Consider the following 115,343-nt stretch of genomic DNA (forward strand, 5'->3'; position numbering starts at 1 on the left):
GCAATGCCAGCGCCTCATAACTTTCGCGATCGGGATGAGTCGCCGGAAGCTGTTTTACCAGCTCCAGCAAGGCGCAGGCGAGAATCGCGCTGGCAGAACTGTCTCTTTCGCTGTTGGGATCGGTCAGCGCCAGATCCCAGTAACAGACCAGGTCTTCCGGCAAACGGTTAATAAAATAGTTTGCCAGCGTCTGGCTCAATTCCAGCAGTTTCTCATCCCCGGTATAGAGGTAGTTCAGCAGAAAGCCATACACGCCCCATGCCTGCCCACGCGACCAGCAGGAATCGTCGGAGAACCCCTGATGGGTATTGCCAAAGCGTGGCTCACCGGTGTGAACATCCATATAGTACGTGTGAAACGTCGAGCCGTCCTCGCGCACAATATAGCGTCGCGCCTGCTCAATATGGCTTTTCGCCGCCTGTGCATAGCGCGGGTCGCCCGTTGTCGCGCTGGCCTGATACAACAACGGCAGATTCATATTGCAGTCAATGATCATCCTCCCCTGCTGTTCCGGGTTATCCAGCTCGCCCCACGCCTGAATAATGCCGCACTTGTCGTGATAGCGCTCCATCAACACTTCTGCCGCCTGCTGGGCGATATATATTGCCTCCCGGTTATCGGTCAATTTGCTGGCAGCCACGCAGGAAAGGCTGTACAGAAACCCGAGGTCATGGTGATTAGTGTGGTCGCGCTTTGCGATACGTTCGCCAAAGGAGCGGACATGCTGCTCGGCTAACGCGCGATATGCGGCATTCCCTGTCCACTCCCATGCCAGCCACAGTTGCCCGGTCCAGAAACTGGTCGTCCACTCCTGATTATCGATAATCGGATAGATACCGTTTTTACATGCCGCGTCGGGAAAACGCTGGCCGAAATAAGCGCTGTTACGATCAACAGCCTTTAAAATCACCGGCAACGCATGACGAATTTTCTGCGCGATAGCAGCGCGCTCGCCGCGCTGTAGCGCAACAGGGACAATCGTTTCTTTACGGATAGTTGCAGACATAATTCTCTCGTTTTCTTTACTTTAATGAATGGCTTCTTGCCCGTGGGCAGGGATGGCGGTGTTTTTTTTATGCTGATAGCAGGGAGATAGCGTGATGGCGGAGATCCCGGTAAATATCAGCGCGATGATGCCCATAATCAGATAGGTGTGCTCAAAACCGATCTTCTGATAGGCATACCCGGCAGGCGGCGCCACCACGATAGAGCCGACGTAAATCATGGCCTGATAACCCAGCAGATACATCGTGGCGTTGACGCGCTTGTCGAAGTGTTCGGCGATATATTTGAAAACCGAGACCAGAATCAGCGCAATTTCAATCCCATACAGCGGTTTCACCAGGCAGATAATCAGCGGATCGTTGGTTAACCCGGAGATAATCAAACGCAGGCTGATCACCAGCCCTGTCAGGAGCATCCCCTGCTTGGCGCCGATGCGGTTAATGATGGCGGGCACCAGCATCATGCCGAAGAACTCGGCGGCGGACTGCGCGGTGCTCATATAGCCAAACATGGCGTTTCCTTCCTCTTTGGTACTGAAGAAGGTGACGAAATAGCGAGAGAATTGCTGTTCGGCAATAAACATCATCCATGCCACGCCCGCGATATACAGGGAGAAGGTCCAGAACTTTTTATTACGCAGCAGCTGGAACACATCGCCAATGACAATCTTCTCTTTCGACAGAACGTTGTTTTCTTCCTGACCAAAGTGATCGACCTTCAGCGTCAGCAGCACCGCGAACATGCACAGCGCGGAAACGGTGCTGATAACAAAGTTGATTTTGGGGGAGATATTGTAGAGATAGCCGGAAAACGACGACGCCGTCGCCCAGCCCAGCGCCGCCCACATGCGGATGCGGCCAAACTCCATGTCATACAGACGGCTGAAACGGTCAACATACGACTCTTCCGCCGCCACGCCCGCATACCAGCCGAGGCTGAAAAACAGCGCGCCGACGATCATTCCGCTGACAAAATGGGTTTGCAGCAGCGGCAGATAGCACCAGATGTAAAACGGCGCCATCAGTGCTGAAACAATACAGACAAAATAGAGCAGGTGTTTTTTCATGCCCATTTTGTCCATGATGTAGCCGTAAACGGGTTTGATAATCACCGCAAAAACGCCGTTAACGGCAAACACCGTGCCGATTTCCACGCCATCCAGCCCGGCTTTATCCCCCAGCCAGATAGCATACAGGCCAAAACTGGCCGCCCAGGTAAAGGTAAACAGAAATACAAACAGACTCAGCTTAATGTAAGCCGAACGTGTCGACTGAACAGGGTTCATCATTATTTTCTCCGCATCAGCGTCAATTATTTTATTTCCAGCGTTTTCGAGTTCAGCGTCAGCACCTGATTGACACGATCGAATGCCATGACCACCGGCGGCGGCAGCGACGGAGACATCGTGGCGTTAACGCTACAGGCCAGCCAGTGAGTGCCCGGCGTGAGCGTCGTGCCGAGACAGGGGATCTCTCCAGGAGAGGCATACAGAATGTTGCTGTTCGGCGGGGTGGTGACGACCAGCGGCTGGCGTTCAGCCAGCAAATCCTCGATCTGACACACGCCGGAAGTGGTACTGAGAGTCAGCCCGTTTTTTGCCATTCGGGTCGTCGTCAGATGATGGCGATTCAGTGCGAATCCGCCTTCCACGCAGTCGAGCGTGCGTGGGGTTACAACGCGATGTAGCCGGAGATGCCCCTGCTCATGCGGGATAAGCCAGGTGGTGACGCTGACATCCGGCCAGGGGCGCCAGACGCTTCGAAGCCACGCTGGCGTCATCTCCACCGCATCGCACTCGCGACGCCCGCGCCAGTAGCCGTCCTGCTCGCTGAACATCAGCGTCGAGTCACAGGCGGCATGGTTCAGACCATACACGCCGCGTTCAAGGGTGAAACCAAAGTGGCTGGAATAGGCGAACTTGCAGTATTTGGCGTCGAAATTGACGAAGTTATTGCGATCGTACTGCCCGGACATCAGCATCCAGACGTGATGGTTATCCTCCGCATGAACAATAAACTGCCCGGCTTCCGCTATCGGGTGAACCGTCTCCAGCACGGGCAATGGCGCGGGTTCCGCCTGCCAGAACGCACTCTCTTGCGGCAGCGCCAGAATCAGCAATGCCTTACATGCCCAGTACGGCGAACCGGGGCTGTTGTAATCTTCGGTCATCACCAGATTCGGGTATGTGTACCCCAGCGTGAACAAACCATCCGGGCCGATAAACGGTTGGCTCAGCCACCAGTCGATATGCCGCAGGATCAGCCCTTTGATAACCGGTACGCTAAACACATCCAGTCCGGTATATGCCACCGCGCTCCAGAATGCGACCTGTACGAAGCGATAAGTCAGGCTACGGCCAAAGGGGATCGCATTGCCGTCACCGGTAAAGTAATGGATATAATCTTTCGCGAACTGACGCGCGCGCTGACGATAGCGCAGGCAACGTTCGGGATCAGCATCCTGCATAAAGTGGCTGTACAGCAGGCTGTAAAAGTGAAACCCGCTGGAGATGTAGTAGTCGCGCGGCTTACCGGCGCCATCGGCGTACCAGCCGTTGCCAAGCCAGAACGGTTCAATGGCATTCAGATGCTTATCAATCACCATCATGTCGTAATGCCGCCCGACGCACTTAAGCCCCACCTGCACCAGCACCGGGAAGAAATGCCAGTTGTTATCGGGGATCTGAATGTCGGCGCTCTGGCGTAACCAGCGCTCCAGATTGTTTTGCTCGTCGATGGAGAGCGCTGACCAAAGCCCCGTTCCCGGTAACGCCAGCGCCAGGCCAAACGCCGCCATTTCGACGCATCGCTGATCGTTATCCGCCAGAGAGCCCCAGTAGTCAGGATGTTCGGGATCGCAGCCATGACGAATACCGTCGATAAACGTCTCGCGAAAATCATCGGCTTCGCCACCGCTCAGTAACGGCGCCAGCAGCCACAGCAGACGGGAGAAACCTTCCATTCCGGCGACATCCGCCGGGTAGTGTGCAGACGTTTCTCCGGCGTCCAGACGCGTGTTTCCTCGCCTCAAATGGGGGACGGCTGACGCCAGCCATTGTTGCGCCAGTCCGACATATTCTTGCCTTATTCGCATAATGAAACCTCGTTTCATTTGATAAATGTTGGACGCATAATAAGGATTCAGACGGACAGACAAATGTGATAATTGTCGTATTTTCGGACAACGTCGGTGATGAATAACAACATTCATCCGCTTTTAGCGACAAAAATTCGATTAGAGTGATAAAAGTTTAAGTTTATTCACATTGCGGGAGGGGCGGGCAGAAATGCAGCGAATGGAAGACAGCAGTTATCTTGAGAATATCAACCTCAACGATAAGTCGATTTACTTTAACCGCATGAAGAATATGCCTGCCAACTACTACCACTGGCATCAGTGTGTGGAGATCCTGTCAGTTTCTCAGGGAGTTGGCATCGCGCTAATGGAGCACCAGCAGTACACCGTTAAGCCGGGGCGTATTTTTATTTTTCCGCCGGGAAAGCTGCATAAGGTGTTTGTCGAGCAGGACGATCGTAATGTTTATCACCGTACAACGCTGCATTTTAATGGCTCAATTATTGAGCAGTACCTGCGGGATTTTCCGCGTCAGCAAATGTTGCTGCGTCAGCTCTGCGGTCGGGGAGAAAAGGCGCGGGTATTTGATGTCGGCGACGTACAGCCGGTGATTGAAACGCTGCTGAGCCGTTTTGAAACGCTGGTAAAAAGCAAAACGTTCAGCGTCAGCGACAGCGCATTTCTGGTGATGCAGATTATCAGCCTGCTGCCGCATCAGGAGCAGGCGACGGGATACAATACCTTTTCGGTCAGCATTATCCGTTGGATAGAAACTCATTTTCACCAGCGCTGCTCGCTGGACGATATCGCCCGCGAGATGGGCTGCTCGCGCGGACATGCCTCACGCCGCTTTCACGAGGAAACGGGCGGCACCATTCAGGAGTATCTGATGATGCGCCGTATCCGTCAGGCATGTGAATTGCTGTTGCACACCAACAGCTCAGTGCGTGAGATTGCCGAACAGGTCGGTTTCTCCGAGTACGCCTGGTTTATTACCTGTTTTCGCAAGAATATGGGTAAAACGCCGTTGCAATATCGCAAAACCTATTCCCCCGCCTAGTTCCCACGTCGGATGGTCTGGCCTGTAGGCCGGATAAGGCGAAGCCGCCATCCGGCGCGTTGACGAATTACGTCTGGCAGTGTGGACACCAGTAGAACGGGCGCGAGGAGAGCGTCGTTTTCTCAATAATGCCGCCGCAGCGCTCGCAGGCTTCGCCGTCCCGATGGAACACCTTAAAGCGAAACAGCGCGCCGTGATGCGTGTTCTCATCCGCCTGACCGCGCGTGGTATAAGAAAGGCGCGGGATATCGAGCAGCGCATGAGATAACGCCTCCAGCTGTTGGTCACTGAGATCTTTCGCCTTATGCTGCCCCGTCAGCCCTACCTGCCAGAGAATTTCCACACGCAGATAGTTGCCCAGCCCGGCGAGAAACGCCTGATCCAGCAACAGCCCGGAAAACTGACGATTACGAAAACGCGCAGAGAGCAGACGCGCTTTTACATCACTGGGCGTCAGCCGCGGGTCCAGCACGTCCGGCCCGACGCGTTGCAGAAACGGGTGGGTGGCGAGCTGTTCCGGCGTCAACATTTCAATGTCGGACGCGCTGTAAAGCAGAATGGTTTTATCCGCCGTTTGCAGGTTAACGCGTAATACCCGGGTGGTTGCCGGGATGTTCCCCGTCTCCACTACTCGCCATACGCCATACAACTGGTTATGGCTGTAGAGCGTCAGCCCCTGCGAAAAGTGGGTCAGCAACGCTTTCCCCCGCGTTTCGATATGGGTGACCGTCTGCCCAATCAGCGGCGATTCATACGGTTTTAACTGCGAAAAAGCAAACCAGACGTCCGTCAACGGTTTGCCTTTGATCGCCGCCTCCAGGTTATCCGCCGCACGACGGATCTCCGGGCCTTCAGGCATAGTTCTGTCCTTTGTTAGTGAGTTGCTCCGCCTGTTACTGCAATGTCAGTTTCCACATGAAGCGCTGTGACAATGGCGATTTCCAACGCCTGACGCACCGTTTCCGCCGCCATGCTGGGCGCACCAGGATGTGCCGCCGCCTGTTCCGGCAGATAAGGAATATGGATAAATCCACCCTTCACGTCCTGAATATCGCGCAATTTATGCAACAGTCCATACATTACGTGGTTGCAGACAAAAGTGCCTGCGGTCTGAGAGACCGATGCCGGAATCCCCGCTTCGCGCATCGCCGAGACCATCGCTTTGATCGGCAGCGTGCTAAACCAGGCTGCCGGGCCTTCCGCCACGATGGGCTCATCAACCGGCTGCCTGCCGCGGTTATCGGGGATACGCGCATCGTCAATATTAATCGCCACGCGCTCCACGGTAATATCCGTGCGCCCTCCGGCCTGCCCTATCGCCAGCACCAGCACCGGGGATAACGCGTCAATCGCCGCATTCAGCACGGTGAGAGAGTCGCCAAAGACGCAAGGGAGCTGGCGGGCCACCACGCGACACCCTGCGATGATAGCATTGTCGAGACGCGAGACCACTTCCCAGGAAGGGTTAACCTGCTCGCCGCCGAAGGGTTCAAACCCGGTGATTAATACCGTCTTCATCCTTCCTCCTTACAGAAACATCAGGAAATACATCAGAAACACGTTAACCAACAGCAGCACAATACCGGTCGGCACCTGCGCTTTAATCACCGCATTTTTATCCGGCAGTTCCAGCAGCGCCGCAGGCACGATATTAAAGTTTGCCGCCATCGGCGTCATCAGCGTTCCGCAGTAGCCGGAGAACATGCCGATTGCCGCCATCACCGCCGGATTCCCGCCATGTTGCAGCACCAGGATTGGAATCCCAATCCCCGCCGTCACAATCGGGAATGCGGCAAAGGCGTTCCCCATCACCATCGTCAGTAGCGCCATACCGATGGTGTAGACCGCCACAGCGATAAAACGGCTATCGACGGCAAGATATTCCTGGGTGAGATACGAAATTCCGCTGCCGACACCTGCCGCGGTAAATAACAGCCCTAACGTGGCGAGGATCTGCGGCAAAATGAACGCCCAACCGATGGAATCCAGCAGACGACGCGCTTCCTGAATCGGCTGGTGCACCTTCTCATGCGTCATCTTTATCGCCATCCCCAGACCAATCAATGACCCCGCAGTCATGGAAAACAGCGTCACCAGCGTGGCGTGATTGCCCGGCCCGAACAGCGTCTCCTGCAATCCGGGAACATGGTTGAACATAAGCACGCCGATCACCGTGACCACCGGGATCGCCAGCGCCGGATAAAACAGGCGGTTGCCCAGACGACTGGCGCTTTCCTCACGCTGTTCGCGAGTTCGCTGGTGATAGCTTCCGAGCTTCACGCCACCGAAACCGGCAATCAGCGCCATCACCACCACCGCCCCACCGACGGCGATGTTAACCATACGTTTGTCGCCCACCAGCTGATAAGTCCAGTCGCCGAGCAGGAACAGTACGCCATAAACGCCCCAGAATAACCCCGTCGTCAGGCGACGCGGATTGGCTTTGTCCTGCCACGACATGACGGCGACAATCAACAGCACCACACCGGCCAGCCAATAGAGATAGCTTTGTTGAAAATTCATTTCGCCTCTCCTTTGCTCATCGCCGCGCTGACTTTCGCCACTTCACGTTGCAGATAATTGTCCAGACGCCACAGGCGCGCGCCGTGAATCAGAAAAGCGCAGATCGCCGTCGGAATCCCCCACAGCGCAATATGCAGCGGCTCGGTCTGAATCCCGCCGGACTCCAGCATGAAGTTGTGCATAAAGATGATGGCGCCAAAAGCCACGAAAATGTCTTCGCCAAAAAACAGCCCGACGTTATCGGTGGCTGCTGACATTGCCCGCAGCCGGTAGCGAACCGTGCCTGGCAGTTCCCCGTGTATTTTCTCTGCCGCCCCTTCCGCCATCGGTGCCAGCAACGGACGCACCATTTGCGGATGGCCGCCGAGACTGGTCAGCCCCAGCGCTGCCGTCGCTTCGCGGACAAACAGATAGACAATCAGCAGACGTCCTGCCGTGGCGCTGCGGATTTTCGCGATCCACGCCTGCGCGCGCTCTTTGAGCCCGTGACGTTCCAGCAGACCGATAACCGCCAGAGGAATCAGCAGAATAAAGGGCAGGTTACGGGTATTGAGGAACCCTTCACCCAGTTTTTCGAGGATCGTGGCGATCGGCATCTGCGCCGCCAGTCCCGTAACGATCCCGGCAATAATGACCACTAATACCGGGTTAAAGCGTAAAAGAAATCCAGCCACAATGACGGCGATACCCATCAGTGGCCAGAGAGAAATTGCGTCTCCCATGATCCGTTCCTGTCAGTCGTGTTGCGTTGTTTTTATTTGCACAGCGCCTCTTCGGGCACTGTGTCAGCCTGGTTATTGGTTATGCCATAATCCTGATACTGCGTTCTTCAAACGCCGCGCGCAAACGACGGGCAAAAGCGAGTGCGTGCTCGCCGTCGCCGTGAATACATACCGTTTGCGCCACAACGTTCGCCCATTCACCGGTAATGCTTTTCACTCTACCGGATTCCACCATGCCCAGCGTTTGCGCCAACGCGTGTTCTTCGTCTTCTACCAGCGCGCCCGGCTGGGTTCGCGGCACCAGGCTGCCGTCAGCCTGATACCCCCGATCGGCAAAAACCTCCTGACGCATCGTCAGGCCATAATGCTCGCCTGCGCGAATCAGTTCGCTACCCGCCAGCCCGACCAGAATCAGCGACGGATCGCAGGCATGTACCGCTCTGGCGATGGCATCCGCCAGCTGTGGATCTTTCGCCGCCTGGTTGTACAACATACCGTGCGGTTTGACATGACGCATAACGCCGCCTTCCGCGCGGGCTATCGCCGCCAGCGCGCCGATCTGGTACAGCGTCTGGGCGTAGACGGTTTCCGGCGGTAACGTCATGGCGGTGCGGCCAAAGTTTTCCCGGTCAGGGAAACTGGGATGCGCGCCAATCGCTACGCCGTTTTTCAGCGCTTCGCGCACGCTCGCCAGCATGGTTTGTGCATCGCCCGCGTGAAATCCGCAGGCGATGTTGGCGGATGACACCAGTTGCAGTAACGCCGCATCGCTGGCGCACCCTTCTCCTAAGTCTGCGTTAAGATCAATGTTCATCATTAAGTCGCCATGTTAACTGTTCCAGATAACGCTGCTGGTCGTGACGCGCCTTAAGCGCCTCCTCCAGCGTACACTGAACAAAATGGATCGGTTGCCCGAGAGGGATCTGCGCCAGATGATACATATCCGCCTCAATGATGCAGGCGATACGCGGGTAGCCGCCGGTGGTCTGGGCATCGTTCATCAGCACGATCGGCTGACCATTATGCGGCACCTGAATAACGCCCGGCAGCAGCCCGTGCGACAGTAACTCACGTTCAGTGGTACGTTTCAGCGGTTGCCCCTGCAAACGATAGCCCATACGGTTACTTTGCGGGCTAAGCTGCCACGGCGAGCGCCAGAACGCCTCCTGCGAGGCCGCTTCAAACTCCTGGTATTCCGGGCCAGGCAACGCGCGAATCCGGTTCCCCCACAGCAGCTGTTTAACGCCCTGCGGGCCGCTGAACTGGCGTTCTGACCTTCCTGTCGCCAGCCGATCGCCATCTTTTAACAAGCGCCCTTCCAGCCCGCCAATGCCGACCTTCAGGTCGGTACTGCACGACCCCATCACTTCAGGCACGTCAATGCCGCCCGCCACGGCCAGATAGCTGCGCATTCCGTGGAGCGGGCGCTTCAGCGCCAGACGCTGCCCCGCTTTCACCGGCAGCCGCCAGCCGGTCCAGACCGGTTGGTCGTCCAGACGGGCCTCGCACCCGGCGCCGGTCAATGCAAACCAGCCGTCGGATTCAAATTCCACCACCAGTTGGCCGAGCGTAATCTCCAGCGCCGGAGCACTGGCGTCATTCCCCACCAGCAGGTTCGCGATATGCAGCGCCGGTTTGTCCAGCGCGCCGCAATGGCTAATACCGGACTGACGATAGCCGTGTCGTCCCCCATCCTGCACTGAGGTGTACATACCCGCGCGAATAATGTTCAGCATACCCCCTCCTTCTGCGGGACAAAGCGTATGGTGTCGCCCGGACGTAACAGGATGGGCTCATCCCGCTGTGGGTCGAACAGCTTCAGCGGCGTATGGCCGATTAGTTGCCAGCCGCCCGGCGTCGGCAGAGGGTAAATCCCGGTTTGCGGGCCGCCAATCCCCACGGAACCCGCCGGAACAATCAGGCGCGGTTCTGCCCGTCTTGGCGTGTGCAATTGTTCCGGTAAGCCCCCGAGATACGGAAAGCCCGGCTGAAAACCTAAAAACCAGACGACGTACTCTACTGAAGTGTGCAGTTCAACCACCTGCTTTTCGCTTAATCCGCTGTGTCGCGCCACCTCCGCCAGATCCGGGCCGCCCTCGCCGCCGTAGGTCACGGGAATTTCGATAAAGCGTGAATCAGGCTCCAGCGCCTCGCTCTCTTCCCACCAGCGCTGCAAACGTTCAATCGCATCCAGCGCCAGCGTCTGCGGCTCGCGCAGGATCACCGTGATATTGTTCATACCCGGAATTGCTTCAACAACATTCGGCATATCGACCAGGCGCTGCGCCAGTCGCCAGATGCGTTTCTGGGATGCCAGCGTGACCGGCGGCTCAAGCTCCAGCACCACCGCCGTTTCACCTAACAGATAACAACGCGCTCGTTGCACTTTCGTCCCTCTCGTGTTTTATGCGTTATGCCGGATTAGGAATATCAATAAAGGTCACATCCAGACTCGTATTTTCAGTCAGCCATTCGCTTAACGCGCGAATACCGCCGCGCTCGGTGGCGTGGTGTCCGGCGGCATAGAAATGCAGCCCCTGTTCGCGGGCGGAGTGAATCGTCTGTTCAGAGACCTCGCCGGTAATAAACGCATCCACGCCAAAGCGCGCGGCGCTGTCGATAAAACTTTGCCCGCCACCGGTACACCAGGCCACACGCTGCACTTTTTCCGGCCCGGTATCGCCGCACCATAACGGTTTACGCCCCAGGCGCGCTTCAATCCACGAGGCCAGTTCCAGCCCCGGCACCGGCATTGATAACTCTCCCCACGGCACCAGCGGCTCGATTTCCCCCATCACGGTAATGCCGAGCAGCGCCGCCAGTTGCACGTTGTTTCCCAGTTCCGGGTGCGCATCCAACGGCAGATGCCAGCCATAGAGGTTAATGTCATTCGCCAGCAGCGTTTTCAGCCGGTTGCGTTTCATACCGCGAATGACCGGAGATTCCCCTTTCCAGAAGTAACCATGATGAACGATGACCGCATCAGCCTGCTGGCGTACCGCTTCATCCAGTAAGGCCTGGCTTGCCGTCACGCCGGTCACGATTTTTTGCACCGTCTCTTTGCCTTCAACCTGTAAGCCATTCGGCGCGTAATCGCTGATGGCCGCGCTGTTCAGCTTTTCATTGATCAGTTGTTCCAGTTCGGTGTTTTTCATCATCGCTCCCTTCTTCATATGTGCACTACGTTAAAATAGCGTTCTCCCGTCACTTCGTCGATAGCCATTTCTTCGACACATTGAGAAACAATCACGCCGTTTTAAGACGCAAAATGCTTACCCTTACTCGATCTGATTCATGTATATTTATGCAATCAGACAGCATATTGCAAAAATAATCAGATCTGTATCGAAGTTATAACTTTAAGGAAACACACTCACGCCGCGGATTTCTTTTGCGGTGTGACATCCATCCCGGAATCACAATGAATAAACCATCTTCTCAACCGCGCGCCATTTATTACGTCGTCGCACTGCAAATTTGGGAATACTTCAGCTTTTACGGCATGCGCGCCCTGCTGATTCTCTATCTCACCAACCAGCTAAAATACGACGATAACCATGCGTATGCGCTGTTCAGCGCTTACTGTTCGCTGGTCTATGTCACCCCGATTCTCGGCGGGTATCTGGCGGATAAAGTGCTCGGTAATCGCATGGCGGTCATGCTGGGAGCATTTTTGATGGCCGTTGGGCATCTGGTGCTGGGGGCGAGTGAAATCGCGCCGACCTTCCTTTATTTGTCGCTGGCGATCATCGTCTGCGGTTACGGTCTGTTCAAATCCAACATCAGTTGCCTGTTGGGTGAGCTGTATAAGCCGGAAGATCCACGCCGCGACGGGGGATTCTCACTGCTGTATGCCGCCGGCAATATCGGCTCGATCGTTGCCCCTATCGCCTGTGGTTATGTTCAGGAAGAGTACAGCTGGGCGATGGGTTTTGCGCTGGCCGCCATCGGCATGATCGCCGGGTTAATTATCTTCCTGTGCGGCAATCGCCATTTCGCCCACACCACTGGGGTGAATAAAGTCGCGCTGCACGCCAGAACGTTTGTTCTGCCCAACTGGTGTTGGCTGCTGGTGCTGTTGGTCGCCGCGCCGCTACTGATCACGGTGCTGTTCTGGAAAGAATGGTCGGTCTATGCGCTGATTGTCGCCACCGTTATTGGTCTTGCGGTGCTGACAAAAATCTACCGTCAGGCACAGACGCAAAAACAGCGTAAAGAGCTGGGGCTGATTGTGGTTCTCACCTTCTTCAGCATGTTGTTCTGGGCGTTCGCCCAACAGGGCGGCAGCTCCATCAGTTTGTACATCGACCGATTTGTGAACCGTACGATTCTGGGTTACGAAGTACCGACGGCAATGTTCCAGTCAGTGAATGCCTTCGCGGTCATGCTGTGCGGCGTGGTGCTGGCCTGGCTGATTAAGGAGAGTATGGGCGGCAACCGTACCGTGCGGATCTGGGGGAAATTCGCCCTGGGTCTCGGTTTGATGAGCGCTGGATTCTGCATTCTGACCGTAAGCGCCCGGTTATCTGCCGCCTACGGTCACTCTTCTATGCCACTGATGATCTTAGGGTTGGCGGTAATGGGGTTTGCCGAGTTGTTCATCGACCCGGTCGCAATGTCGCAGATTACACGTATTGAGATCCCTGGCGTGACGGGCGTCCTGACCGGCATCTATATGTTGCTCTCCGGCGCGATCGCCAACTATCTGGCTGGCGTCATTGCCGATCAGACCTCGCAGAGCGCGTTTGATGCAAGCGGCGCGATCAACTACGCCATCAATGCCTATATCGATGTGTTCGACCAGATAACCTGGGGAGCGCTGGCCTGCGTGGCGCTGGTACTGCTGATTTGGCTGTATCAGTCGCTCAAATTCAGAAACCGCCCGCTGGCGGTTGAGTCCTGAATGACATTACGCCCGGTGGCGCTACGCTTACCGGGCCTACAGCGTAGCTCTATTCTGTAGGCCGGATAAGGCATCGCCGCCATCCGGCATAACGTATAAAAAAACCGCCACATTTCTGTTGGCGGTTTTCTCGGACGATGCTGTATATCAGTAGAAATCGCAGGTCACTTTTTCTGCCTGCTCCATCCACACCGGTTTATCGCTGGTTTTCGACCAGACGCGATGCAGATAGCTGTAAAAACGAGCACGGTCTTTCCAGAACAACATGACCGGCAGCGCCAGAACCCCAGCCACAACGGCGAGAATGCGGCGCAACAAAACAACATGAGCTGGATATTCTTTATAGAGTTCCATACTTTTCTCCCCTTTATCTGGCCGGTAATCATCACCGGTAAAGTCAAATTGGTTATCTGCTGAAAATAGTACCGCTTTGCGTGTAATTTTACTACTCATCCGACCACTTATTTTTGTCTATTTAAGCTTTATTTACATTCGCCCTGTAATTAAGTTACATAAAAGTTAAATTAATACTAATCATTAGTTAAATGATGGTCTTTTTCATTTTTATACTTTTTTTACACCCTACGCGCCGATTTTTGCAAAATCTTTGCAGGCAAAAAATTACCCTCCGCATATCAGAAGAAAAACCACTGGAGGTGCACTGTGAGTGCAGGCGTAATCATCGGCATCATGCTGATTTTCTTACTTTTGGGTTACCTAGTGTATGCCCTGATTAATGCGGAGGCATTCTGATGGCGGCCCAGGGATTTTTACTGACAGCCAGTTTTTTACTGATCCTGTTCGTGCTCGCCCGCCCTTTAGGCGTGGGTCTGGCGCGACTTATCAACGACATTCCCCTGCCAGGCACCGCCAGCGCAGAGCGTCTGCTATGGCGCGGGTTGGGGATACCGACGCAAGAAATGGACTGGAAACAGTATCTGCTGGCCATTCTTACCCTGAATCTGTTGGGTCTGGCAGTGCTGTTTCTGATGCTGCTGGGGCAAAACCTGCTGCCGCTGAACCCGCAGCAGTTGCCTGGCCTTTCCTGGCATCTGGCGCTCAATACGGCCATCAGTTTTGTCACCAATACCAACTGGCAGTCCTACGGTGGGGAAACCACCTTAAGCTACTTCAGCCAGATGGCGGGACTGACCGTACAGAACTTCCTGTCGGCGGCTACCGGTATCGCAGTGATCTTCGTCCTGATCCGCGCCTTTACGCGCCAGAGCATGGATACGCTGGGCAACGCCTGGATGGATTTGGTGCGCATTACGCTGTGGATCTTATTACCGCTCGCCCTGTTAATCGCCCTGCTTTTCATCCAGCAGGGCGCACTGCAAAACCTGCTGCCCTATCAACCGTTCACCAGCGTTGAAGGTGTGAAACAGCTTTTGCCGATGGGGCCAGTAGCTTCACAGGAAGCCATAAAGATGCTCGGCACCAACGGCGGCGGGTTCTTCAACGCCAACTCATCGCATCCGTTTGAAAACCCGAGCGCATTAACCAACATGGTACAGATGCTGGCGATCTTTTTGATTCCCGCCGCGCTTTGCTTTGCCTTTGGCGATGCGTCAGGCGATCGCCGTCAGGGGCAGATGCTGCTGTGGGCGATGTCGATCATTTTCGTGGTCTGCGTCGCCGTGGTGATGTCGGCGGAAGTTCAGGGCAATCCTCATCTGCTGAAGTTTGGCGCCGACAGCAGCCTCAATATGGAAGGCAAAGAGAGCCGCTTTGGCGTGCTGGTCAGCAGCCTGTTCGCCGTCGTGACCACGGCGGCCTCCTGCGGGGCGGTTATCGCTATGCATGACTCCTTTACCGCGCTGGGCGGCATGGTGCCAATGTGGCTGATGCAAATCGGCGAAGTGGTTTTTGGCGGCGTCGGTTCGGGTTTGTACGGCATGCTGTTGTTCGTATTGTTAGCCGTATTTATCGCCGGGCTGATGATTGGCCGCACGCCAGAATATCTGGGTAAAAAAATCGACGTGCGCGAAATGAAAATGACCGCCCTGGCGATTCTGATTACCCCGACGTTGGTATTGCTCGGTACGGCGCTGGCGATGATGACCGAAACCGGCCGCAGCGGAATGCTCAACCCCGGCCCACACGGTTTTAGCGAAGTGCTGTACGCCGTTTCTTCGGCGGCCAACAACAACGGCAGCGCCTTTGCCGGTCTGAACGCCAACACGCCCTTCTGGAACTGCCTGCTGGCCTTCTGCATGTTTGTCGGTCGCTTCGGGGTGATTATCCCGGTCATGACAATTGCCGGATCGCTGGTCGGTAAAAAGCGCCAGCCGGCCAGCCCCGGCACACTGCCGACGCACGGCGCGCTGTTTGTCGGCCTGCTGATCGGTACGGTGTTGCTGGTGGGCGCACTGACCTTTATTCCTGCGCTGGCGCTTGGGCCGGTTGCTGAACACCTCTCTTTATATTGAGCGAAGCGGAGTACATGGTGATGAGTCGCAAACAACTGGCGCTGTTCGAACCCTCCCTGGTCGCTCAGGCGCTGATCGAGGCCGTGAAAAAATTAAGCCCACATACCCAGTGGCGCAATCCGGTCATGTTTATTGTCTGGATCGGCAGTCTGCTGACGACCCTTATCACGGCGGCGATGGCAACCGGGCAGATGCCAGGGAATCCCCGGTTTACTGGCGCGATAAGCCTCTGGCTGTGGGTTACCGTCCTGTTCGCTAACGTTGCCGAAGCGCTGGCGGAAGGTCGCAGCAAAGCGCAGGCCAGCAGTCTGAAAGGGGTGAAGAAAACGGCATTTGCCCGCAAACTGCGTGAACCAAAGTATGGCGCGCAGGCGGATCGCCTCCCTGCCGATGAGCTGCGTAAAGGGGATATCGTCCTGGTTGAAGCGGGCGATATTATTCCCTGCGACGGCGAGGTCATTGAAGGCGGCGCATCGGTGGACGAAAGCGCCATTACCGGTGAGTCCGCGCCGGTGATTCGTGAATCCGGCGGCGACTTTGCCTCAGTGACCGGCGGAACACGTATTCTCTCCGACTGGCTGGTCATCGAATGCAGCGTGAATCCCGGCGAAACCTTCCTTGACCGGATGATCGCGATGGTGGAAGGCGCGCAGCGCCGTAAAACGCCAAACGAAATCGCGCTGACCATTCTGCTGATTGCCCTGACTATTGTCTTTTTACTGGCAACCGCCACGCTCTGGCCCTTTTCCGCCTGGGGCGGCCATGCCGTCAGCGTGACGGTGCTGGTCGCCCTGCTGGTTTGCCTGATCCCCACCACTATCGGCGGATTACTTTCGGCGATCGGCGTCGCCGGGATGAGTCGAATGCTGGGAGCAAACGTCATCGCCACCAGTGGGCGGGCGGTAGAAGCCGCAGGCGACGTGGACGTGCTGCTGCTGGATAAAACCGGCACCATCACCCTCGGCAACCGTCAAGCCTCGGACTTTCTGCCCGCTCAGGGCGTGGATGAAAAGACGCTGGCCGACGCGGCGCAGCTCTCTTCGCTGGCCGACGAGACGCCGGAAGGCCGCAGCATCGTCATTCTCGCCAAACAGCGTTTTAATCTGCGCGAGCGCGATGTGCAGTCGCGCCATGCCACCTTTGTTCCCTTTACCGCGCAAAGCCGGATGAGCGGCATCAACATTGATAACCGAATGATCCGTAAAGGTTCCGTGGATGCCATTCGCCGCCACGTTGAAGCCAGCGGTGGTCACTTCCCTGCTGACGTGGAGCAAAAAGTGGATAGCGTCGCCCGTCTTGGCGCCACGCCGCTGGTGGTGGTGGAAGGTTCCCGCGTGCTGGGCGTTATCGCGCTGAAAGATATTGTCAAAGGCGGGATTAAGGAACGTTTTGCCCAGTTGCGCAAAATGGGCATCAAAACGGTGATGATCACCGGCGACAACCGCCTGACGGCCGCGGCGATTGCCGCCGAAGCCGGTGTGGATGATTTCCTGGCGGAAGCCACACCAGAAGCCAAGCTGGCGTTGATCCGCCAGTACCAGGCTGAAGGTCGCCTGGTGGCGATGACCGGCGACGGAACCAACGATGCACCGGCGCTGGCGCAGGCTGATGTGGCGGTGGCAATGAACTCCGGTACTCAGGCAGCGAAAGAAGCCGGTAACATGGTGGATCTGGATTCCAACCCGACCAAGCTGATCGAAGTGGTGCATATCGGTAAACAGATGCTGATGACGCGCGGTTCGCTCACCACGTTCAGTATCGCCAATGACGTGGCGAAATATTTCGCCATCATTCCGGCGGCGTTTGCCGCGACGTACCCGCAGTTGAATACGCTGAACATTATGCGTCTGCATTCGCCGGATTCCGCAATCCTCAGCGCGGTGATCTTCAATGCGTTGATTATCGTTTTTCTGATCCCGCTGGCATTGAAAGGGGTGAGCTATAAGCCGCTTTCGGCCTCTGCCATGCTGCGCCGTAATCTGTGGATTTACGGCCTGGGTGGTCTGGTTGTGCCGTTTATCGGCATTAAAGTGATTGATTTACTGCTGACTCTGCTGGGTCTGGTGTGAGGTTTATAATGAGTGGATTACGTCCTGCATTATCAACGCTGGTGTTTCTGACGCTGCTAACCGGCGGCATTTACCCGCTGCTTACCACCGCGCTGGGGCAATGGTGGTTCCCGTATCAGGCTAACGGTTCACTGATTGTTGATGGCAGTCTCGTGCGCGGCTCTGCGCTTATCGGGCAGAATTTTACCGCCGACGGCTATTTTCAGGGACGCCCGTCAGCAACGGCGGAAATACCCTATAATCCCATGGCTTCCGGCGGCAGTAATCTGGCGGTCAGCAACCCGGAGCTGGATAACCAGTTGCAGCAGCGGGTGAAGGCGCTGCGGGCCGCTAACCCGGACGCCAGCACGACGATTCCGGTGGAGCTGCTCACCGCCTCCGCCAGCGGGCTGGACAATAACCTGACGCCAGCAGCGGCGGCGTGGCAGATCCCGCGCGTCGCCAAAGCGCGAAATCTCAGCGTTGAAGCCGTGACGCAGTTGGTCGCAGAATATACGCAAAAGCCGCTGGTGAGTTTTATCGGCCAGCCAGTGGTCAATATCGTGGAACTCAATTTAGCGCTGGATAAGCTCTGATGGTTAATGAAGAACCGCTACGCCCTGACCCCGATCGCCTGCTGGAACAGACCGCCGCACCACACCGGGGAAAACTGAAAATCTTCTTCGGCGCCTGCGCAGGCGTCGGGAAAACCTGGGCGATGCTGGCTGAGGCGCAGCGACTGCGGGCGCAAGGGCTGGATATTTTGACGGGTGTCGTGGAAACCCACGGGCGTAAAGAGACCGCTGCGCTGCTGGACGGCCTCAGCATCCTGCCGCTAAAACGACAGACGCGTCACGGACGCCATCTCAGCGAGTTCGATCTTGACGCGGCGCTGGCCCGTCGCCCGGCGCTTATTCTCATGGACGAACTGGCGCACAGTAATGCGCCAGGCTCGCGCCACCCTAAACGCTGGCAGGATATCGAAGAGCTGCTGGAAGCGGGTATTGACGTCTTTACCACCGTCAACGTCCAGCACCTGGAAAGCCTCAACGATGTGGTCAGCGGCGTGACCGGCATTCAGGTTCGTGAAACCGTACCAGACCCCTTCTTCGATGCCGCCGATGAAGTGGTTCTGGTCGACCTGCCGCCTGACGATCTGCGAGCGCGTCTGAAAGAGGGCAAGGTGTACATTGCCGGCCAGGCTGAACGCGCCATTGAGCACTTCTTTCGCAAAGGCAATTTGATCGCCCTGCGTGAACTGGCACTGCGCCGCACGGCCGACCGGGTGGACGATCAAATGCGCGCCTGGCGGAGCCATCCAGGCGAAGAGAAAGTGTGGCATACCCGCGACGCCATTCTGCTGTGCATCGGGCACAACACCGGCAGTGAAAAACTGGTGCGTGCCGCCGCGCGGCTGGCTGCCCGCCTCGGCAGCGTCTGGCACGCGGTGTATGTCGAAACCCCGGCGCTGCATCGCCTGCCGGAAAAGCAGCGGCGCGCCATCTTGAGCGCCCTGCGTCTGGCGCAGGAGCTGGGCGCAGAGACCGCCACGCTTTCCGATCCCGCCGAAGAAAAAGCGGTTGTGCGTTACGCCCGGGAACATAATCTTGGCAAAATTGTGCTGGGGCGTCCGGCAACGCGACGCTGGTGGCGCAGAGATTCGTTTGCCGATCGCCTGGCGAAACAGGCGCCGGATCTCGATCAGGTGGTCGTCGCCCTTGATGATCCCCCGACTCGCCCGTTGAATCAGACACCGGATACCCGTGCCTTCAAAGATAAGTGGCGGGTGCAGATACAGGGCTGCCTGGTCGCGATCGCCCTTTGCGCAGTGACCACCGTCATCGCCGTACAGTGGATGGTCGCCTTTGACGCGGCTAACCTGGTGATGCTGTATCTGCTGGGCGTGGTGATTATCGCTCTGTTTTATGGGCGCTGGCCCTCGGTAGTGGCAACCTTTATTAACGTCGCCAGCTTCGATCTCTTTTTTATTGCTCCTCGCGGCACGCTTGCCGTTTCCGATGTGCAGTATCTGTTGACCTTCGCCGTGATGCTGACGGTGGGGCTGGTGATTGGTAACCTGACGGCGGGCGTGCGCTATCAGGCGCGGGTTGCCCGCTATCGGGAACAGCGCACGCGCCATCTGTACGAGATGTCCAAAGCGCTGGCGGTGGGGCGAAGCAGGCAGGATATCGCCGCCACCAGCGAACAGTTTATCGCCTCCACGTTTCAGGCCCGCAGCCAGGTGTTATTGCCGGATGAAAACGGCACGCTGACCCACCAGCAGGGCATAACGCCGTGGGATGACGCCATCGCCCGGTGGAGCTTTGACAAAGGCCAGCCGGCCGGGGCGGGCACAGATACCCTGCCCGGCGTGCCGTATCAAATTTTACCGTTAAAAAGCGCCGATAAAACGCATGGACTGGTGGTGGTCGAGCCGGGGAATCTTCGCCAGTTGATGATCCCGGAGCAACAGCGGCTACTGGAAACATTCACCTTGCTGGTCGCCAGCGCGCTGGAGCGTCTGACGCTTACCGCCAGTGAAGAGCTGGCCCGACTCGCCAGCGAGCGCGAAAGCATTCGCAATGCCCTGCTCGCCGCCCTCTCCCACGACTTGCGCACGCCGCTGACGGTGCTGTTTGGTCAGGCGGAGATTTTAACCCTGGATTTGGCAAGTGAAGGATCGCCGCATGCGCGCCAGGCCAGCGAAATCCGCCAGCACATACTCAACACCACCCGACTGGTGAATAACCTGCTGGACATGGCGCGCATTCAGTCCGGTGGATTTAATCTTAAAAAAGAGTGGCTGACGCTTGAAGAGGTTGTCGGCAGCGCCCTGCAAATGCTGGAGCCGGGGCTATCCCACCCCATTAACCTGTCGCTGCCAGCGCCGCTGACGCTGGTACACGTTGACGGCCAGCTGTTTGAACGGGTACTGATCAACCTTCTGGAAAACGCCGTCAAATACGCCGGTTCACAGGCGGAGATCGGCATTGATGCCCATGTTGAAGACGAACATCTTCAGCTTGACGTCTGGGATAATGGCCCCGGCATTCCTGACGGGCAGGAGAAAAGCATCTTCGACAAATTTGCCCGGGGAAATAAAGAGTCTGCCGTACCGGGCGTTGGGCTGGGGCTGGCTATTTGCCAGGCGATTGTTGAAGTGCACGGTGGAACGATTTCCGCCCACAATCGCCCGCAGGGCGGAGCCTGTTTCCGTGTTACACTCCCGCAGGAAACTGCACCTGAACTTGAAGATTTTCATGAGGATATGTGACCAACGTTCTGATTGTTGAAGACGAACAGGCTATTCGTCGCTTTCTGCGCAGCGCGCTGGAAAGCGACGGGCTGCGCGTGTACGAAGCAGAGACGCTAAGCCGTGGGTTGCTGGAAGCCGCCACGCGGAAACCCGATCTCATCATTCTTGATCTTGGCCTGCCTGACGGCGACGGCATCGATTTTATTCGCGACCTGCGACAATGGAGCGCAATTCCGGTGATTGTGCTTTCTGCTCGCAGCGAGGAGAGCGATAAAATCACTGCGCTGGATGCGGGCGCCGATGACTATCTGAGTAAACCCTTCGGCATTGGCGAACTACAGGCGCGCTTACGCGTGGCGCTGCGCCGTCACGCCAGCGGCCCTTCTCCTGACCCCATCGTGCAGTTTTCCAGCATAAAAGTGGACTTAGCAGCACACCTTATCCACCGTGATGAAGAAGAAATTCACCTGACGCCGATTGAGTTTCGCCTACTGGCCGTGTTGCTGAATAATGCGGGCAAAGTGCTCACCCAGCGCCAGCTGTTGAACCAGGTCTGGGGCCCGAACGCCGTCGAGCACAGTCACTATTTGCGTATTTATATGGGTCACCTGCGACAGAAACTGGAGAAAGATCCCGCCCGCCCCCGCCATTTCATTACCGAAACCGGAATCGGTTATCGTTTTATGCCATGAATGGTTATTCATTTTTTTTAATTAATTCCTAAATATCATTTTTATCATTAACCACACTGCAAATAATGTATTTTGCAGTGTAAGCTCATTCCTTAAAAAATATAAAAACACAAACTCATAACATATAAACAACAATACGATATCTTATCGTGTGATATGCATAAACAACGACTAAATATTTTAGAAATGATCGTTTTTTATTGATCTTCTTCACAGATCAGGCTCATTTCCTGGATAAAATACCCTCACCTTCCACTTATCCAGTAAAGGTAACCAAAATGGAAAATAATAGCCGTACAATGCCCCATATAAGGCGGACAACTCATATTATGATGTTTGCTCACCGTAACAGCTTCGACTTTCATTTCTTTAATGCCCGTTAGTCTTTCGACTAAGGGCACTCCAGCATACAGGTCTTCCTGACCCCTTGTATCGCAGGCTAACGCCTGTATCTCGTGGTGCTCACACTGCATAACCCTGTTTTACCTGTGACCGGAAAGGTTAGGGTTTATTGCATCTTCTAAAAAGCAATTTACTGATTTATTTATCAGTGGCGTCATATTGCTTTTTTTCCGGAGCTATCAGTTTCTCATTCGAGAAATTGAGGACCTGCTATTACCTGAAAATAAAGAGATGAAAATGTCTGAATTAAAAATTGCCGTCAGTCGTTCCTGCCCTGATTGTTTTTCTACACAGCGCAGTATCGTTAATGTTGATGAAAGTAATTTCATTGATGTTGCCGCTATCGTGTTATCCATCAATGATATTGAACGAGGTAAACTCGATGAGATTGATGCGACGGGCTACGGTATTCCCGTGTTTATCGCGACACAAAATGAAGAGCGCGTTCCGGCAGAATATCTGCCGCGGATCTCGGGCGTATTCGAACATAATGAAGCCCGTAACGCCTTCTATGGCCGCCAACTGGAGACCGCTGCCAGCCACTATGAAACGCAACTGCGCCCGCCGTTCTTCCGGGCGCTGGTGGACTACGTAAACCAGGGCAACAGCGCATTTGACTGTCCGGGGCATCAGGGTGGTGAATTCTTCCGCCGTCACCCCGCAGGGAACCAGTTTGTTGAGTACTTTGGCGAAACGCTTTTCCGCTCTGATTTGTGTAATGCCGACGTGGCGATGGGCGATCTGCTTATCCATGAAGGCGCGCCGTGCATCGCGCAACAACACGCCGCGAAAGTGTTCAACGCCGATAAAACCTACTTTGTGCTGAACGGCACCTCATCGTCAAACAAAGTGGTACTTAATGCGCTGCTGACCCCAGGCGATCTGGTGCTGTTCGATCGTAATAACCACAAATCGAACCACCACGGCGCGCTGTTGCAGGCGGGCGCGACGCCGGTTTATCTGGAAACCGCGCGCAACCCGTACGGCTTCATCGGCGGGATCGACGCCCACTGCTTTGAAGAAGACTATCTGCGTGAACTGGTCAGCGAAGTGGCGCCGCAACGCGCGCAAGACGCCCGTCCGTTCCGCCTGGCGGTGATCCAGTTAGGCACCTACGACGGCACCATCTATAACGCCCGTCAGGTGGTGGATAAGATTGGTCATCTGTGCGACTACATCCTGTTTGACTCCGCATGGGTCGGCTACGAGCAGTTTATTCCGATGATGGCCGATTGCTCGCCGTTGCTGCTGGATCTGAACGAGAACGATCCGGGTATCCTGGTCACGCAGTCTGTTCACAAACAGCAGGCCGGTTTCTCCCAGACCTCGCAGATCCACAAGAAAGACAGCCATATCAAAGGTCAGTCTCGCTATGTGCCGCATAAACGTATGAATAACGCGTTCATGATGCACGCCTCCACCAGCCCGTTCTACCCGCTGTTCGCCGCCCTGGACATCAACGCCAAAATGCACGAAGGCGTCGGTGGCCGTAACATGTGGATGGACTGCGTGGCGAATGGCATCAATGCTCGTAAGCTGATCCTTGATAACTGCCATCACATCCGTCCGTTTGTGCCGGAACTGATCGACGGCAAACCGTGGCAGTCTTACCCCACGGCGGAGATCGCAAACGACCTGCGCTTCTTCCACTTTGTGCCGGGCGAACACTGGCATGCCTTCGAAGGCTACGCCGAACACCAGTACTTTGTTGATCCGTGCAAACTGCTGCTCACGACGCCGGGCATCAATGCGCGCAACGGCGAATACGACACCTTCGGCGTTCCGGCGACCATCCTTGCCAACTTCCTGCGTGAAAACGGCGTGGTACCGGAAAAATGCGATCTCAACTCGATCCTGTTCCTGCTGACGCCAGCGGAAGATATGGCGAAATTGCAGCAACTCGTCGCCCTGCTGGTGCGCTTTGAGAAACTGCTGGAAGCCGATGCGCCGCTGGCTGACGTTCTGCCGTCAATTTATAAGCAGCATGAAGCGCGTTATGCCGGCTACACCCTGCGTCAGCTGTGCCAGGAGATGCACGATCTGTACGCACGCCATAACGTGAAACAGCTGCAAAAAGAGATGTTCCGTAAATCCCATTTCCCACGCGTCAGCATGAACCCGCAGGACGCCAACTACGCCTATCTGCGCGGTGAAGTCGAACTGGTTCGCCTGCCGGACGCAGAAGGACGGATCGCGGCAGAAGGCGCGCTTCCGTATCCGCCAGGGGTTTTGTGCGTTGTTCCGGGTGAAATCTGGGGCGGTGCGGTGCTGCGTTATTTCAGCGCGCTGGAAGAAGGGATCAACCTGCTGCCGGGCTTTGCGCCTGAACTACAGGGCGTTTACATCGAAGAACACGACGGCCGTAAACAGGTGTGGTGCTACGTCATTAAACCGCGCGAAGCACAGAACACCCTGCTGAAAGGGGAAAAATTATGAGTAAAGCCAAATCCAATAAAATGGGCGTCGTTCAGCTCACCATCCTGACAATGGTCAATATGATGGGCTCCGGGATTATCATGCTGCCCACCAAACTTGCGGAGGTCGGCACCATCTCGATCATCTCGTGGCTGGTGACTGCCGTTGGTTCAATGGCGCTGGCATGGGCTTTCGCCAAATGCGGGATGTTCAGCCGTAAATCCGGCGGCATGGGCGGCTACGCGGAGTATGCCTTTGGTAAGTCCGGCAACTTTATGGCGAACTACACCTATGGCGTTTCGCTGCTGATTGCCAACGTCGCTATCGCCATCTCCGCCGTCGGCTACGGCACCGAGTTATTCGGCGCCACGCTGTCACCGGTGCAGATCGGTCTGGCAACCATCGGCGTACTGTGGCTGTGCACCGTCGCCAACTTCGGCGGCGCGCGCATTACCGGGCAAATCAGCAGTATCACCGTCTGGGGCGTGATTATTCCGGTTGTCGGTCTGTGCATCATCGGCTGGTTCTGGTTTAGCCCGACGCTATACGCCAACTCCTGGAACCCGCATCACGTACCGTTCTTCACCGCCGTCGGTTCTTCTATTGCGATGACGCTGTGGGCCTTCCTCGGTCTGGAATCTGCCTGTGCCAACGCCGAAGTGGTGGAAAACCCGGAGCGTAACGTACCGATTGCGGTATTAGGCGGTACGCTGGGCGCAGCGGTGATTTACATCATCTCCACCAACGTGATTGCCGGGATCGTACCAAACATGGATCTGGCCAACTCCACCGCGCCGTTCGGTCTGGCGTTCGCACAGATGTTTACCCCGGAAGTCGGTAAAGTGATCATGGCGTTGATGGTGATGTCCTGCTGCGGTTCGCTGCTGGGCTGGCAGTTCACTATCGCCCAGGTTTTCAAATCCTCGGCGGATGAAGGATATTTCCCGAAAATCTTCTCTCGCGTAACGAAAGTGGATGCGCCGGTTCAGGGGATGCTGACCATCGTGATTATCCAGAGCGGATTATCGCTGATGACCATCAGCCCATCGCTGAACAGCCAGTTCAACGTGCTGGTTAACCTGGCGGTGGTAACAAACATTATCCCGTACATTCTGTCGATGGCCGCGCTGGTGATCATTCAGAAAGTGGCAAATGTTCCGTCGTCAAAAGCCAAAACGGCGAACTTCGTGGCATTCATCGGTGCGCTGTACAGCTTCTACGCGCTGTATTCCTCCGGTGAAGAAGCGATGCTGTACGGCTCCATCGTGACCTTCCTCGGCTGGACGCTGTATGGACTGGTATCGCCGCGCTTTGAGCTGAAAAACAAACACGGTTAAAAAAAAGCCCGGTGGCGCTAACGCTTACCGGGCCTACGATCGTTGTTGTAGCCGGGCAAACGCAGTACCGCCCGGCACACAAACCGCACTTACGCGTTTTTCAGCACTTCGCTGACAATCTCAACCGCTTCTTTTTCGATCTGCTTGCGGTGTTCCTCGCCGAGGAAGCTTTCGCAATAAATCTTATAAGCGTCTTCCGTGCCAGAAGGCCGCGCGGCAAACCAGCCGTTGTCGGTCATCACTTTCAGGCCGCCAATCGACGCGCCGTTACCCGGCGCCGCCGTCAGACGCGCGGTGATCGGATCGCCCGCCAGCGTGCTGGCGCTCACCATTTCTGGAGAGAGCTTAGACAATGCGGCTTTCTGCGCAGACGTTGCGCTTGCCTGCAAACGGTTATAGCTCGGCGCGCCAAAGCGAGCCGCCAGCTCGTTGTAGTGCTCCTGCGGGTTCTTCCCGGTGACGGCCGTGATTTCCGCCGCCAGCAGGCACATGATGATGCCGTCTTTATCGGTAGACCACGGCGTGCCGTCGAAACGCAGGAAAGACGCCCCGGCGCTCTCTTCGCCGCCGAAGCCGAAGCTGCCGTCGAACAGACCGTCAACGAACCATTTAAAGCCGACCGGCACTTCCACCAGTTTACGCCCCAAATCGTTCACCACGCGGTCGATCATCGCAGAAGAGACCAGCGTTTTACCGACCGCCACCTCTTTGCCCCACTGCGGGCGGTGCTGGAACAGATAGTTGATCGCTACCGCCAGATAGTGGTTCGGGTTCATCAGCCCAGCCGGAGTCACGATGCCGTGGCGGTCATAGTCCGGGTCGTTGGCGAACGCCAGATCGAACTTATCACGCAGCGCCAGCAGACCCGCCATCGCGCACTCGGAGGAACAGTCCATACGGATTGCGCCGTCTTTGTCGAGATGCATAAAGCGGAACGTCTGATCAACGTGATCGTTAACGATAGTCAGGTTCAGGTTGTAGTGCTTAGCAATACGCTTCCAGTATTCGATACCGGAACCGCCCAGCGGATCGACGCCCAGCGTCAGACCCGCTTTCTGAATCGCCGCCATATCGACGATATCCGCCAGCCCTTCAACGAACGGCTGCACCAGATCCTGCTCTTTAACGTGGCCTGAGGCCATCGCCGCATCCAGAGAGATACGCTTCACGCCCTTCAGACCGTCAGCCAACAGCGCGTTGGCCCTGTCTTCCACCACTTTGGTGACGTTGGTATCCGCCGGGCCGCCGTTTGGCGGGTTGTACTTAATTCCGCCGTCTTCCGGTGGATTGTGAGATGGCGTGATCACGATGCCATCAGCCAGCGGGCCGCCTTTTTTATTGTGAACCAGGATAGCGTTGGAAACGGCAGGCGTTGGCGTGAAGCCATTGTTTTCCTGCACGATGACATCAACACCGTTCGCCGCCAGCACTTCCAGTACAGAGATAAATGCCGGTTCAGACAGCGCGTGGGTATCTTTGCCCACATAACAAGGACCAGTGATACCGTTTTTTGCACGCTCTTCCGCAATCGCCTGGGCGATTGCCAGGATGTGCGGCTCGTTAAAACTATGACGACCTGCGCTACCGCGATGCCCGGACGTACCGAACTTCACGGCGTGCTCTGCATTCCCTGCTTCGGGTTTCAGTACATAGTACTGTGCCGTCAGTTGGGCGACGTTAATCAAATCACTCTGTTGCGCAGGTTGACCTGCACGGTTGTGGATTGCCATTGCCTGGTCCTTTTAATGCAAGGATTAAATTGTTCCGCAAACCTTCTCAATCAATTCCGCCGGGAATTGCATTGACTGCATGATGTGTTCAACCATGCTGCATTTACGGCCGGTGTTGGTGTTGGTAATCACCCAATACGGCGTGCCGGGCACATGTTTCGGTTTGGTTTGATTACCATTTTTCAGCAGCGTTTGTTCATCAGCCGCAAAATAGACGCGCGTACGGCCATGCAACGACTCCGTCGCTTCGGCAAACGCGCGATTATCCAGTGAGTAGAGTGTAGACAGCACCAGCATGAAGCGGTTTACCGCTTTCTTCTGCTCCGCGTACTCGTCGGAAAGCAGCAGTTCACGCATGGCGCGGACTTTATCTTTTACGGGGTTGACGGGCTTCGCTTCCACGATAGCAGGTTGCGCGACGCGAACCTCTTTCGCCGCCGGAGTGACAGGCTGTGATACGGCGGAAAACTTCAACATGCGCCGTAAAATGTCGGATGCGCTCTCGCCAATATGCTTGGTGTGGCTGGCAATATAGCTATAGAGTTCATCATCAACTTCAATCGTTTTCATCTTAATCCAGTGCGGTGTCTTATCTGAATACAAGTCGTTGGGATTACCTGCACGTAGTGTAAAGGCAAATTCCAACAGCGGATAGCGTCAAACCTGGCTGACGGAAAAACTCGGAGTAAACCGTAGTTGTTGCAGCCCTGTGGCAGAATAGTCAACATAATACCCTAACCCGACAGAGCGAAAAAAAGAACTTTGCCATGAAATTGAATATCCGAGCGCAAACTGCACAAAACCTGCACAATAATTCTCCCATCGTCCTCGTTCACGGTTTGTTTGGCAGCCTGGACAACCTCGGCGTGCTGGCGCGCGACCTGGTGACCGATCACGATATCATTCAGGTTGATATGCGCAACCACGGTCTCTCCCCTCGCGATCCGGTGATGGACTACCCGGCAATGGCGCAAGACTTACTGGATACCATTGATGCCGAAGGCATTGAGAAAGCCACCTTTATCGGCCACTCCATGGGCGGTAAAGCGGTAATGGCGCTCACCGCGCTGGCGCCGGAGCGTATTGACCAGTTGGTCGCGATCGACATCGCGCCGGTCGATTACCACGTTCGCCGCCATGATGAAATCTTCGCCGCCATCAATGCCGTCACCGACGCGGGCGCCGAAACCCGTCAACAGGCCGCCACCGTTATGCGTCAACATCTGCAAGAAGAAGGCGTCATCCAGTTTCTGCTGAAATCGTTTATCGACGGCGAATGGCGCTTTAACGTACCGGTGTTGTGGGAACAGTATCCACATATTGTGGGCTGGGAGACCATTCCAGCCTGGGATCGCCCGGCGTTATTTATCCCCGGCGGCAACTCGCCTTATGTGACCGAAGCATATCGTCACGATCTGCTGGCGCAGTTCCCTCAGGCGCGAGCGCACGTCATCGCCGGAGCGGGCCACTGGGTTCACGCGGAAAAACCTGATGCGGTGCTGCGCGCCATTCGTCGCTATCTGGCAGATAAGGCCAACTGATTAAAAACTCAGCGTCCGCGCGCGATTACGTCCGCGGGCGTTGGCGTGTCTGCCTTGCTGATGTATGATGGCGCGCTATCCATCCGGGCAGACGCCTGGCTGATTGTTTCCCCGAAGTCACCAAAATCATGGCCAAAGAACAAACGGACCGTACGACATTAGATCTGTTCGCACACGAGCGTCGCCCGGGACGACCCAAAACCAATCCGCTTTCGCGTGATGAACAGCTGCGCATTAATAAGCGTAACCAGCTAAAACGCGACAAAGTACGTGGCCTTAAGCGTGTCGAACTGAAACTCAACGCTGAGGCTGTCGATGCGCTGAACGAGCTGGCCGAATCCCGCAATATGAGCCGTAGCGAACTCATCGAAGAGATGCTGATGACTCAACTGGCAGCGCTGCGCGGCCAGGGCGTAGTCTGAAAAACTGCTCAATATCATAAATCATGTAGCACAGAGTGCAGTCCCGCGTGATTGCTGTTTCCGCATGCCTGACTGTTCTGCTATGATTGCCCTTATCTGCGGGCAATACGCCACCACCATTTCAATAAGTTTCAAGAGGTTATTTTACTCATGGCAATCACTGGCATCTTTTTCGGCAGCGACACCGGTAATACCGAAAATATCGCAAAAATGATTCAAAAACAGCTTGGTAAAGACGTTGCCGATGTGCATGACATTGCGAAAAGCAGCAAAGAGGACCTGGAAGGGTACGACATCCTGCTGCTGGGCATCCCGACCTGGTACTACGGTGAAGCGCAATGTGACTGGGATGACTTCTTCCCGACTCTCGAAGAGATTGATTTTAACGGTAAACTGGTGGCGCTGTTCGGCTGCGGCGACCAGGAAGATTACGCAGAATATTTCTGCGACGCGTTAGGCACCATCCGCGACATCATTGAGCCGCGCGGCGCGACCATCGTCGGCCACTGGCCAACGGCGGGCTACCATTTTGAAGCGTCCAAAGGTCTGGCTGACGACGATCACTTTGTTGGTCTGGCTATCGACGAAGACCGTCAGCCTGAACTGACCGCAGAGCGCGTTGAAAAATGGGTTAAACAGATTTCCGGCGAACTGCACCTCGACGAAATCATTAACGCCTGATTTTGTGCGGCGCAGAAAAGCATCTGCGTCGCATCAATAGATAAAACCAATTAAAATAATTGCTACAAATTTGTAACTTTCTTGCCTGACCCTGTACAATGTCCGGGTGTTATTCTGGTATTGCACAGTGTGTTTGTTGGCGATACCTCGTTTTTATTAACAATATTTGCCGGAGGCTTGCAGTTTTCATTTAGGCGTGGCAGTTCTATAATGAAACGCATTATCTCAAGTGCAATTTCTGTCACTTCTTTGTTGGAAGTGAATCGTTTAGCAACAGGACAGATTCCGCATGACTGACAACAATACCGCATTAAAGAAGGCTGGCCTGAAAGTAACGCTTCCTCGTTTAAAAATTCTGGAAGTTCTTCAGGAACCGGATAACCATCACGTCAGTGCGGAAGATTTATATAAACGTCTGATCGACATGGGTGAAGAGATTGGGCTGGCGACCGTGTACCGCGTGCTGAACCAGTTTGATGACGCCGGTATCGTAACCCGCCACAATTTTGAAGGCGGTAAATCCGTTTTTGAGCTGACCCAACAGCATCATCACGATCACCTTATTTGCCTCGATTGTGGCAAAGTGATCGAATTCAGTGATGATTCCATCGAAGCGCGCCAGCGTGAGATTGCGGCTAAGCATGGCATTCGTTTGACGAACCACAGCCTCTATCTCTACGGCCACTGCGCTGAAGGCGATTGCCGGGAAGACGAGCACGCGCACGACGCGAAGTAATGTGAACCCTGCTAAAAAGCCAACCGACCGGTTGGCTTTTTTTATGCCTCCGACCCGGTAGCGGCCTTAAAAAACGCAAACGGGCGGAGAGTTCTCTCCGCCCGCCATTAACCCGCCCTGCTTTTATTTGGCGCTATTTTTACTGCGAATTTCCTGCCAGATTTTGTCGCAATCGGCGGTCACCGCCTGATCGTTCCCCGTACGCGTAGCCTGAATGCACTGCTGATAATCCAGCACGCGCACGCTCTCTTCTGTAGCAAACTGCTTGTGCTGGTCATCTTTCTTCAGCACGTTCAGTACGCTCTGACAGGCCTCAATTTTCTCTGGCGAACCTTGCGCCGTATTGATGCAGGCGCTGTACGCCTCTTTTAACTGACTGTCTTCTTTGGGCGCGGTTGGCTGCGCGCAGGCCACCAGTCCCGATGCCATCATGGCGATGAGTAACAGTTTTTTCATATCAGTGTCCTCAACGTTGCGGCAGACAAATCGCCTGCCGCAACGGGCATCAGAAAATAGTGAACGGAGCGATAACCATGAACTTCACGTCACGTTCATCCTGGAAGATGTTGCCGTAACCGCCGCCCCAGCTTGGAATGTTGGAGTGGTTGTCATATTCTGTGAAGTGCAGTTTAAACATGGTGCCTTTGGCACGGCCTTCCTGTAGGGTGTAGACCGCATCAAGGCTGTAAGAAGACTCTTCAATGGTACGGTTTTTGTCATAGTACGCATCCGGGGTAATCTGCCAGGTTGATGGCTTCGCGTCCCAGGCGTAAACGTATGACGCCCCCACTGCCCAGCCCGGCAGGTTCCAGTTTTTCAGATCGTACATCGCACCGAAGAAGACGGCTTTTTCGCCGTTGGCGTTAAAGTCTGAGCGGTTATCCCACCAGATATCCAGACGACCGTTTGAGGATGCGTAAGTTGGCGTCATACGTTGCAGGAAGTAACCTTGTTGACCGTCCGCCTTAACCCAGGTCCCTTCCAGGCGCAAATCGACGACTTCGGCCACTTTGTAACCGAAAGTCAGCGCCTGCAACCAGGCGGTGCCGTCATAAATATCGTTTACGCTGCGATCATCAACTTTGTCGCGCGCACCATAGAACTGATAGCTGGTGGTGAACGGGTTGCCGCCCAAATCAAATTTGTAGCTGGCTTTGGCAAAATACTGGTCGACATACCCTTCTGACTGACCAAATGCCGCTTCCAGCACGAGGTCATTTTTGAAATCGTATTTAGCGCCGATAGAGTGGAGGTAATCCACTTTGGTCTTTTTATCGGCCTGATAGAATTTATCAACATCGGTGTGCCACGGCGCTTTATATTGGTTGGCCCACATATAGGAGAAACTCAGCGCGCCCGCATCACCGTAGTCAAAATTCGCTCCGGCTTCCGCGCCCTGATAAGTACCCGGCATAAAGCTCCAGTGCGGCGCTAACAGCGTCTGACCGGTCGGCTGGATATACCCCGCACGCGCCCAGGTTGGCCCGTACTTAAATTTTGCCGCGGCTTTATAGAGGCTGATCCCGCTCTTATCGCCAGAATAATCTTCATCGTAACCTTTATTCTTTTTCGAGAAGGCGATTTCGTTGGGGTGTCCGCTGTCGCCGTTTTCCGCCATTTCTATCGCGGTAAATGCCGCGATATCCAGACCGAACATATCAGCCGCATAACCAGACTGGAAATCCAGATTGGCGTTCCAGGTAGCGTGTGAAAGGTTGGTTTTATATTTGTCGTCGTCGGTGACATCTTTACGGTCACGCTCACGCTGCCAGTAATAGATGCCGCCTGTTAACGTGGAATCGTCAATAAAGCCTTCGGCCTGAGCCTGTGGAACGACGACCAAACCTGACATTGCTGTGATACCGGCGATAGCCAGCGCCAGCGTACTACGTTTGCCACTAAACGTACGCATGTGTTAATCCTCTTTGACGTATAAAATGCTGCCGAACAAAAGCGGACAGCGAAAAATAAAAATGTAAAAGTAGCGTTGAGAAAAACCTCGCAGACTACAGTGAATAGACTATTTTTCGCGACGCGAATTATCAATCTCTTTCTGTAACGAGAATGTAAGAGTATGAGCAACCGCACATATTTCATTGCTTTCTGTTACATTTTCATCAGGCGCTAAAAAAGATGAACAAAAGTTAAAATTGTCTTGTTTTCCATGCACATGAAATCGGTTTCACATGAAATGATATTCATTCCATAAATTCACTATGCCAAAACTATTTTGTTGCGAAATTATTTTCCTGGCGGCATTAATTCGCTCTGCAAACAGAGAGTGGGATGACAAAATGGAAAGGATAAAAAAACGCCGCAAAATGCGGCGTTGGAAGGTGATGTGATGCGGTGGCTTTACTCGCCCGCTTTAGCCCACGTATCGCGCAGACCTACGGTACGGTTAAACACGCGTTTATCCGCCGTTGTGTAGCGGCTGTCCAGGCAGAAGTAGCCTTCACGCTCAAACTGATACGCTTTACCCGCTACGGCGTTCTGCAACGACGGTTCCGCGTAACCCTGCTTAATTACCAGCGATTCAGGGTTGATCACGGACAGGAAGTCCTCTGCGGCCCCCGGGTTCGGCACGCTGAACAGACGATCGTACAGACGAATTTCAACCGGCAGCGCGTGTGCCGCGCTTACCCAGTGAATGACGCCCTTCACTTTACGGCCATCGGCCGGATCTTTGCTCAGGGTGTCCGCATCATAGGTACAGAAGATGGTGGTGATATTGCCTTCCGCATCCTTCTCCACGCGCTCAGCTTTCACCACATAGGCGTTACGCAGACGCACTTCTTTCCCCATCACCAGACGCTTGTACTGCTTGTTCGCTTCTTCGCGGAAGTCAGCACGATCGATCCAGATCTCACCGCTAAACGGTACTCCACGGCTGCCCATTTCCGGTTTGTTCGGATGGTTCGGCATGGTGACCATTTCGCTTTCGCCCTGCGGGTAGTTTTCGATAACCAGTTTCACCGGATCGATAACCGCCATCGCGCGCGGTGCATTTTCGTTCAGATCTTCACGAATGCAGGACTCCAGCGACGCCATCTCAATGGTGTTGTCCTGCTTGGTAACGCCGATGCGTTTGCAGAATTCACGGATGGAGGCCGCGGTATAGCCACGACGACGCAGGCCAGAAATGGTCGGCATACGCGGATCGTCCCAGCCTTCAACGTGTTTGTCCGTCACCAGCAGGTTCAGCTTACGCTTGGACATCACGGTGTATTCCAGATTCAGGCGCGAGAATTCGTACTGACGCGGGTGAACCGGGATGGTGATGTTGTCCAGCACCCAGTCGTACAGACGACGGTTGTCCTGGAATTCCAGCGTACACAGAGAGTGCGTAATGCCTTCCAGCGCATCGCTGATGCAGTGGGTAAAGTCGTACATCGGGTAGATGCACCACTTGTTGCCGGTCTGGTGGTGTTCGGCAAATTTAATGCGGTACAGCACCGGATCGCGCATCACGATAAACGGCGACGCCATATCAATCTTGGCGCGCAGGCACGCTTTACCTTCTTCAAAACCACCGGTACGCATTTTTTCAAACAGCGCCAGGTTCTCTTCCACGCTGCGATCGCGGAACGGGCTGTTTTTACCCGGCTCTTTCAGCGTACCGCGATATTCGCGGATCTGATCCGGCGTCAGCTCATCGACGTACGCCAGACCTTTGGTGATCAGCTCAACCGCATACGCATGCAGCTGATCGAAGTAATCTGAGGAGTAGCAAACGTTGCCAGCCCAGTGAAAACCTAACCACTCGACGTCGTTTTTGATCGAATCAACGTACTCGATATCTTCTTTTACCGGGTTGGTATCATCGAAACGCAGGTTGCACAGACCCTGATAATCTTGCGCGATGCCAAAGTTCAGACAAATGGATTTCGCGTGGCCGATGTGCAGATAGCCATTCGGCTCCGGCGGAAAACGGGTGTGGATTGTGGTGTGCTTACCACTGGCCAGATCTTCATCGATGATCTGACGAATAAAGTTAGTCGGGCGGGCTTCAGCCTCACTCATCGTGGATTCCTCAAAGCGTAAACAACGTATAACGGCATATGATCTTATAAGCCGGACAGACTGACAACCTTTAGTTACTTAAAAAGTGGCTTTGAAGAAAATATGGGGGCTGATTGCTGTAAAAAAAAGCGACGGCGCTTTGCCGGATGACGGCTACGCCTTATCCGGCCTACAAACTGCGTCGAACCGTAGGCCTGATAAGCGCAGCGCCATCAGGCGCATTTGCCGGATATCGGCTATACCTTATCCGGCCTACAGGCTGCAAAAAAAAAGCGGCGGAGGTTTCCCCCCGCCGCTCAGGCACAAACTCTACTCAGGAGCGATTATTTGCCTTTAATCTCATACAGTGGCGTTTGACCCGCAACCACCTGACCTTCAGCTTTAATCACCAGACCGCTGAAGTCGTCGATGTTGCTGCAAACCACCGGGCTAATCATCGAGCGCGCATTGGCGTTCAGGAACTCCAGATCCATTTCCAGGATCGGCTGACCGGCAACCACTTCGGCACCCTCTTCCACCAGGCGTTTGAAGCCCTGACCGTTCAGCGCAACGGTATCGATCCCCATGTGGACAACGATTTCCGCGCCTTTTTCAGTTTCCAGGCAGAACGCATGATTGGTGTTGAAGATTTTCACAATGGTGCCTGCCGCCGGGGAAACAACGGTTTTATCCGTTGGTTTCACCGCCACGCCGTCGCCAACCGCTTTGCTGGCGAACGCTTCGTCAGGAACCTGTTCCAGCGCAACCACGTCACCCGTGACTGGAGAAACCAGCGTCGCGATAGTCACCGCATTAGGAACCGCCTGCGGTTTTACCGCCGGCGCCGCAGTCACTGGCGCGCTGTCAGCAGACGCTGCCGCAACCGGGCCACGCGCCACCACTTTCTTCATTTCGTCGCCGATAGATTCCGCTTTCGCGCCGACGATAACCTGGATGGTCTGTTTGTTCAGTTTCACCACGCCGGACGCACCAAGACGTTTACACATCGCATCGCTCACGCGAGCCGCGTCGGCAACGGTCAGACGCAGACGGGTGATGCAGGCATCGATCGCTTTCAGGTTATCCGTACCGCCAACCGCAGCAATGTAGTTGGTCGCCAGTTGGGTCATACCTTCTTCAGTGTTGCTGTTCGCTTCGTCAGTCACGATATCGTCGTCTTTATCTTCACGACCTGGCGTTTTCAGGTTGAACACGCGAATTACCGCGCTGAACAGCAGGAAGTAGATGACGAAGAATACCGCGCCCATCACCAGCAGCATCCAGACGTTTTTGCTGGCCGCAGGCAGGCTATACATCAACACGTAGTCAATTGCGCCTGCGGAGAAGGAGAAGCCCGCATGAATACCCAGCAGCGTAGCGATGAACAGGCTGATACCGGTCAATATTGCGTGCAGGAGGTACAGCAACGGCGCCAGGAACATGAACAGGAATTCCAGCGGCTCAGTAACACCGGTCAGGAACGCGGTGATCGCAACGGACAGCAACATACCGCCAACCATTGGACGACGCGCTTTCGGCGCAGCGAAGTACATCGCCAGCGCCGCACCCGGCAGACCGAACATCATGATCGGGAAGAAGCCGGACATGAACATCCCCGCCGTGCCGTCACCCGCGTAGAAGCGGTTGATGTCGCCGTGGAATACCGTACCTGCCGTGTTAGTGAACTCGCCAATCTGGAACCAGGCGATGGTGTTCAGCACCTGATGCAGACCTGTCGGGATCAACAGACGGTTGATGAAACCGAAGATACCGGAGCCCAGCGCGCCCGCGCCGACGATCCATTCACCGCCCGCATGAATAGCGTGCTGAACCGGAGGCCAGACGTAACCGAAAATCGCCGCCAGCACCAGACAGAAGAAGCCCGTGGCGATCGGCACAAAACGTTTGCCGCCAAAGAAGCTCAGGAAATCAGGAAGTTTGATACCGGACCAACGGTTATAAACGGCGCCGCCCACCAGACCGGTAATGATACCCGCCAGGACGCCCATGTTGATTTCCGGGTTAATCGTCACCATCGCTTTGGTCAGGACGAAGTACCCGACCGCACCCGCCAGCGCTGCTGCACCCGCGCTGTCCTTAGACCAGCTGGATGCCACACCGATGGCGAAGATCAGTGCGAGGTTATCGAAGATCGCCCCGCCCGCCTGCGCGATAAAGGCGACATTCAGTAAATCTGGTTGACCGAATCGCAGCAACAGTGCCGCCACCGGCAGCACTGCGATAGGGAGCTGTAACGCCCTACCCAGTCGCTGGAAAAAACCTAAAATATTCATCTTATTCCCCCTACGAGACCCCGATTAGGCTTCTGGAAGCCATTTTTTTATTGTGCGACAAATCGTTAAAGCGTGATGTTTGGCAACAACGGTATGAATTATTCATCTACGCTCAGAGTGTGTGAAAAATTAATTCGTATCGCAAATTAAACGCGTGTTTTTTGTGATTTGAATCACCAAATATCGTTATTCACCCTCCCTTATACTGGCTAACTGCGAAAACTTATTTTATCATTCAAAAAATCAACACGGATTAGCGCCTGTCCATACGAATCCAGGTTACGCTTACTAACGTACAGATGCTCAATCCGCCAATTTATTACTTTTACTTTTGAGGTGAAGAATGAGACTGATCCCCCTGACGTCCGCAGAACAGGTCGGCAAATGGGCTGCTCGCCATATCGTTAACCGTATTAACGCCTTCAAACCTACCGCCGATCGCCCGTTTGTCCTGGGCCTGCCGACCGGCGGCACGCCGCTGACGGCGTATAAAGCATTAGTCGAAATGCACAAAGCGGGCCAGGTCAGCTTTAAGCATGTGGTGACGTTCAACATGGACGAATATGTTGGCCTTCCGAAAGAACACCCGGAAAGCTACCACAGCTTCATGCACCGCAATTTCTTCGATCACGTTGATATTCCGGCAGAAAATATTAACCTGCTCAACGGTAACGCGCCGGATATCGATGCGGAATGCCGTAATTATGAAGAAAAAATCCGTTCTTACGGTAAAATTCACCTGTTTATGGGCGGCGTAGGCAACGACGGCCATATCGCGTTTAACGAACCGGCTTCTTCCCTGGCTTCCCGTACGCGTATCAAAACGCTGACCCATGACACCCGCGTGGCAAACTCCCGCTTCTTTGACGGCGACGTCAACCAGGTGCCGAAATATGCGCTGACCGTAGGCGTGGGTACGCTGCTGGACGCAGAAGAAGTGATGATTCTGGTGCTGGGCCATCAGAAAGCGCAGGCGCTACAGGCGGCTGTCGAAGGCAACGTCAACCACATGTGGACCATTAGCTGTCTGCAACTGCATCCGAAAGCGGTCGTGGTGTGCGACGAACCTTCCACTATGGAACTGAAAGTTAAGACACTGAAATATTTCAACGAGTTAGAAGCCGAAAATATTAAAGGTCTGTAATGTTATCTCCGCCCTGTACGCAGACGCAGGGCGGCATTTTTTGAAATCGGGGGTCGGAATGTATGCTTTAACCCAGGGCCGGATTTTTACCGGTCACGAAATTCTTGATGACCATGCGATTGTTGTCGCCAATGGCCTGATTGATCGCATCTGTCCAGTGGCGGAACTGCCGCCAGAGATAGAACAACGCGCGTTGAATGGGGCCATTCTCTCCCCCGGTTTTATTGATGTGCAATTAAACGGCTGCGGCGGCGTCCAGTTCAACGATACCGCTGACGCGGTGACTGTCGAAACGCTGGAAATCATGCAGAAAGCCAATGAGAAATCAGGCTGCACCAGCTACCTGCCGACGCTGATTACCACCAGCGACGATCTGATGAAACAGGGCATTCGCGTCATGCGTGAATACCTGGCGAAATACCCGAATCAGGCATTAGGTCTTCATCTTGAAGGTCCGTGGCTGAACCTGGTCAAAAAAGGCACCCATAATCCGAGTTTTGTCCGCCAACCTGACGCTGCGCTGGTGGACTTCCTGTGCGATAATGCCGATGTGATCACCAAAGTCACACTGGCGCCGGAAATGGTGCCGGCGGAAGTGATCGCCAAACTGGCGGCGGCGGGCATTGTGGTTTCAGCCGGTCACTCCAACGCGACGTTAAAAGAGGCGAAAGCCGGTTTCCGCGCAGGGATCACCTTTGCCACCCACCTGTTCAACGCGATGCCGTATATTACAGGCCGTGAACCGGGTCTGGCGGGCGCCATTCTTGACGATGCCGATATTTATTGCGGCATCATCGCGGATGGTCTGCATGTTGATTACGTCAACATTCGTAACGCTAAACGTCTGAAAGGTGACAAACTTTGCCTGGTGACCGATGCAACCGCTCCGGCGGGTGCAAACATTGAACAGTTCATTTTTGCTGGTAAAACAATATACTACCGTAATGGACTGTGTGTGGATGAGAACGGTACGCTGAGCGGATCATCATTAACCATGATCGAAGGCGTGCGTAATCTGGTTGAACATTGCGGTATTGCGCTGGATGAAGTGCTGCGTATGGCGACGCTCTACCCTGCGCGCGCGATTGGCGTCGATAAGCAGCTCGGCAGCCTCGCGCCGGGTAAAGTTGCGAACCTGACCGCCTTCACCCACGACTTTAAAATCATCAAGACCATCGTTAATGGTAACGAGGTCGTTACTGAGTAAGAGAAAGTATGACACCAGGCGGACAAGCTCAAATAGGTAATGTTGATCTCGTAAAACAGCTTAACAGCGCGGCCGTTTACCGCCTGATTGACCAGCACGGGCCAATCTCGCGTATTCAGATTGCCGAGCAAAGCCAGCTTGCTCCCGCCAGCGTAACCAAAATTACGCGTCAACTCATTGAACGCGGGCTGATCAAAGAAGTTGATCAGCAGGCCTCCACCGGGGGCCGCCGCGCCATCTCCATCGTTACCGAAACCCGTAATTTCCATGCCATTGGCGTGCGGTTGGGTCGACATGACGCAACCATTACCCTGTTTGACCTGAGCAGTAAAGTGCTGGCTGAAGAGCACTATCCATTGCCAGAGCGCACTCAGGAGACGCTGGAACATGCCCTGCTCAATGCCATCACCACATTCGTCGACAGTAATCAGCGTAAACTTCGCGAGTTAATCGCGATTTCCGTGATCCTGCCGGGTCTTGTCGATCCCGAAAGCGGCGTGATCCGCTATATGCCGCATATTCAGGTTGAAAACTGGGGATTAGTTGAAGCGCTGGAAAAACGTTTTCACGTAACCTGTTTTGTCGGTCACGATATCCGCAGTCTGGCGCTGGCCGAGCACTATTTCGGTGCAAGCCAGGATTGCGAAGATTCCATTCTGGTGCGCGTACACCGGGGGACTGGCGCCGGGATTATCTCAAATGGCCGCATTTTTATTGGTCGCAACGGCAACGTCGGGGAGATCGGTCATATTCAGGTCGAGCCGCTGGGCGAGCGCTGTCACTGCGGCAATTTTGGCTGTCTGGAAACCATCGCCGCCAACGCGGCCATTGAACAACGCGTACAGCACTTACTCAAGCAGGGCTACCAAAGTCGCGTTACGCTGGACGACTGCACGATTAAAACCATCTGCAAGGCAGCTAATAAAGGTGACAGCTTAGCGGCAGAGGTGATTGAACACGTTGGTCGTCATCTGGGCAAAACCATCGCTATCGCTATCAACCTGTTTAATCCGCAAAAAATCGTGATTGCCGGTGAAATTACCGAAGCGGATAAAGTGCTGCTGCCGGCGATCGAAAGCTGCATCAACACACAGGCGCTGAAAGCGTTTCGCAAAAATTTGCCGGTTGTCCGTTCCACGCTGGATCACCGCTCCGCCATCGGCGCATTTGCGCTGGTGAAACGCGCCATGCTCAACGGCATTTTGTTGCAACATTTGCTGGAAAATTAATGAGCTTTTATAGTGGCGCATTATGACTAAATCCTTTGGGTAGTTCATGACCATCAAGAATGTAATTTGTGATATTGACGGCGTGCTGATGCACGACAATGTTGCCGTACCCGGTGCGGCAGAATTTCTGACGGATGTAATGGAAAAAGGTCTGCCGCTGGTGCTGCTGACCAATTACCCTTCGCAGACCGGCCAGGATCTGGCGAACCGCTTTGCTACCGCAGGGGTTAACGTACCGGACAGCGTTTTTTATACTTCCGCGATGGCCACCGCCGATTTTCTGCGTCGTCAGGAAGGCAAGAAAGCCTATGTGGTCGGTGAAGGCGCACTAATTCACGAATTGTATAAAGCAGGTTTTACCATTACCGACGTCAATCCCGATTTTGTGATTGTCGGCGAGACCCGCTCCTATAACTGGGACATGATGCATAAGGCGGCCTTCTTCGTCGCCAACGGCGCCCGTTTCATCGCCACCAACCCCGATACCCACGGTCGTGGTTTCTATCCGGCCTGCGGCGCGCTCTGTGCAGGTATTGAAAAAATCTCTGGTCGTAAGCCTTTTTACGTCGGTAAACCCAGCCCGTGGATTATCCGCGCCGCGTTAAACAAAATGCAGGCACACTCGGAAGAGACCGTTATCGTCGGCGACAATCTGCGCACCGATATTCTGGCAGGATTCCAGGCCGGCCTGGAAACCATTCTGGTGCTCTCTGGCGTCTCAACGCTCAACGATATCGACGACATGCCGTTCAGACCAAGCTGGATTTATCCTTCCGTCGCCGAAATCGACGTTATCTAAACGCCCCCCAGCCTGATGGCGCTGCGCTTATCAGGCCTACAATATTGTTCTGTTCGAATCGTAGGCCTGATAAAAAACATCGTTTAATAAAATCGCCATAAAATTATCGATTCATCAATAAACACGCTCATTACGTAATCTTTTTTCATCATTCAACAACTGCCATTGCATTTTTTTCTTTCATCACGCCAAATCTCTTGCGAACCCTGCGGCTTTGCGGCATTTTCATAAACAAGCAAACACAAAAAAGCACCACGCAACGGGTTAATGGAGAAGGTTATGTGTTCTATTTTTGGCGTATTCGATATCAAAACAGACGCGGTTGAGCTGCGTAAAAAAGCCCTTGAGCTGTCACGTTTGATGCGCCATCGCGGCCCTGACTGGTCCGGTATTTACGCCTGCGATAACGCGATTCTGGCACACGAGCGTCTGTCTATTGTCGACGTCAACGCCGGTGCGCAGCCGCTGTACAACGAAAAGAAAACACATGTGCTGGCCGTTAACGGTGAAATTTATAACCACCAGGCATTACGCGCGGAATATGGCGACCGCTATCAGTTCCAGACCGGGTCTGACTGTGAAGTGATCCTCGCGCTGTACCAGGAAAAAGGGGTGGAATTTCTCGACGACTTACAGGGTATGTTCGCCTTTGCGCTGTACGACAGCGAACAGGATGCCTGGCTGATTGGTCGCGACCACATCGGGATCATCCCGCTTTATATGGGTCATGACGAGCACGGCAACTTTTATGTCGCCTCTGAAATGAAGGCGCTGGTGCCGGTCTGCCGCACGATTAAAGAGTTCCCGGCAGGCAGCTACCTGTGGAGCAAAGACGGTGAGATTCGTCAGTACTACCAGCGCGACTGGTTCGAGTTCGACGCGGTAAAAGACAACGAAACGGACAAAAACGTGCTGCGCCAGGCGCTGGAAGAGTCCGTCAAAAGCCACCTGATGTCAGACGTGCCATACGGCGTATTGCTCTCGGGCGGCCTGGATTCCTCCATCATTTCCGCCATCACCAAGAAATTCGCCGCACGCCGCGTGGAAGATCAGGAACGTTCGGAAGCCTGGTGGCCTCAGTTGCACTCCTTTGCTGTCGGTCTGGAAGGCTCCCCGGATCTGAAAGCCGCGCAGGAAGTGGCAAACCATCTCGGCACCGTGCATCACGAAATTCACTTCACCGTGCAGGAAGGTCTGGATGCGATTCGCGACGTGATTTACCACATCGAAACTTACGATGTCACCACCATTCGCGCCTCGACGCCGATGTATTTAATGTCGCGTAAAATCAAAGCGATGGGAATCAAAATGGTGCTGTCCGGTGAAGGTTCCGATGAAGTGTTCGGCGGCTATCTCTACTTCCATAAAGCGCCAAACGCCAAAGAACTGCACGAAGAGACCGTGCGTAAACTACAGGCGCTGCATATGTTTGACTGCGCTCGCGCCAACAAAGCGATGTCTGCCTGGGGCGTCGAAGCCCGCGTCCCGTTCCTGGATAAGAAATTCCTCGATGTGGCGATGCGCATCAACCCGGAAGATAAAATGTGCGGCAACGGCAAAATGGAGAAACATATCCTGCGTGAATGTTTTGAATCCTACCTGCCCGCAAGCGTGGCATGGCGTCAAAAAGAGCAGTTCTCTGACGGCGTCGGCTACAGCTGGATCGACACGCTGAAAGAGGTCGCGGCGGAGCAAATTTCCGACCAGCAACTGGAAACCGCCCGCTTCCGTTTCCCGTACAACACGCCATCTTCTAAAGAAGCGTACCTGTACCGTGAAATCTTCGAAGAGTTGTTCCCGGTACCCAGCGCGGCAGAATGTGTACCAGGCGGCCCGTCCGTCGCCTGTTCTTCTGCGAAGGCCATCGAATGGGATGAGGCGTTCAAAACGATGGACGATCCATCAGGCCGCGCCGTCGGCGTACACCAGTCCGCTTATAAATAAGTTATCGTGTTAAAAAGAGTCCTGCGGGGCTCTTTTTTTACGCCGTTTTTTCACCGCAAAAAACGATTAATAACCAATAATTGCCGAATATTGCGTCACGCTGTTCGCAACCTAACCAAACAGTCACATTCCGGCCATTTTCAATGAAAAAGAGGTTGACGCTTCAAGGCTCAATACGCATAATGCGCCCCGCAACGCCGATAAGGTAACGCGAAAAAAGATGGCTACGTAGCTCAGTTGGTTAGAGCACATCACTCATAATGATGGGGTCACAGGTTCGAATCCCGTCGTAGCCACCATCTTTTTTGCGGGAGTGGCGAAATTGGTAGACGCACCAGATTTAGGTTCTGGCGCCGCAAGGTGTGCGAGTTCAAGTCTCGCCTCCCGCACCATTCACCAGTACGCGTTGCACGGATGGGGTATCGCCAAGCGGTAAGGCACCGGTTTTTGATACCGGCATTCCCTGGTTCGAATCCAGGTACCCCAGCCATATTTCTTCGAGTTTGCGGATTGCCGCGACGGTCATTGGGGTATCGCCAAGCGGTAAGGCACCGGTTTTTGATACCGGCATTCCCTGGTTCGAATCCAGGTACCCCAGCCATCGAAGAAAACAATCTGGCTACGTAGCTCAGTTGGTTAGAGCACATCACTCATAATGATGGGGTCACAGGTTCGAATCCCGTCGTAGCCACCAAATTTTTGGGGTATCGCCAAGCGGTAAGGCACCGGATTCTGATTCCGGCATTCCGAGGTTCGAATCCTCGTACCCCAGCCAAATTTGAAAGACGTTCGGATGACGAACGCAAAGACCCAACCATTGGGGTATCGCCAAGCGGTAAGGCACCGGATTCTGATTCCGGCATTCCGAGGTTCGAATCCTCGTACCCCAGCCACATTAAAAAAGCTCGCTTCGGCGAGCTTTTTGCTTTTCTGTCTGGCGCGCCGGGGGGCGGTGTAGGCCTGATAAGCGCAACGCTATCAGGCACAGAATATCCTACAACCCTAACGCATATTTCAGGGCCTGACGTTTCAACACGCCTGCGCGCTCTGCCGCCATCAATCCAATATTACGCATAATGCGCAGCGGCTGAAGATTATTGCTGAAACCGGCATAGAACAGATCCATTCCGCTTTGCATAATGAAGTTATCCGCCATGCGGCGCGTCTGATAGCGTTTCAGCACCTGGTGACTGGCCCAGACTTCGCCATGACTGCGGGCGCTGATCAACACATCCAGCAGCGCATCCACATCACGATACCCCAGGTTTACCCCCTGCCCGGCTAATGGATGAATGGTATGCGCCGCATCCCCCACCAGCGCCAGGCCAGGCTGTACGTATTGCAACGCATGGCGGCGCGTCAGCGGAAAAGCGCCTGCCGCAACCGGTGTGACCGCCCCCAGACGCGACGGAAAATGTTGCATAATTTCCACCTGCAACTGCGGCATACTCAGGTTCTGCAACTGGCGAATACGCGCTGGTGAGTCATACCACACCAACGATGCCCAGTTGTCGAACAACGGTAAAAAGGCCCGTGGGCCGTCTGGCGTAAATTGCTGCCAGGTGCTGTCACCGGGATCGTTCTCACACTGTACGGTAATCAGCATACAGGACTGAGCATACTGCCAGGCATGAATGCCAATCCCCGCCAGCTGTCGTACCTGCGAGTTCGCACCGTCAGCGCCGATCACCAGTTTTGCGGTAAGACGCTCGCCATCCGCCAGCTCCAGCTCATGTCGATCATTGTGGCGATGCAACGCAATCAGTGAAGCAGGCGCGCGCAGCGTCACTTTCGGGTGCGCGTCCAGCGCCTGCCACAGCGCCTGTTGCAGCACGATATTCTCAACCATATAGCCAAGCAGCGGTAACTTAAGCTCGGCGGCGTCAAACACCACATGGGCGTTTTCCCACTCCCAGGTTTCCAGACGACGGTACGGATGGCTGCGCATCCCCTGCACCGCATCCCAGACGCCCAGGCCTTTAAGCAGCGACACCGACGCCGCGCTGATCGCTGAAATACGCACATCAGGCTGGCTGTCGGCCACAAACGGCGCAGGCTCAGCATGTTCAATCACCGTGACGGTAAATCCATGCTGCGCCAGTCCCAGCGCCAGCGCGCCACCGACCATCCCCCCGCCAACAATGGCAATTTCCGTTGGTTGATTTGTCATGGTCACTCATCCTGTTACGTTGATAAGACAAGTTTACAGGATTTTTTACCTCTAAGGGCTGATAAGCGTCATACTGGTCACAACCGCGCCAAAGCATTACACTATGCGCCCTGCAATTCAGCCACTATTTCGCAAGAGCAAGTCGATGACCAAAAAACTCCATATTAAAACCTGGGGCTGTCAGATGAACGAGTACGATTCATCGAAGATGGCCGATCTGCTGGATGCTACCCACGGGTATCAACTGACCGAGGTCGCGGAAGAAGCGGATGTGCTGCTGCTGAATACCTGCTCAATCCGCGAGAAGGCTCAGGAAAAAGTCTTCCATCAATTAGGCCGCTGGAAACTCTTAAAAGAGAAGAACCCGGATCTGATTATCGGCGTCGGCGGTTGCGTGGCCTCCCAGGAAGGCGACCATATCCGTCAGCGTGCGCACTATGTCGATATTATTTTTGGCCCGCAAACGCTGCACCGCTTACCGGAAATGATCAACTCCGTTCGTGGCGACCGCAGCCCGGTGGTGGACATCAGCTTCCCGGAAATCGAGAAGTTCGACCGCCTGCCGGAACCGCGTGCGGAAGGCCCGACCGCGTTTGTCTCCATCATGGAAGGGTGTAATAAATACTGCACGTACTGTGTGGTGCCGTATACCCGTGGTGAAGAGGTCAGCCGTCCGTCTGACGACATCCTGTTTGAGATCGCCCAGCTTGCCGCTCAGGGCGTGCGTGAAGTCAACCTGCTCGGTCAGAACGTTAACGCCTGGCGCGGTGAAAACTACGACGGCACCACCGGCTCCTTTGCCGACCTGCTGCGTCTGGTTGCCGCCATCGACGGGATCGATCGCATCCGCTTCACCACCAGCCACCCGATCGAGTTCACCGATGACATCATCGAAGTTTACCGTGATACGCCGGAACTGGTGAGCTTCCTGCACCTGCCGGTACAGAGCGGCGCGGATCGCGTACTGAATCTGATGGGGCGTACCCACACGGCGCTGGAGTACAAAGCGATCATCCGTAAACTGCGCGCGGCGCGCCCGGATATTCAAATCAGCTCGGACTTCATCGTTGGCTTCCCTGGCGAAACGACTCAGGACTTCGAACAGACCATGAAGCTGATTGCCGACGTCAATTTCGACATGAGCTACAGCTTTATCTTCTCGGCGCGTCCGGGAACACCGGCGGCCGATATGGTTGACGATGTGCCGGAAGAAGAGAAAAAGCAGCGTCTGTATATTCTACAGGAGCGTATTAACCAGCAGGCGATGGCCTGGAGCCGTCGGATGCTCGGCACCGTCCAGCGTATTCTGGTGGAAGGCACCTCGCGTAAGAGCATTATGGAACTGTCAGGCCGTACCGAAAATAACCGCGTGGTGAACTTTGAAGGCACCCCGGAGATGATCGGTAAGTTTGTGGATGTGGAAATCACCGATGTCTACACCAACTCTCTGCGCGGCAAGGTTGTACGTACCGAAGATGAGATGGGGCTGCGCGTGGCTGAAACGCCGGAGTCAGTCATTGCCCGTACCCGTAAAGAAAACGAGATTGGCGTCGGTTTTTACCAGCCTTAATCCTGCTGACAAGCGAAAAAATGCCCGATGGCGCTGCACTTATCGGGCCTACGGCACAATATGGTTCGTAGGCCCGATAAGGCACTTGTGCCGCCATCCGGCAAATAACAGACAGGCCTTGTAATTCCCCCCTACGCCCCCATCTTCATTGCAATGCTTGCGCCTTTATCCTGTGGCGTGAATAATTTCCTTATCTGCCGGTGAATTTTCATTTTCCGGCGACTCAGGCATAAGAGGAACAGTTTGAACATAGACACTCGCGAAATTACCCTTGAGCCCGCAGACAACGCCCGTCTGTTGAGCCTTTGCGGCCCGTTTGACGACAACATCAAACAACTGGAACGCCGTCTCGGCATCGAGATCAACCGTCGTGACAATCACTTTAAGCTGACCGGTCGCCCGATTTGCGTCACCGCCGCGGTAGATATCCTGCGCAGCCTGTACGTCGATACCGCCCCGATGCGCGGTCAGATTCAGGACATCGAGCCGGAACAAATCCACCTTGCGATTAAAGAAGCGCGCGTGCTGGAACAAAGCGCGGAGAGCGTTCCTGACTATGGCAAGGCGATAAATATTAAAACCAAGCGTGGCGTGATTAAGCCGCGCACGCCGAATCAGGCGCAGTATATCGCCAACATTCTCGATCACGACATTACTTTCGGCGTTGGCCCTGCCGGTACGGGGAAAACTTACCTCGCCGTTGCCGCTGCCGTGGACGCTCTTGAGCGTCAGGAAATTCGTCGTATTCTGCTGACCCGTCCGGCGGTGGAAGCCGGGGAAAAACTGGGCTTTCTGCCAGGCGACCTGAGCCAGAAGGTCGACCCGTATCTTCGCCCGCTGTACGACGCGCTGTTTGAGATGCTCGGCTTCGAGAAAGTAGAAAAGCTGATTGAGCGCAACGTCATTGAAGTCGCGCCGCTGGCCTATATGCGCGGTCGTACGCTGAACGATGCCTTTATTATTCTCGATGAGAGCCAGAACACCACCATCGAACAGATGAAGATGTTCCTGACGCGTATCGGCTTTAATTCGAAAGCGGTTATTACCGGCGACGTCACGCAGATTGACCTGCCGCGCAACACGAAGTCTGGCCTGCGCCATGCGATAGAAGTGCTGGCGGAAGTCGAAGAGATCAGCTTTAACTTCTTCCACAGCGAAGACGTGGTGCGCCATCCGGTGGTTGCCCGTATCGTTAACGCCTATGAAGCCTGGGAAGAAGCGGAACAAAAACGCAAGGCAGCGCTGGCGGCAGAACGTAAGCGTGAAGCGCAGGAGCAGGAACAAAAATGAGTCAGGTGATCCTCGATTTACAACTGGCATGTGAAGACCATTCCGGCCTGCCGAAAGAGAGCCAGTTTCAGACGTGGCTGAATGCGGTGATCCCACAGTTTCAGGAAGAATCAGAAGTGACGATTCGCCTGGTGGATGAAGCCGAAAGCCACGATCTTAACCTGACCTACCGCGGGAAAGATAAGCCAACCAACGTGCTCTCTTTCCCGTTTGAAGCGCCGCCAGGTATGGAGATGCCGCTGCTGGGCGATCTGATCATCTGCCGCCAGGTAGTGGAGCAAGAAGCGAAAGAACAAGATAAGCCGCTGGAGGCCCACTGGGCGCATATGGTCGTGCACGGCAGCCTGCATTTGCTGGGCTACGACCATATCGAAGACGATGAAGCGGAAGAGATGGAAGCCCTCGAAACAGAGATTATGCTTGCTCTGGGCTATGAGGACCCGTACATTTCCGAGAAAGACTAAGTACGATGAACAAACATGCCGTCAGCCGTTAAGTATATGCATGACGAGCGACCTATTAACCAACATGAGAACCCATACGACGCCATGAGCGACGACAATTCACACAGTAGTGACACGTTAAACAGCAAAAAGGGATTTTTTTCCCTGTTACTGAGCCAACTTTTCCACGGTGAACCCAAAAACCGTGACGAACTGCTGGCGCTGATCCGTGATTCCGGGCAGAACGACCTTATCGATGAAGATACGCGCGATATGCTCGAAGGGGTGATGGACATTGCGGACCAGCGCGTTCGCGACATCATGATCCCCCGCTCCCAGATGATTACCCTGAAACGCAACCAGACGCTGGATGAGTGCCTTGATGTCATCATTGAGTCAGCACACTCGCGTTTCCCGGTCATCAGCGAAGACAAAGATCACATTGAAGGGATTCTGATGGCGAAGGATCTGCTGCCGTTTATGCGCAGCGATGCCGAAGCCTTCAGCATGGAAAAAGTGTTACGCCAGGCCGTTGTTGTCCCGGAGAGTAAGCGCGTTGATCGCATGCTCAAAGAGTTCCGCTCCCAGCGTTACCATATGGCGATCGTTATCGACGAGTTTGGCGGAGTGTCGGGTCTGGTGACCATTGAAGACATTCTCGAACTGATCGTGGGTGAAATTGAAGACGAGTATGATGAAGAAGACGATATCGACTTCCGTCAGCTCAGTCGCCACACCTGGACCATTCGCGCTCTCGCACCGATTGAAGACTTCAACGAAGCCTTCGGCACCAGCTTCAGCGATGAAGAGGTCGATACCATTGGCGGTCTGGTGATGCAGGCGTTCGGTCATTTGCCTGCGCGCGGTGAGACCATTGACATTGATGGTTACCAGTTCAAAGTCGCTATGGCCGACAGCCGTCGTATTATTCAGGTTCATGTCAGAATACCGGATGACTCGCCCCAGCCTAAACTGGACGAATAAAACCAAAAGTGGACTAAAGACTAAATGGCATTTGCCTCACTGATTGAACGCCAGCGCATTCGCCTGCTGCTGGCGTTATTATTCGGCGCCTGCGGAACGCTGGCTTTTTCTCCGTATGACGTCTGGCCCGCCGCGCTTATCTCGCTTATGGGTCTACAGGCGTTAACCTTACACCGCCGCCCGCTCCAGTCGGCTGCTATCGGCTACTTCTGGGGGCTGGGACTCTTTGGCTCCGGCATCAACTGGGTCTACGTCAGTATCGCGCAGTTCGGCGGTATGCCCGGCCCGATAAACGTCTTCCTTGTGGTGCTGCTTGCCGCATACCTTTCCCTCTACACGGGCCTGTTCGCCGGTATTCTGTCGCGTCTGTGGCCGAAAACCACCTGGCTGCGCGTGGCGATCGCCGCCCCCGTAGTCTGGCAAATCACCGAGTTTCTGCGTGGCTGGGTACTGACCGGCTTCCCGTGGCTACAGTTCGGCTATAGCCAGATTGACGGCCCGCTAAAAGGACTGGCGCCGGTGATGGGCGTTGAGGCCATCAACTTCCTGCTGATGATGGTCAGCGGCCTGCTGGTGCTGGCGGCAGTTACCCGCAACTGGCGTCCTCTGGTCGCCGCGCTGGTGTTATTTGCCCTGCCCTTCCCGCTGCGTTACATCCAGTGGTATACGCTGGAGCCGGAAAAAACCACGCAGGTCTCGCTGGTTCAGGGCGACATTCCCCAATCGCTGAAGTGGGATGAGAGTCAGCTTATCAATACGCTGAAAATCTATCTCGACGCCACCCAGCCGGAAATGGGGAAATCGCAACTGATTATCTGGCCAGAGTCCGCCATTCCCGATCTGGAGATTAATCAGCAGCGTTTTCTGGGCATGATGGACGATCTGCTGAAATCCAAAAACAGCACGTTGATTACCGGCATCGTCGATGCGCGTCTGAACAAGCAGAACCGCTACGACACCTACAACACGATTATCACGCTGGGTAAAGACAGCCCGTACAGCTACGATTCCAGCAATCGCTACAACAAAAACCACCTGGTGCCGTTTGGCGAGTTCGTGCCGCTGGAGTCGATTCTGCGCCCGTTAGCGCCGTTCTTTGACCTGCCGATGTCCTCATTCAGCCGTGGGCCGTACATACAGCCACAGCTGCATGCGCATGGCTTTAAACTGACGGCGGCGATTTGCTACGAAATCATTCTGGGTGAACAGGTTCGGGACAATTTCCGCCCGGACACTGACTATCTGCTGACCATCTCTAACGACGCCTGGTTCGGAAAATCTATCGGCCCGTGGCAGCACTTCCAGATGGCGAGAATGCGTTCTCTGGAGCTGGCGCGCCCGTTGTTGCGCAGCACCAACAACGGCATTACGGCAGTCATTGGCCCGCAGGGTGAAATTCAGGCGATGATCCCGCAGTTTACCCGCGACGTGTTGACCACCCACGTTACGCCAACCCGTGGTTTAACGCCTTATGCCCGTACCGGCAACTGGCCGTTATGGTTGCTCACCGCGCTGATGGGCTTTGGCGCCGTGGTGATGAGCCTGCGTCAGCGTCGTAAATAATCTCCCTTATTACCGGATAAGACGCGATGCGTCTTATCCGGCCTGGCTATATCCCTCCATTCTGGCACGCCTATTGCTTTGTTAAACAAGGTAAACCTTGTTTTGGCTATATGTGCAACCTGGTCGCACCAATATCGATCATCGGTAGCACCCAAACAGTGCAATGAAAGATTTTTGCCTCTAAACGGTGCGGCGCACTTCGCAAAAATAAACAATAAAGCAGCAAAATCTTTACATTCAGCCAAACTAAATGTTAACAAACACGCATAACACTGCACGCTCAAGTTGCAGACGATAACAACACAAACACTCACAATGGGTATCAATGCGTCGATGGCGCAGACGATAAAGGAGTTGGATATGCAATTACGTAAGCTAGCCACAGCAATGCTGGTCATGGGAATGTCTGCCGGTCTGGCACACGCGGAAGACGCCGCGCCGGCGGCGGGCAGTACGCTGGATAAAATCGCGAAGAATGGCATTATCGTCGTTGGCCACCGCGAGTCCTCCGTGCCGTTCTCTTACTACGACAACCAGCAAAAAGTGGTCGGTTATTCACAGGACTACTCCAACGCCATCGTTGAAGCCGTGAAGAAAAAGCTTAACAAACCTGACCTGCAGGTGAAGTTGATCCCAATTACCTCCCAGAACCGTATTCCGCTGTTGCAGAACGGAACCTTCGACTTTGAATGTGGCTCCACCACCAACAACGTCGAACGCCAGAAACAAGCTGCGTTCTCTGACACCATTTTCATCGTCGGTACGCGTCTGCTGGCGAAAAAAGACGGCGATATTAAAGACTTCCCGGACCTGAAAGGAAAAGCGGTCGTGGTCACCTCCGGTACCACCTCTGAAATTCTGCTGCACAAGCTGAATGAAGAACAAAAAATGAATATGCGCATTATCAGCGCGAAAGACCACGGCGACTCCTTCCGTACGCTGGAAAGCGGTCGCGCCGTCGCCTTTATGATGGATGATGCCCTGCTGGCGGGTGAACGCGCGAAAGCCAAAAAACCAGACAACTGGGAGATCGTCGGTAAGCCGCAATCTCAGGAAGCCTACGGCTGTATGCTGCGTAAAAACGATCCTGAGTTTAAAACGCTGGTAGATGACACGATTGCCCAGGTGCAGACCTCAGGCGAAGCGGAAAAATGGTTTGATAAGTGGTTTAAAAACCCAATCCCGCCGAAAAACCTGAACATGAATTTCGAACTGTCCGACGAGATGAAGGCGCTGTTCAAAGAACCGAATGACAAAGCACTTAACTAACTAAAATAAATGGGGCGGGATCTCCTTGCCCTCTCGATTGTCATTCAGCACGGACAGACTATAAGCCTGATGGTCGTTCCCCATCAGGCCTGAAAACCGCAAAACGCTGGATAACAATCTTCGAGGGTAGCGCTGCTACCCTTTTTTTTCTGGAGTAGATTTATGTCAATAGACTGGAACTGGGGGATTTTTTTACAACAAGCCCCGTTCGGCAACACCACGTATCTCGGCTGGCTCTGGAGCGGCTTCCAGGTCACCGTCGCGTTATCCATCACCGCCTGGATTATTGCTTTCCTCGTCGGCTCGTTATTCGGCATTTTACGTACTGTACCTAACCGCTTCCTCTCGGGAATAGGGACGCTTTACGTGGAACTGTTTCGTAACGTCCCGCTGATTGTTCAGTTCTTTACCTGGTATCTGGTCGTGCCTGAGCTGTTGCCGGAAAATATCGGCATGTGGTTTAAGGCGGAACTGGACCCGAACATTCAATTTTTCCTCTCATCAATGATCTGTCTGGGGCTGTTTACCGCTGCGCGCGTCTGCGAGCAGGTACGCGCAGCGATTCAGTCGCTGCCTCGCGGGCAGAAAAACGCTGCGCTGGCGATGGGGCTGACGCTGCCTCAGGCTTATCGCTATGTTCTGCTACCGAACGCCTATCGGGTGATTGTCCCGCCGATGACCTCGGAAATGATGAACCTGGTGAAAAACTCCGCCATCGCATCGACCATTGGTCTGGTGGATATGGCGGCGCAGGCGGGCAAGCTGCTGGATTACTCCGCCCACGCCTGGGAGTCATTCACCGCAATTACGCTGGCCTACGTGCTGATTAATGCCGTCATTATGCTGGTGATGAATCTGGTGGAACGTAAAGTCCGCCTGCCTGGCAATATGGGAGGCAAATAATGTACGAGTTTGACTGGAGTTCGATCGTTCCTTCCATGCCGTACTTGCTGGCCGGGCTGGTGATCACCCTGAAAATTACCGTCACCGCCGTGGTGATCGGGATTCTCTGGGGCACTATTCTGGCGGTAATGCGTCTCTCAAGTTTCGCCCCTGTCGCCTGGTTTGCGAAAGCTTACGTCAACGTTTTCCGCTCCATCCCGCTGGTGATGGTGCTGCTATGGTTCTACCTGATTGTGCCGGGGCTGTTGCAGGACGTACTGGGTATTTCGCCCAAAACGGATATTCGCCTGATTTCAGCGATGGTCGCGTTTTCCATGTTTGAAGCGGCGTATTACTCGGAGATTATCCGTGCGGGTATTCAGAGCATTTCACGCGGGCAGTCCAGCGCTGCGCTGGCGCTGGGGATGACCCACTGGCAGTCGATGAAGCTCATCATCCTGCCGCAGGCGTTCCGTGCGATGGTGCCGCTGCTGCTTACCCAGGGTATCGTACTGTTCCAGGATACCTCCCTGGTTTACGTGTTAAGCCTCGCGGATTTCTTCCGCACCGCCACCACCATTGGCGAGCGTGATGGTACGCAGGTCGAAATGATCCTGTTTGCCGGTGCCGTCTACTTTGTTATCAGCCTGAGCGCGTCGTTGTTGGTCAGCTATTTGAAGAAAAGGACAGTTTAATGATTACCCTGAAAAATGTTTCTAAATGGTATGGTCACTTTCAGGTGCTGACCGACTGCTCCACGGAAGTGAAAAAAGGTGAAGTGGTGGTAGTCTGCGGCCCGTCGGGTTCCGGTAAATCGACCCTGATCAAAACGGTGAACGGACTGGAACCGGTGCAACAGGGTGAAATCACCGTTGACGGCACCAAAGTGAATGACAAAAAAACGGATCTGGCGAAGCTCCGCTCGCGGGTCGGAATGGTGTTCCAGCATTTTGAACTGTTCCCGCATCTGTCGATCATTGAAAACCTGACGCTGGCGCAGGTGAAAGTGCTCAAACGCGGCAAAGCGCCCGCCCGTGAAAAAGCGCAGAAGTTGCTTGAGCGCGTAGGACTTTCGGCCCATGCCAATAAGTTCCCGGCGCAGCTTTCCGGCGGGCAGCAACAGCGTGTGGCAATCGCGCGCGCGCTGTGCATGGACCCTATCGCTATGCTGTTTGATGAACCGACATCCGCACTCGATCCTGAAATGATCAACGAAGTGCTGGACGTTATGGTCGAGCTGGCAAACGAAGGGATGACCATGATGGTCGTCACCCACGAAATGGGCTTTGCCCGTAAGGTGGCCAATCGGGTGATCTTTATGGACGAGGGGAAAATTGTCGAAGACTCGCCGAAAGAGGAGTTCTTCGCCAACCCGAAATCGGATCGCGCCAAAGACTTCCTGGCGAAAATCCTGCATTAATCCTCCCGGCGCGCACGACAGAGTGCGCGCCATATCACGCTTTATCTCTTCATATCTCGAATCGCACTCATCCCGGCGTTACCCTTGTCACAAAGTACCACTTACAAGGAGCAACAATGGCACTTCCAGTCCTTTTTGATTGCGATCCAGGTCATGACGACGCCATCGCAATTGTTCTCGCCCTCGCATCGCCTGAACTGGATGTGAAAGCGATCACCTCTTCCGCCGGTAACCAGACGCCTGACAAAACGCTGCGTAACGTATTGCGTATGCTGACGCTACTGGGGCGTACCGATATTCCTGTCGCGGGCGGCGCGATAAAACCGCTGATGCGCGATCTGATCATCGCCGATAACGTACACGGCGAAAGCGGACTGGACGGCCCGGCGCTACCGGAGCCGTCATTTGCGCCGCAGACCTGCACCGCCGTTGAGCTGATGGCGAAAACCCTGCGCGAAAGCCCGGAACCGGTAACCATCGTCGCCACCGGGCCGCAAACCAACGTCGCCTTGCTGCTGAACAGCCATCCAGAATTGCACCGTAAAATCGCCCGTATTGTGATCATGGGCGGCGCGATGGGATTAGGTAACTGGACGCCAGCGGCAGAATTCAATATTTACGTCGACCCCGAAGCGGCAGAGATTGTCTTCCAGTCAGGGATTCCCGTGGTGATGGCCGGGCTGGACGTAACGCACAAAGCGCAGATTCACGCTGAAGATACCGAGCGTTTCCGGGCGATAGGCAATCCTGTTTCCACGATCGTGGCGGAGCTGCTGGATTTCTTCCTCGAATATCACAAAGACGAAAAGTGGGGCTTTACCGGCGCGCCGTTGCATGACCCTTGCACCATCGCCTGGCTGCTAAAACCCGAGCTTTTCACCACCGTTGAACGTTGGGTCGGCGTGGAGACTCAGGGGAAATACACCCAGGGAATGACGGTCGTGGATTATTACTTACTGACCGGCAATAAACCGAATGCGACGGTCATGGTCGATATCGACCGGCAGGGCTTTGTGGATTTACTGGCGGAGAGGCTGTCGTTCTACGCATCATAACCAGCCGGATGGCGCTAACGCTTATCCGGCCTACATCAGCGTACAATTTGTAGGCCGGATAAGACGCTTCGCGTCGCCATCCGGCACTGCCGGTTACGGCTCAAACGGTCTGCGCTGGAACTGGTCGTGGCCGCATTTCGGGCACAGCGGCAGTACATCCGGCGTATACACCGCTAAATGGTAATGACACTTCTCGCACACAAGGTTGCCCAAGCCAACCACCTCGCCGCTGTGGTAGACCCCGTGGTGATTGAGATCCTGGAACACTTCGCGCCACTCCAGTTGCGTTTTGTCGGTGATGTCCGCCAGCTCCTGCCAGAGGCTCTCTTTAATCACCCGCATAAAGACGCTGTCGCTCTCCTCTTCCTGGCTCTCCTCGTAGCTCATGGCGAACTCTTCCAGGTCGCGTCTGACGGCGCGCGTCAGTTCGTCCACCTCGATTCGCGTTAACTCCCCTGCTTTCATTACGCTCTGACGCGCCTGTTCCACCAGCGCGTCAATATCGCGTTCGCCATTACGCAGGCGTTCGCTTAATGACGTCACCAGTTCACGGTAATATTGAGCAACCTTGTTCATCGCTTCGCCTCCTGGGTCGTTAACTGTCTATAATAATAGACGTTATTTACGCCGCGCTTTGCAAGACCGCCCACAGACTGTGTAAATTCATGCAAGGATTAGCATGGCGGGAATTCAATGCAGAATGCGCGAAAGGCTGTTTTGGCGCGGGCGTTTGGGCTATGCTATGCGGATCTGAAACACCACATCTAACGCTACGTTTGTAGCCGTAATGAAAACAGGACCACTGGCTGCCATGCAAGAGCAATACCGCCCGGAAGAGATAGAATCAAAAGTCCAGCAACACTGGGACGAGAAGCGCACCTTTGAAGTAACCGAAGACGAGAGCAAAGAGAAGTATTACTGCCTGTCGATGCTTCCCTATCCTTCTGGTCGACTACACATGGGCCATGTGCGTAACTACACCATCGGTGATGTGATTGCCCGCTACCAGCGCATGCTGGGTAAAAACGTTCTACAGCCCATCGGCTGGGATGCATTCGGTCTGCCTGCTGAAGGCGCGGCGGTGAAAAACAACACGGCGCCGGCACCGTGGACCTATGACAACATCGCCTACATGAAAAACCAGCTCAAAATGCTGGGCTTCGGCTATGACTGGAGCCGCGAGCTGGCGACCTGCACCCCGGAATACTACCGCTGGGAGCAAAAATTCTTCACCGAACTGTATAAAAAAGGCCTGGTGTACAAAAAGACCTCTGCGGTGAACTGGTGCCCGAACGACCAGACCGTACTGGCGAACGAGCAGGTTATCGACGGCTGCTGCTGGCGCTGCGACACCAAAGTTGAGCGTAAAGAGATCCCGCAGTGGTTCATTAAGATCACCGCCTACGCCGACGAACTGCTGAACGATCTGGATAAACTGGATCACTGGCCAGACACCGTTAAAACCATGCAGCGCAACTGGATCGGCCGTTCTGAAGGCGTCGAGATCACTTTTGACGTGAACGGCTACGACAATACGCTGACGGTGTACACCACGCGTCCAGACACGTTCATGGGCGCCACTTACCTGGCGGTCGCCGCAGGTCACCCGCTGGCGCAGAAAGCGGCTGCCAACAACCCGGAACTGGCTGCCTTTATCGACGAATGCCGCAACACCAAAGTGGCGGAAGCCGATATGGCGACGATGGAGAAAAAAGGCGTCGACACCGGTTTTAAAGCCATTCACCCACTGACCGGCGAAGCGATCCCGGTATGGGCCGCCAACTTCGTGCTGATGGAATACGGTACTGGTGCTGTTATGGCCGTTCCGGGCCACGATCAGCGCGACTACGAATTTGCCACCAAATATGGCCTGACCATCAAGCCGGTTATCCTGGCGGCGGACGGCTCTGAACCGGATCTGTCCGAACAGGCGCTGACCGAGAAAGGCGTACTGTTTAACTCCGGCGAATTTAACGGTCTGGGCTTTGAAGACGCCTTCAACGCGATTGCCGATAAACTGGCGGCGAAAGGCGTCGGCGAGCGTAAAATCAACTACCGTCTGCGCGACTGGGGCGTTTCCCGTCAGCGTTACTGGGGCGCGCCGATTCCGATGGTGACTCTGGAAGACGGCACCGTTCTGCCGACCCCGGAAGATCAACTGCCGGTCATCCTGCCGGAAGACGTCGTCATGGACGGCATCACCAGCCCGATCAAAGCCGATCCTGAGTGGGCGAAAACCACCGTTAACGGTCAGCCTGCGCTGCGTGAAACCGACACCTTTGACACCTTTATGGAGTCCTCCTGGTACTACGCGCGCTACACCTGCCCGCAGTACAACGAAGGGATGCTGGACCCGGAAGCAGCAAACTACTGGCTGCCGGTCGATATCTACATCGGCGGTATTGAACACGCGATCATGCACCTGCTCTACTTCCGCTTCTTCCACAAGCTGATGCGCGACGCAGGCATGGTGAACTCTGACGAACCGGCGAAACAGCTGCTCTGCCAGGGTATGGTGCTGGCAGACGCGTTCTACTATGTAGGCGAAAACGGCGAGCGTAACTGGGTTTCCCCGGTTGATGCCATCGTTGAGCGCGACGAGAAAGGCCGCATCGTTAAGGCGAAAGACGCGGCGGGCCATGAGCTGGTGTACACCGGCATGAGCAAGATGTCCAAGTCCAAAAACAACGGCATCGACCCGCAGGTAATGGTTGAGCGTTACGGCGCGGACACCGTGCGTTTGTTCATGATGTTTGCTTCTCCAGCCGATATGACGCTGGAATGGCAGGAATCTGGCGTGGAAGGGGCAAACCGCTTCCTGAAGCGCGTCTGGAAACTGGTCTATGAGCACACCGCGAAAGGCGAGGTTGCGGCACTGAACGTTGATGCGCTGAGCGAAGATCAGAAAGCGCTGCGTCGCGACGTCCACAAAACCATCGCGAAAGTGACCGATGATATCGGCCGCCGTCAGACCTTCAACACCGCGATTGCCGCAATTATGGAGCTGATGAACAAACTGGCGAAAGCGCCGCAGGAAGGCGAGCAGGATCGCGCCCTGATGCAGGAAGCGCTGCTGGCTGTCGTGCGTATGCTCAACCCGTTCACCCCACATGCCTGCTTCACGCTGTGGGAAGCGCTGAAAGGCGAAGGCGATATCGATAACGCGCCGTGGCCGGTCGCTGACGACAAAGCAATGGTAGAAGACTCTACGTTGGTTGTGGTTCAGGTGAACGGTAAAGTCCGTGGCAAAATCACCGTACCGGTGAACGCCACTGAAGAACAGGTTCGTGAACGTGCTGGCCAGGAACATTTGGTCGCAAAATATCTTGATGGCGTTACCGTGCGTAAAGTGATTTACGTTCCGGGTAAACTCCTCAATTTGGTCGTTGGCTAAGCGCGGGAGGAAGCGTGCGACATCTGACAACATTGTTGTTATCCCTGGCGGTGCTGGTCACCGCCGGGTGCGGCTGGCATCTGCGTAGCACTACGCAGGTGCCCAGCACGATGAAAACTATGATTCTTGATACAAGCGATCCGAATGGACCATTAAGCCGGGCGGTACGTAACCAACTGCGTCTTAACAATATTGAATTGCTTGAAAAAGATACAATGCGCCAGGATGTTCCGTCACTGCGCCTTGGCCGGACCAGTATCTCTAAAGATACCGCCTCCGTGTTCCAGGATGGCCGTACGGCGGAATACCAGATGGTCATGAGCGTCAGTGCAAGCGTTCTGATCCCGGGTCATGATATTTATCCGATCAGCACGAAAGTGTACCGTTCATTCTTTGATAACCCGCAAACCGCGCTGGCGAAGGATAATGAACAGGATATGATCATCAAAGAGATGTATGACAAAGCAGCCGAACAGTTGATTCGCAAGCTGCCGAGTATCCATGTCGCTGATGCTCAGTCATCCCAGGAAAACGCGGACGCCGCTGAAAACACCACGGCGACGCCAGCATCTTCCCCGGCACGCGTGTCCACCACGCTGGGTAACTGATGATCCGGTTGTACCCTGAACAACTCCGCGCACAGCTCAATGAAGGGCTGCGCGCGGCGTACTTGCTCCTGGGCAACGACCCTCTCTTGTTGCAGGAAAGCCAGGACGCTATTCGTCTGACGGCCGCTGCGCAAGGGTTCGAAGAACACCACGCCTTTACGATCGACACCAGCACCGACTGGGGAACCCTGTTCTCACAGTGTCAGGCAATGAGCCTGTTTGCCAGCCGTCAAACGCTGCTGTTGTTGCTACCGGAAAATGGCCCGAATGCGGCGATCAATGAACAGCTCGCAACGCTCAGCGGTTTGCTGCATGACGACCTGCTGCTGATCGTGCGCGGAAATAAGCTCACTAAAGCCCAGGAAAACGCCGCCTGGTATACCTCGCTGGCGGGCACTGGCGTGCAGGTAAGCTGTCAGACGCCGGAGCAGGCGCAGCTACCGCGCTGGGTTGCCGCCAGAGCAAAGCAGAATAATTTGCAACTGGATGACGCCGCGAATCAGCTGCTGTGTTATTGCTACGAAGGCAACCTGCTGGCGCTGGCGCAGGCGCTGGAGCGGCTTTCACTCCTCTGGCCTGACGGTAAGCTCACGCTTCCACGCGTAGAGCAGGCCGTCAACGACGCGGCGCACTTCACGCCATACCATTGGGTGGATGCGTTATTGATGGGCAAAAGCAAACGCGCCCTGCATATTTTGCAGCAACTGCGCCTTGAGGGCAGTGAGCCCGTGATCCTGCTGCGCACCCTGCAACGCGAATTACTGATGCTGGTTAACCTTAAACGGCAATCCGCCCATACGCCTCTGCGCACGCTGTTTGATAAACATCGGGTATGGCAAAACCGTCGCGGCATGATTGGCGATGCGTTGAATCGGCTCCAGCAGACCCAGCTTCGCCAGGCAGTGCAACTGTTGACGCGGACGGAAATTACGCTAAAACAAGATTATGGACAGTCAGTGTGGGCTGAGCTGGAGGGGCTTTCTCTTCTTCTCTGCCACAAAGCGCTGGCAGATGTTTTTATTGATGGTTGATATGAAATCGTTACAGGCTCTGTTCGGCGGCACCTTTGATCCCGTGCATTATGGTCATCTCAAGCCCGTGGAAACGCTGGCCAATCTGATTGGCCTGTCGCGGGTGATTATCATGCCCAATAACGTACCGCCCCATCGTCCACAGCCTGAAGCATCCAGCGCACAGCGTAAATATATGCTTGAGCTGGCTATCGCCGACAAACCGCTGTTTATCCTGGATGAGCGCGAACTCAAACGCGATACCGCCTCTTACACCGCGCAAACGCTGAAAGAGTGGCGGGAAGAACAAGGCCCGGACGCGCCGCTGGCGTTTATCATCGGCCAGGACTCCTTACTGACGTTCCCGACCTGGCACGACTATGAAACCATTCTGGACAACACTCACCTGATCGTTTGCCGACGCCCCGGCTACCCGCTTGAGATGGTGAAAGAGCAGCATCAGCAGTGGCTGGAGCGCCATTTAACCCATACGCCGGACGATCTGCACGCGCTCCCGGCGGGTAAAATTTATCTGGCTGAAACGCCCTGGTTCAATATTTCCGCCACCCTTATCCGCGAGCGGCTGGAGAAAGGCGAACCGTGCGACGATCTCATGCCGGAATCCGTCCTGAACTACATCAACCAGCAAGGGTTGTATCGGTAAAGACTTCCGCCAGCGCCGTCAGCAGACGGCTGTTCTCTTCCTGACTGCGAATCGCCACCCGGTAATAACGCGCGTCAAGCCCCGGATAGTTAGCACAGCTGCGGATCAGAATGTGCTTCTCCAGCAAGGCGCGTTGCAAATCCAGACCTTCCCGCTCACAGCGTAATAAAAGATAATTCGCCCGACCGGGATAAACCGTTAGCTCAGGAAACGCATGTAACCGCTGACGGAAGCGTTGTCCCTCCTCCGCCAGCCACTGCCAGGTCGCCTGGTGATAGGCGGCATCCTGCAAGATAACCTCTCCGGCCAGCGCCGCAAACGCGTTGATTGACCAGGGCATCTGTTGCGCTCTCATTTGCGCGACCGCCTGCTCGTCGCTGTTCACCAGATAGCCCAACCGCAGCCCCGGAATGGCGTAAAATTTGGTGAGCGAACGCAGCACCCAGATATGCGGGTTGCCCTGCAACAGCGGAATAAAGCCCTCTTCACCCGGAATAAAATCGATAAACGCCTCATCCAGGATCAGCGCGATCCCCTGCGTCTTACAGCGCTCCGCAATAGCCAGTAACAGTTCGCGGGCAGGCAGGAGTCCGGTTGGATTATTTGGCGTACAGAGAAACAGGCAGTCCAGATCCGGGGTCAGCGCATTCAGAATGGTGTCCGTGAGTTGCCAGCCATCAGCTTCGCGAAGCGCAAATTCATGTATCTCACACGCGCCCCACTGTAGCGCACGGCGATACTCGGCAAAGCCCGGCGTGACGATCATGGCATGACGCGGCTTCAGCCCGTGAACCAGCGTGAAGATGGATTCCGTCTCGCCATTTCCGGCCAGAAGCCATGACGCGGGGATCTGATGGTGCTGCGCCAGCGCCTGGTGCAGATGCTGATAATCCACATCAGGATACCGCTCCGCGCAGGCAAGATTGTCGATAAGCGCGCGTTTTAAGCGCCCTGGCATACCCAGAGGATTAATATTTGCGCTAAAATCCAGCAACTGTTCAGGCGAGATGCCCAACAATGCGGCGGCTTCCCGGGTGTTACCGCCATGCGCACTCTTCAGTAAAGGCATCTTGCCTCCGATAAAAAGTCTATTTTAGTGAAAAAGCGCTGCGCAATCAGGGTGAATATCATATTTTGCGCGAATACGTATCACGAGGAAAAACATGCGACTCTGGTTAGTTCGTCATGGGGAAACCGAAGCTAATGTAGCCGGATTATACAGCGGCCACGCCCCCACTCCGCTGACAGAAAAAGGGATAGCCCAGGCGCAAACGCTGAATAACCTGCTGCGCAATGTCCCCTTCGACAACGTATTCTGTAGCGAACTGGAACGCGCCCGCCACACGGCGCGGCTGGTGCTTCACGACCGCGACGTACCGCAGCGCCTGTTCCCGGAGCTTAACGAGATGTTTTTTGGCGACTGGGAGATGCGTCATCACCGCGATCTGAGCCGCGAAGACGCAGCAAGTTACGCGGCCTGGTGTACCGACTGGCAGAACGCCGTCCCGACCAATGGGGAAGGCTTCCAGGCATTCTCACAACGCGTAGAGCGCTTTATTGCACAACTTTCTGATTATAAAGATAATAAAAACCTACTGGTCGTGAGTCACCAGGGGGTTCTGAGTCTCATGATCGCGCGATTATTGTCCATGCCCGCCGCCTCATTATGGCATTTCAGGGTTGAGCAAGGATGCTGGAGCGCCATTGATTTTTGTGAAGATTTCGCCACGCTGAAGGTGTTAAACAGTCGGGCCGTCTGGCATCACGGCGAGTGATATTTCTGTTTTTTCTCCTCGGGGGCGTTTCGACCATTGACACCCCCTGACAGGCTGCTATCCTCCGCGCCAGACTTCTCCCGCCCTTCAGAGCTTTGCAGAAATTGTTTTACAAAAATGGCGATGCAATCTGTTGTGCGGGATGGGATGATAACCCACTTTTAAACGCCCGTTGATGACATTAGTCCCGACATCGCCTCGGGTTCAGGTATACTGACAGGCTTATTTATATTCATCCGTAATACCCAGGGGGAAAACTTGCAGGGTAAAGCACTCCAGGATTTTGTAATCGACAAAATTGATGACCTGAAAGGTCAGGACATCATCACCTTAGATGTTCAGGGTAAATCCAGTATCACCGACTGCATGATTATCTGCACCGGTACATCCAGCCGTCACGTTATGTCTATTGCTGACCACGTTGTACAGGAATCTCGCGCGGCGGGCATGTTGCCGCTTGGCGTTGAAGGTGAAAGCGTAGCCGACTGGATTGTCGTTGACCTGGGTGATGTGATTGTCCATGTCATGCAGGAAGAGAGCCGTCGCCTGTATGAACTGGAAAAACTCTGGAGTTAATGCGTGAAGCTTCAACTTGTCGCTGTCGGTACGAAAATGCCCGACTGGGTACAAACCGGTTTTACGGAGTATCTCCGGCGTTTTCCGAAAGACATGCCGTTTGAGCTGATCGAAATTCCAGCGGGCAAACGCGGCAAGAACGCGGATATTAAACGTATTCTCGACAAAGAGGGTGAGCAGATGCTGGCGGCCGCAGGCAAAAACCGTATCGTCACCCTTGATATCCCAGGGAAACCCTGGGACACGCCGCAGCTGGCGACTGAGCTGGAGCGCTGGAAGCTGGATGGTCGCGACGTCAGTCTCCTGATTGGCGGCCCTGAGGGGTTGTCTCCGGCCTGTAAAGCGGCGGCGGAACAAAGCTGGTCACTTTCTGCGTTAACCCTCCCCCACCCGCTGGTTCGGGTGCTGGTGGCAGAGAGTCTGTACCGGGCGTGGAGCATTACCACCAACCACCCTTATCACCGTGAGTGATTATTAAGCCTTGAGTAGATTAAGCAGCGGATGAAACTACAGAATTCTTTTCGCGACTATACGGCTGAGTCCGCGCTGTTCGTGCGCCGGGCGCTGGTCGCTTTTTTGGGTATTTTGCTGCTGACCGGCGTGCTCATCGCCAACCTTTATAATCTGCAAATCGTGCGTTTTACTGATTACCAGACCCGCTCGAACGAAAACCGCATCAAACTGGTCCCTATCGCCCCCAGCCGTGGGATCATCTATGACCGTAACGGCATCCCCCTCGCCCTCAACCGCACTATTTATCAGATAGAAATGATGCCGGAGAAGGTCGATAACGTTCAGCAAACGCTGGATGCGTTACGCAGCGTGGTCGATTTGAACGACGATGACATTGCCGCGTTCAAGAAAGAGCGCGCACGTTCACACCGTTTTACCTCTATTCCCGTCAAAACGAACCTGACCGAAGTGCAGGTCGCGCGTTTTGCCGTCAATCAGTACCGTTTTCCTGGCGTGGAAGTGAAAGGCTACAAGCGCCGCTACTATCCTTACAACTCCGCGCTGACCCACGTCATCGGCTACGTTTCGAAGATTAACGATAAAGACGTCGAACGCCTTGATAAAGACGGTAAGCTGGCCAACTACGCCGCCACGCACGATATCGGCAAGCTGGGGATTGAGCGCTATTACGAAGAGGTGCTGCACGGCCAGACGGGTTATGAAGAGGTTGAAGTCAACAACCGTGGCCGCGTCATCCGTCAGCTTAAAGAGGTGCCGCCGCAGGCCGGGCATGACATCCATCTCACAATTGACCTGAAACTCCAGCAATATATTGAAACGCTGCTGGCGGGCAGCCGCGCCGCCGTGATCGTAACCGACCCACGGACAGGCGGCGTACTGGCGCTGGTTTCCATGCCGAGCTACGACCCGAACCTGTTTGTGGATGGCATCTCCAGCAAAGATTACTCAGGGTTGCTCAACGACCCGAATACGCCGCTGGTTAACCGGGCGACGCAAGGTGTTTACCCGCCGGCCTCAACGGTTAAACCGTATGTCGCGGTGTCCGCTTTAAGCGCTGGGGTGATCACCCGTAATACCAGCCTGTTCGACCCCGGATGGTGGCAGTTGCCGGGTTCTGAGAAGCGTTACCGCGACTGGAAAAAATGGGGTCACGGTCATCTGAATATCACCAAATCCCTTGAAGAGTCAGCGGATACCTTCTTCTACCAGGTGGCCTATGACATGGGGATAGACCGACTCTCCGAGTGGATGAGCAAATTTGGATACGGGGAATATACCGGCATCGATCTGGCTGAAGAGCGTTCCGGCAATATGCCAACCCGTGAATGGAAGCAAAAACGCTTTAAAAAGCCGTGGTATCAGGGCGATACCATCCCGGTGGGCATCGGCCAGGGTTACTGGACGGCAACCCCGATCCAGATGAGCAAAGCGCTGATGATCCTGATTAACGACGGGGTGGTAAAAGTGCCGCATCTGCTGATGAGCACGGCGGAGAATGGCAAACGGGTGCCGTGGGTACAGCCGCACGAACCGCCTGTCGGCGATATTCACTCCGGTTACTGGGAAATTGCCAAAGACGGCATGTACGGCGTCGCAAACCGCGCTAACGGCACTGCGCATAAATATTTCGCCAGCGCGCCGTATAAAATCGCCGCGAAGTCTGGTACGGCGCAGGTCTTTGGCCTGAAAGCCAACGAAACCTACAACGCGCACAAAATTGCTGAACGACTACGCGACCATAAACTGATGACGGCATTCGCGCCGTATAACAATCCCCAGGTTGCTGTCGCCATAATCCTGGAAAACGGCGGCGCGGGCCCGGCTGTCGGTACAATCATGCGTCAGATTCTTGACCACATCATGTTGGGCGACAACAACACCAATTTGCCTGCGGAAAACCCGGCGGTTGCAGCGGCGGAGGACCAATAATCGTGACGGATAATCCGAACAAAAAAACATTCTGGGATAAAATCCATATCGATCCCACAATGTTACTGATTCTGCTGGCGCTGCTGGTTTACAGTTCATTAGTCATCTGGAGCGCCAGCGGCCAGGATATTGGCATGATGGAGCGAAAAATCGGTCAGATCGCGATGGGTCTGGTCATTATGGTGGTGATGGCGCAAATCCCGCCTCGTGTCTACGAAGGATGGGCGCCCTATCTCTATATTTTCTGCATCATCCTGCTGGTGGCGGTAGACGCCTTCGGGGCGATATCCAAAGGAGCGCAACGCTGGCTGGATCTGGGGATCGTCCGTTTTCAGCCTTCTGAAATCGCCAAGATCGCCGTCCCCCTGATGGTGGCGCGCTTTATCAACCGTGATGTCTGCCCGCCGTCGCTGAAAAACACGGCTATCGCGCTGGTATTGATTTTTATGCCGACTCTGCTGGTCGCCGCGCAGCCTGACCTGGGCACCTCGATTCTGGTCGCCCTTTCCGGCCTGTTCGTGCTGTTTTTGTCTGGTTTGAGCTGGCGTTTAATCGGCATTGCGGTGGTGCTGATTGCCGCGTTTATCCCGATCATGTGGTTCTTCCTGATGCATGATTATCAGCGCCAGCGCGTCATGATGCTTCTCGACCCGGAGACCGACCCTTTAGGCGCGGGTTATCATATCATCCAGTCTAAAATTGCGATTGGCTCCGGCGGCCTGCGCGGTAAAGGCTGGCTGCACGGCACTCAGTCGCAGCTTGAGTTTTTACCCGAACGCCACACCGACTTTATCTTCGCCGTACTGGCGGAAGAGTTAGGCCTGGTGGGAATATTAATCCTGCTGGCGCTCTACATTCTGCTGATTATGCGCGGACTGTGGATCGCTGCCCGCGCGCAAACCACCTTTGGTCGCGTGATGGCCGGTGGTTTAATGTTGATATTATTCGTTTATGTCTTCGTAAATATTGGTATGGTGAGCGGTATTCTGCCCGTTGTAGGGGTTCCACTCCCGCTGGTCAGTTACGGAGGCTCCGCACTGATAGTGCTGATGGCCGGGTTCGGGATTGTTATGTCGATCCACACCCACAGAAAAATGTTGTCGAAAAGCGTGTAAGGGGTGCGCAATGCGTAAGCAGTTGCCAGGAGTCTGCGTCGCGGCAGGAATAATGTTACTCGCGGCGTGTTCGAGTGATGATGGTCAGCAGCAGGTTGCCGTCGCGCCGCAGCCTGCGGTGTGTAACGGGCCGATTGTTGAGATCGGCGGGGCGGAGCCACGTTATGAACCTCTGAGCCCGACAGCAAATCAGGATTATCAACGAGACGGTAGAAGCTACAAAATTGTCCAGGACCCGTCTCGCTTTAGCCAGGCCGGGCTTGCCGCCATTTATGATGCGGAACCCGGCAGCAATTTGACCGCATCAGGCGAAGCGTTTGACCCGATGCAGCTCACCGCTGCGCATCCAACGCTGCCGATCCCGAGCTATGCGCGAATCACGAATCTGGCGAATGGCCGGATGATCGTGGTACGCATTAACGATCGCGGCCCTTACGGTAACGATCGGGTGATTTCACTCTCCCGCGCGGCGGCCGATCGTCTGAATACGTCGAATAACACCAAAGTCCGCGTTGATCCCATTATCGTTGCGCAGGATGGTTCACTGTCAGGGCCAGGCATGGCCTGCACGACAGTGGCGAAACAGACCTACGCCCTGCCCGCGCGCCCTGATTTAAGCGGCGGCATGGGCAGCGTCTCTTCCGCGCCGGAATCGGTACAGCCGCAAGGCGATGTCCGGGCGATAAGCAATTCGACGCTGAAAAGCGATGACCCGAGCGGCGCACCGGTCAACAGCAGCGGCTTCCTTGGCGCGCCGACCACGCTCGCCTCCGGGGTGCTCGAAGGCAGCGAAGCAACGCCCGCGCCACAGCCCGCCGTAGCGACACCCGCCGCGCCGGTAACGGCTCCTGGTTCGACTCAGGGCGCAGTCGCTGCCCCGACGCCGGCTCCAGCTCCGGCCGCCGCAAGCAGCGGTTTCGTGGTTCAGGTTGGCGCGGTCAGCGATCAAACGCGCGCGCAGCAGTACCAGCAGCGTTTAAGCCAGCAGTTTGGCGTACCGGGGCGTGTGATGCAAAACGGCGCGGTCTGGCGCATTCAGCTTGGGCCATTCGCCAGCAAAACTGAAGCCAGCGCGTTGCAGCAGCGTCTGCAATCTGAAGCCCAGTTACAGTCCTTTATCGCCAGCGCGCAGTAGCCTGCAAAGGGCATCTGAATTGTCAATTTCTGTAAATGACATTAACAAAGTCACGCGGAAAGTCAGATGCCTGCCGGTTATGCTTTTGCTATAGTAGGGCACTTTTTTTAATTCCATCACGGACGTCGTAGTTCAGACCATGAAGACCACTTTTTCCGCTCGTTTCATGCAGCGCATGGCGCTCACCACGGCTCTTTGCGCCGCCTTTATCACAAGCGCGCATGCCGATGACCTGAATATCAAAACCATGATCCCAGGCGTTCCGCAGATCGATGCGGAGTCGTATATCCTGATCGACTACAACTCCGGCAAAGTGCTGGCGGAACAAAATGCGGATACGCGCCGCGATCCCGCCAGCCTGACCAAAATGATGACCAGCTATGTCATCGGCCAGGCGATGAAAGCAGGGAAATTTAAAGAGACCGATCTAGTGACGATCGGCAACGACGCCTGGGCTACCGGCAACCCGGTATTTAAAGGCTCATCCCTGATGTTCCTGAAACCGGGTATGCAAGTTCCTGTTTCCCAGTTAATCCGTGGTATTAACCTGCAATCCGGCAACGACGCCTGCGTGGCGATGGCCGACTTTGCCGCCGGCAGCCAGGATGCCTTCGTCGGGCTGATGAACAGCTATGTGAATGCCCTGGGTCTGAAAAACACCCACTTCCAGACCGTTCATGGCCTGGATGCTGATGGACAATACAGCTCTGCGCGCGACATGGCGCTGATCGGTCAGGCGTTAATCCGCGATGTGCCAAACGAATACTCCATCTACAAAGAAAAAGAGTTCACCTTCAACGGGATTCGCCAGTTAAACCGCAATGGTCTGCTGTGGGACAACAGCCTGAACGTTGACGGGATCAAAACCGGCCACACGGATAAAGCCGGCTACAACCTCGTGGCGTCGGCAACTGAAGGCCAGATGCGCCTGATCTCTGCGGTGATGGGTGGACGTACCTACAAAGGTCGTGAAACAGAAAGCAAAAAACTGCTGACCTGGGGCTTCCGCTTCTTTGAAACCGTAAACCCGCTGAAAGTCGGGAAAGAGTTTGCCTCTGAACCGGCCTGGTTTGGCGATACCGACCGCGCCTCGCTGGGTGTGGATAAAGACGTCTATCTGACTATCCCTCGCGGCCGCATGAAAGATCTGAAAGCCAGCTACGTGCTGAACACGGCTGAACTGCATGCCCCGTTGCAGAAAAACCAGGTCGTCGGCACAATCAACTTCCAATTGGATGGCAAAACCATTGAGCAGCGCCCGCTGGTGGTACTACAGGAAATTCCTGAAGGTAACTTCTTCGGCAAAATCATTGATTACATTAAATTAATGTTCCATCACTGGTTTGGTTAAAAATTAAGCACTTGAAAGTGTGATTTCCATCCCCATATACTGAGTATCCTGATAACTCCCACACGCTGTGGGAGTTATTATTTTTTGATGTAATGCCGGAGCTGACATGAAAACCAAACTTAACGAACTGCTTGAATTCCCTACGCCATTTACTTACAAAGTAATGGGGCAGGCGTTGCCTGAGCTGGTTGATCAGGTGGTTGAAGTGGTACAGCGCCATGCGCCAGGTGATTACTCCCCGACGGTAAAACCGAGCAGCAAAGGTAACTACCACTCGGTCTCTATCACCATCAACGCAACCCATATCGAGCAGGTTGAAACACTGTACGAAGAACTGGGTAATATCGATATCGTTCGTATGGTGCTGTAATACATCCGTTCGTTACCCGGCGTTGCCCGGGTAACATCCTCCCCCGCTGTGATATACTTTTCTCCCTCTTTTGTTCATTCTCTACGGAGATGCCGTTTTGTATCAGGATAAAATTCTTGTCCGCCAGCTCGGTCTTCAGCCCTACGAACCCGTTTCCCAGGCCATGCACGAATTCACCGATACCCGCGATGAAAACACGCCCGATGAGATCTGGTTAGTTGAGCACTTTCCTGTTTTCACCCAGGGTCAGGCCGGTAAAGCGGAGCATGTATTAATGCCCGGCGATATTCCGGTGATCCAGAGCGATCGTGGCGGGCAAGTCACCTATCACGGCCCCGGCCAGCAGGTAATGTATGTTCTGCTGAATCTTAAACGCCGTAAGCTGGGCGTGCGGGAGCTGGTAACGCTGCTGGAACAAACCGTCGTCAATACGCTTGCCGAACTGGGTATTGATGCGCATCCGCGAGCCGATGCGCCCGGAGTTTATGTGGGAGAAAAAAAGATCTGCTCACTGGGTTTACGAATCCGTCGCGGCTGCTCTTTTCATGGTCTGGCATTAAACGTCAATATGGATCTCTCTCCGTTCTTACGCATCAATCCTTGCGGTTATGCCGGGATGGAAATGGCGAAAATATCGCAATGGGATAATAACGCAACGACGGATAATATTGCCCCTCGCCTGTTGGCCAATATTTTAGCCCTGCTAAACAATCCACCTCATGAATATATTCCTGCTTAATCAATAAAATATAATGACCCACGCAATTCATGGGTCATTAACTATATATTGCTTGAATGCTTTACTTCTCCGCCCGGTTTCTATATTTTCGTTATGCCTAAGCTAAAACCGTCAATGACGCAACCTCATCAGCCATCAGAATGAGGGGATTCGCCGTGGCTAAAATCCGAATGTACTGTTTGTTACCCTGTTGAAATTGTTACTGATATTGACATTCAGGCGATATTTAAGCCAAATCAAAAATGCAATAAATATAAACCCTACTATTATTTATAACGTGAATAAATTCGGAGCGAGAGCGTGAATGATAATAATCTGCCGGGACGACGTCTAATCGAGCAACGGCCAGAAGACAAACCTCAAATTTTCAGAACGCTGAGAAATATTGACCTTAATCTCTTGACTATTTTTGAAGCGGTATACGTTCATAAAGGCATCGTCAATGCTGCGAAAATTCTTAATTTAACGCCATCCGCTATTAGCCAGTCTATTCAAAAATTACGCGCTATATTTCCCGACCCGCTATTTATCCGTAAAGGCCAGGGCGTGACCCCGACGGCCTATGCCACCCATCTGCATGAGTATATTAGCCAGGGGCTGGAATCTATTCTGGGCGCGCTGGATCTGACCGGCAGTTACGACAAACAGCGCACCATCACGATAGGCACGTCTCCCTCTATCGGGGCGTTAGTCATGCCAACCATCTATCAGGCGATCAAATCCCGGTATCCGCAGCTTCTGTTACGCAACATTCCGGTAAGCGACGCCGAATGCCAGCTCAGCCAGTTTCAGACCGATTTGGTCATCGATACCCATATCTACAGTAGTCGGGCCATTCATCACCATGTGCTGTTTGCCGATACTGTTGAGCTGGTTTGTCGCCAGGATCACCCTTCACTTTCCGCCCCGCTAACCGAAGAGAAGCTGAAAGCGGTCGACCATACTCTGCTGATGCTCGAAGGGCAGAATTTCAGCCTGGTGCGTCAGCGTATCCAGGACCTCTTCCCTGAACGACAAATCAACTTTAGCAGCTACAACATCTTCACCATTGCCTCACTCATCGCCAGCAGCGACCTGCTGGGGATGATGCCCACCCGGTTCTACACCTTATTTAGCCGTTGCTGGCCGCTCAAGCGCATTCCCTATGCGCCACTAAGCGATGAGAGAATCGACTTTTCGCTGCATTACAACAAATTAAGCTTGCGTGACCCGGTGCTGGAGAATGTTATTGATGTAATACGCGATGCGTTTCGAACGGGAGATGTTGCTGCTTAGTCACAGGAGATGTTGGGCAAATGGCACAAAACAACAACTATTTTACATTTTGCCGACCACTCAGGCTGCTTTATGGCCCGTTTCAATGATATACTGCCTGTAGTTAATTCAAAAATAGTTGATAAATACAACATTCCCTTGAATTGAAACGCTTTCCTTCGTTATTCGCAACTGGAACACGCACGCTATGAGTAAACCCATTGTGATGGAACGCGGTGTTAAATACCGCGATGCCGATAAGATGGCCCTTATCCCGGTTAAAAATGTGGCAACAGAGCGCGAAGCCCTGCTGCGTAAACCGGAATGGATGAAAATAAAGCTTCCAGCGGACTCCACTCGTATCCAGGGCATCAAAGCGGCAATGCGCAAAAATGGCCTGCATTCTGTCTGCGAGGAAGCCTCTTGCCCTAACCTGGCGGAATGTTTCAATCACGGAACCGCCACCTTTATGATCCTCGGCGCGATTTGTACCCGCCGTTGCCCGTTCTGTGACGTTGCCCACGGTCGCCCTGTCGCCCCGGATACCAACGAACCGTTAAAACTGGCTCAGACGATTGCAGATATGGCGTTACGCTATGTGGTTATCACCTCCGTTGACCGCGATGATCTGCGCGATGGCGGCGCTCAGCACTTTGCTGACTGCATTACCGCGATTCGTGAAAAAAGCCCGGCAATTAAAATTGAAACGCTGGTGCCTGACTTCCGTGGCCGTATGGATCGCGCACTGGAGATCCTTAACGCCACTCCGCCAGATGTCTTCAACCATAACCTTGAAAACGTACCGCGTGTCTATCGTCAGGTACGCCCAGGCGCCGATTACAACTGGTCGCTGAAGCTGCTGGAGCGTTTCAAAGAGGCCCACCCGGAAATCCCAACCAAATCGGGTCTGATGGTCGGTCTGGGAGAAACCAACGCTGAAATCATTGAGGTTATGCGCGACTTGCGCCGTCATGGCGTCACCATGCTGACGCTGGGCCAGTATTTACAGCCAAGCCGCCATCACCTGCCGGTACAGCGTTATGTTAGCCCGGAAGAGTTCGATGAGATGAAAGCCGAAGCCATAGCGATGGGCTTTACCCATGCCGCCTGCGGGCCGTTTGTTCGTTCTTCTTACCATGCAGACATGCAGGCGAAAGGACTGGAAGTGAAGTGATCGAGTAATACTCGCTTACATTTAACGCATAAAAAACCCGCTTAAACGCGGGTTTTTTCTCTTCAGAGTCCGATGAAGGAGCATCCTGCTCGCGTCATGATCACTCTTTATGAGAGAGTTTCTCAGCCTGAATATCGCCGCCCGCTTCTTTTTTCGCGCCAGCGTCTTCATCATTCATCGCCTTTTTGAAACCTTTAATTGCCGTGCCCAGGTCTCCGCCCAGCGTACGTAACTTCCTGGTACCAAACAGCAGAACGACCAGTGCGGCAACCACCAGCAGTTTGGTAATACTAATCTCACCCATAGATACCTTCTTGACTTAAAATCAGGCGGCTTAACGCGCCATATTAACCTGAGAATATTAACGGTCATTCGACGCGCGCACACAATAGCAATCTGTAACAAGGTGAATCAAGCTTAGTTTAAAAAAACATCATAATAATTGCGGTGGCGCAAAACGACGGTTACGTAAAACGGGAAGTTGCGCCCGAACTTGCCTGACGCGCTCGGCGGAGACCTCGGCCATAATCAGCGCCGGAGTCTCTGCCGCAGCGGCTATTGTGACGCCAAACGGATCGACGATTCGGCTTTGACCGATATTTTTGTTGCCGCACTCCCCTGCGGCAACGATATAGCAGGTTGAATCCAGCGCTCTCGCCGCCAGCAAGGTCGCCCAGTGATGCTCTTTCAGCGCTCCTCTTACCCAGGCGGCAGGCAGCACCAGAATGTCAGCCCCCTGCAAAGCCAGCGCCAGAGCCAGCTCCGGGAAGCGCAGGTCATAGCAGGTCATTAACCCAACTTTGATCCCCTCAACATCCAGCAGCGGGGCAATGGTGTCGCCTGCATCAACGCTGCGGGACTCCTGAATCGAAAAAGCATCGTACAAATGCAGCTTGGCGTAGTGCGCAACAATCTTTCCCCCACACAACGCAACCTGCATGTTGAATGCCCGCCCCGACGTTGAAGGAACATGAATCGTCAGGATTGTCGTCATCGTATTGCGCGCGCTCTCACGCAGCAAGCAGCGCAAAAATCCGCCCTCCAGTAGCTGCGCGGACTTAACCGACAGATCGGGATCGCGATCGTCGCGAGCCAGCAGCGCCTCAGGCAACACCAGTAAGGAAACGCCATTTTCTGCCGCCTGAGACATTAACGAAACGCATGTTTCGGCGTTCTTTTCCCAGACCGACGCCACGGCAAATTGTCCTGCTGCAACGAGCATACTCCCCTCCGACCAGATTCGTTAAACTCGCCAAAGATGTTTATTCGGCGTTACACTCATCCCATATACAATCAAATAGCAGGAATATTCAGTGTTACAACTCCTTTTAGCAGTTTTTATTGGCGGTGGTACAGGAAGCGTAGCGAGATGGATGTTGAGTATGCGGTTTAATCCGCTTCATCAGTCCATTCCGTTCGGCACCCTGACGGCGAATTTGATCGGCGCCTTCATCATCGGTATGGGCTTCGCCTTATTTAGTCGCATGACGAATATTGATCCGATGTGGAAGGTGTTGATTACCACCGGTTTTTGCGGCGGCCTGACCACGTTTTCCACCTTCTCAGCGGAAGTTGTTTTTTTGCTCCAGGATGGGCGTTTTGGCTGGGCGATGGTGAATATACTGGTCAACCTGCTCGGGTCATTTGCCATGACCGCGCTTGCGTTTTGGCTGTTTTCGGCATCCACCGCGCATTAAGGGCATAAAAAAACCCGCCAGTTGGCGGGTTTTGGAATTCTTGCTGTCGTATGCTTACAGAGCGATTACGTTAGCAGCAGAAGGGCCTTTGGCACCGTTAGTGATTTCGAACTCTACGCGCTGACCTTCAGCCAGAGTTTTAAAACCATTAGTCTGGATTGCAGAGAAGTGTACGAACACGTCTTTGCTGCCATCTTCCGGAGTAATGAAACCGAATCCTTTGGATTCATTAAACCACTTAACGTTACCTTTAATCTTAGACATCAAAATTACCTTTACATGAAAAATAGACACAAATGCTGTGTCGGGTACCAGTACATCAATTGTGGTGCATTTTGTCCAGTCCAACTTTGCCAAAAAGTGATAAATATCGCGTTATTTTTTAGATTTTTTGTACTACCTATTGTTTTATAACGCTATTTTATATACCACTAACAAGGCATATCACTCATCAAAACTGGAAACGCATCCAGGCAAAGTAGACGTTACCGTTGTTATACGTACCGGGGATGTAGGTCATCTGGAACGTTGCCGGACCGTAGCCTATCGAGGCTAACGGCAACAGAACCGGCACCGGAATGTACTTCCAGTTATCACGCGCCGTTGCGCCAGCGGTAAATCCCAGCCCCATGTGGAAGTTTTCATCTGCCAGAGGTCGCCAGGTTTTTTCCCAACCGTAACCGCCGATAGGCTCCCACTTATTGAAGGAGTCTTTAAACGCCATGATGTAAAGCCCATGCCAGTTGCCTTTATCATCCCAGCGAGACTGACCAAACCCTGCCCCCCACGGGCGCTCATTGTAGCGATCCGTTTTTTCTTTATCGTAGGCAAACCGCGCATGCCAGGTAATGGCCGGCACGTACAAATCATAATGCTCGGGTTGTTGCCAGGTTTCCGACACATTATCTTTCAGCGTATCAAACCAGCCTTTATCTGCTGAAAAGGCCTGGGGCAGAAGGGCGAATTGCACAAAGAGAAATGAAAGAACAAGAAAATATTTTTTAGCGACAATCACAACTTAATTACCATCCTGGAGTTCAATACCGATCGTAGCAAAACGAACCTGAATGGAATCTTAACAAAAAACAGGTAACGAAAAATCAGAAAACTCCCCTTTGCAATAACGAACCCGCTTATTTCCCGTTTATTTCATACGGATCATCGCCGTTTACTGAAACTTTTTATCATCAGGAAAGGGAATCTGGCCTGTTATAATTCTGTACACCACCCCATCATTAACATTACATTCCCATAAAAATAACAAATACAAAACAAATACGTTTCTACGTAAATTTTTCGCCTGAGAGATTTCATATTCGTTGCCTGCATGAAAAAATAACAACACAGGACGTTTAATCCGTCCTTTTCTTGATTTTAATCAGCAAGGGGAAGCGGTTTATTCGGCACATTTTCACACCACTTTCTGTTCCTTTTTTATTCTTACTTTCTGGGCGTCCAGGCGACAGGGGAAACAATGTTAACGTTTATTGAACTCCTTATTGGGGTTATGGTTATTGTGGGTGTAGCGCGCTACATCATTAAAGGTTATTCAGCAACCGGCGTGCTCTTTGTGGGCGGCCTGGTGCTGCTGATTATCAGCGCGTTAATGGGGCATAAAGTCCTGCCCGCCAGTGAAACCAGTACCGGCTATACCGCGACGGACATCGTTGAATACATTAAGATTCTGTTGATGAGCCGTGGTGGCGACCTCGGTATGATGATCATGATGCTGTGCGGTTTCGCCGCCTACATGACGCATATCGGCGCAAACGACATGGTTGTAAAACTGGCCTCCAAACCGCTGCAATACATTAACTCACCTTACCTGCTGATGATCGCCGCCTATTTTGTCGCCTGCCTGATGTCGCTGGCGGTCTCTTCGGCAACAGGGCTTGGCGTATTGTTGATGGCAACGCTCTTTCCGGTGATGGTTAACGTCGGGATCAGCCGTGGCGCTGCCGCAGCCATCTGCGCTTCCCCCGCAGCGATCATCCTCTCTCCGACCTCAGGCGACGTGGTTCTGGCGGCAAAAGCGGCTGAGATGCCGTTGATTGATTTTGCCTTTAAAACGACCCTGCCGATCTCCATTGCCGCCATTATCGGTATGGCGATTGCCCACTTTTTCTGGCAGCGTTATCTGGATAAAAAAGAGAACATCTCCCATGAAATGCTGGATGTAAACGAAATTACCACCACCGCCCCGGCGTTTTACGCCATTCTGCCATTCACACCGATTATCGGCGTTCTGGTTTTTGATGGTAAATGGGGTCCGCAGCTGCACATTATTACTATTCTCGTCATCTGTATGCTGCTCGCTGCCGTGCTGGAGTTCATTCGCGGATTCAATACACAGAAAGTCTTTTCCGGTCTGGAAGTCGCGTACCGCGGGATGGCTGACGCGTTTGCGGGCGTGGTGATGCTGCTGGTCGCTGCCGGGGTATTCGCTCAGGGGCTGAGCACTATCGGTTTCATCCAGAGTCTGATCTCTATCGCCACCTCGTTTGGTTCCGCCAGTATTATCCTCATGCTGGTACTGGTGATCCTGACCATGCTCGCGGCAATGACCACCGGTTCCGGTAACGCGCCTTTCTATGCCTTTGTCGAAATGATTCCCAAACTGGCGCACTCTTCCGGTATTAACCCGGCTTACCTGTCCATTCCCATGTTGCAGGCTTCAAATCTGGGGCGCACGATCTCCCCGGTCTCTGGCGTCGTCGTTGCGGTGGCAGGGATGGCGAAGATTTCGCCGTTTGAAGTGGTGAAGCGTACTTCCGTTCCGGTTATGGTCGGGCTGCTGGTTGTCATCATTGCAACTGAAGTGATGGTGCCAGGCACTTCTTCCGCTGTGGCGGGTGGTTAAGCGAATTAATTTGTAGACGATTGGCCGGATGGCGGCGTAACGCCTTATCCGGCCTACAAAACTCCCCGTAGGCCCGGTAAGCGTAGCGCCACCGGGCGATTCGCCGGATGGCGGCGTAACGCCTTATCCGGCCTACAAATCTTCCCCGTAGGCCCGGTAAGCGCAGCGCCACCGGGCGATTCGCCGGATGGCGGTGTAACGCCTTACCCGGCCTACAAAACTTACCCGTAGGCCCGGTAAGCATAGCGCCACCGGGCGATTTGCCAATCCCGAATTCAACCGTGGTAAATACGCTGCGGTCTGCCCACTTTTCCGTGAATAATCTCGGCAATAATCAAATGCTGACTGGCGCAATACTCCAGATACCGCCGGGATGTGGTACGGCTGATCGTCAACGCCTGCGCCACCGTCTCAGCCGTATAGCGCGTCGCTGGGTCGCTAAACAGCTTCAGCACGGCATTCAGCGTCAGAGCATCAATCCCGGTCGGCAAATCACCTTTTGGCTCCCCTCGCGCATAGGCATTAAACATCTCGTCAATCTGCCGTTGGCTGGCGCTATCGTTACCCGCCAGCATACGCCGGCGTTGCTGATACCGCGTAAGCGTCTGCCCCAGGCGCTCATAGGCAATCGGCTTCACCAGATAATCAAACGCCCCCCAGCGCACCGCTTCGGAGACGGTTTCCATATCACTGGCGGCCGTGGTAAACACGATTCCGCCGGGATAGCGCGCCTGCATCAGTTCATGCAGCAGCGTGATGCCCTTCCCATCCGGCAGATAGTTATCCAACAGAATAAGCCCGGGTTTAAAACGTTCGATCATCATACGGGCCTGCGCCAGATTGCCCGCCAGCCATATCTGGCTGAAACCGGGAATATGGCGGATATATTCCGCATGCATTTCCGCCAGCAGCGTTTCATCCTCAACGATCAATAGGGTTAATGGTTCCGTCATCGTTTTTTTTCACTTTCGGAAGAAATAGAGAAAACAAGGTGCCACAGGGATCATTATCTTCCAGCGTAATCACCCCGCCACAGCGCCCCACATAACTTGCAATCAGATACAGCCCGATGCCATGTTCGCCTGGTTCATCGGTTCGGGTGCTGACACCCTGTTCAAATATTTTTTCGCGCAGAGATTCAGGAACGCCGCATCCCTGATCGGCAACTTCAATCACCACATCGTCCCCTTCGTCGCTCAAATAGAGTTCAACGACGTTATTCCCTTCCCGGGTACGCAAACTGGCTTCAAACGCGTTATCGAGAAGATTGCCGACAATCGCGGCAAATTCGGTGCTATCAAGCCCTTCCGGGAGTCGGTGCAGCTGACTGCCGGGCACAATAGTCATTTTTAGCCCCAGCTCCCGCGCCCGCTGGACTTTGCCGAACAGCAGACCGGCGACCTGGCGATCGGCAAACGCGCTGCGTAAACTATCAATCAGTTGCTGTTGCGCCTGCGACTCGCCCTGCACCATTTCCCTGACCCGATCATACTCTTTCATCTGGAGCAGACCGTTGAGCGTCGACATCCAGTTCAAGTGTTCATGACGCAGCGTTCTCAGGCTCTCCACATACTGTTTTATTTGCGTCAGTTGGGCGTTCAGGGTGGAAATTTCATCCTTGCTGCGAAAGCTGATGATCGCCCCCAGTAATTCATCCCCGGAGCGAATGGCCTCACGATTGGCAATAACGCTCAGCCCATTGAAATTCGCCATCACATCCTGGCGTTTTTCCGCTATCTGCTGTGTGAAGAAGTCCGCAGGATTAACAACCGTCTCTATCGACTTACCCAGCCATTGCCGCCCCGGCGAACGCAGCCCCAGCATTTTTCGCGCGTTGCGGTTAATGGCGGTAATGTGCCCTTCCGGGTCGACTGCAATTAATCCTTCATACACTGAACTGAATAATGCCTCCTGCTGGCGCACAACGCGCGCAATCTGCTTTGGCTCCATCCCCAGCATCTGGCGGCGAATGTGGGCGGCGAAAAACCAGGAAAGCAGCATAAGCACCACCAGCAGCAGGACGAATACGCCCGCCATCGGCAGTAAAAAATCCAGTCGCCAGCTGTCAATTTTACTGACCAGATAACCGATGGAAACCACGCCGATCACGTTGCCATTGTCGTCAAATATCGGCGTTTTAGCGCGCATCGCCATACCAATAGACCCCTTGCCGGTGATGAAATAGCTCTCACCGTTCTCCAGCGCGCCGGGTTTCGTGAATTGCATCGGGTAACCAATTTTTTCCGGGTTAGGATGGTAGAGGCGAATCGAGTTTTTGTCGCCGATGACCACATAATCAAAATCGGTGTCGCTTTGTAGTTTATCCGCGATGGTCGCCAGCCGCCTGTAATCCCGGTGTTTCACGGCCGTGATGATACTGTCGTTAGAGGCGATAATCTTTGCCTGGTTCATCGCCATATCCCTGACATGCGATGCCAGATAGTCTTCAAAGCTGGCGGAAAAATAGCGGGCTAACGCGGCGATGATGAAAACAGAAACGACCAGAATGAGCAGAAAAATCCGCAGCGGGAACGCGAGTTGACGAAAAAAAAGAAACCGTTTTTTATTTTTTGGGTCGGGCATTGTTATTCCTTCGCTGGCGTAAGCGTCTCATTTCCCGTATATGTAATAAAAATGTTTTAACTTTCTGCTGTGCATTTAATAGCGATCGTTACAGATTCCCCACCTTAAATCAATTAAACAAATAAAACCCACCGCGCAATTTGCTATTAAATTAATTAAAAAACTTAAAACCATTAAACACATAAAAACCATCTAAGTGTTTGTGAAATAAATCAAAATTTACCACCAAAATACCCCTTACGATGTAGGCAACAGAGAGAAAAAGAAATACGTCGTAATAAAAACAACGACCGCTCCAATTGAAAACAAAACGTTATCAGGTTGCAACGACACACAACATACGCAAAAAACTGGCAACAAAATATATCATCAGGACGCTCAATACTATGTTCGGTAATAATGTATTCACGCAAGTGAAACGCTCAGAAAATAAAAAGATGGCGGTTATCACGCAATTTCTGAAAGAGAATGATTTAAGCGTAGATACCACCGTCGAAGTTTTTATTACCGTTACGCGCGATGATCGTCTTATTGCCTGCGGCGGTATTGCCGGAAATATCATTAAATGCGTTGCTATCTGCCAATCCGTGCGCGGCGAAGGGCTGGCGCTGACGCTGGCTACAGAGTTAATCAACCTCGCCTACGAAAGGCACTGTACGCACCTCTTCATCTACACCAAAACAGAATACGAAGCGCTCTTTAAACAGTGCGGCTTCTCAACGCTGGCTGATGTGCCTGGCGTAATGGTGCTCATGGAAAACAGCAATACGCGCCTGAAACGCTACGCTGAATCCTTAATGAAACTGCGTCATGACGGGAAAAAAATCGGCTGTATCGTCATGAACGCCAACCCTTTCACAAACGGGCATCGCTACCTGATCCAACAGGCCGCCGCACAGTGCGACTGGCTGCATCTGTTCCTGGTAAAAGAGGATACGTCGCGTTTTCCGTACGAGGACAGGTTTGATCTGGTGATCAAAGGAACAACGGATATTCCACGCCTGACCGTGCATCGCGGTTCCGAGTACATCATCTCGCGTGCGACCTTTCCGTGCTACTTCATCAAAGAACAAAGCGTCATTAACCACTGTTACACCGAAATCGACCTGAAGATTTTCCGCCAGTACCTGGCGCCAGCATTGGGTGTAACACACCGTTTTGTCGGCACGGAACCGTTTTGCACCGTCACCTCCCAGTACAACCACGATATGCGCTACTGGCTGGAGACGCCAACGCTTCCCGCCCCGCCCATCGAGCTGGTGGAAATTGAGCGGCTGTGTTTCCAGGAGATGCCAATTTCCGCCTCCTGGGTACGCAAGCTGCTGGTTAAAAAAGATCTCACGGCTATCGCACCGCTGGTTCCCAACCCCACTCTGCACTATCTGCAAGGCATGGTTGAACGTAACCCGTCCAGCGCGGTAGTCCGCCAAAAGACCCCCGCATTAGAAACAGGTGAAAAATGAAAATAGACCAGGCTGCCGTCGCTGGCACACTTGAGTCCGGTGATGTGATGATTCGCATTGCTCCACTCGACACGCAGGATATTGACCTGCAAATCAACAGCAGCGTTGAAAAACAGTTTGGCGACGCCATTCGCGCCACCATTCTGGATGTGCTTGCCCGTTATAACGTCCGCGGCGTGCAATTAAATGTTGATGACAAAGGCGCGCTGGACTGTATTTTGCGTGCGCGGCTGGAAGCGTTACTGGCTCGCGCCAGCGGCATCCCCGCTCTGCCGTGGGAGGATCGCCAATGATTTCCGCTTCTCTGCAACAACGTAAATCCCGCACCCGGCGCAGCATGCTGTTCGTCCCCGGCGCAAATGCCGCGATGGTCAGCAACTCGTTTATCTACCCGGCCGATGCGCTGATGTTCGACCTGGAAGACTCCGTCGCGCTGCGTGAAAAAGATACCGCTCGCCGTCTGGTGTATCACGCCCTGCAACACCCGCTGTACCGTGATGTGGAAACCATTGTCCGCGTTAATGCGCTGGATTCCGAATGGGGCATTAACGACCTTGAAGCGGTGGTTCGCGGCGGCGCTGACGTTGTCCGTTTGCCGAAAACCGACACCGCTCAGGATGTTACCGACATCGAGAAAGAGATCCTGCGCATTGAGCAAACCTGCGGCCGTGAACCCGGCAGCACCGGACTGCTGGCCGCAATCGAGTCGCCGCTGGGCATTACCCGCGCCGTTGAAATCGCCCACGCCTCCGAACGTCTCATCGGGATCGCGCTGGGGGCGGAAGACTATGTGCGCAATCTGCGTACCGAACGTTCCCCGGAAGGCACCGAGCTGCTGTTTGCCCGCTGCTCCATTTTACAGGCGGCACGCTCCGCAGGCATTCAGGCGTTCGATACCGTCTATTCCGATGCCAATAACGAAGCGGGCTTCCTGCACGAAGCGTCACACATCAAACAGCTGGGTTTTGACGGCAAGTCCCTCATCAACCCACGCCAGATTGAACTGCTGCACAACCTGTATGCCCCGACGCTTAAAGAAGTCGCCCATGCGCGTCTGGTCGTGGAAGCCGCAGAAGCCGCCGCCCGTGAAGGCCGCGGCGTCGTCTCCCTGAACGGCAAAATGGTAGACAGCCCGGTGATTGAACGCGCCCGTCTGGTGCTCTCCCGTGCAGAACTTTCCGGCATTCGCGAAGAATAAGGCAAAAAAATGACGCAGAAAATCGAACAACTTCAACGACAAGAACGGGTAGCGGCCTGGAGTCGCCATGCCGAAAGCGAATTTTCCGCTTTTCAGAGCACTTCAAAACTGAATTTACAGGCGCAAAAACCGCGCGATAAAAAACTGTGCGCCACGCTTGAAGAAGCCATCCGCCGTTCTGGTTTACAGGATGGAATGACCATCTCTTTCCACCACGCTTTCCGTGGCGGCGACCTGACGATCAACCTGGTGATGGACACCATCGCCAGCATGGGCTTTAAAAACCTGACGCTGGCCTCCAGTTCGCTGAGCGATTGCCACGCGCCACTGGTCGGGCATATTCGCCAGGGCGTCGTGAGCCGAATTTACACGTCTGGTCTGCGTGGCCCCCTGGCGGAAGAGATCTCCCGCGGATTGCTGGATGAGCCCGTACAAATCCACTCCCACGGCGGTCGCGTCCATCTGGTGCAAAGCGGTGAGCTCAATATCGATGTGGCCTTCCTCGGCGTGCCGTCCTGCGATCCGTTTGGCAACGCCAACGGCTACACCGGTAAAGCCTGCTGCGGTTCGCTGGGCTATGCGAAAGTGGATGCCGAAAACGCCCGCCAGGTTGTTCTGCTGACGGAAGCGCTGCTGCCGTATCCGCATAATCCAGCCAGTATCGCCCAGGACCAGGTGGATCTCATCGTGCAGATCGAACGGGTAGGCGACGCCGACAAAATTGGCGCAGATGCGACCCGTATGACCACCAACCCGCGTGAACTGTTGATTGCCCGCAGCGCGGCAGACGTGATTGCCAACTCAGGCTATTTCCAGGAAGGCTTCTCTCTGCAAACCGGAACCGGCGGCGCCTCTCTGGCAGTAACCCGTTTTCTGGAAGACAAAATGCGCAGCCGCGATATTCACGCGGATTTCGCGCTGGGCGGCATTACCGCCACGATTGTCGACCTGCATGAAAAAGGGCTGATCCGCAAATTACTGGACGTACAGAGCTTCGACCGTAACGCCGCAGAATCGCTGGCCCGCAACCCGAATCACATCGAAATCAGCGCCAACCAGTACGCCAACTGGGGTTCAAAAGGCGCATCGGTCGATCGTCTGGATGTCGTGGTACTGAGCGCCCTGGAGGTGGATACCCAGTTCAACGTAAACGTGCTGACCGGTTCCGATGGCGTACTGCGCGGCGCGTCAGGTGGTCACTGCGATACCGCCGTTGCCGCCGCGCTGTCAATCATCGTCGCACCGCTGGTTCGCGGCCGCATCCCGACGCTGGTCGATAACGTGCTCACCTGCGTAACGCCTGGCTCCAGCGTCGACATTCTGGTGACCGACCACGGCATCGCCGTCAACCCGGCGCGCCCGGAGCTGGCGGAACGCCTGAAAGAAGCGGGAATGAAAGTGGTCTCCATTGAATGGCTGCGTGAACGTGCGCAGTTGCTCACCGGCCAACCTCGCGCCATTGAATATACCGATCGCGTCATCGCCGTAGTGCGTTACCGCGACGGTTCGGTCATTGACGTTGTTCATCAGGTGAAGGAATAAGCCATGCACCTGCTCCCTGAACAGGCCACTCGCCATGCGGTTTCCATTCCCGAGCTGCTCGTCAGCCGTGATGAGAGACAAGCGCGGCAACACGCCTGGCTGACGCGCCATCTCACTCCACTGGTCTCCTTTACCGTGGTGGCGCCCGGCCCGATTAAAGACAGCGAGCTTACTCGCCGAATCTTCAATCACGGCGTAACCGCCCTGCTCGCCGTGGCGAAAAAAGCAGGCTGGTCTGTCAGGGAGCAGGCTGCACTGGCCTCAGCCAGTGGGCCGGAAGGGTTCCTCGCCATTGAGGCGCCAGCCCGCGATCTCAAGCTCGCCACGATCGAGCTTGAGCATCAGCATCCGCTGGGACGTTTATGGGATATCGATGTGCTGACGCCGGAAGGCGACATTCTGTCCCGCCGTCATTTTTCGCTTCCTGTCCGCCGCTGCCTGTTGTGCGAGCAAAGCGCCGCTGAATGCGCCCGGGGGAAAACCCACGCGCTTTCCGACTTACTTATTCGCATGGAGGCGCTGCTGCATGATGCCGATTCCAGCCACATCAACTGATTCCGCCGCCATTCCTCAGACGCTGCTTGACGCCTACGCCCTGCTGGCGTGGCGCGCCATGCTGACTGAGGTTAATTTATCTCCCAAGCCGGGTCTGGTCGATCGCATTAACTGCGGCGCGCACAAAGACATGGCGCTGGAAGATTTCCATCGCAGCGCGCTGGCCATTCAGGGCTGGCTGCCGCGTTTTATCGAATATGGCGCGAGCTGCGCGCAGCTGCCGTCAGACGATGTACTGAAAGGGCTACGTCCATTAGGTATGGCCTGCGAAGCCGACATGTTTCGCGCCACTGCCGGCGTTAACACGCATAAAGGCAGCATATTTTCCCTGGGACTGCTGTGCGCCGCCATCGGACGCCTGCACCAGCAGCATTCCCCGATCACTCCTGTAAACATCTGCTCGACCGCCGCAACATTTTGCCGGGGTCTGACCGAGCGTGAACTGCGACAGAACAATCAACAACTCACCGCAGGTCAACGCTTGTACCAACAACTGGGGTTAACTGGCGCGCGCGGCGAAGCCGAAGCGGGTTACCCGTTAGTGATCCGCCATGCTTTACCACACTACCGCGCATTGCTGGCGCAGGGGCGCGACCCCGAGCTGGCGCTGCTCGACACCCTGCTGCTGCTGATCTCAATGAACGGCGACACCAACGTCGCATCACGCGGCGGCGCGGAAGGCCTGCGCTGGATGCAACAGCAGGCGACAACATTATTACGGCAAGGAGGCATTCGTTCTCCTGCCGATCTTGAACATCTCCACCGGTTCGATCAGCAGTGCATTGCACGCAACCTCAGCCCAGGCGGCAGCGCCGACTTGCTGATCGTCACCTGGTTTTTAGCACAAATTTCGCAAGTTAATCATTTACATAATTATTGAAAGATCCTTTTCGGAGAATCACTTATGTCTTTATCTAAAGATAATATATGGAAGTTATTGGCCCCATTAGTCGTTATGGGCATCATGTTTTTGATCCCCGTCCCGGACGGCATGCCCCCTCAGGCATGGCACTACTTCGCCGTTTTCGTGGCGATGATCGTCGGGATGATACTGGAGCCGATTCCGGCCACCGCGATCAGTTTTATCGCGGTGACCATTTGCGTTATCGGCAGCAACTATCTGTTATTTGATGCCTCAGAGCTGGCCGACCCGGCCTTTAACGCGGGCAAGCAGGCGCTGAAATGGGGTCTGGCGGGCTTCTCCAGCACCACCGTCTGGCTGGTGTTCGGCGCATTCATTTTCGCGCTGGGCTATGAAGTCACCGGTCTGGGCCGCCGTATTGCGCTCTTCCTGGTGAAATTCATGGGTAAACGCACCCTGACGCTGGGTTATGCCATTGTCATCATCGATATTCTGCTGGCGCCGTTTACGCCGTCCAACACCGCGCGTACCGGCGGTACGGTATTCCCGGTGATCAAGAACCTGCCGCCGCTGTTTAAGTCGTTTCCAAACGATCCTTCCGCGCGCCGCATTGGCGGTTACTTGATGTGGATGATGGTCATCAGTACCAGCCTCAGTTCTTCCATGTTCGTGACCGGCGCGGCGCCTAACGTTCTGGGTCTGGAATTCGTCAGCAAAATTGCCGGTATTCAGATCAGCTGGTTGCAGTGGTTCCTGGGCTTCTTACCGGTAGGGATCATTCTGCTGATCGTCGCACCGTGGCTCTCTTACGTACTCTACAAACCCGAAGTGACCCACAGCGCCGAAGTTGCGGCATGGGCTGGCGAAGAGTTAAAAACGATGGGCACGCTGACCCGCAAAGAGATGACGCTGATCGGTCTGGTGTTGCTCAGCCTCGGACTGTGGGTATTTGGCGGTGAAGTGATTGACGCCACCGCTGTCGGCCTGCTGGCGGTATCCCTGATGCTGGCGCTGCACGTTGTGCCGTGGAAAGACATCACGCGTTATAACAGTGCGTGGAACACCCTTGTTAACCTCGCGACGCTGGTTGTCATGGCCAACGGCTTAACCCGTTCGGGCTTTATCGACTGGTTTGCTACCACAATGAGCGCCCATCTGGAAGGCTTCTCACCTAACGCAACGGTGATTGTGCTGGTACTGGTGTTCTACTTTGCTCACTACCTGTTCGCCAGCCTGTCCGCACATACCGCAACCATGCTGCCGGTCATTCTGGCGATAGGTAAAGGTATTCCAGGCGTTCCGATGGAGCAACTTTGTATTCTGCTGGTGCTGTCCATCGGTATCATGGGCTGCCTGACGCCGTATGCAACAGGGCCGGGGGTCATCATCTACGGCTGCGGCTATGTAAAATCCAAAGATTACTGGCGTCTTGGCGCGATCTTTGGGGTCATCTACATCACCATGCTGCTGGTGGTTGGCTGGCCGATTCTGGCGCTGTGGAACTAAACATCGGCACATAATGCCGGATGACGGCTAACGCGTTATCCCTCTCATGCCAGTCAGATAAACCTGACTGGCTTTTTTTATGGTTAAATAGGTGATATTCAATATTTGTATGAGTTTCAGCATTCATCATGAAATCAACATGGCGTTATGGTTCTCTCCTGGCGGTATTCCTGCTTCCCCTCTTCAACGTTAACGCTGAGCCACTTCAGGCAAAACAGTACGCTGATTTTGACCGCTATGTGCTGGCGCTCTCCTGGCAAACCGGTTTTTGTCAAAGTCAGCATGAGCGCGATCATCGGGAACCCGAAGAGTGCCGTCAGCAGAAAGAGATTCCCAACAAAGCTGATTTTCTGACTGTCCACGGTCTGTGGCCAGGTCTGCCGGGATCGGTTGCCGCACGTGGCGTGGACGAGCGCCGCTGGATGCGATTTGGCTGCGCGACTCGTCCGATCCCCAATCTGCCGGAAGCGCGCGCCAGCCGTAAATGCGCCGCGCCTGAAACCGGCCTTTCACTGGAGAGCGCGGCAAAACTCAGCGCGGTCATGCCCGGAGCCGGTGGAAAATCCTGCCTGGAACGTTATGAATACGCCAAACACGGTGCCTGCTTTGGATTTGATCCAGACGTTTATTTCGGCACAATGGTACGGCTGAACCATGAGATAAAACACAGCGCGCTGGGCGATTTTCTGGCTGCAAATTACGGGAAAAGGGTCAGCCGCGCCGCGTTTGACGCCGCCGTCGCCCAAAGCTGGGGGAAAGAAAACGTGAAGGCGGTGAAACTGAGCTGCCACGGGAACCCGGCTTATCTGACGGAAATACAGTTCTCGCTCAACGCCGCCAGGATTAACGATCCGCTTTCCGCTTCCTCGTTTATATCGCAACCCCATCCGGGCAATTGCGGGAAGCGGTTTGTGATTGACAAAGCGGGTTACTGAGGCGGTATACAAACTTGAGAACCATCACGGCTTGCGACTAAAATTTACGCAAAGACAACCGTATTGAGGATTTCCCCGAATGTGAGCTAAATCACTTCAAAGAAGGGGGAAGTCTCAGTATTATCATAAAAGCTAAACCCTCGCCGCCTGACGGTGAGGGTTTTCTTTTGGGATTATTTACCTGCGGCACTCGCAGCATCGACGACATGGAGTAACAAATGTCCAGACCAACTATTATCATCAACGACCTCGACGCCGAACGCATCGACCGCCTGTTGGAGCAGCCTGCGTTTGCTGGTTTACCCATTGCTGACGCATTAAATGCGGAGCTGGATCGCGCCCAGATGTGCTCGCCGGAAGCAATGCCGCACGACGTCGTCACCATGAACAGTCGGGTGAAATTCCGCAATCTCAGCGATGGCGAGATTCGCGTGCGCACGCTGGTGTATCCGGCGAATATGACCGACAGCAATACGCAGCTTTCCGTAATGGCGCCGGTGGGCGCGGCATTGCTGGGCCTGCGCGTCGGCGATACCATTCACTGGGACCTGCCTGGCGGGGCGTCCACTCACCTTGAAGTGCTGGAACTTGAATATCAGCCTGAAGCAGCGGGCGACTACCTGCGCTAAACCATCTGGATAAGCGTTCACCCGTTTACACAGAGGATGCTCCCTGCATCCTCTTTCCGAAAATCACCCATTCCTCCTGGTTCCCCCCCATTCCCCGTCATCCAGAATTAATCCGTTTCATTGCCGCGAGTACGGTCATGAATGAGGCTCTTTTCATCACGCTGGCATTTCTTATTATGATGGCGATTATCGTCGTGGCCGTGCTTTACCTTGAGCGACGCTGGTAGCTTCTGGTCATAAGCATCAATCAGTCGTAAAGAAACGTTGTGATATGAAAAGTGCCGGGCAGATACCAGAAAGAAATATTATTATATGTTTGAATGAATTCAGTATTAGTTAACAGGGAGAAACGGGTATGTATAAGACAATCATTATGCCGGTTGATGTTTTCGAAATGGAACTTAGCGACAAGGCCGTGCGCCACGCAGAGTTTCTGGCGCAACAGGATGGCGTCATTCATCTGTTGCATGTTCTTCCGGGCTCCGCCAGCCTGAGTCTGCACCGCTTTGCCGCCGACGTTCGTCGTTTTGAGGAGCATTTACAGCACGAAGCAGAGACTCGCCTGCAAACGATGGTGAGTCATTTCAGTATCGACCCTTCCCGGATTAAGCAGCACGTCCGCTTTGGTAACGTGCGGGATGTGGTGAACGAACTGGGCGAAGAGCTGAATGCGGACGTCGTGGTCATTGGCTCCCGCAATCCGTCTATCACCACGCATTTGCTGGGTTCTAACGCCTCCAGCGTTGTCCGCCATGCTACGTTGCCGGTGCTGGTTGTGCGGTAAATCGCACGGTTGTTGCGTAAAAAAAGAGGCTGCCATTGGCAGCCTCTTGCATTGCAGGTGTAGTCTTACTTTCTTTTTATGCCGTCTTACTGCGGATCAGATAATCAAATGCGCTCAGAGAGGCTTTCGCGCCTTCACCCGTCGCGATGATGATCTGTTTGTAAGGAACCGTGGTGCAGTCGCCTGCGGCGAATACGCCCTTCACGCTGGTTTCGCACCGGCCATCAATGATGATTTCGCCCATACGGTTACGCTCAATCGCGCCTTCCAGCCAGTTGGTGTTTGGCAGCAAGCCAATCTGTACGAAGATCCCGGACAGCGCAACGTTGTGGATGTCGCCGCTTACGCGATCGCGATATTCCAGCCCCGTCACTTTACTGCCGTCGCCTTTCACTTCCGTTGTCTGCGCGTTCAGAATAATGTCGACGTTTTTCAGGCTACGCACTTTATCTTGCAGAACCTGGTCGGCTTTCATTTCTGGCGCAAATTCCAGCAGCGTAACGTGCTCAACGATCCCCGCGAGGTCAATCGCCGCTTCCACGCCGGAGTTCCCTCCGCCGATCACCGCAACGCGTTTGCCTTTAAACAGCGGGCCGTCGCAGTGCGGGCAATAGGTTACGCCTTTCGTGCGGTACTGATCTTCGCCCGGCACGTTCATGTTGCGCCATTTGGCACCGGTGGCAATGATAATGCTGCGGGCTTTCAGCACCGCGCCGGAAGCGGTCTCAATCTGATGCAGGCCCCCTTCCGTTGCCGCCGGAAGCAGTTTGCTCGCGCTCTGGCTGTCGATCACGTCAACATCGTAATCATCAACGTGCGCTTTCAGCGCGCCAGCCAGCTTCTGCCCTTCCGTTTTTGGCACGGAAATATAGTTCTCGATATCAACGGTATCCAGCACCTGACCGCCAAAACGCTCGCCCATCAGACCGGTACGAATGCCTTTACGTGCGGAGTAAACTGCCGCTGCCGCCCCCGCCGGGCCGGAGCCGACAATCAGTACGTCGTAAGCGTCACGCTTATTCAGCTCTTCCGCCGCCCGTTTTTCTGCGCCGGTATCCACTTTGGCGACGATTTCCGTCAGCGTCATACGTCCCTGACCGAATTCGTTACCGTTCAGGTACACAGCCGGAACGCCCATCACATTACGATCGGTGATTTCATTCTGGAATGTGCCGCCGTCAATCGCGGTATGTTTGATACGCGGGTTCAGCACCGCCATCAGGTTCAGCGCCTGTACGACGTCAGGGCAGTTGTGGCAGGAGAGCGAGTAATAAGTTTCAAACTCGAAATCGCCGTCGATATCGCGGATCTGCTCCAGCAGAGACTGCGCCTCTTTCGACGGATGGCCGCCAGTCCACAACAGCGCCAGCACCAGCGAGGTAAATTCATGCCCCAGCGGAGAACCCGCAAAGCGCGGCCCCTGGTCAGAACCCGGGTTTGCTATCAAGAAAGAAGGCTTGCGCACCGGCAGGCTGTTATCTTCTTTAAATGTGACTTTCTCTGACAGTTCAGCGATTTCAGCCAGCAGTTCCTTGATTTCTGCCGATTTAGCGCTGTCGTCCAGCGTGGCAATCAGCTCAACAGGCCTGGTCAGTTTCTCAAGATACGCTTTGAGCTGAGTTTTCATGTTAGTGTCGAGCATTATTCTTCCCTCTCTAAAAACATCATCATGCAAGTTGCCTTATACCGACAGACTGAATGCGACTTGCATGATAGTGCTGGAAAAAACGGGTGCGACGCACCCGCTTAAGGATTAATTCGCCAGTATTTCGTGTTACAGGAAGGCGGCAAGCTTATGAATCCCCGGAAGCTTACATCAGTAAGTGACCGGGGTGAGAAAGCGCAGCCAACGCACCTGTAGCGCGAAAGGCGCAGCGAATTTTAGATTTTGCCGACCAGGTCCAGGGACGGAGCCAGAGTCGCTTCGCCTTCTTTCCATTTAGCCGGGCAAACTTCGCCTGGGTGAGCAGCAACATACTGAGCCGCTTTGATTTTACGCAGCAGGTCAGATGCGTCACGGCCGATACCTTCAGCGGTAACTTCGATAGCCTGGATGATACCCTGCGGGTCAACAACGAAAGTCGCACGGTCAGCCAGACCTTCGTCTTCACGCATGTTGTCGAAGTTACGGGTCAGGGCGCCAGTCGGGTCACCGATCATCGCATATTTGATTTTTGCGATGGTTTCAGAGCTGCTGTGCCATGCTTTGTGAGTAAAGTGGGTGTCGGTAGAAACAGAGTAAACGTCTACGCCCAGTTTCTGCAATTCATCGTAATGATCTGCTACGTCGCCCAGTTCGGTCGGGCATACGAAAGTGAAGTCAGCCGGGTAGAAGAAGAAGACGCTCCAGCGGCCTTCGGTATCTTTCTCGGTTACTTCGATGAATTCACCGTTTTTGAACGCCTGGTTTTTGAAAGGTTTAATTTTGGTATTAATCAAGGACATCTATACTTCCTCCGTGTTTTCGTTGAGATGTAAAGTAACCAACTTTCCGTGATTGGGCTAATGCGTTTGCATTATCAAATCAATCAGCGATACCTAACAACTCACACAAGACAACGTTGTGAACGTTTAGCGACAAAAAGTAAAAAGGCCCCCTTTACAGGCGGCCCCATTACCTGAACTACCCGTAGGTAACTTCAGCGCCAGTGAAACTGGCTATGTGTTGCGCTCTACATTACCTTAACAAAGGCTGTAACAGCGAAAGGATTACATCACCCTACCAAAGAAAGGGCAATCTTCCGACGGCAGACCTTACCTATGACTGTGATAGGTTTTGCCGTCAATGTTCCTTTTGCACTGATTTTTAAGGAAATATAATGATAAAACGAACATTGCTGCTGACGCTGTTCCCGCTCATCGCCTTTGCTGAAGAACTGCCTGCCCCGGTTAAAGCGATAGAAAAACAGGGAATTACGATCCTGAAGTCTTTTGACGCCCCCGGCGGAATGAAAGGCTATCTGGGCAAATACCAGGATATGGGTGTGACCATCTACCTCACGCCTGACGGGAAACACGCGATTTCCGGCTACATGTACGACGAAAAAGGCGCAAACCTCAGTAATGCGCTGATAGAAAAAGAGATCTACGCCCCGGTCGGCAGAGAAATGTGGCAGCGGATGGAAAAAGCGTCGTGGATTCTGGACGGCAAAAAAGAGGCGCCGGTGATTCTTTATGTCTTTGCGGACCCTTTCTGCCCTTACTGCAAACAGTTCTGGCAGCAGGCGCGCCCCTGGGTCGAATCCGGCAAAGTACAACTGCGGACGCTACTGGTGGGCGTGATCAAACCCGAAAGCCCGGCAACGGCTGCCGCTATCTTATCCACCCGCGATCCGGCAAAAACCTGGCATGACTATGAAGCGTCAGGCGGTAAACTCAATCTGGCGATCCCTTCACCGCTGCCAGAAGATAAGATGAAAATGCTGAATATTCATCAGAAACTCATGGACGATCTGGGGGCGAACGCAACGCCAGCCATTTACTATATGAATAAAGAGAATATGTTACAGCAGGTCGTCGGGTTACCGGAAAAAGCGCAGCTGGACATTATGATGGGTGAACATTAAACCTAAATTAAAGGGGGGAGATTGGCATTGTTTTTCTGTCAATCTCCTTTTCCATTATAAATCGCTCGCAAAGATATTCTGAGCTATGCTATTTTAGTATTATTGAAAGAGAATTTAAGCTTAGCAAACATCACTATTGTAAAGCATTGGATGTGTTGCATAACTATAGTAAATATAGTTATGACAATAGTCACAAAACAGGAAGAAAAAAACATGGCTAATCTCTACGATCTCAAAAAATTCGATCTCAACTTGCTGATTATTTTTGAGTGTATCTACCAGAATTTAAGCATTAGTAAAGCGGCGGAAACGCTGTACATCACCCCGTCAGCCGTGAGTCAATCTCTGCAACGATTACGAACTCAATTCAACGATCCTTTATTTATTCGCTCAGGAAAAGGCATCACGCCGACCGTCACCGGTATAAATCTGCATCATCATCTTGAGGAAAACCTCAATAGTCTGGAACAAACAATTAATATTATGCATAGTTCCAGCCTTAAGAAAAAATTTATCATTTACAGCCCTCAGCTACTTACTGCAATGAACGTAATAAAGCTGATTAATTTTATTATGGAAGATTCTTCCGTTGAAATTGAGCATCATGATATCCTGATGTCTGCGGAATCAGCAGAAGACCTGCTGGCATACCGCAAGGCGGACATGGTGATCACCACCACGCCGCTGAACAACCATTCGGTTGTCTGTACGCCTTTTAAAACAATCAAAAGCGTACTGGTGTGTCGTGCCGATCACCCCAGAATCAGTGACGCCAGTACATTAGCGCAAATACTCGAAGAACCGTTTACCTCATACCAGGGAGAGGAGCCAGGCGTTAAAGAATACCAGTCGCTGGTCAACTCCCTTCTTGCCAGCCGGAAAATTGGGTTTCGCAGTGACTCGATGGTTGCAATCATTAATACTATTGCTGAAACCAACATAATTGGCATCGTTCCTGAAGTCATATATGACTTCTTTCACTCCACCCTTAAACTGCAACGGGTTAATATTGATCAGGATTTACCTTCAGTTCAGTTATACCTGGTATATAATCGAACGTCACTGAATAACAAAGGTTTTACGAGTATCATTAACAAAATGACGGAAAATAGCTGAAACGAAAACATCCGGGGCCATCGCCGACACAAGCATTCAAAATTAAAATAATTAATATAAAATTAATTTAAGTTTTGGATGCTTTTTTAAACCTTGCACATTCTGTTGATTATATCATATAATATATATAATTATTTTTCTGTATTCTACACATAGCCATTTTCCGTTCAGGTATGAACTCATTATGTCTGTTTATAAAATCCCACTTGACCAAAATGTTTTGGAAGCTGCGGAAGAGCGCATTACATGGACACTCACCACCTTACCGCGTATTTGCGTGTCATTTTCCGGGGGGAAAGACTCAGGGTTGATGCTGCACCTTACCGCCGGAATCGCGCGTAAGTTAAAGAAGAAGATCTGCGTAATATTTATTGACTGGGAAGTGCAATTCTCCTGCACAATTGACTATGTTCAGTCATTACGCGAACAATATTCCGATGTCATTGAACATTTTTACTGGGTTGCCCTGCCGCTCACCACACAAAATTCGCTGTCGCAATACCAACCCGAATGGCAATGCTGGGACCCGAATGCCGAATGGGTGCGCCAACCACCTGCCGACGCCATTACCGATCCGGCTTACTTTCCTTTTTATCAGCCAGGCATGACCTTCGAACAATTTGTTCGCGACTTTGCCGAGTGGTTTTCAGAAAAGCGTCCTGCGGCGATGCTGATCGGCATCCGCGCTGACGAGTCTTACAATCGGTTTGTCGCCATCGCCTCCCTGAGCAAACAGCGTTTTGCGGACGACAAACCCTGGACGACCGCCGCTCAGGGCGGGCACACCTGGTATATTTACCCGATGTATGACTGGAAAACGGCAGACATCTGGACATGGTTCGCAAAAACGAAGCAGCCTTGCAACCCGCTTTATAACCTGATGTACCAGGCCAACGTGCCGCTCCGGTATATGCGCATCTGCGAACCTTTCGGCCCGGAGCAACGTCAGGGATTGTGGCTCTATCATGTCATTGAACCCGAACGCTGGGCAGCAATGTGCGCCAGGGTAAGCGGCGTGCGCAGCGGAGGGATATATGCAGGCCAGGATAACCATTTTTACGGCCATCGAAAAATACTGAAACCCGAGCACCATAGCTGGCAAAGCTACGCCATGCTGCTGTTGGACAGCATGCCGGAACAGAGCGCCGAGCATTACCGCAACAAAATCGCGGTCTACCTGCAATGGTATAAAAAGAAAGGAATGGAGAACATTCCACAAACGCAGGAAGGCGATATCGGCTCCAAAGATATCCCCTCATGGCGACGTATCTGCAAGGTGCTATTGAACAATGATTACTGGTGTCGGGCGCTCTCATTCAGCCCGACAAAGCCTAAACACTACCAGCGCTACAATGAACGCATGAAAGCAAAGCGCAAAGAATGGGGGATTTTATGCAACAGCGACTCACCCAACAAATAACCGACTTTCTCTCCACGCTGAACGAAGAAGAGAGAATTGCGGCGATCAACGAATTCAGAATGGCGATCCACCGCGTCAGCCCCTTTCGCGATCAGCCGGTAGACTGCGTACAATGGGTAAAAAACGAACAAATCGAACCTAATGATTACAACCCAAACAATGTAGCGCCCCCGGAGAAAAGGCTCCTGCTAAAGTCTATTGAGGTAGATGGCTTCACGCAGCCTATTGTCGTTGCAGAAACAGCGGCAGAAAAATATGAAATCGTGGATGGCTTTCACCGCCACGAACTCGGTAAAGGGAAATCCACATTACGCTCAAAGTTAAAAGGCTATCTCCCCGTCACCTGTCTGGAACGCAATCGCCATGAACGGATTGCAGCGACCATTCGTCACAACCGCGCCCGTGGCCGTCATCAGATTCACGCGATGTCGGAAATTGTGCGAGAACTCTCCCTGTTGGGCTGGGACGAGACGCGAATCGGAAAAGAGCTGGGCATGGATAAAGATGAAGTCCTGCGTCTGAAACAAATCAACGGCCTACAGGAACTCTTTGCCGACCGTCGATTCTCCAAAGCCTGGACCGTAAAGTAATTACAATTTACATAAGCGTTCTGCGGCCGCCAGCAGCGTGGATTCCTGCTTGGCAAAACATAAACGGATAAGTTTATGTGGGAAAGGATCGGCGCAAAATACCGACAGCGGAATCGCCGCAACGCCGATTTCCCGGGTCAGCCACTGGCAGAAATCCACGTCATTGAGGTCTGATACCGCACTGTAATCCACCAGCAGAAAATAGGTGCCTTCGCAGGGCAGGATTTCCAGACGACTGTCACGCAGGGCATTAACCAGAACGTCACGCTTCTTCTGGTAAAATGCGGGTAAATCGCGGTAATGTTCCGGTTCAGCACGCAGCATATCGGCCAGCGCCAGTTGCGCCGGTGTGTTGACGCAGAACGTCAGATACTGATGCACTTTACGCAATTCCGCGCTGATCGCCGCTGGCGCTACGCAGTACCCCACCTTCCAGCCGGTCATATGAAAGGTTTTACCGAATGACGAGACCGCGACAGCACGCTCACGTAGCTGCGGATGCGCCAGTACGCTGGCATGGCCTTCTGGCGCAAAGCAGATATGCTCATACACTTCATCGCTTAATACATAGATTTCGCGATCGCCAATCGCCTGCCACAGCGCTTCAAAGTCGGCTTTGCGCCAGACGGTCGCGCTCGGGTTATGCGGCGTATTGAGGATCACCAGCCGGGTACGTTCGCTCAGTAACGCAGCAAATGCCTGCCAGTCAACGCGAAACTGTGGCGGCTGAAGCGCCAGACGTTTCAGCACGCCGCCGGACAGTTCAACGGCTGGCGCGTAGCTGTCATAGCTGGGATCGAAGCAGATCACCTCATCTCCCGCACGAACCAACGCGGTGATAGCGGCATACAACGCTTCCGTTGCCCCCGCCGTTACCGTCACCTCGCTCCCGGCATCAGCCTCATAGCCGTATAACGCCGCCGTTTTTTCCGCAATGGCTTCGCGTAATGCAGGCACGCCGGTCATCGGCGCATATTGATTCGCCCCTTGTGCAACATGCCAGGCCAGACGTTCCTGTAGATAGCGCGGGCCATCGAAATCAGGAAATCCCTGCGACAGGTTAATCGCCTGATGCTCCTGCGCCAGGGCGCTCATTTGTGTAAAGATTGTGGTGCCTAAATTAGGCAGTTTGCTTTGCGGAATCAGTGGGTTATTACTCATAGTTATCATGCCCGAGGGTGATGTCGATGTTGAAACCACTATAACACGATGTTAGCATTTGGCAATCAAGACGCTTAGACGTCTAAATAAAAACAACTCCCGGACAGCGCAGCCACAAGGACAACACACCATGAGCAACACTGACATCCGCGTCGTTACCGGCCCGGCTAACTACTTTTCCCATACCGGCAGCCTCTCCAGACTGAAGGATTTTTTCAGCGCCGGGCAACTCTCCGCCGCAGTATGGGTGTATGGCGAACGTGCGATTGCCGCCGCCCGCCCTTACCTGCCGGATGCGTTTGATCTTCCGGGAGCCAGACACCTGCCGTTTACCGGCCATTGCAGCGAAAGCGATGTGAAACAACTGGCCGCGAAAGCAGGCGACGACCGCCGCGTAGTGATCGGTATCGGCGGCGGCACGCTGCTTGATACCGCCAAAGCCCTTGCCCGTCGGCTACAACTCCCCTTCGTGGCGATCCCGACTATCGCGGCCACCTGCGCGGCCTGGACACCGCTGTCGGTCTGGTACAACGATGCCGGTCAGGCGCTGCACTTTGAAATTTTTGACGACGCCAATTATCTGGTGCTGGTAGAGCCGGAAATCATTCTCCGCGCGCCAGAGGCCTATCTGCTGGCCGGCATCGGCGACACGCTGGCAAAATGGTACGAAGCCGTTGTATTAGCGCCACAGCCAGAAACCTTACCGCTTACCGTGCGTCTGGGCATTAACGGCGCGCTGGCGATCCGTGATGTGCTACTGGAGAGCAGCGAACAGGCGCTGGCGGACAAAGAACGTGGAGAACTCACCCAGGCATTTCGCGATGTGGTGGATGCGATTATTGCCGGGGGCGGCATGGTCGGCGGTCTTGGCGAGCGTTATACCCGTGTGGCGGCGGCACACGCCGTCCATAATGGGCTCACCGTATTGCCGCAAACCGAGAAGTTTCTGCACGGCACCAAAGTGGCTTATGGCATTCTGGTGCAAAGCGCATTGCTGGGTCAGGATGAGGTACTGGCGCAGCTTGTCGCCGCTTATCAGCGCTTTAGTCTGCCCACCACGCTGGCGGCGCTGGATGTCGATATCCAGAACCAGGCGGAGATTGATAACGTGATTGCCCACACCCTGCGCCCGGTTGAATCCATCCACTTTCTGCCGGTGACGTTAACGCCAGCCACATTACGCGCCGCGTTTGAAAAGGTAGAGTCGTTTACGGTTTAGCGGCGGCTTGCCGGATGGCGGCTGCGCCTTATCCGGCCTGTAAAATACCCCGTAGGCCCGGTAAGCGTAGCGCCACCGGGCAACACAAAACATCAGCAGCAACGTGCGCCGCCTTTCCCGCCATAACGCGCATCCTGCCGCTCACGAAAAAATTCTTCGTAAGTCATTGGCGTCTGATCCGGGTGCGTCACGCGCATATGCTCAACGTAGTTGTCATAGTCCGGCACGCCAATCATCAGTTTTGCCGCCTGACCCAGATATTTCCCGGCCTTAGAAAGCGTATCAAACATCGTTACCACCTGTGACGCAAATGCCCTCTCCCGTTAAGAAGAGGGCCGCTTATTTAAAAATTAGTGCGCGCCTTTCGCCTGCGCCACAATCTCTTCAACGTTTTCCGGCATGGCTTCATACGGCGTTTCTTTCGCCGTCGGTTTGTCCTCTTTCAGCGCTGCCAGCGCAGTTTTGATTGAGAACAGGGCCAGAACCACCACCACAACCATGAAGAAGATGGTCAGACCGGCATCCAGACGGTTGTTGAACACCAGCTGCGCCAGCTGAGACTGCGTGTACTGCGCAGGAATATCGCCACTGTCGATCATCGCCTGGAATTTATTGGCGATCGCCAGGAAACCAATTTTGGTATCCGGGCTAAACGCTTTCTGCCAGCCTGCGGTCAGCGTACAAATCAGCAGCCAGGCGGTAGGCACCAGCGCCACCCATGCGTAACGCTGACGTTTCATCTTGAACAGTACAACCGCGCAGAGCATCAGCGCCATACCCGCCAGCATCTGGTTCGCGATACCAAACAGCGGCCACAGGGTGTTGATCCCTCCTAACGGGTCCACCACGCCCTGGTGCAGGAAGTATCCCCACGCCAGCACGCACAGCGCCGTCGCTAACAGGTTCGCAGGCAGTGAATCCGTACGTTTCAGACCCGGAGAGACCACGCCCAGCAGATCCTGCAACATAAAGCGCGCCGCACGCGTACCGGCATCAACCGCCGTCAGAATGAACAGGGCTTCAAACAGAATCGCGAAGTGATACCAGAACGCCACATCCATCATACCGCCCAGCGCCCCGTGCAGGATGTAGGCCATCCCCACCGCCAGCGTTGGCGCGCCACCGGCACGAGAAATAATGGATTGTTCGCCCACTTCGTTGGCAATCTGATGCAGCGTATCAGGCGTAATCGCAAAGCCCCAGCTACTGACCACCTGCGCAGCAGAAGCAACCACATCAGCGGTTCCGGCTGGCGCCAGTACGGCCATTGGGCTGTTCATGGCGAAGTAAACGCCCGGATCGATGATACATGCGGAAACCAGCGCCATAATCGCCACAAAGGATTCCATCAACATCCCGCCGTAGCCGATAAAGCAGGCCTGCCCTTCGTTCGCCAGCATCTTCGGCGTGGTGCCGGAAGAGATCAGCGCATGGAAGCCAGACACCGCGCCACAGGCAATGGTGATGAACAAGAACGGGAACAGGTTACCGGTCCACACCGGGCCGGTGCCATCCACAAATTTGGTCAGCGCAGGCATCGTCAGCGTCGGACGCATAATCAGAATGCCGACGGCCAGACCGACAATCGTACCAATTTTCAGGAAGGTTGAGAGGTAATCACGCGGCGCCAGCAGCAGCCATACCGGCAGAACCGCCGCCACAAAACCGTAGCCCACCAGCATCCAGGTCAACTGTACGCCGGTAAAGTCAAAATACGGCGCCCAGGTTGGGCTTTCCGCCACCCAGCCACCGGAGATGATGGCAAAGACAAGGAACACCAGACCAATAACAGACACCTCGCCAATACGTCCCGGACGCAGGTAACGCAGGTAGACGCCCATAAAAATGGCCAACGGAATGGTGAACGCAACGGTGTACGTCCCCCACGGACTGTGGGTCAGGGCTTTCACGACGATCATCGCCAGTACCGCAAGGATAATCACCATGATCATGAAACAGGCCACCAGCGCGATCACACCAGCCGTTGAGCCCATCTCTTCTTTAACCAGTTCACCCAGCGAACGACCGTCACGACGGGTAGAAACAAACAGCACCATAAAGTCCTGCACCGCGCCTGCCAGCACAACCCCGGCAAGCAGCCAGATCATACCGGGCAGATACCCCATCTGCGCCGCCAGCACCGGCCCAACCAACGGCCCTGCCCCGGCAATCGCCGCAAAATGGTGACCGAACAGCACTTTCTTATCGGTAGGTACGTAGTCCAGACCATCGTTATGACGCACCGCAGGCGTCATGCGCGTCGGGTCAACCGCCAGCACATTTTTGGCGATATACAGACCATAAAAACGGTAGGCAATGAGGTAGACACAAACTGACGCCACGACGATCCATAGCGCGTTGATCTGTTCCCCACGGTTTAACGCAATATATCCCAGGGCAAATGCTCCCATAACGGAGAGCAATGTCCAGACGAGGTATTTCCCTGATTTGTTCATAGTTGTTGTCCGTTTGCGTGTTGTGTTCCAGAGAGATGTTACATTTTGTTTCTATAACACCTCTGCTGGTTTTAACAACCTGACAACGCTATAAAACTGATTATTTACATTGCATTGTTAACTGGATCACTTCATTGGCAGGTCAACGCTGCAACATCATTGCATTTTGTTGGGCCTAGCCCATCACCGCCGTCCCCAGGCGGCAGGTACAGCAACGTCGTCCCTGTTCGTCAAAAATCACAATTTCCCAGCTCTGGCTTTGCCGACCCAGATGCAGCGGCTGGCAAACGCCGCGCACCTTCCCCTGCGACACGGCGCGATGATGCGTGGCATTCAGCTCGGTTCCCACCACACACTGGCCGTCACGGGTCATCAGATACCCGGCCATTGACCCCAGGGTCTCCGCCAGCGCCGCCGAAGCGCCGCCGTGTAACAAGCCGAAAGGCTGATGCGTTCGCGCATCGACGGGCATTTCCGCCTCCAGCACGTCATCGCCCAGACGGGTATAGACGATCGCCAGATGCGCCACCATCGTGTTCAGACTGGTGGCGTTCAGCTCATCAAGCGTTAAATGGCGTTTCCAGATCATCGTTACGCTCCCAGGGTTGAGCCGCCGTCAACCACAATGTCCTGTAGCGTAATGTGGCTGGCCAGATCGGAGGCGAGGAATAAAATGGTATTCGCGATTTCCTGCGGACGCGCGATTTTTCCCAGCGGAATGCCAAGCTTAAACTGCTCGCCAAAGCCACGAATACGCTGTTGTTCCGCATCATCGCTCACCCACAGCGTGCGCTGCATATCGGTATCGGTAGATCCCGGAGAGACGACGTTACAGCGAACGCCGCTGCCCGCCAGCTCCAGCCCAACGGTCAGCGCCAGGCTTTTCAGCGCCGCTTTGGACGCGCCATAGGCGCTCATGCCAATGCGCGGCGTGTGCGCCGCATCAGACGCGACGGTAACAATCGCCCCGCCCTGCTGCTGACGAAATTGCGCCATCGTCTGCTGGAAGAGGTTAAACGCGCCGCCGACGTTGACGGCGAACGTCTGCTGCCAGTCCTCGGCGCTTAGCGCATCGGTCGCCCCCATCCGTAAAATCCCGGCGGCATTCACCAGCACATCCAGCCGTTCGGTTTGCGCCAGCACGCGCCGGCAAACCTGCGCGACCTGCGCGGCGTCTGCGACATCCAGCACTTCGGTCGCAAAGGGATACGCATCCTGCGTGAACTCGCGATCGAATCCCGTCACCTGCGCGCCAGCCGCAACAAACGCCAGCGCCGTGGTATAACCAATCCCTTTTCCCGCGCCGGTCACCCAGACGGTTTTGCCGTTAAAATCCAATCCGGCCATCACTTCACCTCACGGGAAAGCAGCGTCCACCAGGCATCGATCGTCGGGTTTTTCGCCAGCATCACGAAGTCGATATCGCCATGCACTTTACGCCAGCGAGCCGCCAGCGCCATCATACGTACAGAGTCCAGCCCGTAATCAATCAGGTTTTCATCATCCAGCGGCTCGTCGGATTCATCCAGCAGCGGCAGGATCAGCGCCCGCAACTCCGCTTTGCTCGCCGGAACCGGCGTCGGCAGCAGTTCCTGCGTCATCACCACGCGACCGGAGCGACCGGCAACATAGTTAAGCGACATCACATGTTCTTCACGGCTGAAATCGGCCAGCGCATCCGCCACCATAAACGGCTTGATATCGCGCATGAAAGCGTCGGTCGCCGTGGTCATACAGCCAATGTGCGCATACACACCCGTGATAATCAGCTGATTACGCCCGGTTTCTTTTAACATCTGCTCCAGCGGCGAACGGTGAAACGCGCTGTAACGCCATTTCACCAGCACGGTGTCCGCCTCGTCCGGCGCCAGCGCATCGACAATCTTTTGCTGCTCGGGAGAACGCGTCAGGCCCGGCCCCCACATATCGTTCAACAGGGCGCGATCTTCATCGCTCTGATCTTTCGGCTGAGCGGTGTAATAGACCGGAATGTTGTGCTCTTTGCAGTACTGACGCAGGGCGGCGATATTCGCGATCACCTGTTCCATCATCGGGCAGTTGTCGCCCCAGAAGCTGACAAAATAATCCTGCATATCGTGGATCAACAGCGCAGCGCGTTCAGGTTCAAAGGCCCAGTTCACTTTATTGGGCGGAATATCGAGCGCGCCAGGCAGCGCGTACGCCTGCAATTTCGGAATTGCCATCTCTTTCTCCTTCAGGTCAGTGAACGTGACGCCAGCCACTGACGTAATTGTTTTTTATCGACTTTACCGACCGGGGTCAGAGGCAACGCCTCGACGCACTCCACGCGATCCGGCAATTTGAATTCGGCGACCCCCTGCTCACGCAGGAAGCGGCGTACCTGTACCGCGCGCAGCGGCTCTTTCACCACCAGCCAGGCGCAGCTTTTTTCCCCCATCAGCTCATCTTCCATGCTGACCAGCGCGGCATGGATTACGGCCGGGTGGCGCAGTAACAGGTTTTCAATCTCTTCAGCGGCGATCTTCTCCCCGCCGCGATTGATCTGATCTTTTTCACGTCCCTGCACGGTGATATAGCCATCTGGATCAATGGAGATCAGATCGCCGGAGCAGTAAAAGCCGTTGGCATCAAACGCGCTGGCGTTATGCTCCGGGCTTTTAAAATAGCCGCGAAACGTGTACGGCCCGCGCGTCATCAGGCGTCCCGTTTCCCCCTGCGGTAGCGGATTGCCGTCAGCGTCAGCCACCCAGACCTCATCGTCCGGGCACATCGGGCAACCCTGAGTATTGATGATGCGCTCCAGGCTGTCGTCCAGACGGGTGTAATTCACCAGTCCTTCCGCCATGCCGAATACCTGCTGCAACTGACAGCCGATTTCCGCCGGAATACGCGCGGCAAGCGTCGCTGACAGCCGCGCGCCGCCTACCTGCAACAGTTTCAACGAGGCCAGTTGCGCGTTGCTGCCCCACTCCTGAATCGCCTGCAACCACAGGCTCACCGCAGGCGGCACCAGCGCCGTTGAATTAATCTGATGCTTTTCAATTAACGGGAAACAGAGCGTAGCGCTCGGGTCAGCCGCCAGCACCACCGTTCCCTGGGCCAGAAAGACGCCCAGCGATCCCGGCGAACTCATGGCGTAGTTATGCGCAGCCGGAATCGCGCATAAGAAACGCGTGGCTTCGGTAAAGTGGCAAATTTCATTGCTGCGGCGCACGCTGTAGTAATAATCATTATGGGTGCGCGGGATCAGCTTCGGCGTTCCGGTTGTACCGCCGGAAAGCTGGAAATAAGCCACCTCATCAGCAGGTGATGGCGTGGCGGTAAAATCAACCGCAGGCTGGTCAATCGCCGTTTGCAGGTTGTGTTCACCCGCATCGTTGAGCAACAGCACCACACGCACGGAATTGTGTTCGGCAATAAACGTATTGAGGAAATCGTCCCCGGTGAACAGCGCGTGCTGGCGGTCAGCAATTACCAGCGCCGGTTCAATTTGCTTCGCGTAAGCGTTAAGTTCCGTCCGTTGATGGCTGAACAGCGCCAGAACCGGTGCGACGCCAAGCTTCAGCAGGGCGAAGAAAGTGATATACAGCTCCGCCACGTTGCCCAGTTGCACCAGCGCGGTTTCGCCGGGTTTGATCCCCTGACGACGCAGGCTACAGGCCAGATTATCCGCCGCCTGGTTCAGTTCGCGATAGCTCAGGTGTCGATCGCCATCAATCACCGCCGTTTTATCGCTGTCTGCGTGGCGGGTTAAAATATCGGTCAGCGGCAGATCCTGCCAGTACCCTTTTTCACGATAGCGGCGGGCAAACTCCTCCGGCCAACGGGTGAAAGGAATGGTCATCATCGCTCCTTAATGCAGTCCAAAAACGTTCAACATGGTAGAAAGCTTCACGCCGGTCTCACGCCACTCCGCGACCGGAGAGGAAGCAGGCACAATCCCGGCGCCCGCGAACAGGCGAACCTGGTTTTGTCGCAGCTTCGCGCAACGAATCGTCACGACCCACTCGCCGTTTCCTTCGGCGTCACACCAGCCGACGATGCCGCCGAACAGTTCACGATCGAACGGCTCCAGTTCGGCAATTAATTTTTTCGCCACCTGATGCGGGAAACCGCTCAACGCAGGCGTCGGATGCAGCAGACACGCCAGCGTCAGGGCATTTTCTTCCGCATTCGCCTTACCTTCAAACGGCGTACCGAGATGCCATAACGTCGGGGTGGTGATCAATTGTGGAGATGCGGGCAGCTGTAATTCACTGCTGCGGTCGCGCAGCACCGTCTTCATGGCCTGAGTGACCAGCTCATGTTCGTGTCTGTCTTTTTCAGAAGCCAGCAGTCGGTTGCCCGCTTCACGATCCAGCACATCATCAGGCTGGCGACGCGCCGACCCGGCCAACGGCAGTGAACTAAAGCGATCGCCCTCTTTACGCAGCAGCAATTCCGGGCTGGCGCCAAGCAGCACGCCGCCATCCTCCAGAGGCACATGGAAGTTGTAACTCACCGGGTTCTGCGCCACCAGCCGCTCCAGCAGCGCGCCGCTGTCAATGGTGGCATCGGTCGTAATATCAATCAGGCGTGACAGAACCACTTTGTCGACTTCAGGCGTCGCCGTCAGCGCTGCCGCGCGCGCCACCATCGCTTCAAACGTTTCCTGTTCAGGGATACTTTTACGATCAACAACATTCAGTGCCTGATGCCCGGTAAAGTAACGCGAGGATTGTTGCTTTGCCGGTCGGGAGAAGGTCTGCCAGGACTCAGGAATGAACAGCGAGGATGGCTGGCGGGTATCGAAGGGGATAGCGCCGACCATAACAGGATTTGCGATACCCTGTGCTCTGGCGTCGGCAAAGGCTTGCTGTAATTTTTGTTGGAAGGGGCTGTCTAACGAATCCCCGTCAACCGCTGGTTCAGCGAAACGGGCGAAGCATCCTGACGTCGTAAAGCTGCGATACGGCGACATAAAGAAAAAGCGATCGGGGGTGAGCGTTGCCATTTTCTGCTGAACTTCCTCGGCCAGTGACGTATCCATATCATCCTCCAAAAATGATAAAGGCTTTAATAATGATTATCATTTATATTTTCGGGCGCTAACCTAAAAGTAAACAGACAGCATGTCAACTCTTGGGGTAGTACAATGTGCGACTTAGACTTGCATCCCTTCCCGCTAACAATGAAAATGAGAAGCATTAACTCCATTAATAACAGGACGCTGATTCGTGAGACTTCCCCTGCTTTGCAGAACATCCCTGATACTGGTTGGGCTTTTCATTTCAGGAATTTCTTTAGGTCATGCCGCTGACTGGCCGCGCCAGATCACCGACAGCCGCGGCACGCATACGCTGGACCATAAACCTGAACGTATCGTCTCTACCAGCGTGACCCTGACGGGCTCGCTGCTGGCGATTGATGCTCCCGTTGTCGCCAGCGGAGCGACCACCCCTAACAACCGCTTTGCCGACGATCAGGGATTTCTGCGTCAATGGAGCGACGTTGCGAAAGCGCGCAAGCTGGCGCGCCTGTACATCGGCGAACCAAGCGCTGAAGCCGTTGCCGCACAAATGCCGGACCTTATTCTGATTAGCGCAACCGGTGGCGACTCTGCGCTGGCGCTGTACGATCAGCTTTCTACTATTGCCCCTACGCTTATCATCAATTACGACGATAAAAGCTGGCAGTCTCTGCTGACGCAACTGGGCGAGATCACCGGTCAGGAAAAACAGGCCGCTGCGCGCATCGCGGAATTTGATAAACAACTGGCGACTGTTAAACAACAGCTCACATTACCGCCGCAACCGGTCAGCGCGCTGGTCTACACCGCTGCCGCACACAGCGCCAACCTGTGGACGCAAGATTCAGCCCAGGGCAAGCTGATGGAGCAGTTAGGCTTTACGCTGGCGCCCCTCCCTGCCGGACTGCAAACCAGTAAAAGCCAGGGCAAACGTCATGACATCATCCAGCTTGGCGGGGAAAACCTGGCAGCAGGTCTGAACGGCGAAGCGCTGTTCCTGTTTGCCGGTGACATCAAAGATGCCGACGCTATTTACGCCAACCCACTGCTTGCTCACCTGCCTGCCGTGCAAAATAAGCGCGTTTATGCGCTGGGCACCGAAACGTTCCGTCTGGACTACTACAGCGCAACGTTACTGCTTAACCGTCTCGCCGCGCTGTTTTAATTTATTTGCCGGATAGCGGCCAATGCCCTGTCCGGCCTGCATTTTAAAGCGGTGCGCCATCTGGCACCGGCGGCGGCTGGCGAAAACGACGCAACTCGCCCAGCAGCAGCATTAACAACAACCCAACGATCACCAGCCCAAACCCGCTCACGCTCGCTGACGCAACCGGCGTCATCATGGCGCCCAGCCCGCCCAACAGCGCTGCGCCGATGGCGTCGCCGGTCACGTTTTGCGCCGTCCACAGGCCGTTGATTCGCCCGAGCATGGCTTCCGGCGTTTGCGTCTGCAACAGGGTGTATTGCAGTAACGAGCTAATCGCGCTGAGCCAGCCGAACAGCGCCAGACAGATCACCCCGAGCAGCCAGACAGGCATCAGCCCAAACACCCCAATCGCCAGGAACGACCCTACGGTGGAAGCCAGCATCAACAGTCCAGGGCGAACGCTGTGCGCCAGTTGCCCGCTGGTTAACGCGCCAACAGCCGCCCCCAATGGGATAGCGGCATAAAGTAAACCGATTTGCGCGGCGGACATGTGCCAGTTAATCGCCAGCGCCGGATAAAGCACGCGCACCGCGCTTGCCATCGTCAAGAGTCCGCCAAGCAACGCAATGCCGCCAATGAGCGGGCTGGAGAGTAAGAAACGGAACGCTGCCAACAGCGATTTCAACGGATGCTCACGCGGTTGCGGCGGCGGCGGGAGCGCCGGAAGGCTCAGCAACGGCAGCAGCGTGATAAATGTTCCTGCCGCCGCCAGACCGTAGTTCCAGGCCACGCCGCCGGTAGCCAGCAATACGCCGCCCAGCATCGGTGAAATCACCGATCCCAGACGCACCGTCAGCATCGTAATCGCCCCGGCCTGCATAAGGTTTTCTCGCCCTACCAGCGCAGGCGTCGCCGCCAGTAGCGCCGTAACCCCCAGCGAGGCAAAAAAGCCATCCCACAGACCGAGCAGATAGATTGCCAGCAGCGAAGGTTCCGGCAACAGCGCGTTCAGACACAGGCCAATAAAGCCAATACCGCAGGTGCCGCGCGCCAGCAGGATCACCTTTTTACGTTCATAACGATCCGCCAGCACGCCGCCGACCATCAGGCCAACAAACATCGCGCTGCCGGTCAGCGTCACCGACAGACCAACCTGCCACGTCGAGTGGGTCATCATCTGGATCTGTACCGGCACCGCTACGCCCAGCAGACCCAGCGAGACAATAGAGATAAAACGGGCGAGGAAGACAGCGCGAAATGCAGGGTGCGTCTTCAACAGGCTGAGATTCAGCAGCCAGGATTGTCGATTCATTACAACGCCTTAATGCGAACTTTTTTTAAATATCCATTCAATGGCTGCACATGCTAACATAACCGAATAAGATCGATAACGATAATTACTATCATTATCAGGGAAGTTGATATGTCATGCTCTGTTTCCGTGGCACGCGCCATCGCCGTGCCCGGCTTGTTGTTATTACTTATTCTCGCCACGGCATTAAGTCTGGCTATCGGCGCAAAATCACTGCCTGCGTCCGTCGTACTTGAAGCAATTACCGGCACCTGCCAAAGCGCTGACTGCACCATCGTGCTGGACGCGCGATTGCCGCGCACGCTGGCTGGCCTGTTGGCTGGCGGCGCACTGGGGCTCGCCGGGGCGTTAATGCAAACGCTCACCCGCAACCCGCTTGCCGACCCGGGCATTCTCGGCGTCAATTCCGGCGCCAGTTTCGCGATCGTACTCGGCGCGGCGCTGTTTGGTTTTTCCTCTCCGCAGGAACAGTTGCTGATGGCGTTTGCCGGGGCGCTGGTCGCCTCGCTGATTGTCGCCTTTACCGGCAGTCAGGGCGCCGGGCAGTTAAGCCCGGTTCGCCTCACGCTAGCGGGTGTCGCGCTCGGCGCAGTGCTGGAGGGGCTTTCCAACGGTATCGCGTTGCTGAACCCGGATGTGTACGATCAGCTCCGTTTCTGGCAGGCCGGCTCGCTGGACATTCGCAGTCTGCAAACGCTCAAGGTTATTGTCGTGCCGGTGCTGATTGCCGGTGCTACCGCGCTGTTTCTCAGCCGCGCGCTGAACAGCCTGAGTCTCGGTAGCGATACTGCCACCGCGCTGGGCAGCAAAGTGGCGCGTACCCAGCTCATCGGCCTGCTGGTGATTACCGTGTTATGCGGCAGCGCGACGGCGGTTGTTGGCCCTATCGCGTTTATCGGTCTGATGATGCCGCACATGGCCCGCTGGCTGGTGGGGGCGGATCACCGCTGGTCGCTGCCGGTCACGTTGCTGGCGACCCCGACCCTGCTGCTGTTTGCCGATATTATCGGGCGACTCATCGTTCCCGGTGAATTGCGCGTTTCGGTTGTCAGCGCCTTTCTCGGCGCGCCAGTGCTTATTTTCCTCGTGCGGCGCAAGCAGCGCGGAGGTGCCGTATGATGCACCTTTCCCGCCGCCTGATCATAAGTTGTCTGTTGCTGGTGCTCGGCTGTATCGCTGTCGGCTTGTGGAGCCTGCGCAGCGGCGCCGTTACGCTGGAAGTCTCGCAAATCATCAATGCGTTGCTGGGAGACGCCCCGCGCAGCATTACCCTTGTGGTGACCGAATGGCGTCTGCCTCGCGTGCTGATGGCGTTACTGATTGGCGCCGCGTTGGGCGTCAGCGGCGCGATTTTTCAGTCGTTGATGCGCAACCCGCTGGGTAGCCCGGACGTAATGGGTTTTAACACCGGGGCCTGGAGCGGCGTGCTGGTGGCAATGGTGCTGTTTGGCCAGAACCTAACGGCGATCGCGATGGCGGCAATGGCTGGTGGGATTCTCACCTCGCTGATCGTCTGGCTGCTTGCCTGGCGCAACGGCATTGAGACCTTCCGGCTGATTATTATCGGCATCGGCGTGCGCGCCATGCTGGTGGCGTTCAACACCTGGCTGCTGTTGCAGGCGTCGTTAGAAACGGCCCTCTCCGCCGGATTGTGGAACGCCGGGTCGCTCAACGGACTGACCTGGGCCAAAACGTGGCCCTCGGCACCGCTGATCGTTCTGATGCTGGCGTGTGCCGCATTGCTGGTACGCCGTCTGCGCTTGCTGGAAATGGGCGATGACAGCGCCTGCGCGCTTGGCGTCAGCGTTGAACGTTCCCGGTTAATGATGATGCTGGTCGCCGTGGTGCTGACCGCCGCCGCGACGGCGCTCGCAGGCCCGATCTCTTTCATTGCGCTGGTTGCGCCGCACATCGCGCGGCGCCTTAGCGGCACGGCACGCTGGGGGTTAACCCAGTCCGCATTGTGCGGCGCGCTATTGCTGCTGGCCGCCGACCTGTGCGCCCAACAACTGTTTATGCCTTACCAGCTTCCGGTAGGCGTCGTCACCGTAAGCCTCGGCGGTATTTACCTTATCGTCTTGTTAATTCAGGAGTCCCGCAAAAAATGACCGAATCAGTAGCCCGTTTGCGTGGCGACCAGTTAACGCTGGGTTATGGCAAGTATACCGTCGCGGAGAATCTGAATGTTTCTATCCCGGATGGTCACTTCACTGCCATTATTGGGCCGAATGGCTGCGGCAAATCAACATTATTGCGTACGCTAAGCCGTCTGATGTCGCCCGTACATGGCCACGTCTGGCTCGACGGCGAGCATATTCAGCACTACGCCAGTAAAGAGGTGGCGCGACGAATCGGCCTGCTGGCGCAAAACGCCACCACGCCGGGCGATATCACCGTACAGGAGCTGGTTGCCCGGGGCCGCTATCCGCATCAGCCTTTGTTTACCCGCTGGCGCAAAGAAGACGAAGACGCCGTCGCCGGTGCGATGCGCGCTACGGGGATTACCCACCTGGCGACGCAAAGCGTGGACACGCTTTCCGGCGGGCAGCGGCAGCGAGCATGGATAGCCATGGTGCTGGCGCAGGAAACGTCCATCATGTTGCTGGATGAACCGACGACCTGGCTGGATATCAGCCACCAGATCGATCTGCTGGAGCTGTTGAGCGAGCTGAATCGCGAGAAAGGTTACACCCTCGCTGCGGTTCTGCACGACCTTAACCAGGCCTGCCGGTACGCCACGCATTTAATCGCGTTACGTGAAGGCAAGATCGTCGCAGAGGGAGCGCCAAAGGAGATTGTGACAGCGGATCTTATTGAGAAAATTTATGGATTACGTTGCACGATCATCGACGATCCGATCGCCGGAACGCCGCTGGTTGTGCCGCTGGGTCGCCCGAAGTAATCTCAATGGCGAAGGGTTAACCATGCAGGCCCGGTCAGCGACAGCGCCACCGGGCGATTTGCCGGATGGCGCTTAGACTAACCGTTCTTCCAGTTGAATCGCATCATCCAGTTTACGGGACAGCATGGCATGACGCAGCAGAACACCGCCGCACGCGATCATACCGCCCAGCAACGCAGCCAGAATCACGATCAACGCTTTGCCCGGGCCGTCTTTTTTCACTGGCAGCGAAGGCGATAGCTGATATTTAAACGGCATAAATTTCACATCATTGATATTCATCGCGGTCAGTTGCTCTACGTAATACTGACGGTTGCGTATTTCAGCGTTAATTTCCGCAACGTCCGTGACGGACTTTTCAATTTGCAATTTTTGCGCAATACCGTCGGCGCCCAGAGAAATAGAGAAATCCGGGTCGTCTTTTACCGCCTGACCATTACTGTAGACCGGCTTCTTAATCCCGGCGGCGTTGGCAATCTCCAGGGAATAATTAAGTCGCTGAATGTTCGCATCAAGCTGGTTGCGCAATCTCACCCGGTCCATCGCCAGTTTTTCTTTCTCGAAATGCGTTCTGGTGTCCAGCTGGTTACGAATATTCTCCAGCGTCTCTTTCACGACGATGTCCGACACATACTGGATATAGCCGGCCAGCACCTTCTGCGCCTCTTCTTTCGTTGGCGCAGTAAAACTCAATGTCCACGAGGTAAATAACGACGTCTCGTTTTTCTTACCGGCGTTGGTATCCACCGCGTTCATCTTTTCACTGAGCGCAACAATCGCCCGATGCAGTTCCATTTCATCAATATCCGCCCCTTTCAATTGATCCATCACATACGGGGAGGCGCGAAGATATTCATCCAGCAGCGATGTTGAGCTGAACTTCTTAATGAAAAGCGTAAAGACGGCGTCTCGCTGCAAATTAATGTCGAGGTTCAGCACACGCAATGTGGTCAGCGTTTTTTCCAGCGCCTGCCACTGTACGGCCTCTGCCGGGGTGACAATCGCCCGACTGGTCCATTTCTGCGGCAGAATAAAGGACAGCAGAATACCTGCCAGCGCAAACGCAAAAACAGTCGCAATAATGCGATTTTTCGCCCGCCATAAAACATCAACAAGGCTTAACAAATCAATTTCATTACTGTTTGACGGCGCTAACGGATAGCCAGTAAATTCCGAATCTTTTTCCTGCTTAACATTGAGTGATGACATGTTGTGTAACCTGACATTGAGTCCAATGAATAAAAACATCCTTTCTAATATTCTAACAGCATCTCAGAATTATCCGAAACGATCTTTGTTTGTTCCACAGGTAGCATGCAATATTCAGAATTTTACCAACTGTCTGATTATGTTTCACTTATGTTAAATCAATGCTGAAGACAAATAAAAAGCCCATAATAATTGGTAGCTATTATGGGCATCAGTAGAATTAGATTTTTAAAGGCGTCAGAACGCTTCGCTTACTGGTCGAGCAATGCGCGAATAATCGGCCCGATATTCTCAAACGCGGCAGGTGAAATAATATCGACGTGGGCGCAATCCTGGCGATAGATATCCAGTCCTGCCATCCACGGCGCCCAGCTGCGTTCAGGACTTATTCCTTCCGGCAGGGTGCGCTCCGCGACAAACAGCGTTGCGCGTCCATCGAACGGTACGCTATGCGCGGTTGTCAGAAGCCGCACGGCATCGGCGTAGTTTCCTTCGATGGTGCTGAATAACTCCCCGGAGGCATTTCCCTGTTGCGCAGCAAGGAACGCTTCGCGTTCACGCGCGATCTCCGCTAACACTTCAGGGTCCAGACCATTGGCCTCTTTTTCCTGCCAGTTTTGCGTTTCCGGCGGCCAGGTATCCAGCAGCCCGAGGAAGGCAACCGCTTCGCCACGCGCACGCAAGCGCGCCGCAATGCCCTGGGCCAGCGTTCCGCCCAGCGAATACCCCAGCAGGTAGTAAGGCCCGTACGACTGCTGCGCCAGCAGCGTTTCCAGATGACGCTCGCACACCTCATCCAGATTCGTGGCCGTTTGCATCGGTCCATCAGGCCTTGGCGACTGAATCCCCGTAATTGACCAGTGTGGGCTGAGATAACGAGCCAGCACGCTAAACTGCCAGGCAAAACCGGACGCCGGATGGAAGCAGAATAACGTTGGTCCACTGCTTTCACGCAGCGGCAGGAGCGTTTCAAAGCCCAGACGCTGAGATTGCTCGTCATCGGCGGAATCCAGCAACGCGCTAAGCTGACCAACGGTTGACGCCACCATCACCTGCCCCGGCGTCACCTGACGCCCGGACGCGCGGCTCAACTGCGCGGCGAGTTTCATCGCCAGTAACGAATGCCCGCCCAGCGCAAAGAAGTCGGCCTCCACATCATTGACCTCGCAACCCAGCAGGTCGGCAAAGGCGTCAGCCACCGTTTTTTCCGTCCCTGGTAATGGCGCGCGCCCCGGCGTACGTTGCGTCAGTTGCGGCATCGGCAGCGCTTTACGATCCAGTTTCCCGTTTGCGCTGAGCGGCAGTTCCGCAAGCTGTAGCAGAACCACAGGCACCATATGCGGCGGTAATGTCTCGCGTAACCGTTCCTGAAGCGCCGGAATATCCAGCGGTAAGCCGGATTGTGACACCAGATAGCCTACCAGTTGGCGGGCATCGCCTCCTGTCGCGGCCGCCTGGTTAAACACGCAGGCGTGAGCCACGGCGTGCTCGACGTCCGGCAGCGTTTGCATAACCCGATCAATCTCGCCCAGTTCAATGCGTTGACCACGAATTTTTAGCTGATCGTCGCTGCGGCCAAGGTACTCTACCGCGCCATTTTCCAGCCAGCGCGCCACGTCTCCGGTGCGATACATGCGTTCGCCCGGCATAAACGGATCGGCAATAAAGCGACTCGCCGTCAGATCCGGGCGCCCCAGATACCCCTGCGCCAACTGGATGCCGGTCAGGTATAAATCACCCGCGGTGCCCGGCGGCACCGGGCGCATCATCGCATCAAGAATGCGCAGGCCGGTATTCCAGACCGGATAGCCAATCGGCACGCTGTTTC

Annotated in this window: 107 protein-coding genes and 7 tRNA genes (2 of these 114 running past the window's edge); 74 read left to right on the forward strand and 40 right to left on the reverse strand. The window is 54.6% G+C overall.

What is annotated here, in order from left to right; genetic code table 11:
* The 3 genes in view from OGY62_RS07295 to OGY62_RS07305 are tightly spaced (at most 23 nt apart) and all read right to left on the reverse strand, a layout consistent with a single transcriptional unit that may run on beyond the window.
* A protein-coding gene (locus OGY62_RS07295; RefSeq protein WP_275375896.1) for a glycoside hydrolase family 88 protein crosses the window boundary here: on the reverse strand, positions 1-1,006 show its 5' portion. The gene continues 185 nt to the left of window position 1, outside the view; only the first 1,006 of its 1,191 coding nucleotides appear in the window; it begins with the start codon at positions 1,004-1,006; its stop codon lies beyond the left edge, outside the window.
* A 21-nt stretch (positions 1,007-1,027) separates the two neighbouring features.
* Positions 1,028-2,293: an oligosaccharide MFS transporter gene (locus OGY62_RS07300; RefSeq protein ID WP_012133289.1), complete on the reverse strand. Its 1,266-nt coding sequence runs from the start codon at positions 2,291-2,293 to the stop codon at positions 1,028-1,030.
* Between the two features lie 23 nt (positions 2,294-2,316).
* The gene (locus OGY62_RS07305; protein ID WP_227657320.1) at positions 2,317-4,098 is read right to left on the reverse strand and encodes a DUF2264 domain-containing protein; all 1,782 of its coding nucleotides are present in this window, start codon (positions 4,096-4,098) and stop codon (positions 2,317-2,319) included.
* 193 nt (positions 4,099-4,291) lie between these two features.
* Between OGY62_RS07305 and OGY62_RS07310 the strand changes: the two genes are divergently transcribed.
* On the forward strand, positions 4,292-5,140 hold the full coding sequence (locus tag OGY62_RS07310; RefSeq protein ID WP_058668776.1) for an AraC family transcriptional regulator: 849 nt from the start codon (positions 4,292-4,294) through the stop codon (positions 5,138-5,140).
* Positions 5,141-5,207: 67 nt separating this feature from the next.
* Here the strand turns inward: OGY62_RS07310 and nei are convergent, their stop codons facing one another.
* The 8 genes from nei to ybgI all read right to left on the reverse strand — a co-directional run bounded on the left by nei (position 5,208) and on the right by ybgI (position 11,540).
* Complete coding sequence (gene nei, locus OGY62_RS07315; protein ID WP_012133292.1) at positions 5,208-5,999, reverse strand: endonuclease VIII; 792 nt, start codon at positions 5,997-5,999, stop codon at positions 5,208-5,210.
* A gap of 14 nt (positions 6,000-6,013) precedes the next feature.
* Complete coding sequence (pcp, locus tag OGY62_RS07320) at positions 6,014-6,658, reverse strand: pyroglutamyl-peptidase I (RefSeq protein WP_012133293.1); 645 nt, start codon at positions 6,656-6,658, stop codon at positions 6,014-6,016.
* Positions 6,659-6,667: 9 nt separating this feature from the next.
* The gene (locus OGY62_RS07325) at positions 6,668-7,663 is read right to left on the reverse strand and encodes a DUF979 domain-containing protein (protein ID WP_112002177.1); all 996 of its coding nucleotides are present in this window, start codon (positions 7,661-7,663) and stop codon (positions 6,668-6,670) included.
* Positions 7,660-8,385 carry a DUF969 domain-containing protein gene (locus OGY62_RS07330; protein WP_012133295.1) on the reverse strand — a complete coding sequence of 242 codons (726 nt, stop codon included), beginning with the start codon at positions 8,383-8,385 and terminating at the stop codon, positions 7,660-7,662. The genes OGY62_RS07325 and OGY62_RS07330 overlap by 4 nt, the downstream gene beginning before the upstream one ends.
* Positions 8,386-8,464: 79 nt before the next feature.
* Entirely contained in the window at positions 8,465-9,199 is a 735-nt protein-coding gene (gene pxpA / locus OGY62_RS07335; RefSeq protein ID WP_286459589.1) for a 5-oxoprolinase subunit PxpA, read from the reverse strand.
* Positions 9,189-10,121 (reverse strand): 5-oxoprolinase subunit PxpC, encoded by a 933-nt coding sequence (gene pxpC, locus OGY62_RS07340; protein ID WP_012133297.1) that lies wholly within the window; start codon positions 10,119-10,121, stop codon positions 9,189-9,191. Before pxpC ends, pxpA begins: the two co-directional genes overlap by 11 nt.
* Positions 10,115-10,771: a 5-oxoprolinase subunit PxpB gene (gene pxpB, locus OGY62_RS07345; RefSeq protein ID WP_286459439.1), complete on the reverse strand. Its 657-nt coding sequence runs from the start codon at positions 10,769-10,771 to the stop codon at positions 10,115-10,117. The genes pxpC and pxpB overlap by 7 nt, the downstream gene beginning before the upstream one ends.
* A gap of 25 nt (positions 10,772-10,796) precedes the next feature.
* The gene (ybgI, locus tag OGY62_RS07350) at positions 10,797-11,540 is read right to left on the reverse strand and encodes a radiation resistance protein YbgI (protein WP_024130534.1); all 744 of its coding nucleotides are present in this window, start codon (positions 11,538-11,540) and stop codon (positions 10,797-10,799) included.
* A gap of 266 nt (positions 11,541-11,806) precedes the next feature.
* Here ybgI and OGY62_RS07355 point away from each other — a divergent pair, with 266 nt between their 5' ends.
* Positions 11,807-13,288 (forward strand): MFS transporter, encoded by a 1,482-nt coding sequence (locus OGY62_RS07355; RefSeq protein ID WP_114847761.1) that lies wholly within the window; start codon positions 11,807-11,809, stop codon positions 13,286-13,288.
* 147 nt (positions 13,289-13,435) lie between these two features.
* On the opposite strand, the gene OGY62_RS07360 is transcribed toward OGY62_RS07355, so the two are convergent.
* Positions 13,436-13,642 (reverse strand): YbfA family protein, encoded by a 207-nt coding sequence (locus OGY62_RS07360; RefSeq protein WP_115182348.1) that lies wholly within the window; start codon positions 13,640-13,642, stop codon positions 13,436-13,438.
* A 309-nt stretch (positions 13,643-13,951) separates the two neighbouring features.
* On the opposite strand from OGY62_RS07360, the gene kdpF reads away from it, so the two are divergent.
* The 9 genes from kdpF to potE all read left to right on the forward strand — a co-directional run bounded on the left by kdpF (position 13,952) and on the right by potE (position 25,870).
* On the forward strand, positions 13,952-14,041 hold the full coding sequence (gene kdpF, locus OGY62_RS07365; protein ID WP_047458128.1) for a K(+)-transporting ATPase subunit F: 90 nt from the start codon (positions 13,952-13,954) through the stop codon (positions 14,039-14,041).
* Positions 14,041-15,720: a potassium-transporting ATPase subunit KdpA gene (gene kdpA / locus OGY62_RS07370; RefSeq protein ID WP_286459441.1), complete on the forward strand. Its 1,680-nt coding sequence runs from the start codon at positions 14,041-14,043 to the stop codon at positions 15,718-15,720. Before kdpF ends, kdpA begins: the two co-directional genes overlap by 1 nt.
* A gap of 20 nt (positions 15,721-15,740) precedes the next feature.
* Positions 15,741-17,789, forward strand: a complete 2,049-nt coding sequence (gene kdpB / locus OGY62_RS07375) for a potassium-transporting ATPase subunit KdpB (protein WP_130029113.1) — start codon at positions 15,741-15,743, stop codon at positions 17,787-17,789.
* Between the two features lie 8 nt (positions 17,790-17,797).
* Positions 17,798-18,364: a K(+)-transporting ATPase subunit C gene (kdpC, locus tag OGY62_RS07380; protein WP_110494533.1), complete on the forward strand. Its 567-nt coding sequence runs from the start codon at positions 17,798-17,800 to the stop codon at positions 18,362-18,364.
* Positions 18,364-21,042 carry a two-component system sensor histidine kinase KdpD gene (kdpD, locus tag OGY62_RS07385; RefSeq protein ID WP_286459444.1) on the forward strand — a complete coding sequence of 893 codons (2,679 nt, stop codon included), beginning with the start codon at positions 18,364-18,366 and terminating at the stop codon, positions 21,040-21,042. Before kdpC ends, kdpD begins: the two co-directional genes overlap by 1 nt.
* Complete coding sequence (kdpE, locus tag OGY62_RS07390; RefSeq protein ID WP_115609492.1) at positions 21,039-21,716, forward strand: two-component system response regulator KdpE; 678 nt, start codon at positions 21,039-21,041, stop codon at positions 21,714-21,716. The genes kdpD and kdpE overlap by 4 nt, the downstream gene beginning before the upstream one ends.
* A gap of 278 nt (positions 21,717-21,994) precedes the next feature.
* The gene (gene speFL, locus OGY62_RS07395) at positions 21,995-22,099 is read left to right on the forward strand and encodes a leader peptide SpeFL (protein ID WP_114149115.1); all 105 of its coding nucleotides are present in this window, start codon (positions 21,995-21,997) and stop codon (positions 22,097-22,099) included.
* Between the two features lie 256 nt (positions 22,100-22,355).
* Positions 22,356-24,554 carry an ornithine decarboxylase SpeF gene (speF, locus tag OGY62_RS07400; protein WP_024130539.1) on the forward strand — a complete coding sequence of 733 codons (2,199 nt, stop codon included), beginning with the start codon at positions 22,356-22,358 and terminating at the stop codon, positions 24,552-24,554.
* Entirely contained in the window at positions 24,551-25,870 is a 1,320-nt protein-coding gene (gene potE, locus OGY62_RS07405; protein ID WP_012133311.1) for a putrescine-ornithine antiporter, read from the forward strand. The genes speF and potE overlap by 4 nt, the downstream gene beginning before the upstream one ends.
* An 89-nt stretch (positions 25,871-25,959) precedes the next feature.
* Here potE and pgm read toward each other — a convergent pair whose 3' ends face one another.
* Together pgm and seqA are read right to left on the reverse strand one after the other, a co-directional pair.
* Complete coding sequence (gene pgm, locus OGY62_RS07410) at positions 25,960-27,600, reverse strand: phosphoglucomutase (alpha-D-glucose-1,6-bisphosphate-dependent) (RefSeq protein ID WP_012133312.1); 1,641 nt, start codon at positions 27,598-27,600, stop codon at positions 25,960-25,962.
* 24 nt (positions 27,601-27,624) lie between these two features.
* Positions 27,625-28,170, reverse strand: coding sequence for a replication initiation negative regulator SeqA (gene seqA, locus OGY62_RS07415; RefSeq protein WP_047458147.1), 546 nt, complete (start codon positions 28,168-28,170; stop codon positions 27,625-27,627).
* A gap of 197 nt (positions 28,171-28,367) precedes the next feature.
* On the opposite strand from seqA, the gene ybfF reads away from it, so the two are divergent.
* From ybfF to fur, 4 genes are all read left to right on the forward strand, one after another.
* On the forward strand, positions 28,368-29,141 hold the full coding sequence (gene ybfF / locus OGY62_RS07420; RefSeq protein ID WP_049009846.1) for an esterase: 774 nt from the start codon (positions 28,368-28,370) through the stop codon (positions 29,139-29,141).
* 128 nt (positions 29,142-29,269) lie between these two features.
* Positions 29,270-29,563 carry a LexA regulated protein gene (ybfE, locus tag OGY62_RS07425; protein ID WP_012133315.1) on the forward strand — a complete coding sequence of 98 codons (294 nt, stop codon included), beginning with the start codon at positions 29,270-29,272 and terminating at the stop codon, positions 29,561-29,563.
* A gap of 150 nt (positions 29,564-29,713) precedes the next feature.
* A complete protein-coding gene (gene fldA, locus OGY62_RS07430; protein WP_047458152.1) occupies positions 29,714-30,244 on the forward strand; it encodes a flavodoxin FldA in 531 nt (176 codons plus the stop codon).
* Between the two features lie 289 nt (positions 30,245-30,533).
* Positions 30,534-30,980 carry a ferric iron uptake transcriptional regulator gene (gene fur, locus OGY62_RS07435; protein WP_007373881.1) on the forward strand — a complete coding sequence of 149 codons (447 nt, stop codon included), beginning with the start codon at positions 30,534-30,536 and terminating at the stop codon, positions 30,978-30,980.
* Positions 30,981-31,103: 123 nt separating this feature from the next.
* On the opposite strand, the gene chiQ is transcribed toward fur, so the two are convergent.
* The 4 genes from chiQ to nagE all read right to left on the reverse strand — a co-directional run bounded on the left by chiQ (position 31,104) and on the right by nagE (position 37,276).
* The gene (chiQ, locus tag OGY62_RS07440) at positions 31,104-31,436 is read right to left on the reverse strand and encodes a ChiQ/YbfN family lipoprotein (RefSeq protein WP_047458156.1); all 333 of its coding nucleotides are present in this window, start codon (positions 31,434-31,436) and stop codon (positions 31,104-31,106) included.
* 49 nt (positions 31,437-31,485) lie between these two features.
* A complete protein-coding gene (chiP, locus tag OGY62_RS07445) occupies positions 31,486-32,892 on the reverse strand; it encodes a chitoporin ChiP (protein WP_012133319.1) in 1,407 nt (468 codons plus the stop codon).
* A gap of 443 nt (positions 32,893-33,335) precedes the next feature.
* Positions 33,336-35,003 carry a glutamine--tRNA ligase gene (gene glnS, locus OGY62_RS07450; protein WP_286449694.1) on the reverse strand — a complete coding sequence of 556 codons (1,668 nt, stop codon included), beginning with the start codon at positions 35,001-35,003 and terminating at the stop codon, positions 33,336-33,338.
* A 323-nt stretch (positions 35,004-35,326) separates the two neighbouring features.
* Positions 35,327-37,276: a PTS N-acetyl glucosamine transporter subunit IIABC gene (gene nagE, locus OGY62_RS07455; RefSeq protein ID WP_130029124.1), complete on the reverse strand. Its 1,950-nt coding sequence runs from the start codon at positions 37,274-37,276 to the stop codon at positions 35,327-35,329.
* Positions 37,277-37,619: 343 nt separating this feature from the next.
* On the opposite strand from nagE, the gene nagB reads away from it, so the two are divergent.
* The 12 genes from nagB to OGY62_RS07515 all read left to right on the forward strand — a co-directional run bounded on the left by nagB (position 37,620) and on the right by OGY62_RS07515 (position 44,492).
* Positions 37,620-38,420, forward strand: a complete 801-nt coding sequence (gene nagB / locus OGY62_RS07460; protein WP_012133326.1) for a glucosamine-6-phosphate deaminase — start codon at positions 37,620-37,622, stop codon at positions 38,418-38,420.
* 58 nt (positions 38,421-38,478) lie between these two features.
* A complete protein-coding gene (nagA, locus tag OGY62_RS07465; RefSeq protein ID WP_047458163.1) occupies positions 38,479-39,627 on the forward strand; it encodes an N-acetylglucosamine-6-phosphate deacetylase in 1,149 nt (382 codons plus the stop codon).
* 8 nt (positions 39,628-39,635) lie between these two features.
* Positions 39,636-40,856, forward strand: coding sequence for a DNA-binding transcriptional regulator NagC (gene nagC, locus OGY62_RS07470; protein ID WP_012133328.1), 1,221 nt, complete (start codon positions 39,636-39,638; stop codon positions 40,854-40,856).
* Positions 40,857-40,902: 46 nt separating this feature from the next.
* Entirely contained in the window at positions 40,903-41,655 is a 753-nt protein-coding gene (gene nagD / locus OGY62_RS07475; RefSeq protein WP_012133329.1) for a ribonucleotide monophosphatase NagD, read from the forward strand.
* A gap of 279 nt (positions 41,656-41,934) precedes the next feature.
* Entirely contained in the window at positions 41,935-43,599 is a 1,665-nt protein-coding gene (asnB, locus tag OGY62_RS07480) for an asparagine synthase B (protein ID WP_047458165.1), read from the forward strand.
* A 222-nt stretch (positions 43,600-43,821) separates the two neighbouring features.
* A tRNA-Met gene (locus tag OGY62_RS07485) sits at positions 43,822-43,898 on the forward strand.
* Positions 43,899-43,906: 8 nt separating this feature from the next.
* A tRNA-Leu gene (locus tag OGY62_RS07490) sits at positions 43,907-43,991 on the forward strand.
* A 23-nt stretch (positions 43,992-44,014) separates the two neighbouring features.
* Positions 44,015-44,089 (forward strand) — tRNA-Gln (locus tag OGY62_RS07495).
* Between the two features lie 36 nt (positions 44,090-44,125).
* Positions 44,126-44,200: transfer RNA gene (locus OGY62_RS07500), tRNA-Gln, on the forward strand.
* A 16-nt stretch (positions 44,201-44,216) separates the two neighbouring features.
* Positions 44,217-44,293 (forward strand) — tRNA-Met (locus tag OGY62_RS07505).
* A gap of 6 nt (positions 44,294-44,299) precedes the next feature.
* Positions 44,300-44,374: transfer RNA gene (locus tag OGY62_RS07510), tRNA-Gln, on the forward strand.
* 43 nt (positions 44,375-44,417) lie between these two features.
* Positions 44,418-44,492, forward strand: a tRNA-Gln gene (locus tag OGY62_RS07515).
* A 101-nt stretch (positions 44,493-44,593) separates the two neighbouring features.
* Here the strand turns inward: OGY62_RS07515 and ubiF are convergent.
* Positions 44,594-45,769, reverse strand: coding sequence for a 3-demethoxyubiquinol 3-hydroxylase (ubiF, locus tag OGY62_RS07520; protein WP_049012052.1), 1,176 nt, complete (start codon positions 45,767-45,769; stop codon positions 44,594-44,596).
* Between the two features lie 145 nt (positions 45,770-45,914).
* On the opposite strand from ubiF, the gene miaB reads away from it, so the two are divergent.
* From miaB to rihA, 10 genes are all read left to right on the forward strand, one after another.
* Positions 45,915-47,339 (forward strand): tRNA (N6-isopentenyl adenosine(37)-C2)-methylthiotransferase MiaB, encoded by a 1,425-nt coding sequence (gene miaB / locus OGY62_RS07525; RefSeq protein ID WP_024130541.1) that lies wholly within the window; start codon positions 45,915-45,917, stop codon positions 47,337-47,339.
* Between the two features lie 243 nt (positions 47,340-47,582).
* Positions 47,583-48,629: a PhoH family protein gene (locus OGY62_RS07530; RefSeq protein ID WP_012133334.1), complete on the forward strand. Its 1,047-nt coding sequence runs from the start codon at positions 47,583-47,585 to the stop codon at positions 48,627-48,629.
* A complete protein-coding gene (gene ybeY, locus OGY62_RS07535) occupies positions 48,626-49,093 on the forward strand; it encodes an rRNA maturation RNase YbeY (protein WP_115609494.1) in 468 nt (155 codons plus the stop codon). The genes OGY62_RS07530 and ybeY overlap by 4 nt, the downstream gene beginning before the upstream one ends.
* Before the next feature lie 84 nt (positions 49,094-49,177).
* Complete coding sequence (gene corC, locus OGY62_RS07540; protein WP_024130542.1) at positions 49,178-50,056, forward strand: CNNM family magnesium/cobalt transport protein CorC; 879 nt, start codon at positions 49,178-49,180, stop codon at positions 50,054-50,056.
* A 24-nt stretch (positions 50,057-50,080) separates the two neighbouring features.
* On the forward strand, positions 50,081-51,619 hold the full coding sequence (lnt, locus tag OGY62_RS07545; RefSeq protein ID WP_110494537.1) for an apolipoprotein N-acyltransferase: 1,539 nt from the start codon (positions 50,081-50,083) through the stop codon (positions 51,617-51,619).
* 360 nt (positions 51,620-51,979) lie between these two features.
* On the forward strand, positions 51,980-52,888 hold the full coding sequence (locus OGY62_RS07550; RefSeq protein ID WP_047458175.1) for an amino acid ABC transporter substrate-binding protein: 909 nt from the start codon (positions 51,980-51,982) through the stop codon (positions 52,886-52,888).
* Between the two features lie 162 nt (positions 52,889-53,050).
* On the forward strand, positions 53,051-53,791 hold the full coding sequence (gene gltJ, locus OGY62_RS07555; RefSeq protein ID WP_110494538.1) for a glutamate/aspartate ABC transporter permease GltJ: 741 nt from the start codon (positions 53,051-53,053) through the stop codon (positions 53,789-53,791).
* Complete coding sequence (gene gltK, locus OGY62_RS07560) at positions 53,791-54,465, forward strand: glutamate/aspartate ABC transporter permease GltK (RefSeq protein ID WP_012133340.1); 675 nt, start codon at positions 53,791-53,793, stop codon at positions 54,463-54,465. The genes gltJ and gltK overlap by 1 nt, the downstream gene beginning before the upstream one ends.
* Positions 54,465-55,190 (forward strand): glutamate/aspartate ABC transporter ATP-binding protein GltL, encoded by a 726-nt coding sequence (gene gltL / locus OGY62_RS07565; protein ID WP_012133341.1) that lies wholly within the window; start codon positions 54,465-54,467, stop codon positions 55,188-55,190. Before gltK ends, gltL begins: the two co-directional genes overlap by 1 nt.
* Positions 55,191-55,306: 116 nt before the next feature.
* The gene (gene rihA, locus OGY62_RS07570; protein WP_286459445.1) at positions 55,307-56,245 is read left to right on the forward strand and encodes a pyrimidine-specific ribonucleoside hydrolase RihA; all 939 of its coding nucleotides are present in this window, start codon (positions 55,307-55,309) and stop codon (positions 56,243-56,245) included.
* A 93-nt stretch (positions 56,246-56,338) separates the two neighbouring features.
* Here the strand turns inward: rihA and OGY62_RS07575 are convergent, their stop codons facing one another.
* Complete coding sequence (locus tag OGY62_RS07575; RefSeq protein ID WP_012133343.1) at positions 56,339-56,821, reverse strand: zinc ribbon-containing protein; 483 nt, start codon at positions 56,819-56,821, stop codon at positions 56,339-56,341.
* Between the two features lie 235 nt (positions 56,822-57,056).
* On the opposite strand from OGY62_RS07575, the gene leuS reads away from it, so the two are divergent.
* Genes leuS through nadD form a run of 4 tightly spaced genes read left to right on the forward strand, consistent with a single transcriptional unit; the run spans position 57,057 to position 61,921 of the window.
* Entirely contained in the window at positions 57,057-59,639 is a 2,583-nt protein-coding gene (gene leuS, locus OGY62_RS07580; RefSeq protein ID WP_275375908.1) for a leucine--tRNA ligase, read from the forward strand.
* A 14-nt stretch (positions 59,640-59,653) separates the two neighbouring features.
* Positions 59,654-60,247 (forward strand): LPS assembly lipoprotein LptE, encoded by a 594-nt coding sequence (lptE, locus tag OGY62_RS07585; RefSeq protein WP_214143449.1) that lies wholly within the window; start codon positions 59,654-59,656, stop codon positions 60,245-60,247.
* Complete coding sequence (gene holA, locus OGY62_RS07590) at positions 60,247-61,278, forward strand: DNA polymerase III subunit delta (protein ID WP_012133346.1); 1,032 nt, start codon at positions 60,247-60,249, stop codon at positions 61,276-61,278. Before lptE ends, holA begins: the two co-directional genes overlap by 1 nt.
* Before the next feature lies 1 nt (position 61,279).
* Positions 61,280-61,921: a nicotinate-nucleotide adenylyltransferase gene (gene nadD / locus OGY62_RS07595; RefSeq protein ID WP_024130547.1), complete on the forward strand. Its 642-nt coding sequence runs from the start codon at positions 61,280-61,282 to the stop codon at positions 61,919-61,921.
* On the opposite strand, the gene cobD is transcribed toward nadD, so the two are convergent.
* Complete coding sequence (gene cobD, locus OGY62_RS07600; protein ID WP_286459446.1) at positions 61,896-62,990, reverse strand: threonine-phosphate decarboxylase CobD; 1,095 nt, start codon at positions 62,988-62,990, stop codon at positions 61,896-61,898. The two genes, nadD and cobD, sit on opposite strands and share 26 nt — an antisense overlap.
* 94 nt (positions 62,991-63,084) lie before the next feature.
* Here cobD and OGY62_RS07605 point away from each other — a divergent pair, with 94 nt between their 5' ends.
* The 11 genes from OGY62_RS07605 to lipA all read left to right on the forward strand — a co-directional run bounded on the left by OGY62_RS07605 (position 63,085) and on the right by lipA (position 73,813).
* Entirely contained in the window at positions 63,085-63,696 is a 612-nt protein-coding gene (locus tag OGY62_RS07605) for an adenosylcobalamin/alpha-ribazole phosphatase (protein ID WP_058668758.1), read from the forward strand.
* A 258-nt stretch (positions 63,697-63,954) separates the two neighbouring features.
* Positions 63,955-64,272, forward strand: a complete 318-nt coding sequence (rsfS, locus tag OGY62_RS07610) for a ribosome silencing factor (RefSeq protein ID WP_012133350.1) — start codon at positions 63,955-63,957, stop codon at positions 64,270-64,272.
* A gap of 3 nt (positions 64,273-64,275) precedes the next feature.
* A complete protein-coding gene (rlmH, locus tag OGY62_RS07615) occupies positions 64,276-64,743 on the forward strand; it encodes a 23S rRNA (pseudouridine(1915)-N(3))-methyltransferase RlmH (RefSeq protein WP_003022725.1) in 468 nt (155 codons plus the stop codon).
* Positions 64,744-64,773: 30 nt separating this feature from the next.
* A complete protein-coding gene (gene mrdA, locus OGY62_RS07620) occupies positions 64,774-66,675 on the forward strand; it encodes a peptidoglycan DD-transpeptidase MrdA (protein ID WP_286459450.1) in 1,902 nt (633 codons plus the stop codon).
* Positions 66,676-66,677: 2 nt separating this feature from the next.
* Complete coding sequence (mrdB, locus tag OGY62_RS07625; RefSeq protein WP_012133352.1) at positions 66,678-67,790, forward strand: peptidoglycan glycosyltransferase MrdB; 1,113 nt, start codon at positions 66,678-66,680, stop codon at positions 67,788-67,790.
* A 10-nt stretch (positions 67,791-67,800) separates the two neighbouring features.
* Positions 67,801-68,925: an endolytic peptidoglycan transglycosylase RlpA gene (gene rlpA / locus OGY62_RS07630; RefSeq protein WP_286459452.1), complete on the forward strand. Its 1,125-nt coding sequence runs from the start codon at positions 67,801-67,803 to the stop codon at positions 68,923-68,925.
* Between the two features lie 139 nt (positions 68,926-69,064).
* Positions 69,065-70,276, forward strand: coding sequence for a D-alanyl-D-alanine carboxypeptidase DacA (gene dacA, locus OGY62_RS07635; RefSeq protein ID WP_012133355.1), 1,212 nt, complete (start codon positions 69,065-69,067; stop codon positions 70,274-70,276).
* 106 nt (positions 70,277-70,382) lie between these two features.
* A complete protein-coding gene (gene ybeD / locus OGY62_RS07640) occupies positions 70,383-70,646 on the forward strand; it encodes a DUF493 family protein YbeD (RefSeq protein WP_000850547.1) in 264 nt (87 codons plus the stop codon).
* Positions 70,647-70,743: 97 nt separating this feature from the next.
* On the forward strand, positions 70,744-71,385 hold the full coding sequence (lipB, locus tag OGY62_RS07645; protein WP_047458192.1) for a lipoyl(octanoyl) transferase LipB: 642 nt from the start codon (positions 70,744-70,746) through the stop codon (positions 71,383-71,385).
* Positions 71,386-71,685: 300 nt separating this feature from the next.
* Positions 71,686-72,660, forward strand: coding sequence for a YbeF family transcriptional regulator (locus OGY62_RS07650; protein WP_286459454.1), 975 nt, complete (start codon positions 71,686-71,688; stop codon positions 72,658-72,660).
* Between the two features lie 187 nt (positions 72,661-72,847).
* Positions 72,848-73,813: a lipoyl synthase gene (gene lipA / locus OGY62_RS07655; RefSeq protein ID WP_286459456.1), complete on the forward strand. Its 966-nt coding sequence runs from the start codon at positions 72,848-72,850 to the stop codon at positions 73,811-73,813.
* 100 nt (positions 73,814-73,913) lie between these two features.
* Here lipA and tatE read toward each other — a convergent pair whose 3' ends face one another.
* The gene (tatE, locus tag OGY62_RS07660) at positions 73,914-74,117 is read right to left on the reverse strand and encodes a twin-arginine translocase subunit TatE (protein ID WP_012133359.1); all 204 of its coding nucleotides are present in this window, start codon (positions 74,115-74,117) and stop codon (positions 73,914-73,916) included.
* Between the two features lie 129 nt (positions 74,118-74,246).
* Positions 74,247-75,035: a deaminated glutathione amidase gene (locus tag OGY62_RS07665; RefSeq protein ID WP_286459458.1), complete on the reverse strand. Its 789-nt coding sequence runs from the start codon at positions 75,033-75,035 to the stop codon at positions 74,247-74,249.
* 91 nt (positions 75,036-75,126) lie between these two features.
* Between OGY62_RS07665 and crcB the strand changes: the two genes are divergently transcribed.
* Positions 75,127-75,510 (forward strand): fluoride efflux transporter CrcB, encoded by a 384-nt coding sequence (gene crcB / locus OGY62_RS07670; protein ID WP_024130549.1) that lies wholly within the window; start codon positions 75,127-75,129, stop codon positions 75,508-75,510.
* Between the two features lie 54 nt (positions 75,511-75,564).
* Here crcB and cspE read toward each other — a convergent pair whose 3' ends face one another.
* Together cspE and pagP are read right to left on the reverse strand one after the other, a co-directional pair.
* Positions 75,565-75,774: a transcription antiterminator/RNA stability regulator CspE gene (gene cspE / locus OGY62_RS07675; protein WP_000034825.1), complete on the reverse strand. Its 210-nt coding sequence runs from the start codon at positions 75,772-75,774 to the stop codon at positions 75,565-75,567.
* 187 nt (positions 75,775-75,961) lie between these two features.
* On the reverse strand, positions 75,962-76,525 hold the full coding sequence (gene pagP / locus OGY62_RS07680) for a lipid IV(A) palmitoyltransferase PagP (RefSeq protein WP_012133363.1): 564 nt from the start codon (positions 76,523-76,525) through the stop codon (positions 75,962-75,964).
* Positions 76,526-76,984: 459 nt separating this feature from the next.
* On the opposite strand from pagP, the gene dcuC reads away from it, so the two are divergent.
* Entirely contained in the window at positions 76,985-78,370 is a 1,386-nt protein-coding gene (dcuC, locus tag OGY62_RS07685; RefSeq protein WP_012133365.1) for an anaerobic C4-dicarboxylate transporter DcuC, read from the forward strand.
* A gap of 275 nt (positions 78,371-78,645) precedes the next feature.
* Here dcuC and dpiA read toward each other — a convergent pair whose 3' ends face one another.
* Positions 78,646-79,323, reverse strand: coding sequence for a two-component response regulator DpiA (gene dpiA / locus OGY62_RS07690; protein ID WP_114847756.1), 678 nt, complete (start codon positions 79,321-79,323; stop codon positions 78,646-78,648).
* On the reverse strand, positions 79,292-80,953 hold the full coding sequence (dpiB, locus tag OGY62_RS07695) for a sensor histidine kinase DpiB (RefSeq protein WP_012133368.1): 1,662 nt from the start codon (positions 80,951-80,953) through the stop codon (positions 79,292-79,294). Before dpiB ends, dpiA begins: the two co-directional genes overlap by 32 nt.
* A 386-nt stretch (positions 80,954-81,339) precedes the next feature.
* Between dpiB and citC the strand changes: the two genes are divergently transcribed.
* The 11 genes from citC (at position 81,340) to uspG (ending at position 90,427) form a co-directional block, all read left to right on the forward strand.
* On the forward strand, positions 81,340-82,416 hold the full coding sequence (gene citC / locus OGY62_RS07700; RefSeq protein ID WP_286459460.1) for a [citrate (pro-3S)-lyase] ligase: 1,077 nt from the start codon (positions 81,340-81,342) through the stop codon (positions 82,414-82,416).
* Positions 82,413-82,709 carry a citrate lyase acyl carrier protein gene (gene citD / locus OGY62_RS07705; RefSeq protein WP_012133370.1) on the forward strand — a complete coding sequence of 99 codons (297 nt, stop codon included), beginning with the start codon at positions 82,413-82,415 and terminating at the stop codon, positions 82,707-82,709. Before citC ends, citD begins: the two co-directional genes overlap by 4 nt.
* Complete coding sequence (locus OGY62_RS07710) at positions 82,706-83,614, forward strand: aldolase/citrate lyase family protein (protein WP_024130551.1); 909 nt, start codon at positions 82,706-82,708, stop codon at positions 83,612-83,614. The genes citD and OGY62_RS07710 overlap by 4 nt, the downstream gene beginning before the upstream one ends.
* A gap of 9 nt (positions 83,615-83,623) precedes the next feature.
* Positions 83,624-85,156 carry a citrate lyase subunit alpha gene (citF, locus tag OGY62_RS07715; protein WP_012133372.1) on the forward strand — a complete coding sequence of 511 codons (1,533 nt, stop codon included), beginning with the start codon at positions 83,624-83,626 and terminating at the stop codon, positions 85,154-85,156.
* Positions 85,157-85,159: 3 nt separating this feature from the next.
* Entirely contained in the window at positions 85,160-85,711 is a 552-nt protein-coding gene (gene citX / locus OGY62_RS07720; RefSeq protein ID WP_115614974.1) for a citrate lyase holo-[acyl-carrier protein] synthase, read from the forward strand.
* Positions 85,683-86,591, forward strand: a complete 909-nt coding sequence (gene citG / locus OGY62_RS07725; RefSeq protein WP_115614975.1) for a triphosphoribosyl-dephospho-CoA synthase CitG — start codon at positions 85,683-85,685, stop codon at positions 86,589-86,591. Before citX ends, citG begins: the two co-directional genes overlap by 29 nt.
* A gap of 24 nt (positions 86,592-86,615) precedes the next feature.
* Positions 86,616-88,079, forward strand: a complete 1,464-nt coding sequence (gene citT / locus OGY62_RS07730) for a citrate/succinate antiporter CitT (RefSeq protein ID WP_012133375.1) — start codon at positions 86,616-86,618, stop codon at positions 88,077-88,079.
* A gap of 128 nt (positions 88,080-88,207) precedes the next feature.
* On the forward strand, positions 88,208-89,014 hold the full coding sequence (gene rna / locus OGY62_RS07735) for a ribonuclease I (protein ID WP_012133376.1): 807 nt from the start codon (positions 88,208-88,210) through the stop codon (positions 89,012-89,014).
* Positions 89,015-89,232: 218 nt separating this feature from the next.
* Complete coding sequence (gene rnk, locus OGY62_RS07740; RefSeq protein ID WP_012133377.1) at positions 89,233-89,643, forward strand: nucleoside diphosphate kinase regulator; 411 nt, start codon at positions 89,233-89,235, stop codon at positions 89,641-89,643.
* A 137-nt stretch (positions 89,644-89,780) separates the two neighbouring features.
* Positions 89,781-89,870, forward strand: a complete 90-nt coding sequence (yldA, locus tag OGY62_RS07745; protein ID WP_272917174.1) for a small membrane protein YldA — start codon at positions 89,781-89,783, stop codon at positions 89,868-89,870.
* A gap of 128 nt (positions 89,871-89,998) precedes the next feature.
* Positions 89,999-90,427, forward strand: coding sequence for a universal stress protein UspG (gene uspG / locus OGY62_RS07750; protein ID WP_024130553.1), 429 nt, complete (start codon positions 89,999-90,001; stop codon positions 90,425-90,427).
* A gap of 76 nt (positions 90,428-90,503) precedes the next feature.
* Here the strand turns inward: uspG and ahpF are convergent, their stop codons facing one another.
* Both ahpF and ahpC read right to left on the reverse strand, forming a co-directional pair.
* Positions 90,504-92,069 carry an alkyl hydroperoxide reductase subunit F gene (gene ahpF / locus OGY62_RS07755; protein WP_012133379.1) on the reverse strand — a complete coding sequence of 522 codons (1,566 nt, stop codon included), beginning with the start codon at positions 92,067-92,069 and terminating at the stop codon, positions 90,504-90,506.
* 239 nt (positions 92,070-92,308) lie between these two features.
* On the reverse strand, positions 92,309-92,872 hold the full coding sequence (ahpC, locus tag OGY62_RS07760; RefSeq protein WP_012133381.1) for an alkyl hydroperoxide reductase subunit C: 564 nt from the start codon (positions 92,870-92,872) through the stop codon (positions 92,309-92,311).
* Between the two features lie 374 nt (positions 92,873-93,246).
* On the opposite strand from ahpC, the gene dsbG reads away from it, so the two are divergent.
* From dsbG to OGY62_RS07780, 4 genes are all read left to right on the forward strand, one after another.
* Positions 93,247-93,993, forward strand: coding sequence for a thiol:disulfide interchange protein DsbG (dsbG, locus tag OGY62_RS07765; protein WP_012133383.1), 747 nt, complete (start codon positions 93,247-93,249; stop codon positions 93,991-93,993).
* A 213-nt stretch (positions 93,994-94,206) separates the two neighbouring features.
* Positions 94,207-95,109, forward strand: a complete 903-nt coding sequence (gene citR / locus OGY62_RS07770; RefSeq protein ID WP_049011612.1) for a DNA-binding transcriptional repressor CitR — start codon at positions 94,207-94,209, stop codon at positions 95,107-95,109.
* 184 nt (positions 95,110-95,293) lie between these two features.
* On the forward strand, positions 95,294-96,529 hold the full coding sequence (locus OGY62_RS07775) for a phosphoadenosine phosphosulfate reductase (protein ID WP_071259778.1): 1,236 nt from the start codon (positions 95,294-95,296) through the stop codon (positions 96,527-96,529).
* On the forward strand, positions 96,502-97,119 hold the full coding sequence (locus OGY62_RS07780; protein ID WP_012133386.1) for an IbrB-like domain-containing protein: 618 nt from the start codon (positions 96,502-96,504) through the stop codon (positions 97,117-97,119). Before OGY62_RS07775 ends, OGY62_RS07780 begins: the two co-directional genes overlap by 28 nt.
* Here the strand turns inward: OGY62_RS07780 and OGY62_RS07785 are convergent, their stop codons facing one another.
* Entirely contained in the window at positions 97,120-98,280 is a 1,161-nt protein-coding gene (locus OGY62_RS07785; RefSeq protein WP_286459462.1) for a pyridoxal phosphate-dependent aminotransferase, read from the reverse strand.
* Between the two features lie 130 nt (positions 98,281-98,410).
* Here OGY62_RS07785 and OGY62_RS07790 point away from each other — a divergent pair, with 130 nt between their 5' ends.
* On the forward strand, positions 98,411-99,499 hold the full coding sequence (locus tag OGY62_RS07790) for an oxidoreductase (protein WP_071259780.1): 1,089 nt from the start codon (positions 98,411-98,413) through the stop codon (positions 99,497-99,499).
* A 92-nt stretch (positions 99,500-99,591) separates the two neighbouring features.
* Here the strand turns inward: OGY62_RS07790 and OGY62_RS07795 are convergent, their stop codons facing one another.
* The 7 genes from OGY62_RS07795 to entC all read right to left on the reverse strand — a co-directional run bounded on the left by OGY62_RS07795 (position 99,592) and on the right by entC (position 106,966).
* Complete coding sequence (locus OGY62_RS07795; protein ID WP_012133390.1) at positions 99,592-99,789, reverse strand: YbdD/YjiX family protein; 198 nt, start codon at positions 99,787-99,789, stop codon at positions 99,592-99,594.
* 60 nt (positions 99,790-99,849) lie between these two features.
* Entirely contained in the window at positions 99,850-101,955 is a 2,106-nt protein-coding gene (gene cstA, locus OGY62_RS07800; RefSeq protein WP_104868935.1) for a pyruvate/proton symporter CstA, read from the reverse strand.
* 175 nt (positions 101,956-102,130) lie between these two features.
* A complete protein-coding gene (gene entH, locus OGY62_RS07805; RefSeq protein ID WP_012133392.1) occupies positions 102,131-102,544 on the reverse strand; it encodes a proofreading thioesterase EntH in 414 nt (137 codons plus the stop codon).
* Between the two features lie 2 nt (positions 102,545-102,546).
* Complete coding sequence (gene entA / locus OGY62_RS07810) at positions 102,547-103,302, reverse strand: 2,3-dihydro-2,3-dihydroxybenzoate dehydrogenase EntA (RefSeq protein WP_219935798.1); 756 nt, start codon at positions 103,300-103,302, stop codon at positions 102,547-102,549.
* Positions 103,302-104,159 (reverse strand): isochorismatase, encoded by an 858-nt coding sequence (locus OGY62_RS07815; protein ID WP_047458220.1) that lies wholly within the window; start codon positions 104,157-104,159, stop codon positions 103,302-103,304. Before OGY62_RS07815 ends, entA begins: the two co-directional genes overlap by 1 nt.
* A gap of 11 nt (positions 104,160-104,170) precedes the next feature.
* Entirely contained in the window at positions 104,171-105,781 is a 1,611-nt protein-coding gene (gene entE, locus OGY62_RS07820; RefSeq protein WP_112002156.1) for a (2,3-dihydroxybenzoyl)adenylate synthase EntE, read from the reverse strand.
* A 9-nt stretch (positions 105,782-105,790) separates the two neighbouring features.
* The gene (gene entC / locus OGY62_RS07825) at positions 105,791-106,966 is read right to left on the reverse strand and encodes an isochorismate synthase EntC (RefSeq protein WP_049010316.1); all 1,176 of its coding nucleotides are present in this window, start codon (positions 106,964-106,966) and stop codon (positions 105,791-105,793) included.
* A gap of 187 nt (positions 106,967-107,153) precedes the next feature.
* On the opposite strand from entC, the gene fepB reads away from it, so the two are divergent.
* Positions 107,154-108,110 carry a Fe2+-enterobactin ABC transporter substrate-binding protein gene (gene fepB / locus OGY62_RS07830; protein WP_024130559.1) on the forward strand — a complete coding sequence of 319 codons (957 nt, stop codon included), beginning with the start codon at positions 107,154-107,156 and terminating at the stop codon, positions 108,108-108,110.
* Positions 108,111-108,153: 43 nt separating this feature from the next.
* Here fepB and entS read toward each other — a convergent pair whose 3' ends face one another.
* The gene (gene entS, locus OGY62_RS07835; protein WP_219935803.1) at positions 108,154-109,404 is read right to left on the reverse strand and encodes an enterobactin transporter EntS; all 1,251 of its coding nucleotides are present in this window, start codon (positions 109,402-109,404) and stop codon (positions 108,154-108,156) included.
* Positions 109,405-109,515: 111 nt separating this feature from the next.
* On the opposite strand from entS, the gene fepD reads away from it, so the two are divergent.
* From fepD to fepC, 3 genes are read left to right on the forward strand one after another with little or no spacing between them, the layout of a single operon-like run.
* On the forward strand, positions 109,516-110,523 hold the full coding sequence (fepD, locus tag OGY62_RS07840) for a Fe(3+)-siderophore ABC transporter permease (RefSeq protein ID WP_012133399.1): 1,008 nt from the start codon (positions 109,516-109,518) through the stop codon (positions 110,521-110,523).
* The gene (gene fepG, locus OGY62_RS07845) at positions 110,520-111,512 is read left to right on the forward strand and encodes an iron-enterobactin ABC transporter permease (RefSeq protein ID WP_012133400.1); all 993 of its coding nucleotides are present in this window, start codon (positions 110,520-110,522) and stop codon (positions 111,510-111,512) included. Before fepD ends, fepG begins: the two co-directional genes overlap by 4 nt.
* A complete protein-coding gene (fepC, locus tag OGY62_RS07850; RefSeq protein WP_047458235.1) occupies positions 111,509-112,306 on the forward strand; it encodes an iron-enterobactin ABC transporter ATP-binding protein in 798 nt (265 codons plus the stop codon). The genes fepG and fepC overlap by 4 nt, the downstream gene beginning before the upstream one ends.
* 72 nt (positions 112,307-112,378) lie before the next feature.
* On the opposite strand, the gene wzz(fepE) is transcribed toward fepC, so the two are convergent.
* Positions 112,379-113,515: an LPS O-antigen length regulator Wzz(fepE) gene (gene wzz(fepE), locus OGY62_RS07855; protein WP_071259795.1), complete on the reverse strand. Its 1,137-nt coding sequence runs from the start codon at positions 113,513-113,515 to the stop codon at positions 112,379-112,381.
* A gap of 251 nt (positions 113,516-113,766) precedes the next feature.
* Positions 113,767-115,343, reverse strand: partial view of an enterobactin non-ribosomal peptide synthetase EntF gene (entF, locus tag OGY62_RS07860; protein WP_286459465.1) — the final stretch only. The gene runs 2,308 nt beyond the window's last position; only the last 1,577 of its 3,885 coding nucleotides appear in the window; its start codon lies beyond the right edge, outside the window — the gene reads right to left on this strand; the stop codon is at positions 113,767-113,769.

This window comes from Citrobacter sp. CK198 (assembly GCF_030333295.1).
Lineage (GTDB): Bacteria > Pseudomonadota > Gammaproteobacteria > Enterobacterales > Enterobacteriaceae > Citrobacter_B > Citrobacter_B koseri.

Excerpts from the sequence above, each read along its gene's own strand:
- ybeY (WP_115609494.1), top strand. The coding sequence starts at position 48,626 with ATGAGTCAGGTGATCCTCGATTTACAACTGGCATGTGAAGACCATTCC.
- pgm (WP_012133312.1), bottom strand. The coding sequence starts at position 27,600 with ATGGCAATCCACAACCGTGCAGGTCAACCTGCGCAACAGAGTGATTTG.
- entC (WP_049010316.1), bottom strand. The coding sequence starts at position 106,966 with ATGGATACGTCACTGGCCGAGGAAGTTCAGCAGAAAATGGCAACGCTC.
- OGY62_RS07790 (WP_071259780.1), top strand. The coding sequence starts at position 98,411 with ATGAGCAACACTGACATCCGCGTCGTTACCGGCCCGGCTAACTACTTT.
- kdpC (WP_110494533.1), top strand. The coding sequence starts at position 17,798 with ATGAGTGGATTACGTCCTGCATTATCAACGCTGGTGTTTCTGACGCTG.
- OGY62_RS07300 (WP_012133289.1), bottom strand. The coding sequence starts at position 2,293 with ATGATGAACCCTGTTCAGTCGACACGTTCGGCTTACATTAAGCTGAGT.
- pcp (WP_012133293.1), bottom strand. The coding sequence starts at position 6,658 with ATGAAGACGGTATTAATCACCGGGTTTGAACCCTTCGGCGGCGAGCAG.
- nagE (WP_130029124.1), bottom strand. The coding sequence starts at position 37,276 with ATGAATATTTTAGGTTTTTTCCAGCGACTGGGTAGGGCGTTACAGCTC.
- ubiF (WP_049012052.1), bottom strand. The coding sequence starts at position 45,769 with ATGACAAATCAACCAACGGAAATTGCCATTGTTGGCGGGGGGATGGTC.
- rnk (WP_012133377.1), top strand. The coding sequence starts at position 89,233 with ATGTCCAGACCAACTATTATCATCAACGACCTCGACGCCGAACGCATC.
- holA (WP_012133346.1), top strand. The coding sequence starts at position 60,247 with ATGATCCGGTTGTACCCTGAACAACTCCGCGCACAGCTCAATGAAGGG.
- yldA (WP_272917174.1), top strand. The coding sequence starts at position 89,781 with ATGAATGAGGCTCTTTTCATCACGCTGGCATTTCTTATTATGATGGCG.
- corC (WP_024130542.1), top strand. The coding sequence starts at position 49,178 with ATGAGCGACGACAATTCACACAGTAGTGACACGTTAAACAGCAAAAAG.
- fldA (WP_047458152.1), top strand. The coding sequence starts at position 29,714 with ATGGCAATCACTGGCATCTTTTTCGGCAGCGACACCGGTAATACCGAA.
- glnS (WP_286449694.1), bottom strand. The coding sequence starts at position 35,003 with ATGAGTGAGGCTGAAGCCCGCCCGACTAACTTTATTCGTCAGATCATC.
- fepG (WP_012133400.1), top strand. The coding sequence starts at position 110,520 with ATGATGCACCTTTCCCGCCGCCTGATCATAAGTTGTCTGTTGCTGGTG.
- nadD (WP_024130547.1), top strand. The coding sequence starts at position 61,280 with ATGAAATCGTTACAGGCTCTGTTCGGCGGCACCTTTGATCCCGTGCAT.
- cobD (WP_286459446.1), bottom strand. The coding sequence starts at position 62,990 with ATGCCTTTACTGAAGAGTGCGCATGGCGGTAACACCCGGGAAGCCGCC.
- dacA (WP_012133355.1), top strand. The coding sequence starts at position 69,065 with ATGAAGACCACTTTTTCCGCTCGTTTCATGCAGCGCATGGCGCTCACC.
- dpiA (WP_114847756.1), bottom strand. The coding sequence starts at position 79,323 with ATGACGGAACCATTAACCCTATTGATCGTTGAGGATGAAACGCTGCTG.
- OGY62_RS07815 (WP_047458220.1), bottom strand. The coding sequence starts at position 104,159 with ATGGCAATTCCGAAATTGCAGGCGTACGCGCTGCCTGGCGCGCTCGAT.
- OGY62_RS07795 (WP_012133390.1), bottom strand. The coding sequence starts at position 99,789 with ATGTTTGATACGCTTTCTAAGGCCGGGAAATATCTGGGTCAGGCGGCA.
- nagA (WP_047458163.1), top strand. The coding sequence starts at position 38,479 with ATGTATGCTTTAACCCAGGGCCGGATTTTTACCGGTCACGAAATTCTT.
- OGY62_RS07310 (WP_058668776.1), top strand. The coding sequence starts at position 4,292 with ATGCAGCGAATGGAAGACAGCAGTTATCTTGAGAATATCAACCTCAAC.
- chiP (WP_012133319.1), bottom strand. The coding sequence starts at position 32,892 with ATGCGTACGTTTAGTGGCAAACGTAGTACGCTGGCGCTGGCTATCGCC.
- kdpB (WP_130029113.1), top strand. The coding sequence starts at position 15,741 with ATGAGTCGCAAACAACTGGCGCTGTTCGAACCCTCCCTGGTCGCTCAG.
- rihA (WP_286459445.1), top strand. The coding sequence starts at position 55,307 with ATGGCACTTCCAGTCCTTTTTGATTGCGATCCAGGTCATGACGACGCC.
- OGY62_RS07785 (WP_286459462.1), bottom strand. The coding sequence starts at position 98,280 with ATGAGTAATAACCCACTGATTCCGCAAAGCAAACTGCCTAATTTAGGC.
- citX (WP_115614974.1), top strand. The coding sequence starts at position 85,160 with ATGCACCTGCTCCCTGAACAGGCCACTCGCCATGCGGTTTCCATTCCC.
- ybfE (WP_012133315.1), top strand. The coding sequence starts at position 29,270 with ATGGCCAAAGAACAAACGGACCGTACGACATTAGATCTGTTCGCACAC.
- pxpA (WP_286459589.1), bottom strand. The coding sequence starts at position 9,199 with ATGAACATTGATCTTAACGCAGACTTAGGAGAAGGGTGCGCCAGCGAT.
- citT (WP_012133375.1), top strand. The coding sequence starts at position 86,616 with ATGTCTTTATCTAAAGATAATATATGGAAGTTATTGGCCCCATTAGTC.
- OGY62_RS07710 (WP_024130551.1), top strand. The coding sequence starts at position 82,706 with ATGATTTCCGCTTCTCTGCAACAACGTAAATCCCGCACCCGGCGCAGC.
- citD (WP_012133370.1), top strand. The coding sequence starts at position 82,413 with ATGAAAATAGACCAGGCTGCCGTCGCTGGCACACTTGAGTCCGGTGAT.
- seqA (WP_047458147.1), bottom strand. The coding sequence starts at position 28,170 with ATGAAAACGATTGAAGTTGATGATGAACTCTATAGCTATATTGCCAGC.
- speF (WP_024130539.1), top strand. The coding sequence starts at position 22,356 with ATGTCTGAATTAAAAATTGCCGTCAGTCGTTCCTGCCCTGATTGTTTT.
- cspE (WP_000034825.1), bottom strand. The coding sequence starts at position 75,774 with ATGTCTAAGATTAAAGGTAACGTTAAGTGGTTTAATGAATCCAAAGGA.
- nagC (WP_012133328.1), top strand. The coding sequence starts at position 39,636 with ATGACACCAGGCGGACAAGCTCAAATAGGTAATGTTGATCTCGTAAAA.
- fur (WP_007373881.1), top strand. The coding sequence starts at position 30,534 with ATGACTGACAACAATACCGCATTAAAGAAGGCTGGCCTGAAAGTAACG.
- nei (WP_012133292.1), bottom strand. The coding sequence starts at position 5,999 with ATGCCTGAAGGCCCGGAGATCCGTCGTGCGGCGGATAACCTGGAGGCG.
- ybfF (WP_049009846.1), top strand. The coding sequence starts at position 28,368 with ATGAAATTGAATATCCGAGCGCAAACTGCACAAAACCTGCACAATAAT.
- potE (WP_012133311.1), top strand. The coding sequence starts at position 24,551 with ATGAGTAAAGCCAAATCCAATAAAATGGGCGTCGTTCAGCTCACCATC.
- speFL (WP_114149115.1), top strand. The coding sequence starts at position 21,995 with ATGGAAAATAATAGCCGTACAATGCCCCATATAAGGCGGACAACTCAT.
- fepC (WP_047458235.1), top strand. The coding sequence starts at position 111,509 with ATGACCGAATCAGTAGCCCGTTTGCGTGGCGACCAGTTAACGCTGGGT.
- OGY62_RS07775 (WP_071259778.1), top strand. The coding sequence starts at position 95,294 with ATGTCTGTTTATAAAATCCCACTTGACCAAAATGTTTTGGAAGCTGCG.
- lnt (WP_110494537.1), top strand. The coding sequence starts at position 50,081 with ATGGCATTTGCCTCACTGATTGAACGCCAGCGCATTCGCCTGCTGCTG.
- OGY62_RS07665 (WP_286459458.1), bottom strand. The coding sequence starts at position 75,035 with ATGCTCGTTGCAGCAGGACAATTTGCCGTGGCGTCGGTCTGGGAAAAG.
- entE (WP_112002156.1), bottom strand. The coding sequence starts at position 105,781 with ATGACCATTCCTTTCACCCGTTGGCCGGAGGAGTTTGCCCGCCGCTAT.
- chiQ (WP_047458156.1), bottom strand. The coding sequence starts at position 31,436 with ATGAAAAAACTGTTACTCATCGCCATGATGGCATCGGGACTGGTGGCC.
- entH (WP_012133392.1), bottom strand. The coding sequence starts at position 102,544 with ATGATCTGGAAACGCCATTTAACGCTTGATGAGCTGAACGCCACCAGT.
- leuS (WP_275375908.1), top strand. The coding sequence starts at position 57,057 with ATGCAAGAGCAATACCGCCCGGAAGAGATAGAATCAAAAGTCCAGCAA.
- entA (WP_219935798.1), bottom strand. The coding sequence starts at position 103,302 with ATGGCCGGATTGGATTTTAACGGCAAAACCGTCTGGGTGACCGGCGCG.
- ahpF (WP_012133379.1), bottom strand. The coding sequence starts at position 92,069 with ATGCTCGACACTAACATGAAAACTCAGCTCAAAGCGTATCTTGAGAAA.
- rna (WP_012133376.1), top strand. The coding sequence starts at position 88,208 with ATGAAATCAACATGGCGTTATGGTTCTCTCCTGGCGGTATTCCTGCTT.
- gltL (WP_012133341.1), top strand. The coding sequence starts at position 54,465 with ATGATTACCCTGAAAAATGTTTCTAAATGGTATGGTCACTTTCAGGTG.
- ahpC (WP_012133381.1), bottom strand. The coding sequence starts at position 92,872 with ATGTCCTTGATTAATACCAAAATTAAACCTTTCAAAAACCAGGCGTTC.
- nagD (WP_012133329.1), top strand. The coding sequence starts at position 40,903 with ATGACCATCAAGAATGTAATTTGTGATATTGACGGCGTGCTGATGCAC.
- miaB (WP_024130541.1), top strand. The coding sequence starts at position 45,915 with ATGACCAAAAAACTCCATATTAAAACCTGGGGCTGTCAGATGAACGAG.
- uspG (WP_024130553.1), top strand. The coding sequence starts at position 89,999 with ATGTATAAGACAATCATTATGCCGGTTGATGTTTTCGAAATGGAACTT.
- OGY62_RS07330 (WP_012133295.1), bottom strand. The coding sequence starts at position 8,385 with ATGGGAGACGCAATTTCTCTCTGGCCACTGATGGGTATCGCCGTCATT.
- dcuC (WP_012133365.1), top strand. The coding sequence starts at position 76,985 with ATGTTAACGTTTATTGAACTCCTTATTGGGGTTATGGTTATTGTGGGT.
- tatE (WP_012133359.1), bottom strand. The coding sequence starts at position 74,117 with ATGGGTGAGATTAGTATTACCAAACTGCTGGTGGTTGCCGCACTGGTC.
- kdpD (WP_286459444.1), top strand. The coding sequence starts at position 18,364 with ATGGTTAATGAAGAACCGCTACGCCCTGACCCCGATCGCCTGCTGGAA.
- mrdA (WP_286459450.1), top strand. The coding sequence starts at position 64,774 with ATGAAACTACAGAATTCTTTTCGCGACTATACGGCTGAGTCCGCGCTG.
- dsbG (WP_012133383.1), top strand. The coding sequence starts at position 93,247 with ATGATAAAACGAACATTGCTGCTGACGCTGTTCCCGCTCATCGCCTTT.
- citG (WP_115614975.1), top strand. The coding sequence starts at position 85,683 with ATGATGCCGATTCCAGCCACATCAACTGATTCCGCCGCCATTCCTCAG.
- cstA (WP_104868935.1), bottom strand. The coding sequence starts at position 101,955 with ATGAACAAATCAGGGAAATACCTCGTCTGGACATTGCTCTCCGTTATG.
- gltK (WP_012133340.1), top strand. The coding sequence starts at position 53,791 with ATGTACGAGTTTGACTGGAGTTCGATCGTTCCTTCCATGCCGTACTTG.
- OGY62_RS07605 (WP_058668758.1), top strand. The coding sequence starts at position 63,085 with ATGCGACTCTGGTTAGTTCGTCATGGGGAAACCGAAGCTAATGTAGCC.
- lipA (WP_286459456.1), top strand. The coding sequence starts at position 72,848 with ATGAGTAAACCCATTGTGATGGAACGCGGTGTTAAATACCGCGATGCC.
- asnB (WP_047458165.1), top strand. The coding sequence starts at position 41,935 with ATGTGTTCTATTTTTGGCGTATTCGATATCAAAACAGACGCGGTTGAG.
- rlpA (WP_286459452.1), top strand. The coding sequence starts at position 67,801 with ATGCGTAAGCAGTTGCCAGGAGTCTGCGTCGCGGCAGGAATAATGTTA.
- kdpA (WP_286459441.1), top strand. The coding sequence starts at position 14,041 with ATGGCGGCCCAGGGATTTTTACTGACAGCCAGTTTTTTACTGATCCTG.
- OGY62_RS07360 (WP_115182348.1), bottom strand. The coding sequence starts at position 13,642 with ATGGAACTCTATAAAGAATATCCAGCTCATGTTGTTTTGTTGCGCCGC.
- gltJ (WP_110494538.1), top strand. The coding sequence starts at position 53,051 with ATGTCAATAGACTGGAACTGGGGGATTTTTTTACAACAAGCCCCGTTC.
- citR (WP_049011612.1), top strand. The coding sequence starts at position 94,207 with ATGGCTAATCTCTACGATCTCAAAAAATTCGATCTCAACTTGCTGATT.
- OGY62_RS07550 (WP_047458175.1), top strand. The coding sequence starts at position 51,980 with ATGCAATTACGTAAGCTAGCCACAGCAATGCTGGTCATGGGAATGTCT.
- ybeD (WP_000850547.1), top strand. The coding sequence starts at position 70,383 with ATGAAAACCAAACTTAACGAACTGCTTGAATTCCCTACGCCATTTACT.
- OGY62_RS07305 (WP_227657320.1), bottom strand. The coding sequence starts at position 4,098 with ATGCGAATAAGGCAAGAATATGTCGGACTGGCGCAACAATGGCTGGCG.
- OGY62_RS07575 (WP_012133343.1), bottom strand. The coding sequence starts at position 56,821 with ATGAACAAGGTTGCTCAATATTACCGTGAACTGGTGACGTCATTAAGC.
- entS (WP_219935803.1), bottom strand. The coding sequence starts at position 109,404 with ATGAATCGACAATCCTGGCTGCTGAATCTCAGCCTGTTGAAGACGCAC.
- nagB (WP_012133326.1), top strand. The coding sequence starts at position 37,620 with ATGAGACTGATCCCCCTGACGTCCGCAGAACAGGTCGGCAAATGGGCT.
- citF (WP_012133372.1), top strand. The coding sequence starts at position 83,624 with ATGACGCAGAAAATCGAACAACTTCAACGACAAGAACGGGTAGCGGCC.
- dpiB (WP_012133368.1), bottom strand. The coding sequence starts at position 80,953 with ATGCCCGACCCAAAAAATAAAAAACGGTTTCTTTTTTTTCGTCAACTC.
- citC (WP_286459460.1), top strand. The coding sequence starts at position 81,340 with ATGTTCGGTAATAATGTATTCACGCAAGTGAAACGCTCAGAAAATAAA.
- ybgI (WP_024130534.1), bottom strand. The coding sequence starts at position 11,540 with ATGAAAAACACCGAACTGGAACAACTGATCAATGAAAAGCTGAACAGC.
- OGY62_RS07780 (WP_012133386.1), top strand. The coding sequence starts at position 96,502 with ATGCAACAGCGACTCACCCAACAAATAACCGACTTTCTCTCCACGCTG.
- fepD (WP_012133399.1), top strand. The coding sequence starts at position 109,516 with ATGTCATGCTCTGTTTCCGTGGCACGCGCCATCGCCGTGCCCGGCTTG.
- pxpC (WP_012133297.1), bottom strand. The coding sequence starts at position 10,121 with ATGCTGAACATTATTCGCGCGGGTATGTACACCTCAGTGCAGGATGGG.
- OGY62_RS07325 (WP_112002177.1), bottom strand. The coding sequence starts at position 7,663 with ATGAATTTTCAACAAAGCTATCTCTATTGGCTGGCCGGTGTGGTGCTG.
- OGY62_RS07355 (WP_114847761.1), top strand. The coding sequence starts at position 11,807 with ATGAATAAACCATCTTCTCAACCGCGCGCCATTTATTACGTCGTCGCA.